We start from the raw sequence: 115,343 nt of genomic DNA, 5'->3' as shown, positions 1-115,343 counted from the left end.
GCTGGATTTCCTGCGCTTCGGTTACGACGCTCTTTTTGCTCATAGCTTGTTGCTCATCCGCTGCTCCCGGCCTGTTCGGCGCGGCCCCACCAAGTGGCCGCTGGCAGGGATTATACGATCTCTTCGACCGGCTGGCCCGCCATCAGGATGGCAGCGTGCGATTGCGCCAGGCTGCGTTCCTTGGTGTGGCTGGTCAGCATGCCCAGGATCGCGGTGTCGTCGAAGCGGAAGCGGGCCAGCATCATGTTGCCACCGGCGAGCTTCAGGATCTGGGCATTGCTCATGCCTTCGATCAGGTCGGCGATCTCGGCCGACACGCCCAGGCGGAAGATGGCGGTGACTTTGTCGGCACGAATCATCTGCTGGGCCAGCATCAGGTAGCTCAGGTTTGCGTCGCGAATCTCAGCCATCATGTCGTTCATCGTCATCTTCTCTCTCCGTTGGTTGTTTCGGCGTTTGTTTGTGTTGCCGACGAGATAGATTCTGACTGTGGGGAAACTTTTCAGGAATTGGACAAAACCTGTATTTAAGGTAGGCGAACGACGAGGGAGAGCCGTAGGAGTTTGTCTGACAAACGCCTCTGACTCCCTATGAAAACCCGCTAGAAAAGAGGGCTGAAGCGGCGCCGGGAAGCACCTTGATCTGGGTCTACGTCAGCCGGCAGCTGTCGCAGATTCACTACAGGTTTTGCTGAATTTACTGCCAGAAACTCGGAAATTTCTGTTTTACCGCCTGTGCATGTGTTGCTTTTATGCACTTCACTCATCCATTAACGGCAGCCTTCAGCCGGACTTTAGGGTTTTTTGAAAATATTTTTCAATATTTTTTCGACGCCTTTCCGCCCTTCTGACTCGTTATCGGACAGCTCATCAGGAACTTTAGGGTTGGACGCAAAATAATTTCAACATTTTTTCGTCAATACAAAGAATGTCGTAACAGCAACATTCGGCTGTCGATAGACGATGGAACTTGCTACACTGCCGACCTGCACGCATTCTTCAAGCGTCAACTATCTATATATATGGGACCGGCATGACCGCACCAACCACCACCCGCGCCGACTGCCTGGCGCTTGATGCACGCGACCCGCTGGCCGGGCTGCGCACCCGTTTCGACCTGCCCGAGGGCGTCATCTACCTGGACGGCAACTCGCTCGGCGCCCGCCCCCGCGCCGCCCTGGCCCGCGCCCAGGACGTGGTGGCGCGCGAATGGGGAACCGACCTGATCAAGAGCTGGAACACGGCCGGCTGGTTCGACATGCCGAAACGCCTGGGCGACCGCCTGGCCCCGCTGGTCGGCGCCGGCCCCGGCGAAGTGGCCGTCACCGACACCACCTCGCTCAATCTGTTCAAGGCGCTGGCCGCCGCGCTGCGCCTCCAGTCGGAGGGCGCCAGCGCGAACCGCCGCACCATCGTGACCGAGCGCAGCAACTTTCCGACCGATATCTATATGGCCGAAGGCCTGAGCCGCTGGCTGGAACGCGGCTACCGGGTGCGCCTGGTCGACAGCGTCGATGAGATCCCGGCCGCACTCGATGCCGACTGCGCGGTACTGATGCTCACCCACGTCAACTACCGCACCGGCTACCAGCACGATATGGCCGCCCTCACCCGCCTGGCGCACGAAGCCGGCGCGCTGGCGGTCTGGGACCTGGCCCATTCGGCCGGCGCGGTGCCGGTCGACCTGCGGGCGGCCAACGCCGACTTCGCCGTCGGCTGCACCTATAAATACCTGAACGGCGGGCCGGGCGCCCCGGCCTTCATCTGGGTGCCGCACAAGCACCAGGCGCGGTTCGACCATCCGCTCTCGGGCTGGTGGGGCCACGCCAGCCCGTTCGCAATGGCGCCCGCCTTCGCCCCGGCGGCCGGCATCGGCCGCGCCCTGTGCGGCACGCAACCCATCGTCTCGCTGGCGCTGGTCGAGTGCGGCCTGGAGATCTTCGAGGCGACCGACATGGCCGCGGTGCGCGCCAAGTCGCTGCAACTGACCGACCTGTTCATCGACCTGGTCGAGCGCCGCTGCGCCGGCCATCCGCTGGGCCTGGTGACGCCGCGCGAACACGCGCGCCGCGGCAGCCAGGTGAGCTTCACCCACCCGCATGGCTATGCGGTGATGGCGGCCCTGATCGCGCGCGGCGTAATCGGCGACTACCGCGAACCCGAGATCATGCGCTTCGGGTTCACGCCGCTGTACACGAGCTTTGCCGACGTCTGGGATGCGGTCGAGATCCTGAAGGACATCCTGGACCGCAACGACTACGACGTCAGCGCCGCCCGCGGCCTGGTTACCTGATTGGGCACCGACATGAAGAAAGAACAGAACGAGGGCCAGCCGGCCGAATGGCACGGCGCCAGAATGGACTTCAAGGAAGCCATGAGCTATGGCGACTACCTGGGGCTGGACCAGATCCTGAACGCCCAGCATCCGCGCTCGCCCAACCACAACGAGCTGCTGTTCATCGTCCAGCACCAGACCAGCGAGCTGTGGATCAAGCTGATGCTGCACGAGCTGCAGGCGGTGCGGCGCCACATCCGCGAAGGCAACCTGCCGCCCGCCTTCAAGATGCTGGCGCGGGTGGCGCGCATCATGGACCAGCTGGTGCACGCCTGGGACGTGCTGGCCACCATGACCCCGCCCGAATACACGGCGATCCGCCCCTACCTTGGCGCCTCGTCGGGCTTCCAGTCGTTCCAGTACCGCGAACTGGAATTCATCCTCGGGAACAAGAACGCGGCGCTGCTAGCGGTGCACGAAAAGACGCCCGAGGCCCACGCGCTGCTGGCGCGCGAGCTGGCCCTGCCCTCGATCTACGACGAGGCGGTGATGCTGCTGGCGCGCAGCGGTTTCAGTATCGATCCGGCGCGGATCGACACCGACTGGACCGGGCCGACCCGCGCCGACGACTCGGTCAAGGCGGCCTGGCTGCAGGTGTATGGCGATACCGAGCGTCACTGGGCGCTGTACGAGCTGGCCGAAAAGCTGGTCGACCTGGAGACGGCGTTCCGCTTCTGGCGCTTCCGCCATGTGAGCACGGTCGAGCGCATCATCGGCTTCAAGACCGGCACCGGCGGCACCGCCGGCGTGAGCTACCTGCGCAAGATGCTGGACGTGGTGCTGTTCCCGGAGCTGTTCGCGCTGCGCACCGAGCTGTAAGGGACCTAAAAAATGCGGGGTCAGGTCTGACATTTGGACACAACCTCAGCCATAGAATGCCACTATGGTCGAGGCCGTGTCCGTTTGTCAGACCTGACCCCGCTTGTGTGCGCTATGGTCGAGGCCGTGTCCGTTTGTCAGACCTGACCCCGCTTGTGTGTGAGCACGGTCGAGCGCATCATCGGCTTCAAGACCGGCATCGGCGGCACCGCCGGCGTGAGCTATCTGCGCAAGATACTGGACGTGGTGCTGTTCCCGGAGCTGTTCGCGCTGCGCACCGAACTCTCAGCGCGGCGGCCGATGGCGGATCGGCTGGCGTCGCCATCGGCGCGTTTTGCATTAATATAAACGCCATGCGCGCCGCCCCCTCCCCACTCGACCAGCCGTTCTCGGTCTACCTCGACCTGGTCCGCTTCCTGGCGGCGCTGGCGGTCGTGGCGATGCACGTGCGCCAGTTCGGGCTGGTGGAAGCGCCCGGCGCCGACCTCCTGACCATGTTCGGGCGCGAGGCCGTGATGGCTTTCTTCGTGCTGTCGGGCTTCGTGATCGCCTATACCACCGCGCAGCGCCGCCCGAGCGCGCGCGACTACGCACTGGCGCGCGCCGCCCGCATCTATTCGGTGGCGCTGCCGGTGCTGCTGCTGGCCTTCGCCTGCGCCAGCCTGGTGCGCGGCCACCTGATGACCGGCATGGACATGCACTACCAGCTGGCCAAGCCCTGGTTCTACATCCCCTTCCACCTGCTATTCCTGGGCGACGTGTGGTCGCTGGCCGAAGTGCCGCCCTGGCTCGGTCCCTGGTGGTCGCTCAACTACGAGGTCTGGTACTACGTGCTGTTCGGCGTCGCCTGCTACGTGCGCGGGCCGTGGCGGCTGCCGGCGCTGGGCCTGGTGCTGGCCGTCATGGGCATCAAGCTGTGGCTGCTGCTGCCGGTCTGGCTGGCCGGGGTCGCGCTCTACCACTGGCAGGCGCGCCACACCATCCCGTGCGCCCTGGCGCGCCTCGGCTGGATCGCCAGCCTGGCCCTGCTGGTGCTCTACGAAGCCAGCGGGGTCGAGGAAAGCCTGCGCGCCGCCGGCCGCGCATCCTGGCTCGGGCAAGCCTTCGTGCTGGGGAACGCAGACCGCTTCCTGTCCGACTATGTGTTCGGCCTGATCGTCTGCCTGAATTTCGCCTGCGCGCGCTTCGCCCGCTTCGAGGCCCTGCTGCGCTGCGCGGCGCCGATCCGGCTGCTGGCCTCGTATACGCTGACGCTCTACCTGTCGCACGCGCTGGTGCTGATCGCCTGGCCGGCGCTGTATCCGCACGACCCCGGCAGCATGACCGACCTGCTGGCCCTCTGCCTGGCCGTCGCCGTCGCGACCGCCGTCCTCGGCATCCTGACCGAACAGCGCAAGGACGTGTTCCGGCGCCTGCTCGCGCGCCTGGCGGCGGTGGTATGGCGCCCTGCCCGCCTGGCTCCCGCCGGCGCCGCCCCCGCTGCCCCAATCAAGGAGAAGCAAGATGAAGTGTGATGTCCTGATCCTGCCCGGCCTCTGGAATTCCGGCCCGCGCCACTGGCAATCGCTCTGGCATGAGCGCAACCCGCACTGGCGCCGCGCCGCGCACCGCGACTGGACCAATCCCCATTGCGACGAATGGGTGGCCGAGCTCGACGCCGCCATCGCCGACTGCCAGGGCGCGCCGATCCTGGTGGCGCACAGCCTGGGCTGCATGCTGGTCGCGCACTGGGCGCTGTCCGGCTCCCCGCTCAAGGTGGCGGGCGCCTTCCTGGTCGCGCCGAGCGACGTCGAAGCGGCGTCCTATCCGGCCGACCTCAATTGCTGGGCGCCGATCCCGCTGCAGCAGCTGCCCTTCCCCAGCCTGGTGGTGGGCAGCGCCAACGATCCCTTCGCCAGCCCTGACCGCACCGGCGCCTTCGCCGGCGCCTGGCGCAGCCGCCTGGTCGAGATCGGGGACGCGGGCCACCTCAATTCCGAGTCGGGCCACGGCGACTGGCCCGAAGGCCTGCGCCTGCTGGAGCAGTTCTGCGACGAGGTCTCGCGCACATGACGGTCCTGCACAGCGCGCGGCTGCGCTTCGAGCCGGTGTCCGACGCACACTATGAGGGGATGCGCCTGCTGAACGGCGATCCCGAGGTCATGCGATTCATTACGGGCCAGGCCGAGACGCCCGAGGAAACCCGCGCCGTCATCGCCCGGGTCAAGGGGCGCTGGGAGACGATCGGCTACTCGTGGTGGAATTTCATCGAAGAGGACACCGGTGAACTGGTCGGGGCCGGCTGCATCCAGCACCTGGCGCAAGACCCGGCCAACCCGCACGAAATCGGCTGGCGCCTGCGCCCCGACCGCTGGGGACGCGGCTACGCCATCGAGGCGGCCGAACGCATGGCGCGCTTCGCCTTCGAAGAGCTGCAGGCGCCGCTGCTGTGCGCGATCTGCGACCCCGGCAACCTGCGCTCGGCCCGCATCATGGAAAAACTCGGCATGGCATATCGCGGCGAGGAAGTCTGGCATGGCCGCACAACACTGGTGTACGAGATCGGCCGCGATGCGTGGCGGGCGCGCGGCCAGGCATGAAGACCTTCCACGGCAGCTGCCACTGCGGCGCGGTGCGCTACGAGGCCGACATCGACCTGGCCCTCGGCACCGGCGGACACCCGCCATTGATGACGTAAGCATGCACAGTACCAGCAAGACCACGCGGGCCACACTGATCGGCCTGCTCGCCATCCTGTTATGGAGTTCGATCGTCGGCCTGATTCGCAGCGTGAGCGCCAGCCTCGGGGCGACGGGCGGCGCGGCGATGATCTATACGGTAGCCTCGATCCTGCTGTTGCTGACCGTCGGCCCCAGCAAGGTGCGCGCCTTTCCGCGCGCCTACCTGGCATGGGGCAGCCTGCTGTTCGTCGCATACGAGATGTGCCTGGCGCTGTCGATCGGCTACGCCAATACCAACCGCCAGGCCATCGAGGTGGGCATGGTGAACTACCTGTGGCCGGCGTTCACGATGGTGTTCGCCATCGTCTTCAACGGCCAGAGAACGAACTGGCTGATTGTCCCCGGCCTGGCGCTGGCGATCGGCGGCGTGTGCTGGGTGCTGGGCGGCGACGGCGGACTCGATCCACAGCCAATGGCCGCCAATGTGCGCGACAACCCGCTCAGCTATGGCCTGGCTTTCATCGGCACCCTGATCTGGGCCAGCTACTGCACCGTCACCGCCAGGATCGCCAAGGGCAGCAATGGCGTCACCTTGTTCTTCATGCTCACTGCCCTGGCGCTGTGGATCAAGTACCTGGTCGTGGATGGTACGGCGCTGCGCTTCGACACCCAGGCGGTCGTCCACCTGCTGCTCGCCGCCGCCGCCATGGGCTTCGGCTACGCGGCGTGGAATGTCGGCATCTTGCATGGCAACGTCACGGTGCTGGCCGGGGCCTCCTACTTCATTCCCGTGTTTTCGGCCGCGCTGGCGGCGCTGGTGCTAGATACGCCGCTGTCGTTCTCGTTCTGGCAAGGCGCAGCGATGGTGTGTGGGGGATCGGTCCTGTGCTGGCTCGCGACGTGGCGCAAGTCCTAGCGCCGCCGCGTATTGCACCAATTCGTCAAATGCATGACAATGAGAATAATTCTCATTTCTATTTGACGCTTCCTTGCCGACTCCTGGCCTGCCCGTAGAAAGAACCGCATGACGGCGCAAGTCCTGGCCGCTGCGCTATTAGGCATGTCCGCCTTTGCCGCGGCGATCGGCGGCTTCCTGGCATTCGGCCTGGCGACCGAACATCGCTGGCCAGCGGCTGGCGAGGCCAGGCTCCAGCCGCGCCTGCGCAAGCTCGTGCAGGCGCTCGGCACGCTGGCCTTGTTCGCGTCCTTGCTGTGCTGCGCCGCGCTGCGCGAGAACGGGTATGGGTTCGTGCCGTGGATCGCCTGTGTGACGGCGGCGGTATGGATCGCGATCGGCTTGCTGTCGCAGACGAGACTGAACACGGCGCGCGTGGCGCGCCTGGCCGGCATGCTGGCGGCGGCGAGCGGCATGGCGGCGCTGGCACTGCGCTTCGCTTGGCTATGCGGTTAGCGTAAAAACGTCGTCCCCGCGTAGGCGGGGATCCAAGTACTGCTTACGTTATCGAGACGCTTGCAAACTTGGGCCCCCGCCTTCGCGGGGACGACGTTCAGGGGCTGACTGAAGAAAAGCGCTGCGGACTTACTTGCCGCCCGCCAGCAGCATTTCGTTCAGGCGCTTCACGAACGAGGCCGGGTCGGCCAGGCTGCCGCCTTCGGCCAGCATCGCCTGGTCGAACAGGATGTGCGACCAGTCGGCGAAGCGCTCGCCGCTCGCTTCCTCGTACTTCAGGCGCTGCACCAGCGGGTGGTTCGGGTTGATCTCGAGGATCGGCTTCGATTCCGGCGCGTCCTGACCGGCGGCCTTCAACATGCGCAGCAGATTGCCCGACAACTCGTTGTCGTCCGCCACCAGGCAGGCCGGCGAGTCGGTCAGGCGGAAGGTCACGCGCACGTCCTTGGCCTTCTCGCCCAGCGCACCCTTCATGCTCTCGACCAGCTCTTTATAGCCGGCTTCGGTCTCGGCGTGTTCCTGCTTCTCGGCCTCGTCTTCCAGTGCGCCCAGGTCCAGGCCGCCCTTGGCGACCGACACCAGTTCCTTGCCTTCGAACTCGCTGAAGAACGACAGCATCCACTCGTCGACGCGGTCGGTCATCAGGATCACTTCGACGCCCTTCTTGCGGAAGATCTCGAGGTGCGGACTGTTCTTCGCCGCCTGGTAGTTATCGGCGGTGACGTAATAGATCTTGTCCTGGCCTTCCTTCATGCGGCCCACGTAGTCGGCGAACGACACGGTCTGCTCGCCCGAGTCATCAAAGGTCGAGGCGAAGCGCAGCAGCTTGGCGATGCGGTCCTTGTTGGTCGCATCCTCGCCGACGCCTTCCTTGAGCACCTGGCCGAATTCCTTCCAGAAGGTCGTGTACTTGTCCTTGCCGGCCTGCTCGTCGGCGTTCGCCATTTCTTCGAGCATGCCCAGCACGCGCTTGGTCGAGCCTTCGCGGATCACGCGCACGTCGCGCGACTCCTGCAGGATCTCGCGCGAGACGTTCAGCGGCAGGTCGCTCGAATCGATCACGCCTTTAATGAAGCGCAGGTAGGTCGGCATCAGCTGCTCGGCGTCGTCCATGATGAACACGCGCTTGACGTACAGCTTGATGCCGCCACGCTTGTTGCGGTCCCACAGGTCGAACGGCGCGTGCGCCGGCACGTACAGCAGCTGGGTATATTCGCTGCGGCCTTCCACGCGGTTGTGGGTATAGGTCAGCGGTTCCTGGAAGTCGTGCGAAACGTGCTTGTAGAACTCGTTGTACTGTTCTTCGGTGATGTCCGATTTGCTGCGCGCCCACAGCGCGCTGGCCTGGTTCACGGTCTCGAGTTCGTCCTTGACGACGGTTTCCTTCTTCTCTTCGTCCCACTCTTCCTTCTGCATCACGATCGGCAGCGAGATGTGGTCGGAGTATTTGCGGATGATCGACTTGAGCTTCCACGACGACAGCAGTTCTTCTTCGCCTTCGCGCAGGTGCAGCACCACCTCGGTGCCGCGGCCGGTCTTCTCGATCTGCTCGATCGAGTACTCGCCCTCGCCGCGCGATTCCCAGCGCACGCCCTGTTCGGCGAAGGCGCCGGCGCGACGGGTATTGACGACGATCTTCTCGGCCACGATGAAGCCCGAATAGAAGCCCACGCCAAACTGGCCGATCAGGGCCGCATCCTGCTGCTGGTCGCCCGACAGCTTGCTGAAGAATTCCTTGGTGCCCGACTTGGCGATCGTGCCCAGGTGCGAGATCACCTCGTCGCGGCTCATGCCGATGCCGTTGTCCGAGATCGTGATGGTTTTCGCGTCCTTGTCGAACGAGACCTTGATCTTGAGTTCATGGTCGTTGCCGTACAGGGCGTCGTTGTTGATCGCCTCGAAGCGCAGCTTGTCGGCCGCGTCGGACGCGTTCGAGATCAGTTCGCGCAGGAAGATCTCCTTGTTCGAATACAAGGAGTGGATCATCAGCTGCAGCAGCTGTTTTACTTCTGCCTGGAAGCCAAGGGTTTCTTTTTCGGCGTTCGCCATCTTGTTCCTCGTTAAAAACTTAGGGGGGTTGGTCAGACTCGGAGGCATATAAGGATGCCATTCGCGATTTCAAGAGGTCTTTTTGACAAGAAAGACGATACTTCAAAGAAATTTGCACTTTTATTGATCCGGCATGTCGAATCCTGCCCATCCCGTTCGTCGTAGCGAGTGCAGCGCTCATCCACTACCACACAGGAGAACACCATGAACCAGACAGTGCGTCCCATCCCCGAAGGCTACCGTACCGTGACTCCGCACCTGGTCTGCGAACAGGCGAGCGAGGCGATCGCGTTCTACAAGAAAGCCTTCGGCGCCGTCGAGATCGCCCGCCTGCCCGGGCCGGATGGCAAGATCATGCATGCGGAGCTGCGCATCGGTGACTCACCCATCATGCTGGCGCAGGACTTTCCCGAATTCGGCAGCCTGGGGCCACTGGCCCTGAAAGGCACGCCCGTGGTCATCCACCTGTACGTGGAAGACGCCGACGCCGTGTGGGCCAGGGCGCTGGACGCCGGCGCCAAGCCGGTGATGCCGCTGTCCGACATGTTCTGGGGCGACCGCTACGGCCAGGTGGTCGACCCCTTCGGCCACCGCTGGTCGATCGCCACCCACCAGCAAGACCTGACGCCGGAGCAGATCATGGAAGGCATGAACAAGATGATGGCGACCGACTGCCCGGGCCAGCAGGACGGCTGATTCAGCTGGCCCACTTCTCAAGGAAGCGCCACACGCCCGGATCCTGCAGCGCCGCCAGGTTCAGCCGCATCCGGGTCGACGGCTGCTGGCTGGGCGAGAACAGGCTGCCCGGCGCCAGCAGCAAGTCCTGCTGCATGGCGCGCGCCGTCAGCGCATTGGTGTCCGTGCCGGCGTCGACCCACAGGAACATGCCGGCCGCCGGCGCCGGGTCGACCCGCATCCCGAGCGCCTCGAGCCGGCGCAGCGCCCCCGGCCGCGCCGCATCCAGGCGGCCGCGCACGCGGTCGAGGTGCTTGCGGTGGTGGCCTTCGGCCAGGATCTTATAGACCACGCGCTCGCCGATGTCGCTGGTGCTGAGCGTGGCCAGCATCTTGCGGTCGGCCAGCAGCGCGGCCCGTTCGCGCGAGGTGGCGACGAAGCCGACCCGCAGGTTGGCCGCCATCGATTTCGAGAAGCCGCCCAGGTAGATCACCCGCCGCAGGCCGTCCAGCGCGGCCAGGCGGGTGGCGCCGCCCGGATGCAGGCCGCAATAGATATCGTCCTCGACCACGAGAAAATCGTGCTGCTCGGCCAGGCGCAGTACCTGGAAGGCCTTGGCCGCCGACACCGAGGTCGAGCTGGGGTTGTGCAGCACCGAGTTGATGACGAACAGGCGCGGCCGATGCAGGGCGGCGAGTTCCTCGAGCCGCGCCAGGTCGGGACCATCCGCCAGGCGCGGCACGCCGACCACCTTCAGGCCCATCGCCGCGAACGAACCGAACATCAGGAACCAGGCCGGATCGTCGACCAGCACCACGTCGCCCGGCTGGCAGAACGCGCGCGCCACCAGGTCCAGCGCCTGGGTCACGCCCAGCGTCGTCACCAGCTGCTCGGGCCCCGCCTCGATCTCGAGCTCGGCCAGCGTCAATTGCAGCTGCTGGCGCAGCGGCAGGAAGCCGTGCGGCGAACCGTAGTTGAGCAGGCCGTCGCAGTTCTGGCGGCTGAGCGCGCGCAGCGCATTGGCCACCGCCGGGCCGTCGAGCCAGTCGGCCGGCAGCACGCCGGAACCCGGCGCCAGCCCCAGCGGGGCCTGGCGAAACATGCTGCGCACCAGCCAGGCGATGTCGAGCTCGGCCGGGACCGGCGCCGGCTGCGCCGTCGGCAAGCCGCGCGCCGGCGCCTGCCGCTCGCGCACGAAGAAGCCGGCGCCGCGCCGCGACTCCAGGTAGCCCTGCGCCACCAGCCGGTCGTAGCTGGCCACGACGGTGAACGGCGACACCCCGTGGCTGGCGGCGAAGCGCCGGATCGATGGCATGCGCGCGCCGGGGCGCAGCAGGCGCTCGTCGACGCGCGCCGCGACCGCGCTCACGATCTGGTCGGCCAGTGGCGCGCCGGATTCGCGCGCCAGTGCAAAGGAGAGTGTATCGGTCATTTCACCACCACAGTGGGCAAATTATCGCTTGAAGTGTACTGGGACTGTATTGGTCCTTGCGGCTAGGATAGACCCACTACCCCGTTGCCGCAAGCCCGATCAAGGACACCCGATGACCACCCTCGCCCGCCCCATCCAGACCGCCAGCCACGACGAAGCGCGCGGCATGCTCCTCGGCCTGGTGGGCGTGGCGATGTTCAGCCTGACCTTGCCATTCACCCGCATGGCGGTGGCCGAACTCGATCCGCTGTTCATCGCCTTCGGACGCGCACTCGGCGCGGCGCTGCTGGCCGGTCTGTGGCTCGGGTGGCGCCGCGCCCCACTGCCGCCGCGCGCCGCGCTGCTGCCGTTGGCCCTGGTGGCGCTGGGCGTGGTGATCGGCTTTCCGCTCCTGAGTTCGATCGCCCTGCGCTGGGTGCCGGCCTCGCACGGCGCGGTACTGGCAGGCCTGCTGCCGCTGATGACGGCCCTGTACAGCGCCATGCGCGGCGACGAGCGGCCTTCCGCCGCCTTCTGGCTGATGGCCGTGCTCGGCGCGGCGCTGGTGATCGCGTTTGCCTTGTCCCAGGGCGGCGGCGCGCTGCACCTGGCCGACCTGCTGATGTTCCTGGCCGTGGCGGCCGGCGCGGTCGGCTATGCCGAAGGCGGCAAGCTGGCGCGCACCCTGGGCGGCCCGGAGACGATTTCATGGGCGCTGCTGCTGGCCCTCCCACTGGTGGCGCCGCTGCTGGCCTGGCACTACATCCCGCGGCTGGACATGTTCGCCGGCGTCGGCGCCGCGGCCTGGGCGGGGCTGGCCTATATGACGGTGTTCTCGATGTTCGTCGGCTTCTTTTTCTGGTACCGCGGCATGGCCCTCGGTGGGATCGCCCGGGTCGGCCAGGTGCAGCTGCTGCAGCCTTTCCTGAGCCTGCTTGGCGCGGCCGTGCTGCTGGGCGAACCGCTGACCTTGCACAACAGCCTGTTCGCGCTGGCCGTCATCGCCGTCGTGTTCGCCGGACGGCGGCTGCAGGTGCGGCGCCGGCCTGGCTGACCGATCCATTCGATGTGCGTGGCCGCCGCTCGACGTACAATACCGGCTTCATTCACGCACCATTGGGAAAACAATATGTCCGTCTACGACAAACTCAAAGAACTGAACATCACCCTGGAAGCGCCGGCCACCCCGGCCGCGGCCTATGTCATGTACGTCCAGACCGGCAACCTGGTGTTCATCTCCGGCCATATCGCCAAGAACAAGGATGGCAGCATCAACGCCGGCATCCTGGGCCGCGACAAGACCACGGCGGAAGGCCAGGCCGCCGCACGCTCGGTCGCGATCGACCTGATCGGCACCTTGCAGGAAGCCGTTGGCGGCGACCTGAACCGCGTCAAGCGCATCGTCAAGCTGATGAGCCTGGTCGCGTCGACCCCGGACTACAACGAGCAACACCTGGTCACCAATGGCGCCTCGGAACTGATCGGCGAAGTGTTCGGCGACGCCGGCAAGCATGCTCGCTCGGCCTTTGGCGTTGCGTCGCTGCCGCGCGGCACCTGCGTCGAGATCGAAATGATCGTCGAAGTGGCATAAAACAGCCAATCGGGCGGCAACTACCGGCGTTAATTCGTCTGCAATTCCATTAATGTTGTGCCCTCGGGTGGGGCTTACCCGGCTCCATTCGCCGACAGAAGCCGCCTACCCGGCGTGTTTTATATAATGGCCCGGCACGACCGTGCACCTTCCTGTGAGACCAGTATGAAAATCGAAAACCCCAATCCCATCCAGTGGCAGTTCTCGGAACGCGCCCAGCAGCTGCAAAGCTCGTTCATCCGCGAGATCCTGAAGATCACCCAGCGTCCGGAGATCATCTCGTTCGCCGGTGGGCTGCCATCGCCAGCCACCTTCCCGGTCGAGCGCATGAAGGCCGCTTACGACAAGGTCCTGACCGACAACGGCAAAGTCGCGCTGCAATATGGCCCGACCGATGGCTACGCGCCGCTGCGCGAGTGGATTGCCGGTTCGCTGTCGACGGAAGGTTCGACGATCCTGCCGGAACAGATCCTCATGACCTCGGGTTCGCAGCAAGCGCTCGACCTGCTGGGCAAGGTGCTGATCGACGAAGGCAGCCGCGTGCTGGTCGAAACCCCGAGCTACCTGGGCGCGCTGCAGGCGTTCTCGGTCTATCGCCCCGAATTCAAGTCGGTCGACACCGACGAGCACGGCCTGGTGCCGTCGTCGCTGGAAGGCGTCGCGCAAGGCGCGCGCATGCTGTACGCGCTGCCGAACTTCCAGAACCCGACCGGCCGTTCGCTGTCGGTCGAGCGCCGCCAGGAACTGGTGGAAACCTGCGCCCGCCTGGGCGTGCCGCTGATCGAGGACGATCCCTACGGTTCGCTGAGCTACAAGGGCGCGCCGAGCCCGAAGATGGTGACCATGAACCCGGACGGCGTCATCTACATGGGTTCGTTCTCGAAGGTGCTGACCCCGGGCATCCGCCTGGGCTATGTCTGCGCCCCGCTGCCGCTGGTGCGCCGCCTCGAGCTGGCCAAGCAGGCGGCCGACCTGCACACCGCCCAGCTGACCCAGATGGTGGTGCACGAAGTCGTCAAGGACGGCTTCCTCGACCAGCACATCCCGACCATCCGCCAGCTGTACGGCGACCAGTGCCAGGTGATGCTGGATGCGATGCAGGAACACTTCCCGGCCGGCGTGAGCTGGACCAAGCCTGAAGGCGGCATGTTCATCTGGGTCACCCTGCCGCAACAGGTCGACGCCATGAAGCTGCTGGAACAGTCGCTGGCCGCGCGCGTCGCCTTCGTGCCGGGCGCGCCGTTCTACGCCAACAATCCCGCCACCAACACGCTGCGCCTGTCCTTCGTGACCGTGCCGCCCGAGCGCATCCGCGAAGGCATCGCGGTCCTCGGCAAGCTGATCGCCGGCATGCTGTAATGTCAAACGGGCCGCAAATGCGGCCCTTCTCTTTCATCGACTGTCAGTCGATACCGGTATCATTTGCCGGGCATAGCCGGGCCAATGGCGGGTCAGTTGCGATAGTGCAACAATTGCATCGGCTCGTGGATTTTAGGCAAGGTTAACTGTCCAAAATCTGCGTGTAAAAGAGTATGATTTCTCGTCACTGATGAGGTCTGCCCGCCACCGATGATGCATCCTGCCCTAGCGCTCGCCGCACCGGCGCGCCAATCCGCGATTCTGATCGTCGACGACGCCCCCGACAGCCTTGGGCTGCTGCAGGACATGATGCGCCAGCAGGGCTACCAGACCTTCGTCGCCAGTTCCGGCAAGCGCGCGCTCGACATCGCCACCCGCGTCCAGCCCGACCTGATCCTGCTCGACGTCATCCTGCCCGACCTCGACGGCCTGGAAATCTGCCGCCGCCTGAAGCGCCAGCCCGATACCGCCCACATCCCGGTCATCTTCGTCAGCGCCTGCGGCGAGACCGAGGACATCGTCGCCGGCTTCGACATCGGCGCCGCCGACTACATCGCCAAGCCGGTGCGCATGGCCGAGGTATGCGCCCGCGTGCGCGCCCAACTGCGCCTGCGCAGCAGCAGCGAAAGCCAGAAGCAGCAGGCCGAGCGCCTGCAGCTGATCGTCGACGGCATGGACGAGGGCCTGATGCTGGTCGACTGCGAGGGCCGCGTGGTGTACGCCAATCCGGCCTGCGAACGCTTCCTGTCCCAGCCCAAGGAAGTGCTGGAAGGCGAACTGCTGGCCGACCTGGTCGAGCCGCCCGCCGCCTACGACTACGCCGACTACTTCGCCCAGCCGCTCGATGCCGAGGCGACCGCGCGCTGCCGCGGCACCCGCGAAGTGCTGGTGCGCCAGTCGGACGGCACCATGCGCGCGATGGACCTGAGCCTGTCGCCGATGGCGGGCGGCGAGGCGCTGTTCGTCGCCCTGCTGCACGACATCACCCACCACAAGCAGTCCGAGACGGCGCTGCAGCGCGCTGCCCTGATCGACCCGCTGACGCGCATCGCCAACCGCCGCCACTTCGACGCCTTCCTGGACAAGGAATGGCAGCGCGCCATCCGCAGCGGCCAGCCGCTGTCGCTGATCGTGCTCGACGTCGACCATTTCAAGGGCTACAACGACAGCCTGGGCCACGCCGCCGGCGACGCCTGCCTGCAGGCCATCGCCGAAGCGCTGCAATCGCACGCGATGCGCCCGACCGACCTCGCCGCCCGCTACGGCGGCGAGGAATTCGTCGTGCTGCTGGCCGACACCGGCTCCAGCGCGGCGGCGCGACTCGGCGAGTCGATCCGCGCCCACATCGAGCGCCTGGCCATTCCGAATCCGCGCTCCGAGGGATCCGGCGTGGTAACGGTCAGCGTGGGCGTGGCGTGCATCGTGCCGACCCTGTTCGACGATATCCGTTCGTTCTTCATCTCGGCCGACCGCGCGATGTACGAGGCCAAGGCGCGCGGGCGTAATCAGGTGGTGGCGGCGCAGGCGGGGGCGGCGTGGGAGCAGGTGCGTGGCGGGATGGCGCACTGACATAAACCGATCTTCTTCGCGTCAGCCGGACGCCGACATCCCGATATCGATCACTACTCCATGCGCGACTCCCATTACCCCCGATCCGGTGAACCGATCGTCTTCTTCGATTTTGAAACTACTGGACTATGCTCTAAGAAGGACCGCATCATTGAGGTCGCCGCTGTCAAATATATTCCCGGCGCGCAATCGCATCCTCATATGACGCAGCTGATCTCCATCGATCAGCCACTCCCGCGGTTCATTACGAACTTGACTGGCATCACCGATGAGATGTTGCAGGCCGGCGGCCGGCCAATGCAAGAGGTCTTGGACGAGTTCATCGATTTCGTGGGCGATCATGATCTGGTGGCATTCAACATTAATTTTGATGCGAAATTTCTCAATGCTGCCATCGAGCGGCATGGCCGTCGGCCGCTCAGCAATATCGGACATTGCGCGCTGGCCAGCGCAAGGGCAGCATGGCCCGATCTGTCGAATCATAAACTGGTTTATCTCGCCTCTCATCTCCAACTCGACACTGGCACCGCACATCGGGCGCTGAACGACACGCTCCTGGCGCTGGAAGTGTATTTCCTGTCCCGCCATGCCGCTGTTCCAGCAAGACCAGACAAGGGCGTAAACAAAGCGATCAAGACTGGAGCTCCCGCCGTCATCCCGACCATCACGGGCCCGCGGCAGTTTCGAATAGAGGTTCTCGGGACGCGACGCCATCAAGAGGCGTTCGAACTCGTATGTGGCCCTCGAACACAAAAAGGGACGGTTCTCGACATTCAAGTGCAATTGCGTATCGAAGCGATGTCAAATGCCGTAAAAGTCTTGCTGAACGAAGAAGTGGTGGGGAATCTGGCGCCCCGCATGGCCCAGGATTTCCGACGGGCGGTCGTGGAGGGCGACTTGGCTGAGTTCAAGCATTTTGAATGTGCAGCCAAGATCCGCGGAGGAAGGATCAGCGATTCGCCTAACGAAGGTTTCTATATGATGTGGCTCGATATTCCGCAGGACGACGACTAAGATGGAGACGCCGTGCACACGTTTGGCGTCTTGCAGTTGCGGCGCGTTGAGGGCGCAAGTCAGCGGTGAACCGCTCCGCGTCTCGATCTGTCATTGCCTGAATTGCCAGCGCCGCAGCGGCAGCGTGTTCGCGGCGCAGGCCAGGTTCCGGCGCGAGCAAGTGGTGATATCCGGCGCATCGACCAGTTTCGTGCTGGTGGGAGACGAGGGTTCGCGCGCGCATTTCCACTTCTGCCCGGGGTGCGGCGCGACGGTCTATTACCAGACCGAGGGCGCTGAGGAAACCATCGCGATTCCGATCGGCGCCTTCGCCGATCCCCGCTTTCCGACGCCGACGGTGTCGGTGTACGAAGAACGCATGCACGCCTGGGTTGTTCCGCCATCCGGCGCCGAGCACATACCCTAACGAATCAGGCGCCGCGCGGATAGCCTGTGATGCGCGCAATGTCGCGATACATCGGCCGCAGCCGCCGGTACATCCGCAAATACACGTCCTTGTACAGCCGCTCGTAGACTGCCCGATTGGCGGGAATCGGCTCGAACACCTTTCCTACCCGCGTCATGCCCGCAACCGCACTGGCAAAATCCGGATACAGCCCGAGCCCGACGGCGGCATCGATCGCCGCCCCCAGCCCCGACGTCTCATACACATGCGGCCGCGCTGTCGGCAGGCCGAAGATATCGGCCGTGAGCTGCATCGCCGCATCGCTCTGCGAGCCGCCGCCCGACACCCGCAGTTCGGTAATGCGCACGCCGCCGCGCCGCTCGATCCGCTCCTTGCCTTCGCGCAGCGCATACGCCAGCCCTTCCAGGACGGCGCGGTACACGTGGGCGCGGGTATGGACATCGCCGAATCCCACGATCGCGCCCTTGGCCTCGCGCCCCGGCAACCGGATGCCCGGCGTCCAGTAGGGCTGCAGCATCAGCCCCATCGATCCCGGCGGCACGCTGCTGGCCAGCTCGTCGAACAGCCGTTCCGGCGCCACGTCTTCCAGCAGCGCGCGCGATTGCTCGTGGTGGCCGAACTGCTCCTTGAACCAGTTGACCATCCAGTAGCCGCGATACACCTGCTGCTCGATGCTGTACGCATCCGGCAGCGCGCTCGGATACGGCGGCACGAAGCGCACCGCCTCGATATAGCGTTTCGAGGTGATGTTGATGGTGGCCGTGGTGCCGTAGCTCAGGCACGCCACGTGCGGCGCGCAGCAGCCGGCGCCGATCACTTCGCAGGCCTTGTCGGCGGCGGCCGCCAGCAGCGGCAAGCCCTCTGGGATGCCGGTATCGAACGCCGCCTGCGCGGTGATGCTGCCCAGGCGCGCGCCGGGCGGCGCGAGCTCGGGCAGCATGGAAGGCTTCACGGCGAGTGCCTGCCACTGCCAGGCGCGCGGTTCGGCCCAGCGCCGGCGCCGGTAGTCGAAGGGGATATAGGCCACCTGCGAGCCGCTCGAATCGACGAAGCGGCCGCCCAGGCGCCAGTTCAGGTAGCCCGACAGCAGCAGGAACTTGTCGGTCGCATCCCAGACCTCGGGCTGGTGGGCGCGGATCCAGTTGATCTCGGCCTCGCCGACCAGGTGCCGCATCGTGCCGGCCACGCCCGCCACGCGAAAGGCCGCGCGCCACAATGGCCCAATCTGTGGGACGTCTTCGGTGCGGCGCTGGTCGAGCCAGGTGATGGCCGGCCGCAGCGGGCGGCCTTCGCGGTCCAGGTTGACCACGGTGCCGCGCTGGGCCGTGACGGCGACGCCGGCCACGCGGGCGCGCTCGGCGCCGGGCTGAGTCCATAGCTGGCGGCAGGCCTGGCACAGCGCCTGCCAGTAGGCGTCGACGTCGTGTTCGTGCCAGCCCGGCTGCGGCGAACGGTAGGCGTCCAGCGCCACCTGTGACCGGGCCACGAGTTCGCCCTGCAAGTCGAACAGCAAGGCGCGCACGCTCTGCGTGCCGTTGTCGATGGCCAGCAGCAGCGGATCGCGCGGACTGTCGGGCACGGTCAGGCGGATGGAACGCCGTACTGCTTGCGCCACTCGGCCAGGTAGCGCCGCTCCTGCGCTTCCCAGCGCGCATCGTCCCAACCAAGCTCCGGCTGGCACATGGCGCGGATGCGCGGCATCTGGTCGAGGCCGCCGTTAGGCAGCTGGATGCCGAGCCGGGTGCGGCGCAGCAGCAGGTCGTCCAGCTGGAAGACCTGCTCGGAACGTGCAGCCCAGCGCAGCTCGGCCCACAGCGTCTGCGTGCCCGGGATGCATTCCAGCTCGCCGTTGCGCGCCGCGAGCAGCAGCGGCTTGGCCTGGGCGCCATAGCGGCCGGCCAGCCGGCGCAGTACGCCGGACGGCAAGTCGTGGCGGGCCGGCACCGACACCCGTGCGAACACCGGCCCGCGCTCGGGACGCAGCTGCCAGCCGGGCAACTGCTGCGACACATGGCGCAGCACGTCGAGGGCGATCGAGCGGAAGGTGGTCAGCTTGCCGCCGGCCACCGAGACCAGGCCCGGCTCCGACCACACGAAGTGGTCGCGCTTCTCGGACGATGGCGCGCCGTGCTGGCCGCTGTCGATCACCGGCCGCACGCCGGCGAAGGTGGCGACGACGTCGACGTCGCTCAGCCCGAGCTGAGGGAACTGGGCGTGCAGCGCCGCCATCAGGTAGTCGAATTCATGACGTGTGATGCGCGCCTCGGTGTTCACCCCTTCCTCGTGGTCGACGTCGGTGGTGCCGACCAGGGTCACGCCCTCCCACGGAAAGGCGAATACGGGGCGGCTGTCGGCCGGGTGCAGCAGGCTGACCGCCTGCGCCAGCGGCAGGCGCCAGGCCGGCAGCACCAGGTGGCTGCCGCGCAGGGGCCGCAGGCGCGGCGCGCGATTGGGCTTATCGCTGCCTGCATTGCCGCCTGCCGCGCCGCCGAGCAGATCGGACCAGGTGCCGGTGGCGTTGATCACCACCCGCGCGCGCACCGCCGTCTCGGCCTTGCTGCGTTCGTCACGCAGCATGGCGCCATGCACCTTGCCGCCGTCGCGCACCAGCGACTGCACGGTCACGTAGTTGCAGGCGACCGCGCCGTGGGCGCGCGCCTCGTCGATCACGCGCAGCACCAGGCGCGCGTCGTCGGTCTTGGCGTCGGTGTAGCGGATGCCGCCGGCAAGGTTGGCTTCTGCGATATTCGGCGCCAGCATGCGGAACGATTCCGGGCGCTCCCAGTGCGGCTCGCGCCGGCCGGCCAGCATGTCGTACACGCGCAGCATGGCCAGGAAGCCCAGCCGCCGCTTGACGTCGGTGCCGTGGTCGGCGAAGGCGAAGCCCTGCGGCTCGACCAGGCCGGGCGCGGCGCGCAGCAGCGCTTCGCGCTCGCGCACGGCGTCGCGCGTCAGGCGCAGGTTGCCGGAGGCCAGGTAGCGCAGGCCGCCGTGCACCAGCTTGGACGAACGGCTCGAGGTGCCCCAGGCGAAATCCTTCTGCTCGACCAGCAGGGTCTTGAGGCCGCGCCGCGCGGCTTCGAGCAGGATGCCGGCGCCGGTGATGCCGCCGCCGATCACCAGGAGGTCCCAGTCGCGCCCTGGCGGGAAGACGTTGGCCTGAGAGGTATGATTCATGGCGTCACCAGCTTGCCCGGGTTCATGCGGCATTCGGGGTCGAAGTGGCGGAACAGCGCGCCCATCGCGCCCAGTCCCAGCTCGCCCTTCTCGGCCGCCAGCCACGGCGCGTGATCGACGCCCACGCCGTGCTGGTGGCTGATGGTGCCGCCGCAGCCGACGATCGCGCTCGAGACCCGGTCCTTCAGCTGGCGCCAGCGCGCCACGTCGGCCTGGTAGTCGCCCGCCAGCCGGTAGACGAAGGTCGAATACACGCTGGCGCCCTGCGGATACAGGTGCGACAGGTGGGTGTAGGCGTGCACGCGCTCGCCGAATGCTTCCAGCGCGGCCGCCGCGGCCTGCTCGATCGCCGTCACCGCCGGCGTCACGTGCGGCCAGTCGAGCGCCGTCTCGACCGTGTCGATCGCATAGCCCTGCTCCCAGGCCGCATTGCGCAGGTAGACGCTGCGGAAGCGGTTGCGACGCCAGCGCTCGCCCAGCGCGCGCCCGACGTGCACGCCGCGCTGGCGCCGCGCCAGGGCCACCGCCGCGCGCAGCGCCTCGCGCGCCTGGCCCCTGGCGCCGCTGGCGCCCACCAGCAGCATGCATTTCTGGGAGCCGCAGCCGCGCCACTCCAGGTAGCGCTCCAGCAGTCGCACCTGGCGGGCGTGGCCGGCCAGCGCCAGCATGGTGACCGTCTCGCCGGCGTTCGACAGGCGCAGCATCGACAATCCCAGGCGCGCCTGTGCCAGGGTTCGCACCGCCTGCAGCGCATGTTCCCAGTCGGGGAAGAACAGCGCGTGGAAGGCTTCGTGCTCGGGCAGCCGGTTGATGCGCACCGTGGCGTGGGTCAGCACGCCCATGCGGCCCTCGGAACCGAGCACCATCTCGCGCAGGTCGATGCCGCTGCTCGAGGCCGGAAAGGTCGGGATGTCGAGGGTGCCGGACGGCGTCTCGATGCGCCCGCCCGCGAACAGCTGCTCGATGCGGCCGTAGCGCAGCGACTGCTGGCCCGACGAGCGGGTGGCGATCCAGCCGCCGAGCGTGGAGTATTCGAACGACTGCGGATAGTGGCCAAGGGTATAGCCGTGGGCGCGCAGCTGGGCTTCGAGATCGGCGCCGGACACGCCGGCCCCGAAGCAGGCCAGCTGCGCCTCGCGGTCGAGCGATATCATGGCGCGCATGCGGCCCATGTCGATGGAGAGGCTCGGGCGCAGGCCGCCGTTGGAACTGTGGCCCACGTCGAGGTGGCCGGCCACGCTGGTGCCGCCGCCGTAGGGGATGACCACCGCATCGTGGCGCGCGGCGAAGGCCAGCAGCTCGCGCACCTGGGCGCCGGACTCGGGAAAGGCGACGCCGTCGGGCACATTGCCCAGGCGGCCGTGACGCAGGCGCAGCCAGTCCGGCAGGCTCTGGCCGAGGGCGTGGCGCGCGCGCGTGGCGCTGCTGGCGTCGATCAGCGGATGGGACGGCAGGCGGCCCGGCGGCAGGCCGGCGCAGGCTTGTTCGAAGGTCGCGTCCTGCTGGGCCGTGCCCCGGCCCAGCCGTGCGCCGAGGAAGGCGCGGGCCTCGCCTTCGAGCTGCACCGTAATCGACTCGTCCCCCCAACCGTTCCAACGCCGCATCAATGACTTTCCGTTATACTGCAAGTTGTTCTTTTTGCCATCTCAGTATTACTACAGGTATCACCTCAGGTAACACGTTAAAGACGCTCCCGCCAATCGTATTGCGCTTTCATGACACAGCCTTGCTCAATCACGCCACCGTCCCCCATGGACGCGCGCGTGACCGGTTCATATCTGCAGCCTCTGCTGGAAACCGCCCTCGAGCGCGGGCTTACCCTCCCTGCATTGGCCAAGGCCGCCGGCCTGGCCCCTGAGTCGCTGGATCCGCTGCCCGAGAGCCTGCCCGCACGACGCTACATCGGCCTGCTCGAAGCCGGCGCGCGCCTGGCGAACGACCCGTTCTTCGGCCTGCACGTGGGCGAGAAGGCGCGCCCGGCCACCTATAGCGCCTACGGCATGCTGCTCCTGGCCTGCAACAGCTTCGGCCATGCGCTGGAGCTGACCCAGCGCTACGAATCGCTGGCCCACGACCTGGGCCGCAGCGGCCTGGCGCTCCACGGCGCCCAGGCCCATTACGAATGGATCAGCCACTATCCCGACGCCACCCGGCACCTGGTGGAAAGCGTATTCGCCGGCATCCGCGTGTTCGGCAGCTGGCTGGCCGGGCGGCCCCTGATGCCGCTGGCGCTGCGTGTCCGGCATGCCGACCCGGGCCACGGCCATGCCGAATACCTGCGCGTGCTGGGCATCGCGCCGGACTTCGGCGCGCCATTGAACTGCGCCGCAGTCGATGCCGCCCTGCTGGCGATGCCGGTACCAAACGCCGATACCAGCCTGTACCCGCTCCTGCTGCATCACGCCGAGCGCCTGCTCGAAGAACGCACAACCCGGGTCGACCCGATCGTGGCGCGCGTGCGGGCCGCCCTGCTGCCGCGCCTGACCAGCGGCGAGGCGCGGCTGGCGCCGGTGGCGGCCGAGCTGGGGCTGTCGACGCGCACCCTGCAGCGCAAGCTGGCCGACGCCAGCTCGAGCTTCCAGCAGGTGCTCGATGCGGTGCGCTACGGCCTGGCCCAGGACTACCTGCGCCGGCGCGAGCTGGGATTAGTCGACATCGCCTTCCTGCTCGGCTTCCAGGAACAGAGCGCGTTTACGCACGCCTTTCGCGAATGGAGCGGCATGAATCCGGGGGCATGGCGCGAACAGGCCGCCTGAATCGGTCTCGATGATCGGCCCGGACGACTGGACCGCGAATGATTTAACTGCAACAATCCGGGAATGAGTATCATTTACCGATTCCGGGCATGGTTGCGCGCGACGCTTCTCGTACTATCGTGCGCTTGGGCGCCGGCCGCCCTCGCCCTCGACCCGACCATCGCGCTGGACGGCTATCGCCATGAGCGCTGGGGCGAGCTGGAAGGCGCGCCGCGCTACGTGGACGCGCTGGCGCGCAGCCAGGACGGCTGGCTGTGGGTCGGCAGCCGCTATGCCGGCCTGCTGCGCTTCGACGGCCTGCGCTTCCTGCCGTTCGAAACCCTCGACGGCAGCCGCCTGCAGAACAACAATATCAGCGCGCTGCGGCCCGGCCCTGACGGCGAACTGTGGATCGGCCACGGCAGTGGCGGACTGAGCGTGCTGCGCAAGGGGCGCTACCGGCATCTGCTCACGCCCGAGCAGAGCGGCAGCGTATTCGCGATCTCCCTTGGCGCCGATGGCGCGCCCTGGATCGCCGGCTGGCGCGGCCTGTTCCGGGGCGATGGCGAGCGCGTCGTGCGCATCGGCCCTGAGCTCGGCTATGACGGCGCGCGCGCCGAATACGTGCTGGCCGACGGCGCCGGCCGGGTCTGGGCCACCGACGGCGCGGCGCTCTATCTGCGCGAGGCCGGCGCGACGCGGTTTCATCGACTGCGCCCGGTGCGCGGCGATTCGATGCTGCTCGAGGCGCGGGACGGCAGCGTATGGCTGGTGCTCGGCAAAGAGTTCGAGCGCGTGGCGCCGCCCTCGCCGCGCCGCGTGCCTGCCCCGCCGGGCAGCGCCAACACCTACCAGTCGCTGTTCGACCGCGACGGCAACGTCTGGTCCGGCAACTGCCCGGTCGGCGTTTGCGTGCTGCGCCCGGCCGACTGGCAGCGCGGCAAGCGTTTCACGCCGGTGGGCGCCGCCGAGCGGCTCGACCAGGCGTGGCAGATGACCAGCCTGTCGGTGCTGGCGCTGATGGAAGACGGCGACGGCAGCATCTGGGTCGGCACGCCCTCGGGCCTGGAGCGGCTGCGCGACCACGCCGTGCACATGGTGCCGGAACTGCTCGACCGCGGCATCTCCCACCCAGCCCGGCACCCGGACGGCGGGATCGTCGCGGTGCGGGTCCAGCGGCTGGACGATACGGCCGGCCTGGTGCGCATCGAGAATGGCAAGGTGAGCGACCTGCCCGACCCCATCGCCACCCACGTGCTCGACAGTGCACCGGACGGCACGCTGGTGCTGGGCGGCCGGCACGGCATCGAGCGGCATGGCCGCGCGGGCGTCGAGCGCATCCCTTTGCCGCCCGCGGTCAGCGCGGCCGCCGACAGCATCCGGCCCCGGCGCCTCACGGCCGGCAATGACGAAATCTGGCTCTGGACCGGACGCATGGGCGCCTGGCATTACCGCAACGGCGCCTGGACCCGGCCGCCGCTCAAGGAAGACCATCCGCAGGAAGTGTCCTTCGACGCCGCCGGCCGCAGCTACCTGGGCCTCTACGGCAACCGCCTGCGCATCGTCAATGGCGACGCGGTGCGCGAGTACGGCGCCGCGGACGGCCTGGAGGTCGGCAAGTTCAGCCTCATCGTGCCGGGCCAGCCCCTGCTGGTGTCGGGCGAGGACGGCATGCAGGTGCTGGAAGGCGCGCGCTTCCGGCGCCTGGCCGCCGCCGTGCCGGATGGTATCGGTGCGGCCAGCGGCATCGTCACCGACACCGCCGGCGTACGCTGGATCAACGCCGAGCGCGGCATCTACCGCGTCACGCCCGAAGACTGGACGCGCTCGATGAACGACCCCGGCATCGCGCTGCGCGGCCGGCTGTTCGATGCCGCCGACGGCTACCTGGGCGGCGGCGTGTCGCGCCTGCTGTCGCGCACGGCCGCGATGGCCAGCGACGGCACGCTGTGGTTCGCCGGCGAGCGCGGCCTGGCCTGGATCGATCCGCGCCGGATCGCGCCCAATCCGGCCACCCCAAAGGTCGAGGTGCTGGGCCTGTCCAGCGGCGCGCGCCGTTATCCGGTCGGCGCCGACGTCACGCTCGACCAGGGCACCGAGACCGTCCAGATCGACTATACGGCGCCCAGCCTGCGCATGCCGCAGAAAGTGAGCTTCCACTTCCGCCTCGCGGGCAGCAAGGAGTGGGAGGACGCGGGCGCGCGCCGCAGCGCCTTCTTCCAGCGCCTGCCGCCCGGGGTGCATACCTTCGAGGTCATGGCCGTCAACGAGAGCGGTGTGGCCGGACCGGCCACGGCGCTGGTATTGCACATCCCGGCGCGCTATTACCAGACCTGGTGGTTCCTTGCCGCCTGCGTGCTGGCGCTCCTGTCCCTGATCGCCCTGGCCTATCGCCGGCGCACGCGCCGCCTGGCGCGGCGCATCGAGGACGAACTGCTGACGCGGCTGCGGGAACGCGAATCGATCGCCCGCTCGCTGCACGACACCTTCCTGCAGAGCGTGCAGGGCATGCTGCTCAGGATGCATTCCGTGGTCGCCCGGCTGCCGGCCGACAGCCGCGAGCGGGCCGAGTTCGAGCGCGTCATGGAAGACGCCGAGCGGGTGCTGGAAGAAGGCCGCGACGAAGTCCAGGGCCTGCGCCGGGGCTTCGCCGACGCCGACGCCTTCTGGGAGGGTTTGCTGCGCGACGTCGAGCTCATCGTCCCGGGCGGCGGCAAGCGGCTGGCGCTGTCGGCGCCGCCGGGCGCCGTCGAACGGCTGCCGGTGCGCCTGCGCCGCGACGTGCATGCGATCGTGCGCGAAGCGCTGGTCAACGCGCTGCGGCACACGCCGGGCCCGGTCCGGCTCGAGGCCGACCCCGGCCAGCGCGGCCTGACGCTGACCGTCAGCGACGGGGGAGCGGACGGGCGCGCCGCGGACAGGCCCGGCCACTTCGGCCTGCAAGGCATGCGCGAGCGCGCCGCCCAGATCGGCGCCCGGCTGCGCATCGACAGCGGCCCGGCCGGCACCCGGGTCACGCTGGCGATTCCGGTCGAGCCCGATCAGGCGGTACAATCGCGGCCTGCCCTTTCCACCTCAATAGAAGAAACTCCATGACCCCAGCCATGACCGGCTATCTGTGGTGCGCGCTGGCGGCGCTTGCCAGCGCGGCCGCCACCTTCCTCATCAAACTGTCGAACCAGCACGGCGTCGACTGGAATCTGGTGCGGCTCGCCTTTCTCGGCGGCGCCGGCGCCACCTATGCGCTCGGCTTCGTGTGCTATTCCGTCGCCCTGCAAAAGCTGGACATGAGCCTGGCCTACCCGGTAATGACCGGCGTGGCGATGCTGGCGGTGGCCGCGATTGGCGTGGCCGCGCTCAACGAACCGCTCAGCGTCAGCAAGATCGTCGGCATGGTGCTCATCGTGGCCGGGGCATTCGCGCTGGTGCGCTAAGAGGTCCAAAAAAGCGATTGCGCCTGTCGGCCACGGTCAGGCGTCGTGCCGCCCCAATACGCGCACGGCATCGTCGACCACCGGCACGATCGCCAGCACGCACAGGAAGGCGGCCAGCGGCACCGTGGACAGGTAGCCCAGGTGCTTGAAGCCCAGCGCCCCCACCACGCCGCCCAGGCAGAACGCGCCCAGCAGCGAGAGCATCAGCATCAGGCGCCCCAGGTTGGCCGTGACCTTCGGCTGACGCAGCGGGCCGTCGGCGTTCCAGTAGGCCAGCTTGCCCAGTTCGATGCCGATGTCGGTCACGATACCGGTCATGTGGGTGGTGCGGATCTCGGCATGCGAGACCTTGGTGATGACCGCGTTCTGCAGCCCCATCATGAAGCACAGCAGCATCACGGTCAGCGGAATGAAGAACGCGTCGATCCCGGCCAGGCGCGCGCCGAGAATGCCGAACACCAGCAGAAGTATCGCTTCAAGCAATAGGGGCAAGGCGAAGCCGCTATGCAGGCCGCGGCGCCGGATGTAGTTGACGAGGATGGCGGTGCAGGCAGCGCCGAGCAGGAAGCTGAGCAGCGCGCCGAGCGCGGCCAGCACCAGGTCGGTGTCGCCCAGCACCAGGTGGTCGGCCGCGCTGGAGACGATGCCGGTCATGTGCGACGTGTATTCGCGCACCGCGAGAAAGCCGCCGGCATTGATCGCGCCGGCGACGAAAGCCAGCGCCACACCCAGGTGCCGGTTGGCGCCGGGAGTGCGTTCATGTCCTGTCAGGCTGCGCGCGTAACTGATCGGCACGGCGGATGGCTCTCCGGATGAATTCGCTGTTCGGTGATCATTAATGTTACCGCAAATCACTTGCCGTACGCTCGAACGTTCTTCCATTCATAGAGCTATAATAAAAAATTATCGAAAAGCGCACACCGCTGTGCGCCCAAGACTGCCGTGAATCCCCATCTCGACAAGCTCCACCCCTACCCGTTCGAAAAACTGCGCCAGCTGTTTGCCGACGTCAAACCGAACCCGGCCTATTCCGCGATCAGCCTGGGCATCGGCGAACCGAAGCATCCGACGCCGGCCTTTATCGAAAAGGCGCTGACGCATTCGGTGGCCGGCCTGGCCAGCTATCCGAGCACCGTGGGCGGCGAGCCCCTGCGCGCGGCCATCGCCGGCTGGCTGGAACGCCGTTACGGCATCCCGGCGCTGGACCCGGCCACCATGGTGCTGCCGGTGAACGGTTCGCGCGAGGCGCTGTTCGCGATCGCCCAGTGCATGATCGACGCCTCGAAGCCGGATGCGCTGGCGATGTGCCCGAACCCGTTCTACCAGATCTACGAAGGCGCGGCCTACCTGGCCGGCGCCACGCCCTACTTCGTCAACTCCGAACCCGCGCGCAACTTCGCGCCGGATTACGGCAGCGTGCCCGACGATGTGTGGCCGCGCGTGCAGCTGCTCTATGTCTGCTCGCCCGGCAACCCGACCGGGGCGACCCTGGGCCTGGACGACTGGCGCCAACTGTTCGAGCTGGCCGACCGCTGGGGCTTTTTGATCGCGGCCGATGAGTGCTATTCCGAGATCTATACCGGCGCGGCCCCGCCGCTGGGCGCGCTGGAAGCGGCGCATCAGCTGGGCAGGAGTGGCGGCGATCGACCGTACCGCAACCTGATCGTGTTCTCGAGCCTGTCGAAGCGCTCGAACGTGCCGGGCATGCGCTCCGGTTTCGTGGCCGGCGATCCGCTCGCAATGAAGAAATTCCTGCTCTACCGCACCTATTGCGGCGGCGCGATGTCGCCGCCGGTGCAGGCGGCCTCGATCGCGGCCTGGAACGACGAGCATCACGTGCACGACAACCGCGTGCTGTACAAGGAAAAATTCGCCCTCATCACCCCGCTGCTCAAGGACGTGATGGACGTCGAGCTGCCCGATGCCGGCTTCTACCTGTGGGCCGACGTGCGGCGCACCGGCCTGTCGGACACCGACTTCGCACGCCGCCTGTACGCCGACTATAATGTGACGGTCCTCCCGGGCAGCTACCTGGCGCGCGAAGCGCATGGCCACAATCCGGGGCGCGACCGTATCCGCATGGCCCTGGTGGCTAGCGTCGACGAAGGACTGGAGGCGGCCAACCGCATCGTTCAGTTCTGCCAGGGCCTCAAGTAACGGCCCCACGAATTCCTGTTTTCATTTCAATAAAGACCAGCATCATGACCCAACAACTGCAAACCATCATCGACACCGCCTGGGAACAGCGCGCAGACATCAGCCCGAACAGCGCCAGCGCCGAAGTGCGCGACGCCGTTGCCCACGTCCTGGCCGGCCTCGATGACGGCAGCCTGCGCGTGGCGCAAAAGGACACCGGCACCTGGGTCGTGAACCAGTGGATCAAGAAGGCCGTGCTGCTGTCGTTCCGCCTCGAGAACAACGTGCCGGTCGCTTCGGGCGACATCCAGTTCTACGACAAGGTGCCGACCAAGTTCGCCGACTACACCCCAGAAGATTTTGCACGCGGCGGTTTCCGCGTCGTGCCGCCGGCCGTCGCCCGCCGCGGCAGCTTCATCGGCAAGAACGTGGTCCTGATGCCGTCCTACGTCAACATCGGCGCCTACGTCGATGAAGGCACGATGGTCGACACCTGGGCCACCGTCGGCTCGTGCGCCCAGATCGGCAAGAACGTCCACCTGTCGGGCGGCGTCGGCATCGGCGGCGTGCTGGAACCGATGCAGGCGAATCCGACCATCATCGAAGACAACTGCTTCATCGGCGCGCGCTCGGAAATCGTCGAAGGCGTGATCGTCGAAGAGAACTCGGTGATCTCGATGGGCGTGTACATCGGCCAGTCGACCAAGATCTACAACCGCGAAACCGGCGAAGTCACCTACGGCCGCGTGCCATCGGGTTCGGTGGTGGTGTCGGGCAGCCTGCCGTCGGCCGACGGCAAGTACAGCCTGTACTGCGCGGTGATCGTCAAGCGCGTGGATGCGCAGACGCGTTCGAAGACCGGCATCAACGAGCTGCTGCGCGGCGTGTAAATTCTGCGCGAGTGCGCATGCGTTGGTTGAACGCGTCGGCGGCGAAGCCGCCAACCCTACGTAGGGTTGGCGGCTCTGCCGCCGACGCGTCCAACCGGCCCTGAAATACCCGAAAACACCGGAGACGATGCGATGGCCATGGACCGCCTGTTCCAGCTGATGAAAGAGAAGAACGCTTCCGACATGTTCTTCGCCGTGAACTCCCCGGTGCACATCAAGATCAACGGCGCCCTCATCCCCATCAACCAGCATCGCCTCGAGCCCGAGAACATCCTGTCGCTGCTGTCCGAAGTGGCCACGCCGGAACAGCTGCTCGAACTCGAACGCGACAACGAACTGAATATGGGCGTGTCGGTCCCCAACCTGGGGCGCTTCCGCCTGTCGGCCTTCCGCCAGCGCGGCTCGATCTCGGCCGTGTTCCGCTTCGTTCCGGCCGACATCCCGCCGCTGGGCGGACTGGGACTGCCGCCCGTGCTGTCCGAGCTGATCATGGAAAAGCGCGGCCTGCTGCTGGTGGTCGGCGCCACCGGGTCCGGCAAGTCGACCACCATCGCCGCCATGCTCGACCACCGCAACGAGCAGCGCACCGGCCACATCCTCACGCTCGAAGACCCGATCGAATACCTCTTCAAGAACAAGAAATCGATCGTCAACCAGCGCGAGATCGGCAGCGACGCCAGCAGCTTCGGCATCGCGCTGAAGAACTCGATGCGCCAGGCGCCCGACTGCATCCTGATCGGCGAGATCCGCGACCGTGAGACGATGGCCGCGGCGCTGGCCTACGCCCAGTCTGGCCACCTGGTGCTGGCCACCCTGCACGCCAACAACAGCTACAACGCGCTGAACCGCATCATCAGTTTCTACCCGATGGAAAACCGCAGCGCCCTGCTGCAGGACCTGGCCTCGAGCGTCAAGGCCATCGTCTCCCAGCGGCTAGTGAAGTCCGCGGCCGGCGGTGCGCGCCAGGCGGCGGTCGAAGTGATGCTCAATACCCGCTACATCGCCGACCTGGTCGAGAAAGGCGAGATCGGCCAGATCAAGGAAGCGATGGACAAGAGCCTGTCGCCCGGCTCGCAATCGTTCGAAGGCGCGCTGTTCAAGCTGGTCAAGGATGGCCTGATAACGCAGGATGAGGCGCTGGCCAATGCCGATTCGGCCACCAACCTGCTCTGGCTGCTCAACAATGGGCCGGACAGCCAGGTGCAGCAGGAAGAGCAAAAGAAGCCGAGCGAACCGCAGGGCGCCTCGTTCACCGAGTTCACGCTCAATTCCTGACCCGGCGCCAGGCGGCGCACCCGTGCGCCTCATCTGTGTACAATCGGCCCTGAATGACCTTGTGCGCTCGCGCGCGCATACTATCCTCACGCTTTTCGAACGACTACGCCGCCCTGGCGGCCATGATTGCCCATGACTACGACTCTCTACGGAATTCCCAACTGCGACACCGTCAAGAAGGCCCGCACCTGGCTGGCCGACAACGGCCATGACTTCACCTTCCATGACTTCAAGAAACAAGGACTGAGCCGCGAACTGGTGCAGGGCTGGCTGAAGGACATCGACTGGGAAACGCTGGTCAACCGCAAGGGGATGACCTGGCGCAACCTGTCCGACGAGCGCAAGGCGCAAGTCAATGATGCCGACAGCGCGACCGACCTGATGCTGGAAAATCCGTCCGTCATCAAGCGCCCGGTGCTTGCGGGCGTCGGCCCGGTCTCGGTCGGTTTCTCGAGCGACGCCTACACCAGCAAGTTCGAGAGCGCCAGGTGAAACCTTCCCGCACCCTGCTGCTGACCGAAGAGCTGATCGCGCTCGATTCGATCACGCCGCACGACAAGGGCTGCCAGCAGCGCCTGATCGAGCTGTTGACGCCGCTGGGCTTTCTCTGCGAGACCATCGAGTCGAACGGCGTGACCAATCTGTGGGCGCGTAAGGGTAGCGAAGCGCCCCTGTTCGTGTTCGCAGGTCATACCGACGTGGTCCCGGCCGGCCCGCTGCACCACTGGGAGTCGGCACCCTTCGTGCCGACCCAGCGCGACGGCAAGCTGTATGGACGCGGCGCCTCGGATATGAAAACCTCGATCGCGGCCATGGTGATCGCCTGCGAGGAATTCATCGCCGACCACCCCGACCACCGGGGCTCGATCGCCTTCCTGATCACCAGCGACGAGGAAGGACCGGCCGTCGACGGCACCGCGATCGTGGTCGACCTGCTGGAAGAACGCGGGGTGGTGCTGGACTACTGCCTGGTCGGCGAGCCGACCTCGAACCACGTGCTGGGCGACACGATCAAGAACGGCCGCCGCGGTTCGCTGTCGGGCCATCTGGTCATCAAGGGCATTCAGGGCCACATCGCCTATCCGCAACTGGCGCGCAACCCGATCCACCAGGCCGCGCCGGCACTGGCCGAGCTGACGGCCGAGGTCTGGGACGAGGGCAATGAGTACTATGCGCCGACCAGCTGGCAGATTTCGAACATGGCGGCCGGCACCGGCGCCAACAACGTGATCCCGGGCCAGTTGACGATCGACTTCAACTTCCGCTTCTCGACCGCCAGCACGGCCGAGGGACTGGAAGCGCGGGTGCACGCCATCCTCGACCGCCACGGCCTGGATTACGACCTGGAGTGGACGCTGTCGGGCCAGCCTTTCCTGACCGAGAAGGGCACGCTGTCGGACACCATCTGCGGCGCCATCAAGGAAGAACTGGGCGTGCAGGCAGAACTGTCGACCACCGGCGGGACCTCCGATGGCCGCTTCATCGCCCGCATCTGCCCTCAGGTGATAGAATTCGGGCCACCGAACGCCAGCATCCACAAGATCGATGAACACATCGAGCTGCGCTACATCGATCCCCTGAAGAATATCTACCGCCGCACGCTGCAATGCCTGCTGGCTGCCTGATCGGGGCGCTGAACTAACACGAGAACAAGGCCATGACCAACACCACCTTCAGTACGCCGCGCGACCTGCTGCGCTACGCCATCACCCGCTTCAACGGGGCCAAGCTGTTCTTTGGCCATGGCAGCGCAGAAGCCTTCGACGAAGCCGCCTACCTGATCCTGCACACCCTGAAACTGCCGCTGGACCGCCTCGAGCCCTTCCTCGACGCCCGCCTGCTGCCCGACGAAGTGCTGCAGGTGCTGGCCGTGATCGAGCGCCGCGTCACCGAACGCGTGCCGGCCGCCTACATCACCAAGGAAGCCTGGCTGGGCGAATACCGCTTCTACGTCGACGAGCGCGTGCTGGTGCCGCGTTCCTTCATCGCCGAGCTGATCCCCCAGCAGTTCAGCCCATGGCTGACCGATCCGGAAGGCGTCGAGAACGTGCTCGAACTGTGCACCGGCAGCGGTTGCCTGGCAATCATGATGGCCGACACCTTCGAGAACGCCGTGGTCGATGCGGTCGACATCTCGAAGGACGCGCTGGCCGTGGCCGAGCACAACATCCGCGAATACAAGCTGGAAGGCCGCGTGAACCCGATCGAGTCCGACCTGTACGAAAACGTGCCGTTCAAGAAGTACGACCTGATCATCACCAATCCGCCGTACGTGAACTCGGAATCGATGCGCACCCTGCCGCCGGAATACCTGAACGAGCCGCAGATCGCGCTGGCCGGCGGCGAAGACGGCATGGACCTGGTTCGCAAGATCATCGCCGGCGCCGCCGAACGCCTGACGCCCGAAGGCATCCTGGTGGTCGAGATCGGCAACGAGCGCGAGTTTGCCGAAGCCGCTTTCGGCCACCTGGGCCTGACCTGGCTGACCACCAGCATCGGCGACGATGCGGTATTCCTGCTGACGGCCGAGCAGCTGCAAACGGCGCAGTAAAATACGCGATTCGCCGGCGCCGATTGACTGCGCCGACTTTCGAACGTCGTCCCCGCGCAGGCGGGGACCCAAGTAAGCATGCGTTGCCGCTACGTTTGATGTAATGCAGCTCACGAAAACTTGGGTCCCCGCCTCCGCGGGGACGACGTGCATGAGCCAATAACGAAGCAACACCCGTTCGAACCGTTCGACTAAGTAGACAGACTCCCATGATCCGTATCCAGAACGTCAGCCTGATGCGCGGCACCAAGCCGCTGCTCGTCGACGCCGACCTGACCCTCAACCCGGGCGACAAGATCGGCCTGATCGGCGCCAATGGCGCCGGCAAATCGAGCCTGTTCGGCATGCTGCGCAACGAGCTGCATCCGGACCAGGGGCAGATCGACTTCCCCGCCAAGTGGCGCATGGCCTATGTGGCGCAAGAGACCCCGCCGCTCGAGCGCGCCGCGCTCGACTACGCGATCGACGGCGACGTCGGCCTGCGCAAACTCCAGGCCGAGCTGGAAGAACTGGAATCGCATCCCGACGCCGATGCCCACGGCATGCGCCTGGGCGAGCTGCACGGGATGCTGGCCGACGCCGACGCCTACACCGTGCAGTCGCGCGGCGAACAGCTGCTGCTGGGCCTGGGCTTCTCGCTGGCCCAGATGAACCAGCCGGTGGCCAGCTTCTCGGGCGGCTGGCGCATGCGCCTGAACCTGGCGCAGGCGCTGATGTGCCCTTCCGACCTGCTGCTGCTCGATGAACCGACCAACCACCTGGATCTGGACGCGATCATCTGGCTCGAGGACTGGCTCAAGCGTTATCCGGGCACCCTGATCATCATCTCGCACGACCGCGACTTCCTGGACGAGATCGTGAACGTGATCGTGCACATCGACGACCGCAAGCTGAAACGCTACGGCGGCAACTATTCGAGCTTCGAGCGCCAGCGCGCCGCCCAGATGGTGCTGCAGGCCTCGGCCATCGAGAAGCAGAATCGCCAGCGCGCCCACCTCGAATCCTTCATCAACCGCTTCAAGGCGCAGGCCACCAAGGCGCGCCAGGCGCAGAGCCGGATCAAGGCGCTGTCGCGGATGGAAGAACTGGCGCCGCTGCGCGCCGCCGCCGAATTCTCGTTCGAATTCCGCGAGCCGCTGGCCGCCCCGAACCCGCTGCTCGTGCTCGACGGCGTGGACGCTGGCTATCCGCTGCTCGACGAACATGGCGACAAGGTCGGCGCCAAGACCATCGTCAACCACATCGATTTCTCGCTCACGATCGGCCAGCGCATCGGCCTCCTGGGCGTGAACGGCGCCGGCAAGTCGACCCTGATCAAGACCGTGGCGGGCGAACTCAAGCCGCTGACCGGCGAAGCGACGATCGGCAAGGGCCTGTCGATCGGCTACTTCGCCCAGCACCAGGTCGAGATGCTGCGCCACGACGAATCGCCCCTGTGGCACCTGGCAAAGATCGCGCCGACGGTGCGCGAGCAGGAGCTGCGCAACTTCCTCGGCAGCTTCAACTTCCCGGGCGAGATGGTAACCAGCCCGATCAAGCCGTTCTCGGGTGGCGAAAAGGCGCGCCTGGCGCTGGCCCTGATCGTGTGGCAGCGCCCGAACCTGCTGCTGCTCGATGAACCGACCAACCACCTGGACCTGGAAACGCGCGAGGCGCTGACCATGGCCCTGGCCCAGTTCGAAGGCACGCTGGTCGTGGTCTCGCACGATCGCCACCTGCTGCGCGCCACCACCGACCAGTTCATCATCGTGGCCGACGGCCGCCTGCAGCCTTTCGACGGCGACCTGGACGACTACAAGGACTGGCTGTTCAAGACCAAGCTGGGCAAGGGCGGCGACGCCCTGCCCGGCCAGGCGGCCAAGGCGGCCCAGCCGGCCGCCAAGGCCAGCGCGCCCGCGCCTGTCGTGACCGTGTCGCCGGCCGAGCGCAAGGAACAGAAGCGCGTCGAAGCCGAGGAGCGCCAGCGCATGGCGGCCCAGCGCAAACCCCTGGAAAACCGGGTCAAGCGCATCGACGAGCAGATGGCCAAGCTGAGCGCGAAGAAAGCGACGATCGACGCCGAGCTGCTCGACCCGGCGATCTACGAAGCGGCGAACAAGGATCGTCTCAAGACGCTGGTAGCCGACCAGGCCTTTGCGGCGCGCGACCTGGGAGCGCTCGAGATGGAGTGGCTGGAGATCCAGGAGCAGCTGGAAGCGTTGACCGTGCCTGCTGCCTGAAAACACCGTCGTTCCCGCGCAGGCGGGAACCTAAGTTCGACCGACCAGCGGCTCAAAAATCGCCTTCGACAAGCGACAAGACTACGCTAAAGCATGAACATTCTTTGATTCAGCATGGATCCCCGCCTTCGCGGGGATGACGATGCATACTTTGCGTATAAATATTCCGGACACCAGTGCGCCTGCGCGGGAACGACGGGTTTAGGCACGTAGAAGAATTTGCGTTAGCACTCCGCCACCATCACGCGGCCCGCAACGGGCCCCGGGGTGACAAGGACATCAAGCGGTCGATATCGATCAACACCACCTTGCGCCCATCGATGCGGGCGATGCCGATCAGGTAGCCCGCGCTCGGCGCGCCCGGCAGGGGTTGCACCGCTTCAGGGCGCACGTGCACGATGCCGGTCACGCTCTCGACCACCATGCCGATGATCCCGCTCGACAGGCGCAGGATGATCACGTCGGTATCCGGCGCCGACCGGCCCGGCCCCGTGGCTGCGGCCATCGCCTGCGCGCCGCCCGCGCGCATGTCGACCACCGGCATGATTACCCCATGCGACAGCGCCACGCCGCCGATGATTTCGCCGTCGGTGGCGAAGCGCTCGAGGGATCCCAGCAGCTTGAGTTCCTGCACGCGCGCGCAATCGAGGCCGTATTCCTGTCCGTCGAGCATGAAGCTGAGGAATTCCCGTGAGGCGCTACTGCGCGGCGCGGGGTAACGCGAGACACAAGCGCGCGGGACTGAAGCGTGGAGCATGCTGGGCAAGGTGACCATGGCGGATCCTTTATGGGTGCGATCACCATCGTATGCCGCGCCCCCGTCCCCGATGTTGACTGTAGTCAACTCCAGCCTTGGAGCTGCCCTGCCCGGCGGGTCACATTCAGGAAGCGGCCTGCGCCTGTGCCGCGGCCATGGACGAGTCCCACGACCAGGCGCCCTCGCAGCCCGCGTGCAGCACTTCCCTGCCCTTGGTGTCGCGCAGGCGCAGCTTGACATCGCGCGCCGTGATGTCCCAGACGCAGCCGAAGTCGGGTTCGTAAGGCAGCGCCAGCACCTGCACCTCGCCCGCCAGCATGCCGATCGCCACCCCGGCCGACCCGACCCGCTCGAAGCGCTGGGCCTCGAACCGTTTCATGAGCGCCATGCCGCCCTGGCGCTCGCCGTCGAGCGTCTTGGCTTCTTGCGACAGCCGCCCCAGTTCCTTGAGCGCCGGCGCCACGCTGGCCGTCAGGCGCCGGAACTGCGGTTCCTGTTCCGGCGTGAGCACCAGCTCGCCCTTGCGCAAGCGTGGCGCGATCAACAGGTATTTGCGCATCTCGGGCTGGGCGGTCAGGGCTTCCATCGCGCTGCGGCGCTGCGCCGCCAGCTGGGCGAACTGGTCCATCCGCTCGCGCACCTGCGCCATCGCCGCATCGACGCGCGCGCAGTCCGGGCGTAGCAGCCAGACCAGCATCTCGCCCTGCTTCCACGGCGCGGCGCGGCCGATCGCCACGCGCCGCCCGGCGATGGCGCTGCCCTCGGCATGCGCCACCTCGACCTCGTCGCCGATGATCTCGCAGTTGATCGCGGTCTCGATCCGGATGCGGGCGCCCGAGATCACGCAGTTCTCGGCGCGCTCGAGCCGAACCTCGCCCTTGGGCGCCTGGATCGTCGCCTGGGACGCGACGCCCAGCACCCGCACGCCGCCATCGAGGTTGCGCGCGCTGCCGCCGACCAGGTTGCGGCGCAGGAGGATGGCGCCGCCGCGCGAGATCAGGTGGCCGTAGACGTCGCCGTGCACGGTGATGCTCTCGGCCTCGATGATGCGCTGCTCCTGCACTTCGCCGAATTCCTCGTAGTCGCCGGCCAGGTGCAGGTTGCCGGTGGTCTTGGCGCTGACGCCGTCGCGGCTGACGATCTTGTCGGTGATGGCGATGCGGATGCTCTTGGGATCGACGCTCAAAAAGCCGTCCTGGCGGGAGACCAGGAACTCGCCTTCCGGCGCCAGCTCGACCGCCGTGCCGTCGGCCGCATAGGTGGCCAGGTCGAGGTCCTTGCCCACCTCGGGCGCGATCGGGATGCCGTTCAGGTCGAAGCCGGGGCTGCCGCTGGTACGCGGCACCTTGCGCAGCAGGCGCGTGCCGGCCGCCACTTGCGGGAAGCGGTTCTGGAAGCTCATCAGGTCGAGCTTGCCGTTGGCGAGCTGGCGCGGCGCGTCGCTGCGGTGCAGCTCGTTGGCGACTTCCTCGACGCCGGCATCCACGCCGGGCAGCGGCTCGAGGCGGCGCGCCACCACGTAGCGGCCGGCCGCGCCGCTCGCGATGTGACTGCGGATGGCCTCGACCTCGGCGCCGAAGCGGATGCCCTTGACCCACATATCGGCGACGAACTCGTCGGCGTCGAGCCGGGTCTGGCGATCATTGCCTTCCTCGTCGCGCTCGAACACGGGCTCAAAATAGTATTCGGCCTGGCCGTCGGCGATCTTGACCGAGCGGTACAGGGCCTGGCGCTGCGGCGTGAATGGCACGATGTCGGCCGCGATGCGCACCACGACCCGCCCGGCCGCATCGCGCGGCAGGTCGGGCCCGTGGCCGTACACGGCCTTGATCAGGACCGGGTAATCGAGGCCGGCCAGGTAATGGTTGGAACGCAGGATGCCGTCGACCGCCGCCGCCAGCGTGGTGCCGAGCACTTCGGGATCGGCATACACGCCATCGTCACGCCTGGCGATACAGTGTTCGGGTCCGGTGGATTCGAAGCGGACGGCGGTGGACGCGACAGACACGGCGTCGGGTGGTACGGCAAGGTCGGACACGTTCACGCTCCACTTGGCGAAGAGTGTTGGCGACAGATACCCGCCAACAGTAAGGTGGACGTAAACATAGCATGTTGCGCAATCTAAATAAACATATGGCAACTAGATTTCTAAAAAGAAAATTTGTTACAGGCCCGACACGGTTGCGGCAGACGACATTTGCGGCGAAATCCAGCAAAAACGCGCCAGGTACACCAGCGCGGCGACTTGGGAAATGTCAAATTCCAGAAACGACAACGGCGCCATCGGCGCCGTCGTTTTACATTGCCGACCGCATTTTTAGCGGCGGCGGGTGTTCGGATAGAGCTCCGAACCTTCCTTGATCTGGCGGCGCAGATCGCGCCGCTCGTCCGGCGACAGCCGGCCGCGACGACGCTCTTCGCGCGCCGCGTCGGACTGCGCCTCCATGGCGCGACGGTCCTGGTCACGCATCTCGTAGACGCGCGGATCCTGCTGGGCCTGCAACTGGTAACGGTCGCGCATCGCCGCTTCGTCGCGGCGCGGATCGCGCTCCTGGTTTTGCGCCAATGCGCTGGCTCCAGTGCCGGCCAGCACGCAGGCGATCACACCAAGGCGCGCAAGCCGGGCGAGCCGGCCGCCATTGGCGCCGAATCCTGCTGGTTTGTCGTTGTGCGCGTGGTTCATGGAGTTCCTCTTCCGCGATGCCTGATAAACGGATAAGCTGTGTTGATCACTTGTCGCCAGTGTAGGTGCATACCGAAAGTGGAGTAAGACTTATTGGGTAAAGTTTGTAACACATTGTAATGGCTGAGCTGAGTCGTGCTTCCGCTCCAGCCATAAGAAGTTACCATAGCGACATTCATCTGACAATTCTGGACAGCTCTATGACTTCAACGACTTCGAACAATAATGCGGGTACGGGCGCGTCAGCGGGCCACTCCGCCAAGATCATGGTCGTGGACGACGACGTACGCCTGCGCGACCTGCTGCGGCGTTACCTGACCGAACAGGGATTCCAGGTCGTGACCGCCGAAAGCGCGCCGGCGATGAACAAATTGTGGCTGCGCGAGCGTTACGACCTGCTGGTGCTCGACCTGATGCTGCCCGGCGAAGACGGCCTGTCGATCTGCCGCCGCTTGCGCGGCGCCGGCGACCAGACCCCGATCATCATGCTGACCGCCAAGGGCGAGGACGTCGACCGCATCGTCGGCCTCGAGATGGGCGCCGACGACTACCTGCCCAAGCCGTTCAACCCGCGCGAACTGGTGGCCCGCATCGGCGCCGTCCTGCGCCGCAAGGGCCCGGACGAGATCCCGGGCGCGCCGTCCGAAACCCCGCAGACCTTCGAGTTCGGCGACTTCGTGCTCGACCTGGGCACGCGCACGCTCAAGAAGAATGGCGAGACGGTGCCGCTGACCACCGGCGAATTCTCGGTACTCAAGGTGTTCGCGCGCCATGCGCGCCAGCCGCTGTCGCGCGAGAAGCTGATGGAACTGGCGCGCGGCCGCGAATACGAAGTGTTCGACCGCTCGCTCGACGTCCAGATCTCGCGCCTGCGCAAGCTGATCGAGCCGGATCCATCGAGCCCGCTGTACATCCAGACCGTGTGGGGCCTGGGCTACGTGTTCATCCCTGAAGGCCAGCCGCGCTAGTGTTCACCCCAATCGCCCAAGCGCGGCGCGCCCTGCGCTTCGCCTGGTTCAAGAGCGGCCTGTTCTGGCGCACCTTCTTCCTGATGTCGGTGCTCACCGCGGCTTCGATGCTGGCCTGGATCGGCATGATCAGCGTATTCCAGCGCGACAAGCAGGTGCAGCAGACGGCGGAGCTGGTGGTGTCGGTGGTGACGATTACCAAGGCGGCCCTGACCCACTCCGCGCCCGACCTGCGGCGCGAGCTGCTGCTCGAACTGGTGTCGAACGAAGGCATCCGCATCTTCACGCTGGAAGACACGGACGTGATCGACCCGCCGCCGCACAATCCCCTGATGCCTGAGATCGCGGCCATCGTGCGCGAACGCCTGGGCGCCGACACGCGCTTCTCGAGCGGCGTGAACGGCGTGCCGGGCTTCTACATCAGCTTCAATATCGAGGACGACAAATACTGGCTGATGCTCGAGCGCGAGCGCCTGACCGGCCTGACGCGCGAACAGTGGCTCGGCTGGGCCGTGGTGGTGGGCCTGCTGTCGGTGGTCGGCGCGGCGCTGATCTCGAGCCTGGTGAACCGCCCGCTGGCGCGCCTGACGGCCGCCGCGCGCGCCATCGCCAAGGGCGAGCGCCCGGTGCGCCTGCCCGAGAAGGGTTCGCAAGAGATCATCGAGGCCAATCGCAGTTTCAACCAGATGGTGGAAGACCTGGCGCAGGTTGAAAAGGACCGCGCCGTGATCCTGGCCGGCATCTCGCACGACCTGCGCACGCCGCTGGCGCGCATGGGGCTTGAGGTCGAGATGGCGAACCTGTCGACGGACGCGCGCGAAGGCATGCAGTCGGACATCGCGCAGATGGACGCCATCATCGGCCAGTTCCTGGACTACGCCAAGCCGACCGAGGCGGCGACCTTCGTGCCGGTGAACCTGTCCGAAATGCTGTCCGACGTCGGCCGCGAGGCGGCCCGCATCCCCGATTTGCACGTCAAGACCGACCTGATGCCGGGCGTGCACGTGATGGGCAACGCGACCGACCTGCGGCGCGTGATCAACAACATCATCGAGAACGCGCGCCGCTACGGCAATACGCCGGGCACCTCATGCACCGACATCGACATCGTGCTGCGCGTGAAGGCCACCGGCCACGGCCGGCGCGCCGTGATCGAGATCGGCGATCATGGCGTCGGCGTGCCGGCGGACCAGATCGCGCAGCTGATGAAGCCCTTTACGCGGCTCGACAGCGCGCGCGGTCAGGCGAATGGCGCCGGGCTAGGTCTCGCGATCGTGGAGCGGGTGCTGACCCGGCATAACGCGGGGCTGGAAGTGCGTAACCGAGAAGGCGGCGGGTTCATGCTGCAGGTGGCGTTGCCGTTGGCGGCTTGATCGGCCGGCTGCCTCGACACGCAGTTCCCCCGCAGCCTCGACACGTCTTTCACCCGCGCCCTCGATACGTCGTTCCTGCCACTGGCAGGAACGACTTCCCGCGGAGGCGGGAACCCAAGTTCGCATGCGCACCAGATTCAATTTCAAGAAGTGTCTGCGCCAGCTACTTAGGTTCCCGCCTTCGCGGGAACGACGACGTGCATGCGCTGACAACGATGGTCAATCGCCGATCAGGCTCGCAAACCGCCCCAGATCGATATTCCCGCCACTGATCAGCACCCCGACCTTCTTCCCTTTCAGCTGATCCTTCATCCTGCGCGCCGCCGCAAACCCCAGGCAACCAGTCGGCTCCACCACGATCTTCATGCGTTCGGCAAAAAAGCGCATGCACGCCACCAGCTCCTCGTCGCTGACGGTCAGAATGTCATTCACATCGCGCCGGATGATCGGGAAAGTCAGCTGGCCCAGGTGCTGGGTCTGGGCACCGTCGGCGATGGTGCGCGGCGTGTCGATGTGGACGATCTCGCCGGTGCGGAACGATTGCTGGCCGTCGTTGCCGGCCTCCGGCTCGACGCCGTACAGCATGCAGCCCGGCGACAGCGCCCGCGTGGCCAGCGCGGAGCCGGACAGCAGGCCGCCGCCGCCCAGGCACACGAAGAAGGCGTCCAGCGGACCGACTTCCTCGAACAACTCCTTGGCCGCCGTGCCCTGCCCCGCGATCACGTCCGCGTGGTCGTAGGGTGGAATCAGGGTCAGGCCATGCTTGTCGGCCAGCTCGCGGCCGATCTGCTCGCGGTCTTCGGTATAGCGGTCATAGGTCACCACGGTGGCGCCATAGCCGCGCGTGGCGGCGACTTTCGCGGCCGGCGCATCCTGCGGCATCACGATCGTCGCCGGCATGCCCAGGATCTTCGCCGACAGCGCGATCGCCTGCGCATGGTTGCCGGACGAGAAAGCGACGACGCCGGCGCGGCGCTGCTCGGGACTGAACTTTGCCAGCGCGTTATAACCGCCGCGGAACTTGAAGGCGCCCATGCGCTGCATGTTCTCGCACTTGAAGAACACCTCGGCGCCGAATTCCTCGTTGACGGTGCGCGAGGTCAGCACCGGCGTGCGATGCGCGGCGCCCAGGATGCGCTCGGCGGCCTGGGCGACGTCTTCGTAGGTGGGGAGCGATGCTGCGGTCATGGCGCAATCCTTTCAGTTCACTGCGGTCGGTTTAACGATTCATCCAATATTGGACATATTATCCAATTCTGGATGAAGCGTCAAACCACAGTGATTTCGGTCCCTTCCTTGCTAAGGCCACCAGCGGACGATGTTCAGCACGCCCGTCAGCCACGTTTTCCCGGCCTTCCCGATCCGGGGTCCATTGCCCGGCGGCGCGGCCGGCGGGATGTCGCGCAACGCCTGGTCGACCAGCCGGTTGCGCTCGCGCGCCTGACGCACGAAGTACACCGACGCCCACAGGAACAGCAGCAAGGCCGCCAGCGCCGCCCAGCCGCCGAAGAACAGCAGCGCGCCGAAGACGAAGAACGGGCCGAACCAGTACACGGCCCAGGCCTGCTCGCGCGCGACGTCCCAGGCCGATTCGGCAAGCACGACGTCCGGCGTGGACAGGTCGCGCCAGCCCACGATCTTCTGCCAGTTGCCCTGCTCGACCAGTGCAACCGCATAGCGCGAACCGTCGCGCGGCACGGTACCGTCGGAGAAGGTGACGCTGTAATGCTTCTTGCCGCCGCTTTCGAAGCTGAAGGTGGCTCCCTGCACGTCGAACACGCGGTCGAACATCACCTGCACGATGTGGGCGAAATCTTCGAGTCGTTCAGTCATGGCATTACCTCCGAGCCGGTGAAAGCATCGACATCCCGCAAGACCCTGGCGGCCCGGCGGTTGCGCACCACAGTCCGTCCGGCGTGGGCGATGGTCCCCAATAGCACGAGCGCCGCGAGCGAGAGAAAGGCTTTCGAGACGCCGGGATTATCCAGGACGGCGAGCACGCCCGGCACGAGCGGGGCCACGAAAGGCAGTGGCTGTGTGACGGCTGCGAGGTTGGTTCGCCGCAGCGCGACCGTCGATGTGGTCAGGTCACGCCAGCCGACCACCGTTTCCCAATTGCCGCGCTCGACAAAAGCGACGGCATACGTCGCGCCTTCACGCGGAATGCCCAGGCCGAGAGCGCTGACGCCATAGACGGGCCATCCGCCCTCCTCGAAACTGAATTCCTTGAGGCGCTCCCGGACGTCGAACACCCGGTCGAAACGAACCTGCTCTACATGCATCTGCATTTCCTGGCGACTGGCGATGCCGAGAACCGTAACGCAGGCGAGCCTCGCCTGTCCAGTTCCCGGACCAAGTCATGCACCTTGCATCAATCGGGAATCCGATTGACCAGTTCCTCGCCCCGCTCGAAGGCCCCGATGCTGTCGATGGTCGTACGCATGATCTGCCCGATCGCCTCCACGGTGAAAAAGGCCTGGTGGCCGGTCACGATCACGTTCGGGAACGACACCAGGCGCTGGATCACGTCGTCCGTGATGATGCTCGACGACAGGTCCTGGAAGAACAGGCTCGCTTCCTGCTCGTAGACGTCGATCGCCAGGCCGCCCAGCTGGCCGCTCTTGAGCGCCTGCACTGCCGCCTCGGTGTCGACCAGGCCGCCGCGGCTGGTATTGACCAGCACGCAGCCGCGCTTGACCCGCGCCAGCGCCGCCGCATTCACGATGTGATGGGTCTCTTCCAGCAGCGGGCAGTGCAAGGACACCACGTCGCTGCAGGCCAGCAGCTCGTCGACGCCGATATAGCGTCCGCCCAGGGCCTCGAAGGCCGGCGTCGGGTAACGGTCGTAGCCGACCAGGGTGCAACCGAAACCGGCCATGATGCGGGCGAAGATGGTGCCGATCTTGCCGGTGCCGATCACGCCGACCGTCTTGCCGTGCAAATCGAAGCCCATCAGGCCGTCGAGATCGAAATTGCCTTCGCGCGTGCGCACGCTGGCGCGCGCGATCTTGCGGTTCACCGCCAGCAGCAGTCCGACCGCGAACTCGGCCACCGAGTTCGGTGAATAATCCGTCACCCGCACCACCGCGATGCCGAGCCGGCGTGCGGCGACCGCATCGACGTGGTTGTAGCCGGTCGAGCGGGTCGCCACCAGGCGCACGCCCTGCCCCGCCAGGATGCCCAGCACCTCGGCGTCGACGGTATCGTTGACGAAGACGCAGACCGCCTCGCAGCCCTCGGCCAGGATCGCGGTCTCGCGGCTCAGCCGGTCTTCGAGGAAGCGCAACTCATGGCCGGCGTCAAAGTTGGCCTGGGCCAGCATGGTCTTGTCGTAGCGGCGGGCGCTGTACACGGCTGTCTTCAAGACTGACTCCCTGATAAACGGTCCTGCTGAATTCTATTTGATGTCGTTGTACGCCGTCGCCCGCGAAATGCCGAGGTGCGAGGCCGCCACTTCCATCGCGCGCCGCACTTCGAGAAAACCGCCCTCCTTCAGTTCGCGCATCAGCGCGCGCCGTTCGTGCGCCTTGAGCAGCTGGGGCGAGGACGCCAGCCGCGCCGCGTAGGCGTCGATGCGGCGCCGGATGGCGTCGGCGTTGGACGGATCGAGCGACTCGCCCACCGGCGCCGCGCCCAGCGCATTGAACTGCTCCAGGATGCCCTGCATCGAACGGAACAGCGTCAGGTCGACGTTCAGGCACAGGGCCGCGACGTAGTTGCCGTCGGCGTCCTTGATGCCGATCGAGGTGCTCTTGGCCGGGCGGCCGTCCGGGAACTGGTTCGGATAGTTGGCGACCACCTGCGGATAGGCGCTGTCGGCGATGCGCGCCAGCCCCAGCTCGGTGGCCGGATCGCCGGCCGCGCGACTGGAGAGGTTGTTGTGGATGGCCAGCACCGCGTGGCCGGGGTCGCGCAGGTCATGCACCACGACCTCGCAAAACGGCGCGAAGGTCTGGGCCAGGCCCTCGGCGATATGCCGGACCTGCTCGATGAGCGCGGATTCTTCCTTGCTTGGCAATATCTTGGTCATATTGGACATTTTATCCAAGACTGGCGGTTCTGTAAAAAACGACGGCGCGCAGGCCTACACGCCCACGTGAAGTGGCGAACAGAAGCGTATTGATGCAAGGAAGACAATGAAATTCCCGAACATGGATCCGTCCAGGAGCCAACCATGAAGCGTCAACTGAGCATCTGCCTGCTGGCCGCCGCCGCGATCGCCGCGCCGAGCGCCTATTCCGACACCGTCATCGTCAAGTGCATTGACGGCGCCGGCCGCGTCACTTTCACCGACCGCCCCTGCGAAGCCGGCGCCGCTACCGTGCGCATGGCCAGCATGCCGTCCAGCGAAGGAGTGACGAGGATCGCACCTTATCCGCTCGCGGCCCGGGAAGACGTGCTGCCGCCGGCGCGCGCACTGCAGCGCAGCGCCGCGCCGATGCCCCGAGTGAAAGCCACGCCGCTGGCCAGCGACGTCGCCACCCTGAAGGCGGCGCGCGCGCAATTCCTGATCGGCGACGTGGGCAGCAAGGAAACGCTGGCCGGACTCGAGTAAGTCAGTACTGACTGCTGGTTGCAGCCTGCTCAGTGCAGTCGGCTGACGCTCGCCAGGTGCGGCGCCGGAGGATTCTCCAGCTCGCGCAGCAGCTCCAGCAATTGATCGTCCTTGATAAAGCCGGCGCTCGAGCGTCCTTCCAGCAGGCGCTCGGGGGGCATCGAGCGCGCCACCACATAGCCCTGCACGTAGTCGACGCCGATCTCGTGCAGCGTCTGCACGGTGGCCGCGTCCTCGGCCCATTCCGCGATCGTCTTCATGCCCAGGTTCACGGCCAGGCTTACGATGGCCTCGACGATCGCCACATTGGCCGGGTGGGCGTTGATGTTGACGATGAAGTTGCCGTCGATTTTGAGCACGTCGGCCGGCAGCTCCTTCAGGTACGAGAACGAGGTATAGCCGGCGCCGAAGTCGTCCAGCGCCACCTTCACGCCAAAGCTGCGCACCTGGTCGATGAAGCGGCGCGTGTTGTCCAGGTCATGCAGCGCCACGCTCTCGGTGATTTCCAGGCACAGGCGGCTGGCCACGTGCACGTAGCGGCCCAGGATGTCGAAGGTGTCCTGCACGAAGCGCTCGTCGTTGAGCGAGGCCCCCGACAGGTTCATGCACACGAAGCGGGTATTGACCAGGTCTTCGGTGTGCTCGGCGATCCAGGCCAGGGTCGTGGTGAGCACCCAGCGGTCGATCATGCTGGCGCGCCCGCTCTTCTCGGCGGCGGCGATCACGGCGCCGGCCGGCACCACGCGGCCGTCCGGCTCGCGCATACGCAGCAAGACCTCGAAGTTCATCGATTCGTGCGGCGCGCGCAACGACATGATCGGCTGCATCTCGAGCAGCAGGTTGTCGGTCGCGTCCGGGCCGGACAGGCGCTCGACCAGGTCCAGTTCGGCCGCGCGCTGGCGGAAGGCGTCGGCGCCGCGTTCATATACCACCAGACCGTCGCCCAGGCCGGTCTTGGCTTCGCGGCAGGCGCGGTCGGAGGTCGACACCGCATCCTTCATCGGCATGCCCGGCACCACCTCGATCAGGCCGACCGAGGCGCGCACGTGGAAGGCCTTGTCGCCCACCCGGTACGGGGTGTTGCCGAGGCGGTCGACGATGCCGCGGCAGATGATCGAGGCCAGCGGGATCGCCGTCTCGGGCATCACGATCACGAATTCGTCGCCGCCCACGCGCCCGATCTGCTGGCCGCCGGCCAGCATCGTGCCCATCCGCTCGCACACCTGCTTGAGCACTTCGTCGCCCGCCGCATGGCCAAACAGGTCGTTGATCAGCTTGAAGCGGTCGAGGTCCACATAGGCCAGCGCCATCGGCCGCCCGGCGGCCAGGCTGGCGGCGGCGCTCGAGAATTCGCGTTCGATGCCGCGCCGGTTGTAGACCTTGGTCAGCGGATCGTTATTGGCCATGAAGCGCAGCTGCTCGGTGGCCTTGTGTTTTTCGGTCGTGTCCTGCAGCACGCCCTCGATGCGCGAGCGCGCCAGCGTGGCGCTGACCAGGAAGCGCTGGTTGCCGTCGCGGCTGGCCAGCTCCATCTCGGCCTCGGACCTGGCGTGCACCTGCTCGTGCAGGTTGGCCCAGCTCGCTTCGGTGAAGAACTGGCGCCAGCCGGTGCGGCCCGGGGTGAAGCCGGTCATGCCCAGCATCTTCTGCAACGCCGGATTGACACTCAGGAAGTGGCCGTACATGTCGAGGGTGAACAGGCCGACCGGCATCGCCTGGTAGGCGTGCTCGAGTTCTTCCTGGGCTTCCTGGCGCTTCTCGGTTTCCATGCGCATCTGCTCGGCCACGGCCAGCGCCGCCAGCAGGCTCGATGCGAGCGCCGCGGTGACGCTGTTGATCACGCCCAGCAGTTCGCGCATGCCGAGCGCGGCCGACAAGACCTCGGCCAGCGAGGCCAGGAAAGTCACCGCGAACGAGGCCGCGAACCAGGCCGCGACGCGGGTGCGCGATTCCACGATGATCTTGAACAGGCCGATCGTCATCAGCGAGAAGCAGCACACCAGGATGCCCCACAGGAGCGGCAGATACATGCCATAAGGCAGCAGCATGGCCGCGGCCAGCATCGGCATGCACAGCCACTGCATGACGCGCATCGGCAGCAGGTAGCGCATCTCGGCCAGGTGTTCCCTGAGCAGGGCCTGGTACAGGGTCAGTGTGGCGATGCCGTACAGGGTGATCGTCACGGCGCGGCTGCGCAACAGCCATTCGGAAGGGACGGTCTGGCCCAGCCACTGGATGTCCCAGCCGGCCGACAGCGCGCCCACGCGCAGGTTCAGGATCAGCCAGCCGGCGAACAGCACATACACCGGCTGGCGGTTGATCAGGGCCGTGATGATGATGAACAGGGCCAGCACGATCATGCCGCCATCGAGCAGGCCCGATTTGCGGTGGTATTGCTTGACCGACAAGGCGAACTGCTCGGTCGGCCATTGCAGCACCGACAGGCGCGCCGGGCCCGAGAAGGTGGCGCGGCACAGCAGCTGGCGCGGCAGCGGCGCCAGGCGCATCGCGAAGCCGGCCTTGTCGGCCTGCAGCACGCCGTGGCCGGTGCTGCGGGTGGCGGCGCCGAGCGGGGTCAGGGTGGTCGCGTCCCAGCAGGCGATGTCGAGCGCGTGGCGCGACGGGAACTCGATCACCTGATCGCCGGCGCGCGGCATCGGCTCGAAGGCGAACCAGACCGGTGCTTCGGAAAGGTGGGTATCGTGGCCATTGGTCAGCGGCGTGGCGCGCGCCAGCGCCAGCGCGTCGTCCGGGACCAGCGTGGCTGCCTGGTCGACCGTGACGTGCATCGCCAGCGGCACGTCGCCGCTGGTGCGGTATTCGTCATGCCAGAACACCAGCGCGATCAGCGAAACGATGCCGATCCCCACCGGGATCAGGTAATAGGAAAAGATCTTCAGTATCAGCTCGACAGCCGCGTGGAGCGCGGCCGGCAGTGTTGCACGGAGCTGATGTTTGACGTTGGGCATGGACGATCTTGGATGGAACGGGTGACGCTGCGCGACGGACGCCGGGCATTAAAGCGCAAGGATACAGCTTTACGCTAGTGCCGTCATGCAATTATTAGGCCAGCACAGACCAATTCGCAACGGTTTGGCATTGACAGTAAGGCTAAGGTCCGATTGCGCACCTGCTGCGCAAATGGCCCACTGGTGCCCATGGCGGCCGGTCGCGCAGCGCACCGAACGGCCCGGCGTGTATGTTCGCAAACGAAAGGAAGGCATATGCGGGCCGTCCCGATCCGATTCCTCTGCGCCGCGGCCTGCGTGCCGCTGGCCTGCCTGGCGGCGCCGCAGGATGCGCCGCCGGCGCCGGCGCCGACCGACCAGCCGGCGCAAGCCGCCCAGCCCGATATCGAACCCGAAGCAATCTCGGCCCTGTCCGCCATGGGCGCCTACCTGCGCACCCTGCCCTCTTTCGAAGTCCTCGGCCGCGCCACGACCGAGACCGTAATGGACGACGGCATGAAGCTGCAGTTCGACAGCACATCCAACCTCAAGGTACGCCGCCCCGACCGCCTGCAGGTCGACATCGCCAATGACCGCAAGCAGCGCCAGATTTTCTATGACGGCAAGTCGGTGACCGTCTACGGCCCGCGCCTCAAGTACTACGCCACCGTCACGGCCCCGCCGACCCTGCGCGAGACCGTCGATGCGCAGGGCGCGAAGTACGGCATCGAACTGCCGCTGGCCGACCTGTTCTATTGGGGCACGGAGCAGGCGCCGGTATCCGACATCCGGGCGGCGCACTACATCGGTCCGGCGACGGTCGGCAGCCTGAAGGCCGAGCACTATGCCTACCGCCAGGAAGGCGTCGACTGGCAGGTCTGGATCCAGGCCGGCAAGACGCCGCTGCCCCTCAAGCTGGCGATCACCGCCAGCGCGGAGCCGGGCGAGCCGACCCATACGGCGTGGCTGCGCTGGAATCTCGCGCCGCGCTTTACCGATGCCACTTTCTCCTTCCGGCCGCCGTCGGGCGCGATGAAGATCGCGCTGCAGACGGCCGACGGCAAGGTCGCGTCCATCAAATGAACCAGGGAGACCCCATGCCGCTCACTCCAGGACATCGGCGCGTCATCGGTGTGCTGCTCGCGCTGGCCGTCGTCGTCGTCGCGTACGAGGCCGCAGCCCAGCGTGGCGCGGGACGCGTCGGCGGGGCGGCGGTCAGCCGCAGCGCAAGCGCCCACGTGCAGCGCGGCGCCTATGGCGGGGATTACCACGCCTCGCGCAGTGTCAGCCGCACCTCGGTCAACGGCTACGGCAACGTCAACCGCAACGTCAACGTCAACCGCAACATCAATGTGGACGTCGACCATGATTACTACCGCCCCGGCGCGGGGCTGGCGGTGGCCGGCGCGGTGGCTGTGACGGCGGCCGCGATCGGTTCGGTGGCGTATTCGATTCCGCCGTCCTGCGTGACGGTGGTCCGGGCCGGCGCCACCTACCAGCAGTGCGGCAGCACCTGGTACCAGCCGCAGTATGCGGGCACCAGCGTGAACTATGTCGTGGTCGCGCCTCCGGGGTGAGTCCATGGCGGCGAACACCAGGCACGCCTGGGCTGCGGTGCGCTGGCCAACCATATCTGGTCGTTCGCCGGCCACGACGACCGGCCGAACGTCAGCGCCACCTTCCTCCAGCCCTTCCTCAGCTATACCACGAGGGATGCGTGGACCTTCGGCATCAACACCGAATCGAGCTACGACTGGAAACAGGAACAATGGTCGGTGCCGGTCCATTTCACCGCCAGCAAGCTGCTCAGGTTCGGCCGGCAACCGGTGTCGATCGGCGGCGGCCTGCGCTACTGGGCCGACAGCCCGGGCGGCGGGCCGCGCGACTGGGGCGTGCGCCTGAGCGTGACCTTCCTGTTCGCCAAATAGCGCGCCGGGCGCACACGCGCCAGCCAGGCCGGCGCGCGAGCCGGCCGGCCTGGCGCCATGTTCAGAACAGGTAAGAGAACGCGATCCCCACCGTCCACTGGTCGGCGTCCCCGCGCCCCTGCACCACTGGGCTGTCCTTGGCATCGTCGAGCAGCCGCTCGTAACGTCCACCCACCGTCATCAGCCATTCCGGGTTCAGCTGGGTCGTCAGGCTGAAGGGAATCTTGATCGAGGTAACCGACGGGTCGGGATCATAGGCCACGCCAAGGCGCTCCGGATACAGGAAGTCGTCGCCCCCGCCGACACCGAAATACCTGCGGTTGAAGTCGTTACTGGCGAAGAACAGGCCAAAGCCTATGCTTCCGATCAGTTGCATGCCGGCGACCGGCTGCGGGAAGGGGTGGACGTAGTTGACGCGCACATTGCCGGTGGCGCCGTCGTACACATTATTGGTGTTGCCGACCACGTCGGCGCTGAACACCAGCTTGTGCATCGGCTGGCCTTGCGTCAGCGGCATATGATAAGCAACGAAGGCGCCGACCTCGGTGGCCGTAGCGACGGGGCGCATGCGCGAGACGATCTCGTCGTCGACATCGTCGTCGCGCCGCATGCGCCAGCGCAGCAACGGACCGGCGCGCCAGTCCTTGCGCGGCAGCAGGTTGGCCATGATCTCGGGACCGAGCACCCGCACGTAGCGATCGGATCCGAAGTTGTAGTGCAGCACCGGCGCGACGGCGGCCTGGTAATCGGACGAGCCGTAATAGTCGGGGACCGCGAACACCCCGAGGCCCACCAGGTTGCGTTCTTCGAGCAACTCGACCGGGAGCACGTCTTGCGCGCTGGCGAGCGGTGAACAGAGCAGCGCCGCGGCAATGGCCAGGCTACGAGGGCTGGGCGTGGACGTTTTCATGGCTGACCTCTTTTGGCTAGGGTTGGAACATCGGTGGCCGCCCCGGCGCCATCCGCCGGTGCGCTAGGCACTGCTGATGGTATGTAGACAGTCGTCGCCGCGTTTTGTGCCGCTGCGCGCCAGGAACGTCCTTGCCCGCCGCACCCTGCAACGCGCCGGTACGACCAAGGTCCACTACGGCGAGATCCGGCGTGAGGACTATGATCGGGACTGGCTCGGGTGGAAGGCACCGAAGCCGGGACGAGCCGGAACGGCTGGCGGCAATCGCCGCCATCCGGACCTTCCTCCCCTGTTTCCCGGACCACGACCCGGTCCGCGAACGCGAACTGGCCGAGCAGGAACGCGACGGGGCGCAGCCCGTCCAGGCTGCGCCCCGCGATTCCGGTTGAAGATCAGGAGAAATTCAGGCGAACGCCAGTTCGACGCGTGGCCGGGTGGCCGGCGGCAAGGGGCGTTCCGGCAGCGCCACCGATGGCGGCGGCGCGATCGGACCGATCTCGATATCCGGATGGTGCGTGTTGAAGAAGAAGTTCAGCATCGGATGGCGCGCCTCAGCCCAGCGCTGCTGGAAGGTGGCGATCTCGAACGCCATGACGCGGTGGGGGATATTGCCCACGTGACGCAGCGGCACCAGACCCAATTCAGGGAACACGTCGACGAACATCAGCTGATCGTATTGCTTGTCCACGGGTGGACGGCCAGTCGCCACCGAATAATCGATCGCGTTGTCTTCGCAATACATGAAGCAGGCCTTGACCAGTGCAATCTTGACCATGCGGCCAACCCGGCCCTCGTCGATTCCGAGGCGGGTCGCCTCCACCAGGCGCTTGTCCTGCAGCCAGTCGGGCAGGACGATCGACTCTTCCACGCCCAGCGGGCGGTAGAGATTGGTGCGGATGCGGGTGCTGCCGATCGGCGTGCCGTCCAGCTTGGACTCGGCCAGCAGGACGATGGTGTCGGCATCATAGTCGGCCGCCTCCGGCTGCGCCAGGCTGCGGGCGAAATCCGGAACGTGGCGGGCATAGGCGGCGTGCCGGATGCGCACGGCCTTGAGTAAATCCGCTTCGGTTTCTACCCGGCGGACAGTGAACGGCAAACGCTCGATCGCGCCTCCAGCGACCGGTGCGCGCGCGGTGCGCGGACGGGACGCTTTCGAGGGGTTGAACACAGCTGCTGGAAACAGCTCCATGGCGGTACTCCTGGGTTGATAAGATTGAAACAGGGTTGGTCTGGATCAAATTATCAATCCGCTCACAGAAAATCGAACCGTTGAGCAGGCGTGCTTTTAGCCCTCTATTTGCTAGTAAGTACACTAGTGGTTTTATGACAAAGTTGTCGGTTTTGCCCAACCAACTACCATAAGTTAACAGAATATTGCTTTACATCAACCGCGCCGTTCCTGACACGCGGATCGATCCACCCGCCTCTTCGCCGATTTCGGCTGTCAAACGCGAACGCGCGCCCATGTCTTCACCCTGGACGATCTCGACGCGTCCGCCATGCGGCCAGCCGAGGTCGCGCAGGTAGCCGGCCAATGCCGCGGTGCCGGCGCCGGTGGCCGGATCTTCGTAGACGCCGCCCGAGGCGAAGGGATTGCGGGTGTGGAACAGCTGCGGTTGCTCGGCCCAGGCCAGCACCACCGTCACCAGGCCGTGTTCCAGCATCAGCGCCCGGCCGGCGTCCAGGTCGTAGTGCATCGCCGCCAGCAGCGCGCGGCTCGACAGCGCCAGCACCAGGTGGTCGGCCCCGCCGTGGGCCAGCGCCGGCGGAATGCGCGGATCGAGATCGGCCCGGGTATAGCCGAACAGCGCCAGCGCCGCATCGACCAGCGTCGCGTCGGCCGTTTTGCTGCGGGTCGGCGGCGACTGCAGCGCCGCATGCACCCGTTCACCGTCGCGTCGGCCTTCGACCGTGATGCTGGCCGCGTTCAGGGTCAGCGCATAGCGGCCGTCGCCACGGGTGCGGGCCAGCGCGGCGCCGAGGGCGATGGTCGCGTGGCCGCAGAAAGGCACCTCGGATTCGGGCGAAAAATAGCGCACGCGCCAGGCCTCGCCTTGCGGCGCGGCGAAGGCGGTTTCGGAAAACCCGACCGCGTGGGCGATCCGGGCCATCTCGGCGGCCGGCGGCAAGGCGGCGCCGATCCAGACCCCGGCCGGGTTGCCGCCCTGGCCGTTGTCGTCGAAGGCGGCGATGCGCTGGATGTCGTTCAGGTCCATGGAAAACTCTCCTTGTGAATGCACGCGACGCTAGCGCCGCGCCCCTTCGATCTTGGGCAACAACGCCGCCATGATGCCCAGCAGCGGCAGGAAGGACGCGATCCGGTACACCTGGTCGATGCCGTGAATGTCGGCGATATGGCCCATGGCCGCGGCGCCCACGCCGCTGATGCCGAACATCAGGCCGAAGAAGATGCCGGAGATCAGGCCGACCTTGCCCGGCACCAGCTCCTGGGCGAAGACCACGATGGCCGAGAAGGCCGACGACATCACCAGCCCGATCACCACCGACAGCACGCCGGTCCAGAACAGGTTCGCGTACGGCAGCGCGATGGTGAACGGCGCCGCGCCCAGGATCGAGAACCAGATCACGCGCTTGCGGCCGATCCTGTCGCCGATCGGGCCGCCGGCGAAGGTGCCGGCGGCGACCGAGGCCAGGAACAGGAACAGATACAGCTGGGCGGTGCCCACCGGCAGGTGGAACTTATCGATCAGGAAGAAGGTGTAATAGGTCTGCAGGCTGGCCATGTAGATGTACTTGGAGAACACCAGTAGCGCCAGCACCACCAGGGCCTGGATCACCTTCTTGCGCGGCAGCTTTGGTCCGGCGTGCTGCGCGGCCTTCTTGACCATGTTCATCAGGTGGTTGCTGTACCAGCGGCTCACGCCCACCAGCACCGCCACCGCGACCAGCACCAGCAGCATGAACCAGGCGATCTCGCCCTGGCCGCGTCCGACCACGATGGCCGCCGCCAGCAGCGGACCGAGCGCCGAGCCGGCGTTGCCGCCGACCTGGAATAGCGACTGGGCGAAGCCGAAGCGCCCGCCCGAGGCCAGGCGCGCCACGCGCGAGGCCTCGGGGTGGAAGGTCGAGGAACCGACGCCGATCATCGCGGCCGCGGTGAGCAGCATCGGGAAGCTGTTGGCCCAGGCCAAGAGGCCCACGCCCACTAGGGTCACGCACATCCCGGCCGGCAGCAGGAAGGGAATCGGACGCTTGTCGGTGTACAGGCCGATCCAGGGCTGCAGCAGCGAGGCGGTGCACTGGAAGGTCAATGTGATCAGGCCGACCTGGGTAAAGGTCAGGTTGAATTCATGCTTCAGGAGCGGATAGATCGACGGCAGCACGGCCTGCACGCAGTCGTTCAGCAGGTGAACGAAGGCGACCGAGAACAGGATTTGCATGACAGTGCCGGAAGCGGCGGGGGAAATCGTGGAAGGTGAAGACGGTGATGTGGACATGGGACGACGGACTCGAATTGCGTCAACGCGGTATGGACAATCCAGCAGCATATGCCAAATTGGGCATTTGCGTGCGATCGGGTGTGTTCCCGGAACACCCATATCGTCGCCTTCCCACCTACTTTCGCACGTCGTTATCTCCACTGGAGATAACGACTTCCCGCGCAGGCGGGAACCCAAGTTGGTACGCGCACCACTTAAAGAGATCGAAGTGGCGGCGCAATGGACTTGGGTTCCCGCCTGCGCGGGAACGACGGGTTTGAGCTAACGAAAGAACAACGCCTTCTTACTTCACCGGCACCAGGCGAATCGCCTGTCCGCCGCCAGGCGCCAGCACCATCTTGATGGTGTCGGCACTGGTGACGTTGCGCTTCTCGATCGCGATGTCGAAGCGGCGCTTGTCGTCGCGGTAGTCGGCGTTGTCGCCGTCGCGGTAGATCTCGGCCACGTAGGTCTTGCCGGCGTCCAGGAAGTCCAGCTTCAGGTCCAGGGTGCGGCGGGTGCCATCGGTCACCGAGCCGACGTACCAGGCGCTTGACGCGCGGTCCTTGCGCACGATGGTCACGTATTCGCCCACCGCGCCATGCGGCACGCGGGTGTCTTCCCAGTCGGCCGGCACGTCCTTGATGAACTGGAACGGGCCCGGATAGCGCTCGTAGTGCTCGATCAGGTCGGCCGCCATCTGCACCGGCGAATAGATCACCACGAAGTTGGCCAGCTGCTTGGCCTGCGTCGAGTTGAATGGCCGCTTGTCCTTGCCTTCCAGGCTCAGGATGCCCGGCGTGTAGTCCAGCGGGCCGCTGAGCATGCGGGTGAACACCAGATTGGCCTCGTGGTCGACCGTGTTGACCGGATTGCCCCAGGCGTTGTACTCGACGCCGCGCGCGCCCTCGCGCGAGATCCAGTTCGGATACGTGCGGCGCAGGCCGGTGTCCTTCACCGGTTCATGGGTGTTGATCGCGATCTTGTAGCGCGCCGCCTCCTCGACCACCTTCTGGTAGTGGCGCACGCCCTCCTGCGAGTCGGTGTAGCCGAAATGGACCTTGCCGTTCTTGCCCATGAACTGGGCCGCGCCGCCGTCGGTCACGTAGCCGGTCTTGATGCTGTCCACGCCGTGCTTGGCATACAGCTTGAACGCCGCGTCCATCTGCTTTTCGTAGTGCGCGACGTTGCCGCCGGTCTCGTGGTGGCCGATCAGGTGCACGCCCTTCTTGCGGCCATAGTCCGTCACGGCGGCGATGTCGAAGCTCGGATGCGCCTTCGTGAAATCCATGTCCAGACCATTGCCGGCCCAGTCGCTGTCCCAGCCCGGGTTCCAGCCCTCGACCAGCACGCCGCGAAAGCCATGCTTGGCCGCGAAATCGATGTAGCGCTTGGTGTAGTCGGTGGTGGCGCCGTGTTTCACACCCGAGGCCCACGACTTGGTTTCAAGGTGCATGTCCCACCACACGCCGACATATTTGGACGGTTTGACCCAGGAGACGTCGCCCAGCTTGTTCGGCTCGTTCAGGTTCAGCACCAGGTTGGACATGTACAGGCCCGCCGCATCGTCGGCGATCTGCATCGTGCGCCATGGCGTGGTGAAGGCGCCGGTGCGCACCACCGGGTTGCCGGTGGCCGACGGGGTCAGGTGCGCGCGCAGGCGCTGGCCCTCGACCCGGCGCAGCCACATCGAGGCATAGTCGACCAGGGCCGCCTCGTGGAAGGCGATGTGGGTGCCGTTCTCCATGCGCACCGTCATCGGGGTGTTGGCCATGCCCACTTCACGTAGCGGCGACTTCTGGATCGGGTATTCCAGCGCCCAGACTTCGCCGGCCTGCTGCCACCAGGCGGTGGCGGGTTGGGCCACCACGAACTCGGTCAGCTCGTCGGCGATGTGCGTGGCGCGGTTGTTCGGCAACTTGGGGAACTCGTAGCGAAAGCCCAGGCCATCGTCGAACACGCGGAACACGATCGCCAGGCGGCGGCCGTCGTTCTTCTTCACGTCCACTCGCATCTGGCGGTAGTGGTTGCGCACCGTGCGGCGCTCGCCCCAGGGCTGTTCCCAGGTGCTGTCATGGTCGGTGACCACCTGGCGCTCGATCTTGAAACCCGAGTCCAGCGGCTTGTCGCTGCCGAGCACGAAGCCCAGGCGCGATGGCGCGATCACCTGCTGGCCCTTGCGTTCGACCTGGTACGACAGGCGACCGTCCGGCGCGACCTGCACCGACACGTTCAGCACCTTGCCCGGCGACTCGACGCTCGCGCTCATCGCTTCGGCAGCGAAGGCGCTGCTGCTCACCACCATGCCCAGCACCACGCAGCAATGCGTGGCCAGGCTGGCATTCATGAATCTGGAAACCATATTTCTCCCTTGTTTACTGCTTTGATTACTGCTTTGATTACTGCTTTGATTACTGCTCAAAACTTGTAGTTGATACCCGCCGAGTAGGTGCGCCCGAAGTTGACGGTGTTGGTGTACACCTTCGGATCGCTGGTGTACTCGCGGAACGGTTCGTTGGTCAGGTTATGCCCTTGCAGGAACACCGACCATCCCTGCAGCATGCCGGACTGGAAATCGTAGGACACCTGGGCGTCGGCAATCGTCTCGCCCTTAATGAAGGTGAACTGCGATTCGCTGCGGTAGTCGAGGATCTGGCCGATGAAGCTCGAGCGGCGGTAGGCCGCCAGCGACACCTGCAGGCCGTGCTTCTCGTAGTACAGGCGCAAGCTGGTCACGTTGCGCGACAGGCCAGGCAGGCCGATCTCGGACACCGCGCCATTGAACACCGGCGCATTGCTGCCGGTGACGAAGGCGCTGGTCGGCAGGCGCACCGAGGAGTCGGTATGCGAATGGTTCACCTGCACGCCGAAGCCGTCCAGCGCATTCACGACCAGCCCGAACGGCAGGTTGGCCGACAGCTCGATGCCGCGCATGATGCCGCCCTCCCCGTTCTGCGGCATGGTCAGGAAGCCGATCGTCGAACCGGCATACTGGCCGGTGGCCGGCAGCGGCGTGCTGGCGCTGGTGTACTGGGCGAAGTCGAACATCTGCGGCGCATTGATCACGTAGTTGTCGAGCTTCTTGTAGAACAGCGCGGCGCTGACGTAGCCCTTCTTGCCGAAGTATTTTTCGTACGACAGGTCGAGCGCGCGCGCTTCGTAGGGCTTGAGTTCCGGATTACCGGCAAAGCCAGTCAGCGCCGGGTCCTCGGCGGTGGCGCTCTGCAGGCCGAAGTTCATGCTGGCCTTCAGGTTGTCCAGGTTGGCGCGCGAGACCTGTTTGCCGGCGCCCAGGCGCAGCAGCTGGTCGTTGCCCAGGTCGAAGGTCAGGTTCAGGCTGGGCAAGACCTTGGTGTAGTCGATGCCGCCGGTCTTGACGACCGCCGGGCAGGTCTCTAGGGTGATGCCGGTGCAACCGGCCAGGTCGACCTGGTTGCCGCTGGCCCGCTGGCGGGTGTCGACCACCTGCACGCCGATATTACCGCTGTACGGCAGCGACATCAAGGTGCCATCGAGTTCGCCCATCAGGTAGGCGGTGCTGACCTTTTCGCCTACCGTCCAGTCGCGCGCCAGCACGGTGGCGTCGACCCAGCGGTTCAATTCATACAGCGAGCCCAGGCTGCCGGTCGGGTCGAACGAGGCCACCGGGATGCCGGTCGGGCCGGCGACCTCAAGGCCGCTGCCCGGCATCGGGATGCTGGCATAGCCGTCGCCGCCGCGCACCGACAGCCGCCCCTCCTCGCCCAGGCGCGACTTGTCGCGCTTGGTGTAGTTGACGCCGAAGCGCATGGTGGCCAGCGGCCCCCAGTCGGTATCGCGTTCGGCCGACAGGCGCACCGCCTGCACCTTGTCGTCGATGGTCGGCAGCGCCAGGTAGCCGGCCTGCGGCGACAGCGGGCCGCCGCCCCAGCCGGCGACGTCGGTCAGCACGGCCACGTTGCGGTCGGCATAGTTCAGGCTCGGGTTATAGCGCACGTCGGCGAAGTTGCTGCCATTGAAGCCGCTGTAGCTGATCGAGCCGAGCTGGCTTTCGGGCGTGTTGCCCGGCTGGCCGGCCATGGTCTCGAAATTGCTGATGCGTTTGGTGCCCTTCGAGTACGACAGGTCGTTCACGATGCGCCACTCGCCTACCTTGAGCTCGTTGTTGACGCCAAGTGACAGCAGGCGGTCCTTGTTCGAGAACAGGTGGTTGCGCACGTCGCCCTTGTAGTTGCTGAAGGTGCCGGCGGTGACGATGCCGTTCTCGATGGTGGCGTCGGTCAGCACCGCGTTGGGATCGTAGATGCCGGTGCCGCCGACGATCGCGCCTTCAAGGCCGGTCTTCTTGGTCGCCTCTTCGCCGCGCGAGTAGAACGCATCGAAGGTCGAGCGGAACTTGTCGTTGGGGCGGAACTGCAGGGTGACCGAAGCGCCGTCGCGCTCGGCCTTGCGGCGCGAGGTCTCGGCCATGAAGCCGTTGATCGCCTTGACGGTCTGGCCGTTGTAGTCGATGTCGGCGGTGTTGGCGCCCCAGCTGTCGAATTTGAGTTCGCCGCCGTTGTCCTGCTTGAACGAGGTCAGGCCGACCGACAGGCCCAGCTTGCGGCCGAAGTACTGGTCGACGTAGGTCAGCGTCTTGCGGTGGCCCGAACCGAGGTCGGAGCCGGAACCGAAGCCGATGCGCTCCTTGCGCGCATTGGCTGCGAACATGCGCTTGCCGAAGTCGAGCGGACGCAGGGTGCGCAGGTCGATGGTCGAGGCCAGGCCCTGGCCGATCAGGCTCGCGTCCGGCGTTTTGTAGACCAGCACGCTGCCGGTCAGCTCGGACGGGAACAGGTCGAATTCGGGACTGCGCGCATCGCTGGTCGAGGCCTGCTCGCGGCCGTTGAGCAACGATCCATTGAAGGTCGGCGACATGCCGCGCACGCTGATCTCGGTCGCCTTGCCGTTGACCTTGCTGCGCTGGGTGGTCACGCCCGACAGGCGCGAGATCGACTGGGCGACGGTGGTGTCGGGGAGCTTGCCGATGTCTTCGGCGGAGATGGCTTCGACGATCGAGGTGGCGTTGCGTTTGATCTCGATGGCGGCCTCGATGCCGCGCCGGATGCCGGACACGTTGACGGTGGCGAACGGCGCCTCGCCCGTGACCGTGGCCGCGGGCCGGACCGCGTCCTCGGGGTCCTGGGCGCCGGCTTCCTGCGCGTGCAGGGGCGCCGCCATCAATAGCAGCGCACAAGCGCCTGCAATAGGATTCAACCGCGGATGCAACTGCAAAATCTGGCGCCGCGCGCCGTCCGGACCTGTCGTCATGTCTGTCTCCTGATTATATTTATTCCAACTTGGTGTTGGTTGGGTGCGATGGTCCAATATCGCGCGGGCCGGGTCAACGCATGAGCTGAAGCGAATCTGAAGATTCGCCAAAGCCCTGCCGGTACGCCGCACTGGTAAACTCGCGCCATGAAAATTCTCATGATCGAAGACGATCTCGCCATCGGCCAGGCGCTGTTGTCGGTATTCCAGGACGAGGGCCACTCGGCGGTCTGGCTGCGCCTCGCGGCCGACGCCGAGGCGCGCATCCGCGGCGAGGCCTTCGACGCGGTGGTGCTCGACCTCGGCCTGCCCGACGGCGATGGCAACGATGTGCTGCGCGCCCTGCGCGCCGACGGCGTGCGCCTGCCGGTATTGATCATCAGCGCGCGCGACAGCCTGCAGGAACGCCTGAAAGGCTTCGACCTGGGCGCCGACGACTATTTGATCAAGCCGTTCGAAATCCCCGAGCTGCTGGTGCGCCTGCGCGCCATCGTGCGCCGCAGCCACGGCACGCTGGAAGAAAACCTGTGGACGGCGGGCGAGATCGTGCTCGACGAGAACCGCATGGCGGTCACGCGCGGCGGCCAGCCGGTGACCCTGTCGAAGACCGAGTTCGCGCTGCTGCTGACCCTCATGAAGCAGGCCAACCGGGTATTGACGCGGGTGGAGCTGGAACGGCGCGCGCTACCAGCTGGCGAGGGGCAAAGCCAGACCCTGGACGTGCACATCTTCAACCTGCGCAAGAAGATCGGCGAAGGCGTGATCCGCACCGTGCGCGGCGTCGGCTATATGGTGCAGCAGGATGCTTAGGCGGCTGGCGAACCGGCCGTCATCGCTGTTCCAGCGCCTGATGTTCAGCTTCGCGGGCGTGATCCTCGGCGTGGCCATCATCGGCCTGGTATGGGTGTTCCTCGAGGCCAAGGCTACCCAGCGCAGCCGCACCTTCAGCGAAAACAAGGCGCACACCGCCAATATCCAGGCCCACCTGTCGGACGTCGGCCCCGATACGCAGCGCATGCTGCCGGTGCTGGCGGAGATCGAGGCCAACCGCGTGCGCATGTTCCAGGAACTGGACTACCACTCGCATGTGCGCGTGCGCGTCTGGCTGCACGGCCGCCTGATCTACAACTCGGCCCCGCAACTGCCCGACCGGCTGCCGGAAGTCGCCACCCGCGACGCCTATGCCTGGGTACGCTGGGAAGCGCACGACGAGATTCAGGGCATCGTGGTCGAGCGCAGCCACGAAGTCGACGACGAATGGATGTTTTCGATTGGTGGCGTCGGATTTTTGCTGTCCTCGACCATCTTCAGCCTGCCGCTGCTCCTGATTCCGGCCTGGCTGATCGTCGGCATCGGCCTGCGTCCGCTGCGTTCGATCGCATCGAGCATCGCCCAGCGCTCGGACGCCGACCTGACGCCCCTGCCGGACTCCACCTACCGCGAACTGTCGCCGCTGGTGGACGCGATCAACGGCCTGATGGCGCGACTGTCGCAGCGCATCGAACACGAACACGAATTCCTGACCGACGCCGCCCATGAGCTCAAGACGCCGCTGGCGGCGATCCAGATCAATGCCCACGTGCTGCTCAGCCGCGCCGGCAGCGAGATGGCCGAACGCTGCGCCGAGCCGGCCGCTGGCCTGCGGAGCGGCGTGGCGCGCGCCACCCACACCGTGCACCAGCTGCTGGCCCTGGAGCGGGCGCGCGCCGAGCCGCAGGTCGATCATCCCCGCCCGCAGACCGACGTCGCCGAGTTCGTGCGCGACCGGGTGGCCGCGGCGGCCCACCTGGCGGTGCAGCGCAATATCGAGATCGAGTTCCATGCCGATGCCGACGGCAGCCTGCCGCTGCACCTGGAAAGCATGGCGTCGGCGGTCGACAACCTGATCAGCAACGCGATCAAGTATTCGCCGCAGGACAGCCGCATCGCGGTGCGCCTCTCCCGCATCGGCCACATCTATCGCCTGGCGGTCGCCGACCAGGGACCGGGCATTGCGCCGGACCTGCGCGACAAGGTCTTCGAACGCTTCTACCGGGTGCCGGGGCAGGAGCAATCGGGCAGCGGCCTGGGCCTCGCGATCGCCGAACGGGGCGCTGCGCGCAATGGGGGCATCATCGTGTTGTCGGATGGCGAAGGTGGACGGGGGTTGACGGCGACGATCGAGTTCGCTGGCGCTGTGGCTTGATCATGCGATTCGGCCCGCGCCGCCCGCACGTCGTTCCCGCGCCTCTCGCACGTCGTTCCCGCGCAGGCGGGAACCCAAGCTTGCATGATCCGCCGGCACGGTCCACGCAGCCGGCTGCGTGAAGGACTTGGGTTCCCGCCTGCGCGGGAACGACGTGTCGAAGGTGCGGGCAGCGGGTGGATGTCGTCAGCCCGCCAGGAACGGCAGCACGCGCGCGAGCAGCAGTTCGGGCGCTTCTTCCGCGATGTAGTGACCGCAGGGCAGCGCCCCGCCCTGCACATCGTCCGCCACGCGTTCCCACTCCTTTAGCGGATCGAAGCAGCGCCCCACCACGCCCTGATCGCCCCACAGCGCCAACAGCGGCATCCGGAGCTTTCGCCCTTCCTCGCGATCGAGCCGGTCGTGTTTCAGGTCGATGCCGGCCGCCGCCCGGTAATCCTCGCAGATGCCGTGCGCCGTGCCCGGCAGCGCCAGGCAGCGCTGGTATTCGCTCAGCGCGCGCGGATCGAACGGGGCCAGGCCGGCGCTGCGCTTGCCCATCACGTCGCGCACGTAGGCCGCAGGATCGGTCTCGATCAGGCGCTCGGGCATGGGCGCCGGCTGGATCAGGAAGAACCAGTGCCAGTAGGCGCGCGCGAACGCTTCCGATGTCTGTTCGTACATCGCCAGGGTCGGCGCGATATCCAGCAATGCCATTCGCTCGACCGCCTGGGGATGGTCCAGCGCCAGCCGGTGCGCCACGCGCGCGCCGCGGTCGTGGGCCAGCACCCTGAAGGTCTCGAAGCCGAGGACGCGCATGACGGCCAGCGCATCGAGCGCCATCGTGCGCTTGCTGTAGTTGGCGTGGTCGGCCGCTCCTTGCGGCTTGCTCGAGTCGCCATAGCCACGCAGATCGCAGGCGACCACGGTGAAGCGTTCGGCAAGCCGGGGCGCGACCTTGTGCCAGATCGCGTGGGTTTGCGGGTGGCCGTGCAGGAGCAGCAAGGGCGGGCCGGAGCCGCCGGTGATGGCCTTGATCGAGACCGATGGCGCCACGTCGACTTGCAGGGAACGAAAATCCGGGAATAACGCTGTCATAGTGACTTTCTGATGATGAATTCGCGTTCGGCGCGCTCCATGCGCGCCCGCCGCTCGGCCGCCAGCGCGGCCTGTTCCACCCGCAGCCGCGCGCCGTAGCGGATCGAGCCCACGCCCGCCGCGAACACGCCGAGCGCGAGCGCCGGGAAGAAGAAATCGGCGGAGTCCAGTCCATCGACATAGGCGATCGCTCGCTCGGGCTGGCGCGGATGATGGCGGATCGTGATCCGGTCGCCTGGCTGGCGCTTCTCGAAGCGCGCCTGGATGACGGCGCGCGACGGGTCGCAGGCGGCCTCGGTCATGAGCGACGTGGCGCTGCGGCGCGATACGAACTGCTGGCCATCCACTTCGTAGCGGTAGGTCATCTTGATGCACCAGCCGGGCGATTTGCCGCGCCGCTCGTATAACGCGCTCTCGACCACCTCCGCGCTGGCCTTCGGCCAGGATCGCGCATCGAACTTGTCGTGGATGCGCAGCGCCATCCAGATCGCCAGCGGCACCGCGAGCACGATCAGGAACCAGCCCAGGAGTACCTGGAACTGGGGATCGTGCGGGATGGCGGGTTCGGTGGATGGCTGCGTGCTCATGAACGGCTACTGTAGCACGGGCTCGCCGACTGGCTGCCACTGGGCAACTGCTGAATATTCTCGATGATTAAGTGGCAATAATTTCGCCTGCAGATGACGTCACGCCCCTTGCATGAGCTTTGATTATGCCTCCCACATGTTCTTACATAGACCTGACATTTCGATAATTGTTGTAAAGACGCACGGTGGCGGTTTTAACGAATTGACACCATGAATGGTGCTGCGCAGTATGGACCGGAGGCAACCGCCTCGCCCTTTCCCAGGACCACCGCCGTAGAACAAGAAAAGGAATCAGCACCATGCAGAAAGCCAGGACGGAAAAAACAGCACTAGCCCTTGCCATCGCCGCGCTGTGCGCGGGCGTCGCCCATGCCCAGGAGGCCGCGCCCCAGGCCGAGACGGCCAGCAATGCCGCCACGGTGGTGGTCACCGGCACCCGCGTGGCCAACCGCACCGCGCTCGACACCGCCGCGCCGGTCGACATCATCTCGTCCGAGACGCTCAAGAATGCCGGCAGCACCGAGATGAACCAGGCGCTGTCGATGGCCCTGCCTTCGCTGAACTTTCCCCGGCCCTCGCTGACCGACGGCACCGACACCATCCGCCCCGCCACCCTGCGCGGCATGGCGCCGGACCAGACCCTGGTGCTGGTCAACTCCAAACGCCGCCACGCCTCGTCGCTGGTCAATGTGAACGGTTCGATCGGCCGCGGTTCGGCGGCGGTCGACCTGAACACGATTCCCACTGCGATCGTGAAATCGGTCGAGGTGCTGCGCGACGGCGCTGCGGCGCAATACGGCTCGGACGCGATTTCGGGCGTGGTCAATATGCGCCTGCGCACCGACCGCGATGGCGGCGAAGCGAGCGTGACCTATGGCGCGCGCAAGTCCGAATACGATCTGTGGAACGACGCCGTGCCCGCTGGCGGCACCTGGAGCGGCCCGGATTCGCGCAAGCGCACCGACGGCCAGACCGCCACCGTCAGCCTGTGGAAAGGCCTGGCCCTGGGCGAATCGGGCTTTCTGACCATCGCCGCCGAATACCGCGACCAGAACCGCACCGAGCGTGGCGGTTACGATATGCGCCAGCAGTATCCGCGGGTGAATGGCGGCTTCGATCCGCGCGAGAACACGATCGATCGCTTCAACGCCTGGACCGGCGAGCCGGACCTCGACCAGGCCACGCTGTTCGCCAACGCCGGCAACAACCTGGGCGGCGGCGTCAAGGTCTATGGCTGGGCGAGCTACCAGAACCGCGACGCCACCTCGTCCGGCTACTTCCGCCCGCCGCAAGATGCGCGCAACGTCCTGTCGATCTATCCGGACGGCTTCCTGCCGCTGATCTCCCCCACCGTCAAGGACTTCTCGATGACGGGCGGCGTGACCTGGCAAGCGGGCCAGTGGGACATGGACGCCTCGCTCGGCTACGGCAAGAACAAGATGGAATACACGATCGAGAACACCCTGAACCGCTCGCTGGGGGCCTCCAGCAAGACCGAGTTCTATGCCGGCGGTTATTCGTACGACCAGGCCGTGTTCAACCTGACCGGCGTGCGCGGCATCGAGCTGGCATCGCTGTCGTCGCCGCTGAACGTGGCGGTGGGCGTCGAGGCGCGCCGCGAAGGCTATGAGCTGTTCGCCGGCGAAGAGCAGTCGTGGAGCTATGGCGGCGAGGTGCTGCCCAACGGGACGCCGGCGGCGCCGGGCGCCCAGGTGTTCCCGGGATTCCGCCCGGCCAACGAGGTTGACGCCCACCGCAACGCGGTCGGCGCCTTCATCGATCTCGAAGCCAACATTACGCCTGAACTCCTTGCCTCGGCCGCGGTGCGCGCCGAAAAATATTCCGACTTCGGCAATAGCGTGGCCGGCAAGCTGGCGCTGCGCTACGACTTCAACAAGGCTTTCGCGCTGCGCGGCGCGATCCAGAACGGCTTCCGCGCGCCATCGCCGCAGCAGCAGCACTTCACCGCGACGTCCACCAACTTCATCAACGGCATCCCTTACGAGATCACGACCTTCAAGCCGTCCGACCCGGTCGCGGTGGCCCTCGGCGCCAAGCCGCTCGACGCCGAGGAATCGGTCAACGCCTCGCTCGGCGCCGTGCTGCGCCTGGGCGGCGTGAGCGTGACGGTCGACGCCTACCGCATCGACATCGACGACCGCATCATCCTGTCCGAGAATCTCACACAAACCAATGTGCGCAACTACATCGCCAGCCAGGGCTTCATCGGCGTGGGCGGCGGACGTTTCTTCATCAACGGCGTCGACACCACCACCAAGGGCGTGGACGTGGTGATCAACTGGGCGCACAACGCCGGCGCGGCGGGCCGCTTCGACTTTACGCTGGCCGGCAACTACACCGACACCGAGGTGACCAAGGTGCCGGTGACCGAACAGCTGTCGAACCTGAGCCCTTCCCCGATCCTGTTCGATCGCGTCAACGTGCTCTCTCTCGAGAAGGGCCAGCCGAAGAACAAGATCAGCGCCAACGTCAACTGGAAGCTGGGCCAGTGGGGCGCGACCCTGCGCGCCACGCGCTATGGCGAGGTGCTGTCGCCGGGCACCACGGCGGCCTTCGACTTCGAGCTAGGCGCCAAGACCGTGGTCGACCTGGAGGGACGCTTGGCCGTCACGCCGAAGCTGACCCTGGCCCTGGGCGCGGACAACGTCTTCGACCAGTACCCGGAAACGCTGCCGCCGGCGCTCAACACCACGGGCAATACGCCGTTCTCGACCTATGCGCCGTTCGGGCGTTCGGGACGGTATATCTACGGGCGCGCGACCTACGCGTTCTGATCCGGGACACGGCATGGGCGGCAGCCGCTCGCGGCCCTGCCGCCCATCAGTGTGGAATCGCACCGTTGCTCAATAGAACGACCCAGTAACGGCAGAGCTGGTATGATGTTTCCATAAGACAATGCTCATTGTCATAATGAAATCATTCCCTCTCAAGCGAAAGTAATCATGCTGGCTCACGACGATGTCGCGCAGTGGCGCGCACGTGTTTTCACGTCATTGATGTCCGTCGTCCTGGTGCTGGCCCTGATCGCGGCAGTGCCCAGCGCGGCGCTGGCGGTCTACCGCGACCTCCCCGCGGTGGCCCTGATGGACACCGCCGCGCTGGCGTGGATCCTGGCGATCTGGCGCATGGATCGTCTGGCCTACCGGACCCGCGTCCTGAACTTCCTGGCCATGCTGTACGGCGTGGGCATCGGTTCGATGCTGGCTGCCGGTGCGATCGGCCTGTTCTACCTGCTGGCGGCCCCCGCGCTGGCCGCCGTCCTGCTGGGTACGCGGCAGGCAATCGCCGCGCTGGCGCTCAGCGCCGCCACGCTCATGGTGCTCGGCCTGACCGGACAGACCGACATCCCGGTCGGCCACTACGCACACGACTCCCTCCCCAGCGTGCTGATCCTGACCCTGAACTTCACCTGCGTCGGCGGCCTGATCACCCTGAGCTGCGGCACCCTGCTCAAAGGCCTGGCCGGCTCGCTCAAGGACGTGCGCACCGTGGCCGGTTCGCTGGAAGAAGGCCAGAGCCTGCTGCGCGCGATGAACGGCGAGCTGCGGCTGACCTCCGCCGCGCTGGCGGGCCTCAACGAGATGGTATTGATTGTCAAGGTGGACGACCGTCCCGGCGCCATCCAGCCCATCATTTTCGCCAACCGGGCCTTCGAGCGCCGCAGCGGCTATCGCGCCGACGAGATAGTCGGGAGCAGCATGCGCATGCTGGACGGGCCAGACACCGATCCGGCAGTGGTGGCGCGCATTGTCGAGGCCATGGGCAGGCGCGAGCCGGTATCGGCCGAGCTGGTGAACTATTCGAAGACGGGCGAGCCGTACTGGGTCGAGATCGACATGGTGCCGTTCGCCGGCGCAGGCGGGCCGATCACCCACCTGGTGGTGGTGGGACGCGACATCACTGAGCGTCGCCGCTCGGCCGACGCGATCGAGCAACTGGCCTTCTTCGACGTGCTTACCGGCCTGCCGAACCGGCGCCTGCTGATGGAGCGCCTGCACGCGCTGGTCGAGGGCGCGCACGCAGGCCGCGGGCTCGGCGCGGTGCTGTACATCGACCTTGACAACTTCAAGAGCGTCAACGATGCGCGCGGCCATGCCACCGGCGACGCCCTGCTCAAGCACGTCGCCTCTCACCTGGTTGGCGCGGTGCGCGAAGGCGACACCGTAGCCCGCCTCGGCGGCGACGAATTCGTCATCCTGGCCGCGAATCTCGGCGGCGACAACGCGGCCGCCACCGCCGCCGCCCTGGCCCTGGCACAACAGGTCGGCAAGGCGCTGCGCCTTCCGGCCGTCATCGACAACCAGGTCTACCATTCGTCGGGCAGCATCGGCGTCGCGCTCCCGCTGCGCCCAGGCCAGACCGTGCACGATCTGCTGCGCGAAGCCGATACCGCGATGTACCACGCCAAGGCGGCGGGCCGCAACGGCGTTGCGCTGTTCGAGACCACGATGCTGGCGGCGGCCGAGAACGTGCTGATGCTCGAGCGCGACCTGGCCCATGCCCTGGAGCGCAACGAACTGGCGCTGCACTTGCAGCTGCAGGTCGATCCCGCCGGCGCGCCGGTCGGCGCCGAGGTGCTGCTGCGCTGGCGCCGCGCCGACGGCGTGCTGGTGCCGCCCGACGTCTTCATCCCGGTCGCCGAGGAGACCGGCCTGATCGTGCCGCTCGGCGAATGGGTCCTGCGCCAGGCCTGCATAGCCTGGCGCGACCTGGAATGCGCCGGTCATGCGTTGCCGCTGTCGATCAACGTCAGCCCGCGCCAGTTCCGCCAGAGCGATTTCGTCGCCATGGTGCGCGCGGTGGTCCAGGAGACGGGTGTTCCGCCGCAGCAGCTGATTTTCGAAGTGACCGAAGGCCTGCTGGTGGATGACATCGACGACACGGTGAGCCGCATGCATGAACTGGCGCAGTTGGGGATCCGCTTCTCGATCGACGACTTCGGCACCGGTTACTCGAACCTGGCCTACCTGCGCAAGATGCCGCTGTACGAACTCAAGATCGACAAGGGCTTCATCCGCGACATGCCCGACGACAGCAACGGCACCGCCCTCGTGCAGTCGATCCTGGCGATGGCGGGCCAGCTCGGCCTGCGGGTCGTGGCCGAAGGCATCGAGACCTCGGAGCAGGCGCGCTTTTTGGCGGAACATGGACAGCCATTCATGCAGGGCTACCTGTTCTGCCGGCCGATGCCGCTGCCGGACCTGATCGAACGTCTCGCAAGCGCTGAGGCCGAGGCGGGCGCCGCCGACGCCGTGGTCTAGCGTTCCAGCACCTCGCCCAGTCTGCGGGCGAGGAAGTCCACCAACGCCGCCACCCGCGGCGCCAGCGCGCCCTGCTTGTAGAACACGGCCCATACGGGCTGGGTCCACGGCAGGGTCTGCTCCTCCAGCAGCGGCACCAGGCGCCCCGCCTCGATGTCGGCGCGCACCAGGAATTCCCCCATCGACCCGATGCCCGCCCCGTGCAAGGCCAGGTGGCGCACCGTCTCGCCGCTCGAGGCCAGCACCTGCGGCGTGACGGTCCAGCCCTCGCCGCCGGCATGCAGCAGCGGCCAGGTATTGAGCGAGGCCGGCGCCGTGAAGCCCACGGTGCGGTGCAGCGCCAGCTCGGCCGGCTCGCGCGGCACGCCGTATTTGTCGATATAGGCGGGCGCCGCCACCACCCTTAGCTTGCCGGTACCAAGGCGCCGCGCATTGAGCGTCGAATCGGGCAGCGCGCCGATGCGGATCGCCAGGTCGGCCCGCTCCTCGATCAGGTCGACATAGGTTTCGCCGCTGGTCAGTTCCAGCTGGACCAGCGGATACGCCTCCAGGAAATCGGGCAGCAGCGACGCCAGCAAGTGGTCGAAGGCCGGCGTCGACGCATTTACCCGCACCAGGCCCGAAGGCTGAGAACGGCGCGCCTGCGCCTCGGCCTCGGTATTGGCCAGGTCGCGCAGGATGGCGCGGGCGCGCTCGAGCAGCCAGGCGCCTTCCTCGGTCAGCTGAAGGCGCCGCGTCGTGCGGCGCATCAGCGTCATGCCGAGACTATCCTCCAGCCGCGAAATGGTGCGCGAGACGCCCGACGGGGTCTGCCCCAGGCGCTCGGCGGCGGCCGAGAACGAGCCGGAATCTATGACGGCAACAAATACAATCATGCCATCCACATCGATCATTATTGACTCCAACTCAAAAGTCCATTGTATAGCGGCCTATTTTTCCTTGCATCTGGGCACGGCACACTGCATGCCTGCCTCAACCCTGCCATGTAAAGACACAAGCAACAAGGAGAATCGCATGCCACTCGCACTCTGGGCGCTTACATTGAGCGCCTTCGCCATCGGGACGACCGAATTCGTGATCGTCGGCCTGATCCCAACTGTTGCCGCCAGCCTGGGCGTATCGGTGCCCTCGGCCGGCCTGCTGGTCAGCCTGTACGCGCTGGGCGTGGCCATCGGCGCGCCGGTGCTCACTGCCCTCACTGGAAAAGTGCCGCGCAAGCACCTGCTGCTCGGCCTCATGGTCCTGTTCACCCTCGGTAACCTGGTGGCCTGGATGGCGCCGAACTACGAAGCCCTGATGGCCGCGCGCGTGCTTACGGGCCTCGCGCACGGCGTGTTCTTTTCGATCGGTTCGACCATCGCCACCAGCCTGGTGCCGAAGGAAAAAGCCGCCAGCGCCATCGCGCTGATGTTCACCGGTCTCACCGTGGCGCTGGTCACCGGCGTGCCGCTCGGGACGTTCATCGGCCAGCACTTCGGCTGGCAGGCCACCTTCCTGGCCGTGTCACTGCTGGGCGTGATCGCCGTGATCGGCAGCGCCATCCTGGTGCCGTCGGATATCGCTGCTAGCCGCCCATCGAGCCTCCTGACCCAGCTCGCGGTGCTCAAGAAGCCGCGCCTGCTGCTGGTATACGCCATGACCACGCTCGGCTATGGCGGCAGCTTCATCGCCTTTACCTACCTGGCTCCGGTGCTGCAGGAGGTCTCGGGCTTCGCGGCATCCACCGTCAGCCTGGTGATGCTGGTGTACGGCGTCTCGGTCGCGGCCGGGAATATCTGGGGCGGCAAGCTGGCCGACCGCCATGGTCCGGTGCCCGCGCTGCAGATCGTGTTCGCCCTGCTGGCCGTGGTGCTGCTGGTGCTCACGTTCACCGCGCCGAGCAAGACGCTTGTCCTGATCACGGTGCTGGCCTGGGGCGCGGTCGCCTTCGGCAACGTGCCCGGCCTGCAAGTCTATGTGGTGCAGCGCGCCGAACGCGATGCGCCGCAGGCGGTGGATGTCGCCTCGGGCCTGAACATCGCCGCCTTCAACGTCGGCATTGCCCTCGGCGCCTGGGGCGGCGGCCTGATCGTCGCCCACCTCGGCCTGATGGCCACACCGTGGATCGGCGCCCTGGTCGTCGTCGGCGCCCTGCTGCTCACCACCCTGGCCGGCTGGCTCGACCGGCGCGAAGGCGTGCCGGCCAAGGCGGCCGTGCGCAGCGCCGTCGCCACCCACTAACTCAACGAAAAGGACACACCATGAACATGCCACAACTCGGCCTCGGCACCTTCCGCCTGCAAGGACAAGCCGCGATCGACTCGGTCGCCACCGGTCTGGAACTGGGCTACCGCCACATCGACACCGCCCAGATCTATGGCAATGAAACAGAGGTCGGCCAGGCGCTGGCGGGGTCGGGCGTGCCGCGCCGCGAGGTCTACCTGACCACCAAGATCTGGACAGAGCACCTGCCCGCCGACAAGCTGGCCGCCAGCCTGAAGGACAGCCTGCGCAAGCTGCGCGTCGAGCAGGTCGACCTGACCCTGATCCACTGGCCCTCGCCCGGCGCCGCCGTCCCGGTGGCCGAGTCGATGCAGGCCTTGCTGGCAGCGCGCGACGCCGGCCTCACCGGCGCGATCGGCATCTCGAACTTCCCGGTGGCCCTGATGCGCGAGGCGATAGCCGCCGTCGGCGCGGACAATATCGCCACCAACCAGGTCGAGCTGCATCCCTATCTGCAGAACCGCAGCGTGGCGGACTTCGCGCGCGCGGCCGGCATCCAAGTCACCGCCTATATGCCGCTGGCCTATGGCAAGGTGATGAGCGACCCGACGATCGGGGAAATCGCGCGCCGCCACGGGGCCACGCCGGCCCAGGTGACCCTGGCCTGGCTGCTGGCCAAGGGCTATGCCGTGATCCCGTCGTCGACCAAACGCGACAACCTGGCCGGCAACCTGCGATCGCTCGGACTCGTGCTGGGCCAGGAGGACAGCGCCGCCATCGATGCGCTCGACGATGGCGCTCGCCTGGTCAGTCCCGACTTCGCCCCGGCCTGGGACTAATTACCGATCGAGCTCGGGATAGCGGCGGAAGATGCCTTCCTCGTTGAAGGGGATGCGCCGGTCGGACGCGAGATAGGCGGCGATGTTCGGCCGCGCAGCCACCCGGTCGCGCAGGCCGGTGAGCACCGGATGCTCCTGTTCGATCTTCTTCATCGCATTCGGGAAGGCATAACGCAGGCCCTCGATGACTTGGAACAGCGACAGGTCGGCATAGGTGATCTTGTCGCCCGTGAGATAGTCGCGCGGCTCGGGGTTGGACAAGAGGCGCGCGAAATACGCCATGAACTTGGGGATACGCGACTCGACGAAGTCGGCCGAGCGGCGCAGCGCCTCGGGTTTCTGGTCTTCGTAGTACAGCGCGGACGCGATCGGGTGATGGGTGTCGTGGGCCTCGGTCACCAGGTCGGCGATGGTCAGCTGCAGCTGGTGCACCCACAGGCGGCCCGGATCGGTGCGCGGCGCCAGGCCGTGCTGCTCACCCAGGTAGAGCAGGATGTTGGCCACCTGGCCGATGACCAGCTCGCCCGCCTTCAGGAAGGGCGGCGCGAAGGCCGGATACTCCTCGACGTCGAGCGCCGCCATCAACAGGTCGACGCCACCCTCGCGGCGCGCCACGTCGACGTAGTCGGCGCCCGCTTCTTCCAGCGCCAGGCGGACGAATTCGCCGCGTCCCTGGATGCTCGGCCAATAGAACAGTTCATACGCCATCTGCTTCCTCCATTGCTGGTTGGTTCCGGCGCATTATCGATGATGAATGAAGAAGCGTGGCGCGCTGCAAACATGGTAGTCTTGTCGTGCATGCCTAAAAACAACCATAAGTTAATACGTCCAGAGAGAGTCCCATGACAGATCACGCCCGCCTTGGTTCCCAAGCACTGTTTGCACTTCGTCCGGGCACGAGCTAGCAATTCGGCACATAATTGCAGAACGGAATTATTTCTTGTCATTGCCGGGCATGGACCGGCAAGATAAAGACCTTCTACGCCGAATGGAGCGCTCGATGATCTTCGCTCGTCTCACCCAACGCTGGCATGCGCTGCGCTACTGGCGCGAGCACCAGTCCCTGTCCCGTCTCAAGCTGGTGCGCCGCCTCGAAAACGCGCCCGACGACGACCTGTTCCGCCATGTGAGCGGCCGCGACTACCTGGCCCGCGGCATGAAGGTGCGCGAGCGCATGCGCTGCGTGCTGGCCCACTACCGCTTCGAAGAGACGACCTTCAACGCCGCCTACCGGCAGGCCGCGCACCATGGCGGCCTGGTGTTGTGGCAGCATGAGGACGACAGTGGCAGTTTCATCATGCGGCTCGAGCACGCGCCCCGCATCGACCCCGAAGGCGAACTGACGCTGTCCCTGGTCGTCGACGGCACGGTGCTGCACCGCCTGTCCTGGACCTGGGTCGAGGGCGCGGTGGTGGGCGTCGACCTGCCGATCGTTCCCTTCATCACCCGCAACGCCGGCCTGTGGCGCGATGCCGGCGGCGCCTTCGAGACCTTCGAGCGCGTCTTCCCCAACAATTCGCCGAGCTTCTTCTGCTTCGCCGCCCTGCAGGGCGCGGCGCAGGTGCTGGGCTTTAACCGGGTGGTCGCGGTGCGCGGCAGCGCGCACGTGGCCTATGAAGCGGCGCAAGACAAGGCCTTCGAGAACGCCTACGACGGCTTCTGGCGCATCCTGGGCGGCTCTGATCTGGACGCGCGCAGCTTCCTGGTGCCACTGCCCTTCTACCTCAAGCCATTGCAGGACATGCCATCGAAGCACCGCAAGCGCGCGGCGCAGCGGCGCGAACACTGGCGCGCCATCGGCGACGCGGCGCGCGCCGTGCTGCTGCGCCACATGGTGACGCCGGCCGCCACCCAGCCAACGGTGGCCGAGGCGCCGTCGACCGCGAAAGCCTGAGCGGCGCCGATCGACCGGCTTGACAGATTCACCACGGCCGCCCGGGGCCGTGATACACTCGCGACTCGCTAGGGGTCCTGGAACGTTGTTCCGGGTGAGAGATACCCTTCGTACCTGATCTGGATAATGCCAGCGAAGGAAAGCGCAAAGCAGCATCCCCATTCGTTTGCCCTTCCCCCACGTTGGCTCCGGCTTTGATAAAAGCGGCGCGCCACGTAGCGCGCGAAAACGAGCAAACCATGACATTCACCTCGAAGCACACCATTCTCGCCTGCGCCATCGTGCAGGCGTTTTCCCTGTCGTCCCAGTCCTTCGCACAAGAGACTGCGTCCGTCGTCGTCACCGGCAGCAAGTGGATCGCCCTCGACCGCGCCAGCGTCGGCGGCTTCGCCGACGTGCCGCTGCTCGAGTCCCCAGCCTCGATCACCTCGATCAGCCAGAGCCAGATGCAGGACCTGTCGATCCGCAGCGCCACCGACGCCGCCCGCTACGACGCCTCGATCGGCGACGCCTACAACGCGATCGGCTACGCCGAGCAGTTCTCGATCCGCGGCTTCGCGCTCGACAACGCCACCAGCTACCGCAAGGACATGATCGCGATCTCGGGCGACACGCAGATCCCGATCGAGAACAAGGAACGCATCGAGGTCTTGCGCGGCCTGGCCGGCCTGCAGGCCGGCGTCGCGGCGCCGGGCGGGATGATCAACTTCGTCACCAAGCGTCCTACCAATGCGCCGCTGCGCCAGGCCACGGTGGAGGTGCGCGAGCGCGGCACCGTGTACGGCGCGGTCGACCTGGGCGGCCGTTTCGAAGACCGCCGCTTCGGTTACCGCATCAATGCCGCGGCCGAGGACCTCAAGTCCTACGTGCGCGGCGCCGACGGCGAGCGCCAGTTCGTGTCGGCCGCCTTCGACTGGCAGATCACGCCGGACGCGCTGTTCCAGATCGACCTCGACCACCAGCACAAGTCGCAGGTCACGGCGCCAGGCTACCAGCTGATCCGCAATGAAGCGCTGCCCACCGGGATCTCGGCCAAGACCCTGCTCAACGACCAGCCCTGGACCCGCCCGGTCGATACCGACAGCAGCAATCTGGGCCTGCGTTTCGAGTACCGCATCAACGACGCGTGGAACGCCACCGTCAGCGCCAACAAGCATTGGTTCAAGCGCGATGACTTCACCGCCTTCCCTTACGGCTGCAGCAACGAGGACGACGGCTACTATCCGGGCTACTGCTCCAACGGCGACTACGACGTGTACGACTTCCAGAGCACGGGCGAGCGCAAGACGCCGTGGGGCCTGCAGGCGATGCTGCAGGGCCGCTTCGACACCGGCGCGGTGCGCCACTCGTTGACCATCGGCGGCTCGTATGCCGAACGCCACGACAGCTTCGGCGAATACGTTTACGACTACGTCGGCTCCAGCAATATCTGGAACCCGACCGTCGTGCCGCCGGTCTCCAGCGACCGCGTGACCGGCCCTGTGATGCAGCGCCGCAGTACCGAAGAACGCTCGCTGTTCGTGCAGGACGTGATGACCCTGTCGCCGCAGTTCACCCTGCACGCCGGCGTGCGCTACGTGAAGCTCAAGCTCGACGCGCTTGAAGAAATCGAGGGCGGCTGGGTGCACACGAAGGACTCGTTCGCGCTGCCGAACGTGGCGCTGGTGTATGCGCCGGCGCGCGACTGGCGCGTGTACGGCTCGATCAGCCATGGCCTGCAGTACGGCGGCATCGCGCCGATGGAAACCACCAACCAGAACACCGCGCTGCCGCCGAGCCGCTCGAAGCAGCTGGAGTTCGGCGTCAAGCGCAACGTCAACGAGCAGCTGGCGCTGTCGGGCGCGTTGTTCGAGATCCGCCAGGGCCTGGAATACACGAACGCGGCCAACACCTTCGTGCGCGCCGGCGAACAGACCCACCGCGGCGTCGAGTTGTCCGCGATGGGCCGCGCCACGCCCGACCTGAACTACAGCCTGTCGCTGATGGCGCTCGACACCGACCAGAAGGACACGGGCGACGCGTCGACCGAAGGCAAGCGCGTGACCAATGTGCCTGAGCTGCGCACCACCGCCTGGGTCGAGTACGCGGTGCCGCAAGTGGCGGGCCTGAAGCTCGACGCGCAGTGGCAGTACTCGGGCAACAAGGTGTTCGATCCGGCCAACCGCGTGAAGGTGCCGGGCTATCACGTGGCGGGGTTCGGGGCGTCCTACCTGCTGCGCGCGGGTGGGCTGAACACGATCATCCGCGCGCGGGTGGACAATGCATTCGACAAGTTCTACTGGCGGGACGTGACGCAGTCGCTGGGTGGGTATTTGCTGCCGGGGGCGCCGCGCACGTTCAAGTTGTCGGCGCAGATCGATTTCTAGGCATTCGCCCGCTTCGCCTGCCACGCGCGCCGTGGCAGGCATCATGCATCAATCCGACAAATCCGCCAGCTTGCCCAGGCAACGCCGCTGGAAACCATTCAGCCCGCGGGTGATGAGCACATCATCGTCTTCGATCACCTCGGCATCGAGCAGCAACCGCAGCTTGGCGATGCGGTCGCCCTGGGCCAGCGCCTGCGCGAGGTGCGAACCATCCGGTTCGCCGGCCTGCTCGATCGCCTCCACCACCTCGGGCGGGAAGTCCCAGTGGTTGGCGATCACCGACGACAGCTGGCGGCTGGCCGCGAACAGTTCGATGCCGAATTCGCTGGAACCGGGCACCCTGCCTTCGCAGATGCGGTCAGCCACCTGGAACGCGACCTGCAATCCCAGATTCTGCATCAGGCCGGCCAGGTAGGATTCGAACACGCCGGCCGACAGGCCCGGCGCCATCACGCTGGCGGCGAACGCGCAGCGTTCGGAATGCTTCCACACATTGGGCGCCACCTGGCGCGCCACGCCCTGGACCTTGACCCGCACCAGCGGCCGGAACGCGATGCGCGCCAGCAGCATGCGCAAACCGTTCAGGCCGAGCATCGTCACCGCGCCTTCGAGTGTTTCGATCGGGGTCACCGGCCGGTAATAAGCGCTGTTGGCTTCGCGGATCACTTCGGCCACCAGCACCAGGTCGCGCCCGACCTGCGCCGACAGCGCGCCGGTCGAGATGTTTTCGTCGGACAGCGCGGTAAGCAGCTGCGACACCAGTTCGGGAACGCGCGGCACCAGGCCGGACGCACAGACCGGATCGGCCGCCAGCGAACGCACTTCGGCCAGGATCTGGGCTTCCTGCCCGGGCTGGGCGTTGAAGCCGCTGGAGGCGGTCAGCCAGCGGTAGAAGGTGGCGTGGACATCGTTCGCCATGTCCTCGTCATGTTCGATCGTCGCCGTCGTGCCGACGCTGGCCGCAGCTTCTGTCTCTTTATCTGAACCGCCCAAAAAGCGTCCTATCCAGTTTTTCATAGCGTCTCGCCGTACGTTCGAAATCCGATGATTGTAATGCCTTCTAGAAACAAATAGTCATCAGGGTGTAAAGATTTATTGTTTGTAACGACATCCAACACCGATTCGCATCGGCCCCTGTGCGCCCGGTCAAGAAATCCCTGCCAAAAAGTCGGAAGAGCACGTTGCAAATGATAATGATTATCATTTAGTATGCTTGATCGCATTTGCAAAACAAACAAGGAGCACACATCCATGAAACTTACCCGTCATCTCCTGGCCGCAGCCATCGCCCTGGCCTTGATCCCGGCGCAGGCCGCCCCGCAACTGGCGCAGCAGTGGGCCGAGCTCAAGGCCAAGGAGCCGCGTCTGCAGATGCGCGACGCCGCGCGCCAGCTGAAGGTATCCGAAGCCCAGCTGCTTGCCACCGGCATTGGCAGTACCGTCGTGCGCCTGAAGGAAACCGACCATGCGCCGCGCGAGATCATGCGCCGCGCCCTCGACCTGGGCAAGGTGATGGCGCTCACGCGCAACGAGAACGGCGTGATCGAGACCACCGGCGTGGCCATGCGCATTCCAAAGCAGGCCGAGAAAGGCAGCGCGGACGAGGCCGAGCGCGAAGCGCGCAACCTGAACATCGCCGGCGGCTACCTGGGCGGTCCGATCGACCTGCGCTTCCAGTTCGCCAAATGGAAGTACGCCTTCGCCGTGACGCAACCCGGCCGCGACGGCGCCGGGGCCGGCCAGCGCAGCCTGCAGTTCTTCGACGCCAGCGGCAACGCCGTGCATAAGCTCTACCTGCGCGACGACGCCGAGGTTGCGGTGTTCGACAAGCTGGTGGCCGACTTCCGCCATCCGAGCCAGGGCGCGCAACTGGACGTGGCGGCCGCCGCACCGAAGCCTGCCGAAAAGCCCGACAGCGCGGTCGACGTCAAGGAATTCCAGACTGCCTGGCAAGAGATGACCGATGTGCACCAGTTCAACCGCATCGTGTCGGAATTCGGCCTGACACGCGAACAGGCGCTGCGCCTGGCCCCTGGCGGCGTGGTGCAGAAAGTCGCGCCGCAAGCGGTGCGCAAGCTGCTCGAGGATGCCGCCAAGGACGGGGTCGCGATCATGGCCTTCCTCGGCAATGGGGCGCTGACCCAGATCTACAGCGGCAAGGTGAACAAGGTGATGGCGGCCGACGGCTGGTTCAATGTGCTCGATCCGGACTTCAACCTGCACCTGCGCGACAGCGCACTGCGCAGCGGCTACGTGGTGCGCCGCGCCGGCGTCACCTCGGTCGAGTTCTTCGACGACCAGGGCGAGCTGGTGGTGACCTTCTTCGGCGTGCGCGAGCGCGGCAAGCCGCAGCCGCAGTCGTGGACCGACCTGGCGGCCAGCCTGCCGAAGGCGTAACCGTCAGGACTGAGATTCAGCGCTGGCCGAGCAGCCCCTGAACCTGCCGCATCCGGTGCGGCAGGTCGCCGGCCAGCAAGGTGTAGGCGATGCCGCGCGCGGCCAGCGTCTCCACCAGCATCCTGTGCACCATCTGGCGCACCTCTTCCGATTCGCGCTGCAGGCCGTCCGGCTCCCACGGGGTGTCGGGTGCGGTGACGAAGGTCCAGGCGTAGTCGTGGCGCGCATCGAGCCGCGCCAGCTGTGCATCCACCCTGCCCCAGTACACGCGGCTGTACAGCGCCGTCATCAGGGGCGTGGTGTCACAAAACAGCAAGCGGCTTGCCTGCGCAGCAGCCGCATCCTCGCGCGCGCGCTGGGTCAGCGCGATGCCATACTGGTCTTCCTCGTGCGGCACCCTTCCCAGCGTATCGACGAATTCGCGCAGGTATTCGGGCACCCACAGTGTGCCGTAATGGCGCGCCAGCGCTTCGGACAAGGTCGACTTGCCGGACGACTCGGCGCCGAGGATGGCGACTCTTTGCACGCCGCTCATGCTGCCTTGCGCGCCAGCGCCGACCAGGTGCGCAAGCCGGCGATCGCCAGCAGCACGAATACGCCATACAGCACGGCGGTCAGCACCAGGCCTTTGTACAGGTAGAGGCCGACGTACAGGATGTCGACCGCGATCCACACATGCCAGTTCTCGACCTTCTTCCTCGCCAGCAGCAGTTGGCCGACCAGGCTGCCGGCGGTCAGGAAGGCGTCCGCGTGCGGCACGTCGGTGTCGGTGAAATTGTCGAGGAAGGTCGACAGCAGCACGAAGCCAGCCAGCCAGGCCGCCAGCGACCAGGCGCGCCCGTTGGGCTTGAGGAAGCTGGGCACCAGCGGCGCATTGCCGCTGCCGTTCAGCCACTGGTACCAGCCCCAGACCGAGGCCGCGATGAACACGAACTGCAGTCCCATATCGCCGTACAGGCGCGCGTCGTAGAACACCACCGCATAGGTCGCGGACGAGGCGATCGAGAACAGCCAGGCCCAGTGCTTCTGGCGGATGTTGAGCACGACGGTCGTGACGGCCAGCAGGAAGGAGATCAGTTCCAGCGGCGAGGTCGTGAGGCCGGCGAGGATGAGGGGTTCGTTCATTCGGTCGACAATGATGATGAAACGCGCGCGAATACTTTTTGCTCAAAACCGTCGTTCCCGCGAAGGCGGGAACCCAAGTGCTCTCGGCGCAATCGTAACGCTTGCAAACTTGGGTTCCCGCCTGCGCGGGAACGACGTGCAGAGGATTGTGGCCGAAATTACTTCTTCGGATACTTGATCGTCATTTCCTTGAGCAGGTTGTCGGCATGGTCGACTTCCTTCATCACCCACAGCATGTAGCGGATGTCGACGTGGATCGCGCGCGTGATGGCGGTGTCGAAGTACCAGTCCTTGGTGATCGATTCATAGGTCGAATCGAAGTTCAGGCCGATCAATTCGCCACGCTTGTTCATCACGGCCGACCCCGAGTTGCCGCCGGTGGTGTCGGCGCTCGACAGGAAGTTGACCGGCACCGTACCCAGCGCCGCATCCTTGAACACGCCATAGCGCTTGCCCTGGATCGCCTGCTTGAGCGGGGCCGGCACGATGAATGGATCCTTGCCGGTTTCCTTCTCCAGGATGCCTTCCACCGTGGTGAACGGCCCCTTGACCAGGCCGTCGCGCGGCGAGAACGGCGACACGGTGCCGTAGGTCACGCGCAGGGTCGAGTTGGCATCCGGGTAGACGGGCTTGCCCTGCGATTTCTTCCATGCGATCACGGCCGCCATGTATTGCGGGATCACGCGTTCCAGGTTGCCGTCGATCTCATTGCGACGCTCTTCCAGGGCCATGCCGGCGTCGTGCAGGCGCACCGCGAGCGCGATAAACGGATCGTTCGACTTGCGGAAAGCATCGACGTCCTTGCCCATCCAGGCCAGGCGCGTGGCGGTGTCCGACAGCGTGCTGGCCTTATACATGCCCGCCAGCGCATCCTGCGCCGGCAGCAGCGCGTCCACGCCTTGCGGGCGCACCTTGGCGTCGATGCTGGCGTAGCGCGCCAGCGCGGCGGCATAGCGCGCCTGGTCGACGCCAGGCACCAACGACTGCTCCAGGCGCGCCAGGCGCGCCTTGATGAAGCCCAGGTCGCGTTCCTGGTAGCCGCTTTCGCGCTCGGCGTCCGGCTTACCGCGTTCCAGCGCCAGGCGATACAGGGTGCGCGCGCTCTTGAGCAGGTCGCTGTGGGTGGCCTCGAGCCAGGCGGCTTCCTGGCGCTGCAGCGCCATGTCCTGGGCGATCACGCCGTCGAGGTCCGCCAGCAGGTTCTGGTTGGCGCCCGCGTGCGACTTCTGCCAGGCACGGAACTCGGCATCCTGCACGTCCTTGATGACCGCGATGTCCTTGCGTGCGAAGCCGTCCAGCAGGCCCTTGGTCTTCTTGAGCACGTTGTTCAGGCCCTTGTCGACGCTCGCATAGGCCACGTTCCAGGCCGGATTGCCCTGGGTCGCGGCGGCGATCACCGACAGGTCGGCGGTGATGGTCGCGGCCTTGGCCGGCAGGTCGACGTCGTGCGCGAAGCGGATCTCGCTCGGCAGCTTGTAGCGGCTGGTGCGGCCCGGGTAGCCGGCCAGCAGGATCGGATCGCCGTTCTTCAGGCCCTCGGCCGAGACAACGAGGAAATCCTTCGACTTGTACGGCACGTTGTCAGGCGACGGGTCGGCCGGACGGCCATCCTTGCCGACGTAGGCGCGGTAGAAGGCGTAGTCGCCCACGTGGCGCGGCCACTCGTAGTTGTCGATGTCGCCACCATAGTTGCCGATGCGGTCGGACGGCGCGTACGCCAGGCGCACGTCGCGGATCATCAGCTGCTTGATGCGGTAGTACTCCAGGCCGCGGTGGAAGGCCGGCACCGAGCAGCGCGTCGACTTGTCGGTTTCGCACTCGGCCACCAGGGCCTTGATGCGTGACTGGACCAGCGCATGGCGTTCGCGGCCCGACATGGCCGGGTTCAGGCCCTCGAGCACGCGCCCGGTCACGTTCTCGACCTTCTCGGTCACGTACACCAGCGTGTTCGGGCCGCCCGGCAGTTCGTCGGCGCGGGTCTTGGCCAGGAAGCCGTCGACGATGTAGTTCTTCTCGGGCGTGGCGTTGCGCTGGATGGCGCCATAGGCGCAGTGGTGGTTGGTCACCACCAGGCCGTCGGGCGACACGAAGGACGCCGAGCAGCCGCCCAGCGAGACGATCGCGCTCATCGGATGCTTGCCCAGGTCGGCCAGCTTCTCGGCCGGCATGGTGATGCCGATGCGTTTCAGTTCGGATTTCAGTTGCGGCAGCTGGTGCGGTTGCCACTGGCCTTCGTCGGCGAAGGCGGCGCTCGCCGCGCCAAGGAGGGCGACGGGCAGGACGATCGATTTGAACAAGACAAGTCCCTGAGATGAAAAAAGCAATGCGCGAGTATATCCCCGTTGGGTGCTGGCCGTGTGGTTTTATAAGGGATTGACGGCGGTCCCGGTGGCGTCAACATCGCGTCATATTGCCGTGGCAAGATGTCACATTATGCAGAAAAAGGCAGGCAGACATGAGCACCGAGGCCCCCTTGTACCGACACCAGGTCCTCTTCCTCTCCCAGAGCTTCTTCATCAAGGACAACCGCGCCGAACTGCTGCTGCACGCGCACAAATACGATTTTGACATCCGTTTTTTCAGCGAAGTGGCCGAATTCACGGCCGCCGTCGCGGCCGACCGTGGCGCCAGCCTGTTCGTGATCGACCTCGACACCCTGCACAATATGCAGGCCGACCTGCACGACAGCCGCAAGACCCTGATGCTGGGCGAGCTGCTCGAACGCCTGCCGCGCGAGCACGCGTATGTCTATCTCCAGTCGGGCCGCCAGGGCAGCCGCTTCCTGCTCCAGCAGCGCCTGGTGGACAGCAACTGCCTGGCGTATGCCGAGAAGCCGATCGCCAACGATGTCCTGGTCGACAAGCTGTTCAATCTGTTCATGCGCACCAAACGCGGCGACCTGGTGTCGGTGGTCCACCTCGGCCAGCCCGGGGATCTCGATACGGCTGCGCTGCTGGCGCAGCAGGTCGACGTTGTCCACCACCTGGACCCGACCACGCTGCACCTGCGCGTCAAAGAGCTGCAACCCGACCTGGTCGTGATTGCCGACGACGAGTACCGCCGCCTGGACGCGTTGGCGCGCGTCATGAAGAAAAACATCGAGGCCGATCCGGTGCGCGAGATCGTGCTGCTCCAGCGCCGCCCCGACGACGCGCTGGCGCGGCGCGCGCTCGGCGACGGCTTCGATACCGTCCTGCAGGCCACCGCCGGCCTGGTCGAGGCCCAACTGGCCAACCGCGCGGCCAGGATCCGCGTCAGCAAGGACCTGATCGGCAAGGACCGCGCCACTGGCCTCTTGAACAAGGTGGGCCTGCAGCGCAAGACGCAAGACCTGATCCGGCAAGCCACGCTCGAGGACAAGCCGCTCGCCTTCGGCGTGATCGACATCGACAAGTTCAAGACCATCAACGACACCTGGGGCCACCACTTCGGCGACATCGTCATCAAGCGCCTGTGCCTGTGCCTGGCGCCGCAGCTGGGCGAACGCGACCTGCTGGCGCGCTTCGGCGGCGAGGAATTCGTGCTCGTGTTCTGGGATTGCACGCCAGACGTGGCGTGGCGCCGGCTCGATGCGCTGCGCCAGGCCTTCGGCGCGGTCGAGTTCCAGGTCGCGCGCGGCGAGACGCGGCGTTTTTCGTTCAGCGGCGGCCTGGCCGCCTTTCCCGAACATCGCAGCGAGAACGCGCTGTTCCTGCGGGCGGATGCGATGTTATATACCGCCAAGGAGAGCGGGCGAAATCGCATCTGCCCGTAGGGTTGGCGGCTGCGCCGCCGACGCGGTGATGGTTGGCTGCGAGATCATCCGGCGCGAAATCGGCAACGATAACGATCACCGCGTCGGCGGCATAGCCGTCGACCCTACGTGAGCAACCCCACCGGCTCGTCGGCCAGGACGATCGCCTCGTACTGCTGGCGCACCGCTCCCTCGCCATACAGGCGCTCCAGCCGCCGCACCGCGAAGTGGCCGCGGCTCATGTTCTGGAAGTGGTCGACGAACAGCAGGTTGATGGTCGCGCCGCCCACCGCGCCCAGGGCCGGCACCAGCATCGCGGCCGCCTTCTGGGTCACGTGCACCTGGAAGCGCGCCGCCACCGTGGCGATCAGGCGCAGCAAGGCCGGCGTCGTGGCGGCGTTCACCGACTTGGCCGCCAGCGCCTGGGCGGCTTCGCTCACCGCCCGCGCCAGCGCGATGCGCATCGCGAAATAGCCCGAATCGGCGGCATCGTCACCGCCGCTCGGCCCGCCCATGGCCAGCACGCGCAGGCATTCCAGCCGGGTCTCGACATCTTGTGGACGTTCGCCATTGGCGCGCGCGATCTCGGCGATCGAACGCAGCATGATGACGGTGGACAGCGGCAGGTCGACCAGGAGGCCAGGCAGGCCGAACACGCCGCCCACGCCACCCGACAGGCTCGCCGCGAACTTGTGCAGGCGCGGGTACGATGCCTCCTTGCCGCCGTCCGGCATGGTCGACAGCGCCCCCGTCAGCGCATACTGCAGCGCATGCTCGGTCGCTCCTCCCACCTTCTTTTGCCACGGCGCCGGCAGGCGCTCGATGGCCGCTTCGATCGGCGAACCGACCAGGTTGCTGATGCGCGCGGCCAGGCCGGGATTCTCCAGCAGGCGCTTGGCCTCGTGCAGCTCGGCCAGGTGTTCGGCAGTCATGTTCATGGCGATTTCCTCTCGAAAAAACGCGATGCAATGCAGCGTTAGCCCGGCAAATCGGTCAACTTGCCCAGGCAGCGGCGTTCGAAACTGTCCAGGCCTTCGGTCACGAGCGCGTCGTCCTCCAGCACCACGTGGGCGTCGAGCAGCAGTCGCAGCTTGGCGATCCGGTCGCCGCGTTCGAGCGTCTGCGCCAGCGGAGATGCGTCCGGCTGGCCGACGCCGGCGATGGCTTCCACCACGTCAGGCGGGAATTCCCAGTGGGCGGCGATGGTCGCCGACAGGCCGCGGCTGACGTCGAACAGGCGCCGGCCGAATTCGCTGGAGCCTGGAATCTTGCCACTCTCGACCGCCCGCTCCGCCAGGCGGAAGGCCACTACCAGACCCAGGTTCTGCATCAGGCCGGCAAGATAGGCTTCGAACACGCCGGCGCCCAGGCCCGGCGCCATCAGGCTCGAGGCCAGCGCGCACTTCTCGGACTGGTTCCAGACCAGCGGCGCCGCCTGACGCGCAAAGCCCTGGTCGGCCATTTTGATCAGGGGCCGGAAGGCGATCCGGGCCAGCAGCATGCGCAGGCCGTTCTGGCCGATCATCATGAGGGCGGCATCGAGCGACTTCACCGCCTGCAGCGGCCGGTAATAGGCGCTATTCGCCTCGCGGATGACCTCGGCCACCAGCACCAGGTCCTGCTCCACCTGACGCGCCAGGTCGCCGGTCGAGACCTCGTCGTCAGCCAGGTCGCGCAGCAGCTTGGGGATGAGTTCGGGGATGCGCGGCACCAGGCCGCTGGCCGCCTGCGGGTCGGCTGCCAGCGTGCGCACCAGGTCGAGGATGTGTTCCTCGACGTCCGCTCCCGCCTGGTATCCGCCGGATGCGGTCAGCCAGCGGTAATAGGCGGCGTCGACCTGGACGCCGTGGTCGTCTCCCAGCTCGTCCGCCTGCTGCGATGAGCCAGCGGTGCCAGCGGCGTCAGGCGCCTTATCGGCGCCGCTCAACATGCGATTAATCCAGTTTTTCATGGCGTATGCCTGACTATCGATAATCGCAGCATTGTAATGCCTGACGCATGATTACTGCGCGGCGTCCGCCAGCCTTTGTTCCTGCCAGCCACCGCCCAGCGCCTGGATCAGCGACACCGCCGCCGTCTGGCGGTCGGCCTGCACCTGCACCAGCGAACGGCGCGCATTCAGGGCCGTCACCTGGGCCTGCACCACCTCGGTATAACTCACCTGCCCCGCCTTGTAGCGGTTCAGGATCTGCTCTTCGACCAGCCCGGCCGCCTCTGCCGCCTCGGCACGCAATTGCTGCTGCTGTTCCAGCACGCGGGTGGCGGACAGGCCGTTCTCGACGGCGGCGAAGGCGTCCAGGGCCACCTGGCGGTAGCGCGCCACGGTTGCCTGGTGGCGCGCCTCGGCGCCTTCGACGCTGGCGCGGGTGGCGCCGGCATTGAAGATGGTCTGGGCCGCCGACAGGCCGAACGACCAGGCCGCGGCGGATGCCGAGAACAGGTCGCCCACGCGGCTCGTATTGTTGCCGTACGAAGCAGACAGGCCGAAGTTCGGGAAATAGGCCGAGCGCGCGACGCCGATGTCGGCATTGGCCGCCGCCACGTCGCGTTCGGCGGCGGCGATGTCGGGGCGGCGCTGCAGCAGGGTCGAAGGCATGCCGACCGGCACGTCCGGTACCGACACATGCCATGGCGCCGGCGGCAAGGCGAAGCTTGAGGGGGTCTGGCCGATCAGCACCGCGATCGCGTGCTCGAGCTGGGCGCGCTGGTTCTGCAGGCCGAGCGCTTCGCTGCGCGCATTGGCGAGCTGGGTCTGGGCCTGCAGCACGTCGGAGCGCGCCGCGATGCCGGCCTCGAAACGATTCGAGGTGATCTGCAGCACGCGCTCGTAACCTTCGATGGTCGAGGCCAGCATCTCGCGCTGGGCGTCGGTCTGGCGCAGCGAGAAGTAGTTGATCGCCAGCTCGCCCTGGGCCGCGAGGACGGCGTTGGCCAGGTCGGCGGCGGTGGCCTGCGCACTGGCCTCGGCGCCGGTCACGGCATTCCTCAGGCGGCCGAACACGTCCGGCTCCCAGCTAGCGCCGATCTGCAGGCGATAGGAGTTGTTCGCACCGCGGTTGACGCTATCGTCGCCCCCGCCGGCGCGGTCGGCGCCGGCGCCCAGCGTCACCACCGGGAACAGCGAGGCGCGCTGCTGCGCCACCAGCGCGCGCGCCTGGGCATAGTTGGCGACCGCCACCGCCACGTTCTGGTTCGCGGACTCCACCTGCCTGGCCAGGCGATCGAGCTCAGGGTCTTCGAACAGGGTCCACCAGGGGCCGCGTTCGAGCGCGTCGGCCGGCGCGGCCGGCACCCAGCCTTCGGCCTCCTTGTAGGTGCCCGGCAGCGCCGCGCCGGCGGCAAGCGGGTCCGGTCGTTCATAAGCGGGGCCGACGGCGCAGCCGGCCAGGGTCAGGGCCAGGGCGAGCAGGGAAAGACGGAATGGAAGCTGTTGTCGCATAGTGGTCATGGTTTGGCCAGGGACGGGCCGCCCTCGTCATGAGGGTGACGGGTCAGATTGTGTTCATCGGGTTTGCGCGTGCGCAGCTTGTCGAGCAGGACGTAGACCACCGGCGTGGTGAGCAGGGTCAGGAGCTGGCTCGCGACCAGGCCGCCGATGATGGCGATGCCCAGCGGGCGGCGCAGCTCCGAGCCTTCGCCGAAGCCGATCGCCAGCGGCAGCGCGCCCAGGGCCGCGGCCAGGGTCGTCATCAGGATCGGGCGGAAGCGCAGCATGCAGGCCTCGCGCACCGCCTCCATCGCGGACAGGCCGCGTGCACGCTCGGCCTCCAGCGCGAAGTCGATGATCAGGATCGCGTTCTTCTTGACGATGCCGATCAGGAGGAAGACCCCGATCAGGGCGATGATCGAGAACTCCATCTTGAACAGCAGCAGCGCCAGCACCGCGCCGACGCCGGCCGACGGCAGCGTCGACAGCACGGTCACCGGGTGGATCAGGCTCTCGTAGAGGATGCCCAGCACGATGTAGATCACGACGATGGCGGCCAGGATCAGCAGCGGCTGCTCCTTGCTCGACTCTTGCGCCGCGGCAGCCGTGCCCTGGAAGCTGCCGCGCACATTGCTCGGCATGCCGATGTCGGCCTCGGCCTGGCGCACCGCGGCCTGGCCATCGTCCAGGGTAAAGCCCGGATTCAGGTTGTACGAGACCGTGGTCGCCAGTTCCCCGTCCTGGTGGCTGACCGAGGTCGGCGTGGCGCTTTCGGCAAACCGCGCGATCGCCGACAGCGGCACCATGGTGGCGGCGGCGCTGGCCAACGCCTGCCCGCCAGACGGGTCGCGCGCCGCGGTCAGGTTCGCGGTGGTCGAGGTCGAGGCCCCGGCGGCGCCCGTGGCGGCGGCCGTGCCGGTGCCGGTGGACGCCGCGCTGGAGGCCCCGCCGGTCGGCCGCGCCGGCACGTAGACGTCCTTGAGCGCCTCGGGCGACTGCGCGTATTTCTGGGCCACGCCCATCACCACGTGGTACTGGTTCAGCTCATCGTAGATATTCGCAACCTGGCGCTGGCCGAAGGCGTTGTACAGCGCATTGGTGACGTCGCGCGTGCTGATGCCCATGCGCGCCGCCGATTCCTTGTCGATGGTGACGTAGGTCTCGACGCCGTTCTCGGCCTGGTCGGTATCGACGTCGACCAGCGCCGGCTGCGCCTTCATGGACTCGGCCAGGCGCGTGGCCCATACCTTGAGGTCTTCGGCGTTGTCGCTCTTGAGCGTGTACTGGTAGGTCGAGTTGCTGGAGCGCCCGCCCATGCGCAAGTCCTGCACCGGATTGAGGAAGATCGTGATGCCGGTGACCTTGGCCATCTGCGGGCGCAGGCGCGCGATCACGGCCTGGGCCGCGACGTCGCGCTCGCCCACGGGCTTGAGGTTGACGAACATGAAGCCGCCGCCGGCGCGCCCGCCGCCGGTGAAGGCGACTACCGTGTCAACCGCCGGATCCTTGCGGATGATCTCCACCAGCTGGTAGATTTTTTGCTGCATGGCCTGCGACGAGATGCTCTGGTCGGCGCGGATGCCGCCATTCATCTGGCCCGAGTCCTGCTGCGGGAAGAAGCCCTTCGGGGCACTGGAGAACAGGTAGACGTTCAGCGCCACCGTGAACAGCAGGATGATCATCACCAGCAGCTTGCTGTCCAGCGCCCAGTCGAGCGCGTGTTCATAGACGCGCAGCACGCGCGCGAAGCCGTTCTCGGACCAGCGCGCCAGGCGGCCCGGCTTCTTGTCCGGGTCTTCCTTGCGCAGCAGCCAGGCGCACATCATCGGCGTCGTGGTCAGCGAGATCACCAGCGAGATCAGCACCGCCGCCGAGAGCGTCACCGCGAATTCGCGGAACAGGCGTCCCACCTGCCCGCCCATGAACAGCAGCGGAATGAACACCGCCACCAGCGACAGCGAGATCGATAGCACGGTGAAGCCGACCTCGCGCGCGCCCAGCAGCGCGGCCTGCATGCGGTCCATGCCGTTCTCGATATGGCGCGCGGTGTTTTCCAGCACCACGATGGCGTCGTCGACGACGAAGCCGGCGGCCACCGTCAAGGCCATCAATGACAGGTTGTTGAGCGAAAAACCGAGCGCGTACATTACCCCGAAGGTGCCCAGCAGGGACACCATGGTGGCCACGGCCGGCACCACGGTGGCGCGCAAGGACCGCAGGAACACGCTGACCACTCCCACCACCAGCACGATCGACAGCACCAGGGTGAACTCGATCTCGTGCAACGAGGCGCGGATCGAGTTGGTGCGGTCCGAGGCCACGGCCAGGCTGATGTCGCCCGGCAGCTGGGCCTGCAGTGACGGCAGCAGGTCGCGGATGCCGTCCACGGTCTCGATCACATTGGCCTCGGGCTGGCGCGTGACCAGCACGATCACCGCCGGCTGGCCGTTGAACAGGCCCAGGGTGTATACGTTCTCGGGGCCGTCGAACACGGTGGCCACGTCCGACAGGCGCACGGCGGCGCCGTCGCGCCAGGCGACGATCAGGCCACGATAGTCGCTGGCGCTGCGGCCGTCGCCGCCGGCCGGCTGCGAATAGATCTGCAGCCGGTTGCCACTGCCCTCGATCTCGCCCTTGGGGCGATTGGGGTTGCTGGCCTGGATCGCGGCGCGCACGTCCTCGCTCGAAACGCCATAGCGGTTCATCGCATACGGCACCAGCTCGACCCGCACCGCCGGCAGCGAGCCGCCGCCGATTTCCACTTCGCCCACGCCCTTCACCTGGGCCAGCCGCTGCTGGACCAGGTTCGACACCGATTCATAGATCTGGGCCGGGGATTTGGTCTTCGAGGTCAGCGCGAGAATGATCACCGGCGCGTCCGAAGGATTTGCCTTGCGGTAGGTCGGGTTGCTGCGCAGGGTTGCCGGCAGGTCGGCGCGCGAGGCGCTGATCGCCGCCTGCACCTCGCGTGCGGCGGCGTCGATCTGGCGATTGAGCTCGAACTGCAGGTTGATGCGGGTCGAGCCGGTGCTGCTGCTCGAGGTCATCTCGTTGACGCCGGCGATCACGCCCAGGCGCCGCTCGAGCGGCGTGGCCACGCTCGACGCCATCGTCTCCGGACTGGCGCCCGGCAGCGAGGCCGAGACCGACACGGTCGGATAGTCGACCTGCGGCAGCGGCGCCACCGGCAGCACGAAATAGGCGCCGATGCCGGCCAGCGCCAGGCCCAGGGTCAAGAGGACCGTCGCGATCGGACGCTCGACGAAGGGGCGCGACAGATTCATGCGCCCGCCCCTTCCGTCTTGTGCGGCGCCTTGCCGGTCCAGCGCCGCGCGGTGCGGTCGAAGGCCAGGTAGATCACCGGGGTGGTGAACAGCGTCAGCAGCTGGCTCAGGATCAGGCCGCCGAAGATGGCCAGGCCCAGCGGCCGGCGCAGCTCGGCGCCTTCTCCGGTGCCCAGCATCAGCGGGACCGCGGCAAACAGCGCCGCCAGGGTCGTCATCAGGATCGGGCGGAAGCGCAGGAGCGCGGCCTGCCTGATCGCCACCAGCGGGGATTTACCCTCCTCGCGCTCGGCCTCGATCGCGAAGTCGATCATCATGATCGCGTTCTTCTTGACGATGCCGATCAGGAGAATGATGCCGATGATGCCGATCACGCCCAGACCTTGCCCGCTGACCCACAGCGCCAGCAACGCGCCGACGCCGGCCGACGGCAGTGTCGACAGGATCGTCAGCGGGTGGATGTAGCTCTCGTAGAGCACGCCCAGCACGATGTAGACGCAAACGACCGCGGCCAGGATCAGCCACAGCTGGTTCGACAGCGACGCCTCGTAGGCGCCGGACGCGCCGAGGAAGGTCATGCTGACCGAGGCCGGCATGCCGATCTCCTCGGCGGCGGCGCGGATCGCGCTCACCGCCTGGCCCAGCGAAGCGCCGGAAGCGGTGTCGAAGCCGACCGTCGCCGCCGGGTACTGGGCCACGTGGATCACCTGCAGCGGCGCCTGGCGCTCGCTGATGGTGGCGATCGCCGACAGGGGCGTGGGCTGGCCGGAACCGGTGCGCAGCTGCAGGCGGCCGAGCGCGGCGATCGACATCGCCTCGTCCTGCTGCGCCTCCAGGATCACGCGGTACTGGTTGGTCTCGGTGAAGATGGTGGACACGATGCGCTGGCCGAAGGCGCTGTACAGCGCGTCGTCGATCGAGGCGGCCGTGATCGACAGGCGCGACGCGGTGTCGCGGTCGATGTCGATGAAGGCGGCGGCCCCGGTGGCGCCGGCATCGGTGATCGCGGTGCGCAGTTCGGGCAGGCTGCCGATCTTTTGCGTCAGCCGGCGCGCCCACTCGTTGACCGTTTCTTCATCGGAGCCTTCGAGCGACAGCCGGTACTGGGTCGGGCCGCTCTCGGCGTCGATGGTCAGATCCTGGGTTGGTTGCAGGAACAGCTGCAGGCCCGCCACGTTGGCCACGCGCTGGCGCAGGCGCTGCATGGTCTCAAGCTGGTTGCCGCGATCGGCCTTCAGGTTGATCAGCATGGTCCCGGTATGCAGCATGGTGTTGTTGGCGGCGTCGACGCCGACGTAGGACGCTACCGAGGCGACCTCGGGATCGGCCATGATCTGGCGCGCCGCTTCCTGCTGCAGCTTGGCCATGTCAGCGTACGAGATCGACTGGCGTGCCTGCACCCGCGCCTGCAGCTGGCCGGTATCCTGGGTCGGGAACAGGCCTTTCGGAATGACCATCCACAGCAGCGCCGTCAGCACCAGGGTTCCCAGCGCCACCAGCAGGGTCAGGCCCTGGCGTTGCAAGACCCAGCCGAGCATCACGTCGTAGCGCTCGATCACGCGGTCAAAGAAAGCCTGGAACCGAACAGCGAATTTGCTCGGCTTTTCCTGCTCGTGGCTGCGCAGCCAGCGCGCCGACATCATCGGCACCAGCGTCAGGGACACCACGCCCGAGATCAGGATCGTGATCGCCAGCGTCACCGCGAATTCGCGGAACAGGCGGCCGACCACGTCGCCCATGAACAGCAGCGGAATCAGCACCGCGATCAGCGACACCGTCAGCGAGATGATGGTGAAGCCGATCTGGGTGGCCCCCTTGATCGCGGCCGCCATCGGTTTTTCGCCTTTTTCGATATAGCGGGCGATGTTCTCGATCATGACGATCGCATCGTCGACCACGAAGCCGGTGGCGATCGTCAGCGCCATCAGAGACAGGTTATTGAGGCTGTAGCCGAGCAGGTACATCACGCCGAAGCTGCCGATCAGCGAGATCGGCACCGCCAGGCTGGCGATGATGGTCGCGCGCAGGCTGTGCAGGAAGGCGAAGATCACCAGCACCACCAGCACCACGGCCAGCAGCAGCTCGATCTGCACGTGCTTGACCGAGGAGCGGATGCCGGTGGTACGGTCGCTCAGCACGTCCATGCGCAATGCGGTCGGCAGGCCGGCCTGCAGCTCGGGCAGGCGCGCCTTGATCGCGTCGACGGTGGCGATCACGTTGGCGCCGGGCTGGCGCTGGACGTTGAGGATGATCGCCGGCTTCATATTGGCCCAGGCGCCCAGGCGCACGTTCTCGGCGCTGTCGACTACCTTGGCCACTTCGCGCAGCTTGACGGGGGCGCCGTTGCGGTAGGCGACGATCAGGTTTTCATAATCGGGGACGGTGACCAGCTGGTCGTTGGCGTTGATCGCATACGAGCGGGTCGGGCCGTCGAAGCTGCCCTTGGCGCTGTTGGCGTTGGCGGACGTGATCGCGGTGCGCAGCGTGTCCAGCCCCAGGCCGTAGGACGCAAGCGACTCCGTATCGGCCTGGATTCGCACCGCGGGCCGCTGGCCGCCCGACAGCGAGACCTGGCCCACGCCCGAGACCTGGCTGATCTTGAGCGCCAGGCGCGTGTTGACCAGGTTCTGCACCTCGGTCAGCGGCAGCGTATCCGAGGTGATGGCCAGGGTCAGCACCGGCGCATCGGCCGGGTTGACCTTGGCATAGACCGGCGGCGCCGGCAAGTCGGTCGGCAGCAGCGAGCCGCCGGCATTGATCGCGGCCTGCACTTCCTGCTCGGCCACGTCGAGCGTCTCACCCAGCGCGAACTGCAGGGTCACGATCGAGACACCGGCGGCGCTGGTCGAACTCATGCGGGTGAGGCCAGCCATCTGCCCGAACTGGCGCTCCAGCGGCGCGGTGACGGTGCGCGCCATCACTTCGGGACTGGCGCCCGGGTACAGGGTCCGCACCTGGATCGTCGGGAAGTCCACCTGCGGCAGCGCCGACAGCGGCAGGAAGCGGTAGCCGACCAGGCCCGAGAGCACGATCGCCAGCATCAGCAAGGCGGTGGCGACCGGGCGGTTGATGAAGGGGGTGGAGGGACTCATGCCTTGCCTCCGTCATCGGAACAACCACCCCGTCGTTCCGGCGCAGGCGGGAACCCAAGTGCTGCGTGCGTTACGGCGATGCGGGCTAACTTGGGTTTCCGCCTGCGCGGGAACGACGGGCTGGGGGCGCGGGCCGTATGCTCGCGGCACGTCAACATCATTGCTGCGCTCCCTGGGCCGGACGACCACCGCCCTGGCCCTGGCCCTGGCGCGCGCCTTGTCCCTGACCACGCGCACCGGCCGGACGTTCACCCGGCAACACCACGCTGGCGCCATCGCGCAGGCGGTCGGCGCCTTCGGTGATCACCTGCTCGCCCACCTTCAGGCCGCTGGCGATCTGCACCTTGTCGACGGTCGCCTGGCCGCGCTTGACGGTGCGCAGCGCCACGGTGCGCGCTTGCGGGTCGAGCACGTAGACGAAGTCGCCGTTGGCGCCGTGGCGCAGCGCCGTCACCGGCACCACCACCGCGTCCTTCAAGGTATTGACGGTCAGGCGCAGGTTGACGAACTGGCTGGGGAACAGCTTGTTGTCGCTATTGGCGAAGCGGGCCTTGGCGCGCACGGTGCCGGTCTGGGTGTCGACCTGGTTGTCGAGCGCGATGAAGCTGCCGCTGGCCAGCGCCTCGGTGCGGGTGCGGTCGAGCGCAGTGGCCGGCAGCTTGGTCTCTTGCGCGATACGCCCCTGCAGCGCCGGCAGGTGGTCTTGCGGCACGGCAAATTCGACGTCGATCGGCGACAGCTGGGTGATGACGGCGATGCCGGCCGCGTCGCCGCTGCCCACCAGGTTGCCCACGTCCACCGTGCGCAGGCCGACCCGGCCGCCGATCGGCGCACGCACCGTCGCATAATCCAGGTTCAGTTGGGCCGTGCCCTCGGCCGCCCTGTTCGTCATGCCGGTGCCTTCGAGCTGCTTGACCAGCGCGGCCTGGGTATCGACCTCCTGGCGCGCGATCGAATCCTGCTCGAGCAGGGTGCGGTAGCGCGACAGCATCAGGCGCGCGCTTTCGAGCTGCGCTTCGTCGCGCTGGCGCTGGCCGCGCGCCTGCAGCAAGGCCATCTCGAACGGGCGCGGGTCGATCGTGGCCAGCACCTGGCCCTGCTTGACCAGCTGGCCCTCGGTGAAGTGGATCTTCTGGACCACGCCCGACACTTGCGGACGCACGGTGACGGTGGCCGCGGCGACCACGGTGCCGAGCGCCTCCAGCGTCACCGGGATGTCGGCCTGCTCGGCGCGCGCGACGCCGACCGTGGTGGCCGGGCCGCCCCGTCCACCCGGACCGCGCGCGCCGCCCGGCCCACCTGGGCCGCCGGCCGCCATCCCCGGTCCACCCGCACCACCGGGGCCGCCCGCCGGCTGGTGGGTGAGCCACCAGGCGAGGCCGCCCAGCGCCACCATCGACAGCACGGCGATCACGCCGCCGATGAGGCGGGCGCGCCGGGTGCGGGCGGGACGGTCGGTGGTTGAATGGGGCGGGAGATGCTGGTCCATGCTTGTCCTTGTTCTATATAGTTTTGCTACTTGCAATACGGGTCACAATGACTTTAGCATGGTCGTTTCACTCACAATGTTTCGTAACGTACATTGCTCTACCGTAGATTCAAAGCCTGCGCGCCTGCCTTAACGCCGATTTACACAGTTCGCCCCTATTTAGGCGACGTAAACGAAAAACGGGCGCGAGATTCCGCTCGCGCCCGCTGCAACACTGTATTAATCAGTTACAAACTACTTACATCAGCGATCACCAGTTGCCGCAGAAGCAATGGGCCACCGCCGCGAACGGCTTGCGCTCCTGCGTCAGTTCGGACAGGAAGGCCATGTCTTCCGCCACCTGGCCGACCGGGCCGGCCGGAATCGCCTGCTCGACCAGGCCCAGCTTGACCTGGATCGTCATCGCCTGCGCCGCCGAGGCGCCGGCCATCTGCAGGAAGCGCTCCACGCGCGTGACCGGACGCTCGACGTAGACCACGCGGTAATCCTTGGCCAGCTTGGCGCGGCCGGCGGCCGAGGCCAGGGCGTCGTTATAGCTGCCCAGGCGGTCGACCAGGCCGCGCTCCTTGGCCTGGGCGCCGGTCCAGACGCGGCCCTGCCCCACTTCGTCGATCTTCGCCTGGGTGGTCTTGCGCGCCGCCGCCGCCTTGCTGGTGAAGTCGGCATACACATTGTTGATGCTTTGCTGGACCAGCTTCTGGAAGCGCGGGTCGAGTGGACGCAGCGGATTGTAGGCATCGGCCAGCCAGGTGGTGGTCACGCCGTCGGTGCGCACGCCCAGCTTGTCGGCCACCTTGTCGGCGGTCGGCAGCAGCGCGAACACGCCGATCGAACCGGTGATGGTGGCCGGGTCGGCGATGACTTCGTCGGACGCCATCGAGATCCAGTAGCCGCCCGACGCCGCCACGCTGCCCATCGACACCACCACCGGCTTGCCGGCTGCGCGCGTCAGTTCCAGCTCGCGCCGGATCAACTCGGAACCATAGGCGCTGCCGCCGGGTGAATCGACGCGCAGCACCAGGGCCTTGATCGAATCGTCCTCGCGCGCCTGGCGAATGAGGTTGGCCGTGGCGCGGCCGCCGATCACGCCGGGACCGCCCGCGCCGTCGGTGATGGTGCCGGAGGCGACGATCACGCCGACCGCGTCGCCGAAGGCCTTCTGCGGATGGCGCGACAGGTAGTCATAGAAGCTGATCTGGCGGAACGACTTGATGTCTTCTTCGTAGACGCCGCGCTTGGCCATCAGCGCGCGCAACTCGTCGCGGGTCTTGAGGCCGTCGACCAGCTTGGCCTGCAGGGCGACCTTGGCGGCGCTGCCGCCGGCCGCTTCCATCCGCTCGGGCAGCGTGTCGATCATGCTGGCCAGCGCCCCGTCGGGCAGCTTGCGGTTCTTTTCGACCAGGCCGGTGTAGCCGGACCACATCGCGTTGTACAGGAAGGCGTCGGCCTCGCGCGCGGCGTCCGACGGGCCGTTGGCGATATACGGCTCGGCCGCGCTCTTATAGGTGCCGACCTTGATCAGGTTGACGGTCACGCCGACCTTGTCGAGCGCGTCGCGGTAGTAGTTGCGGCGTCCGCCGAAGCCTTCGATGAGGACCATGCCCATCGGATGGACGTAGACCTCGTTGGCGTGCGAGGCGACCAGGTAGCGCTTCTGGTCGTACTGGCCGCTCCAGGCCACGACCGTCTTGCCGGCCTTCTTGACGCGGTCCACCGCGGCGCCGAACTCGCGCAGCATGGCCATGCCGCCGCCGTTCATCTCGTCCAGCAGCAGCACCACGCTGGTGATGTTGGGATCGCGCGCGGCATTGTCCATCACCTGGATCACGTCGCGCAGGCGCACGGTGCGCTTGCTGTCGCCGCCCACGTTGTCGAGCACCGTGTCGCGCAAGGTGGTCTCGTACTGCTCGACCAGGTCGCCCTTGACCTCGACCACCAGCGCCGTTTTCTCGGACAGCGGCTTGACGCCGCCGCCGAAGAACATCGCGATGATCAGGATGAGGATCAGCAGGAACAACAGGTTGAAGAAGGTGCGGCGGGTCACGTCGAGCGCGGTCCAGAGGAACACGACGCCGCGCCGCAAGGCATAGAGGGGCTTGAAGGCCATCGAAACTCCAGTCAAGGTCAATGAAACGTAGCGGTCAGGCGACCTGCCCGGCCCCGGCAACGCCAGGAACGCGACGCGAGATCGCATACAAGCCGGCAAACACCAGTATGCCGTTAATCAACAGTAATTCCAGCCCGAGGCGGTAAGCGCCGAGCAGGTAAGCCTGATTGTACTCAAGGATCGCGCACAGGACAGGTGCGCCGATCGTCACCAGCGGGACAAGACTGTCGGTCGGCGTGCGCGCGGTCAGCATGCCGAAGGCGAACAGGCCAAGCAAGGGGCCGTAGGTATACGCCGCCAGCTTGAGGATCACGCCGATCATGCTCGGGTTGTCGGCCGCCTTGAAGCCCAGCACCAGCAGCAGGAACAGGAAGGCGAAACCCAGGTGCACGCGGCGGCGCAGGCTCTCGGCCTGGGCCTGGGTCAGGTCGGTGCGGCGCTTGATGCCGAGCAGGTCGATGCAGGTCGACGAGGTCAGCGCCGTAATCGCCCCGTCGGCACTGGGGAACAGGGCCGAGATCAGCGCGATCAAAAAGATGATTTGCAAGGCCGCCGGCAGGTGGCCAATCACCACCGCCGGGAAGATCTTGTCGCCCGTGGCCGTCACGCCGACCGTCGGCGCATACAGGTACAGCAGGCCGCCCAGGAACACGAAGGACAGCAGCACCACGACCAGCACCGCGGTCAGGGTCAGCATATTCTTTTGCGAATCCTTCAGGGTTTTGACCGAGATGGTCTTCTGCATCATTTCCTGGTCCATGCCGGTCATGGTGATCGTGATCAGCGCGCCGGCGATGATCTGCTTGAGCCAGAAATTGGGGCTGTCGACATCAATCGTGAAGATCGTGGCCAGGCCCTGCGCCTGCATCTGGTTCAGGCTTTCCGGGATCGACATGTTCAGTTCGCCCAGCAGGATCCAGACGCAGGCGAACAGGCCGAACAGCATGCAACTGGTCTGCAGGGTGTCGGTCCAGACGATGGTCTTGACGCCGCCCTGGTAGGTGTAGAGCAGGATCATGCCCAGCACGACCAGGGTGCTGAGCCAGAACGGCACGCCCAGGCTGTCGAGGATGATGGCTTGCAGGATGTTCACCACCAGGTAGAGGCGCGCGGTGGCGCCCAGCAGGCGCGAAATAATGAAAAAGCCCGCGCCGCTCTGGTAGGCGCGGCGGCCCAGGCGGACGTCGAGATAGTGGTAGATCGAGGTCAGCTGCAGGCGGTAGTACAGCGGCAGCAGCACATAGGTCACGGCGATATAGCCGATCACGTAGCCGATCACGATCTGGGCATAGCCGAAGCCGTCGACGCCCACGGCGCCCGGCACGCTGACGAAGGTCACGCCGGACAGGGTGGTGCCGACCATGCCGAAGGCGACCAGCATCCAGTTGCTGCTCTTGTTACCGATGAAGAAGCTGTCGTTGTTGGCGCCTTTCGAAGTGGCCCAGGCGACGCCGAGCAGCAGTGCGAAATACGCGATGAGGATGCAGAAGAGGAGTAGCGGGGACATGGGGTGCCGAGGTTGATGTTTCGCTCAGCAATATACACCTTACGCCACGCCGGCCCAAGGGCCGGCGCCCCGGCTTGCCTTCAGATTTCTTCGCCGCGCACCCGCGTGAAGGGGCCGATGCAGGCCTCGACCGAGGCTTCGGCGCACAGCAGGAACAGCTTGCCGGACGGGTGGAAGCGCACGAAATGGGTGACATTGGCGCCCGGCTTCATGACGTTGCCGGAGCAGTCGGGCTTGCCGTTGTCCTTGGTGACGCGGTCGGTCAGGCGGTAGAAGCCTTCGGGGTCGGGCTCGTTGGGGATCGTGTAGACGCTCTCGGAAATTTCGGCGGCGCTGGTGACCAGCGTGGTGCCGTCGGCGCGGAAGCGGTAGGTTTCGAGACAGTCGGTGTCGGGCACCGCGAGGCGCCAGATGCCGAGGATGGGGTGATCGGACGCCGGGGCATTCTGCGCCAGCGCCGGCATCACGGCGCCCAGGAGGGACAACAGCAACAGGCTGATAATGGCGCGCATGGCAGGCTCCTTGGTCGCAACCGGACGGCGCCTGCACGGGATCGGACAGGCGATGCCATTATTGCATCGCCTGTCGCGGGCAGGCGCACGCGCTACGACTCAGCCCTTCTCGCTACCTGCCTTCGGCTTGGCCGGGCGACGGCTGCGTGGTGCGGCCTTGCGCGCCGGCGCCTTGGCGGCTGGACGAGCGGGATTGTAACGCGCCAGCTTGGCCGCGGCAGCAGCGTCGATCGCCTCGTCCGACTCTTCGCCGTCGTAAAGCTGCGGCTCATCGGGCGTCTCGATCACGGCCGGCGCGGCTGCCTGCTCAGCAGCGACGGCGGCTTCCAGCGCTGCCTGCTCGGCGAGCTTCTTGGCCGATGGTTTGCGTGGGGCGCGGCGGCGCTCTTTCGGTGCCGGCGTCTCGGCCTGCGCCTCCGCTTGCGTGGCGTCCGCCTCGACCGCGAACAGCGTCGGCTGCGATGCCGGCTGCTCGATGGCCTCAAGCTCGGCCTGCTGCTCGACCTGCTGTTCGACTACCTCGTCGACCTGCGTTTCGGTATCGGTGACGACAGGTTCCAGCAGGGCTGGAATCTGCGCCGTTTCGCCACGAGCACCACCCTTGCGGCCACCGCGGCCACGCCCACGGCGGGTGTCGGGCTTGACCTGCTCGTCCGGCGCGCCTTCGACCGGTGCGGCGGCATCGAGCATGTCCTGGACCACAGCCTCAGAGGCCTGGGTGCCATCCTGGATCACGGACTCGACGCCGGCCAGCGTGGCCGGCGCATTCGCGCTGCGGTACACAAAGGTGCCCGACTTCTCGTCGCGGCCGAACTCGAACAGGCCGCGGGTCTGGGCTTCTTCGAGCAGGTTGCCGAAGGTGCGGAAGCCATAATAGGTTTCGGAGAAATCCGGACGGCGGCGCTTGAGCGTATCTTTCAGCAGCGAGGCCCAGATCTTGCCGGTATCGCCGCGCTCGGACACCAGTGCGTCGAAGGTCTCGACCACCATGTCGAGTGCCTGCAGTTTGCGCGTATCGAGTTCTTCCTTGCGCTTGTCGTCGCCCGCGTTCGCATTCGAGCGGCGCGACTGCGGCTGGGCCTTGCGCTCGTCGCGCTTGGCCGCGGTGCGGCGCTGTTCGCGCACCAGGTCGTCGTAGAAGATGAATTCGTCGCAGTTGGCCACCAAGAGGTCGGAGGTCGATTGCTTGACGCCCACGCCGATCACCTGCTTGTTGTTCTCGCGCAGCTTGGAGACCAGCGGCGAAAAGTCGGAATCGCCGCTGATGATGACGAAGGTATTGACGTGCGACTTGGTGTAGCACAGGTCGAGGGCGTCGACCACCAGGCGGATGTCGGCCGAATTCTTGCCCGACTGGCGCACATGCGGGATCTCGATCAGCTCGAAGTTCGCCTCATGCATCGGCGCCTTGAAGGCCTTGTAGCGGTCCCAGTCGCAGTACGACTTCTTGACCACGATGCTGCCCTTGAGCAGCAGGCGTTCCAGCACCGGCCGGATGTCGAATTTCTCGTAGTTGGCGTCGCGCACGCCCAGTGCGACGTTTTCGAAGTCGCAGAACACCGCCATGCTGATGTTGTCGGAAGAAGATGCCATGAGTTGTTGTTTTCTGGTGATAAGTGGACAAGCTAACGGGGATTATACGCAACCGCAAGGGCTTTTCGCCGTCCCGCTCGCCCGTACACGCGCGCATCGACGCGCCGCCGCTTCCATGCCGGCATCCGGCGGCGTTTCGGCATGTCGATTTCGGCGAAGGCGCGGGTAATCACCAAGCGCGCACACAAGGATTATGACCGATTCAATTGTCCGTTTAACACACCCGCTTCTGCCCTATAATTCCGGCTCCTTCAACCGGTTTTCGGGCGACGATGCTCTCTGCTACCCTGTTCGAGTCGGCCTTCAACAGCTCGCCCTTCGGGCATTACCTGCTGTCGCCCACGCCTGACGCGATCATCCTTGCCGTCAACGATGCCTTTCTCAAGGCCTCATCGCGCACCCGCGAGGAACTGGTCGGGGTCAGCCTGTTCGAGGCCTTTCCCGGCAACCCGGACGATCCGGACGATACCGGCGAAGCGGACCTGCGCGCCTCGCTCGACAAGGTGCGCGCGACGGGCCTGCCCGACACCTTGCCGGCGATGCGCTATCCGATTCCGGTGGTGCTGCCCAATGGCCAGACGGTGTTCGAGGAACGATTCTGGACCTCGACCAGCACGCCGATCTTCGGCCCGGGCGGCGAGCTGGCCTGCATCTCGCACAGTAACAGCGACGTCACCGCCCAGGTGCGCTCCGAGGTCGCCGTGCGCGAAAGCGAGAAGCGCTTTCGCGCGCTGACCAATGCGACGGCCGAAGTCATCTATCGCATGAACCCCGACTGGACCAAGCTGTATTACCTCGAAGGCCGTGGCTTCATCAAGGACACGGCCGACACCAACCCCTACTGGCTGGAAGATTATATTCCGCTGGAGGACCAGGAACTCCTGCATCGGGAAATCGCGCGCGCCATCCGCGATCGCTCCGTGTTCGAGCTCGAGCACCGGGTGCGGCGCGCCGACGGCAGCAGCGGCTGGGCCCTGTCGCGCGCGGTGCCGATGTTCGACGCCGCCGGCGAAGTCTACGAATGGATCGGGGCCGCCAGCGACATCACCGAGCGCAGGGCGGCGGAAGAAAAGCTGCGCGAGGCCGACCGTCGCAAGGATGAATTCCTGGCCATGCTGGCGCACGAGCTGAGAAATCCCCTGGCGCCGATCGGGGCCGCGGCCGAGCTGCTGCAGCGCATGAAGCTGGACGAGACGATCATCCGGCGCACCAGCCAGATCATCGGCCGCCAGGTGGGTCACATGACGGGGCTGATCGACGACTTGCTGGACGTCTCGCGCGTCACGCGCGGCCTGGTCGAGCTCGATACCGAGCAGCTCGATGTCGGCGCCGTGCTGCAAGAGGCGATCGAACAGGTCATGCCGCTGATCCAGGCGCGCCGCCACCACCTCACGCTACGCCCGCCGCCGGCGGGCACGCTGGTCGCGGGCGACCGCAAGCGCCTGGTGCAGGTGGTCGCCAACCTGCTCAACAACGCCGCCAAGTACACGCCGGAAGACGGACGCCTCGAAGTCGCATCGATCGTCGACGCCGAGCGGCGCCTGTGCATCGACGTGCGCGACAACGGCATCGGCATGGCGCCCGAACTGGCGGCGCGCGCCTTCGAGCTGTTCGCCCAGGCCGAACGCTCGTCCGACCGCTCCTCGGGCGGCCTGGGGCTGGGCCTGGCGCTGGTGAAAAGCCTCGTCGAGCTGCATGGCGGAGCGGTCTCCTGCGACAGCGCCGGAACGGGACGCGGCAGCCGCTTCTCGGTCTGCCTGCCGCTGCTGGAGCAGCAGTCCGCCAATGCCGCGCCGCCCTGCGCGGAACTACCCAGCCGTGCGCAGCCGGGATCGCTGCGCGTGATGGTCGTGGACGACAACGTCGACGCGGCCGTTACCCTGTCGATGCTGCTGGAAGCGGGCGGCCACCAGGTCGCGGTCGAGCACGACGCGCTGCGCGCACTGGACTGCGCGCGCCAGTTCAGGCCCCAGGCCTGCCTGCTGGACATCGGCCTGCCCGGGATCGACGGGCTGGAGCTCGCGCGCCGCCTGCGCGCGCTGCCGGAAACGGCGGAGGCGATGCTGGTCGCGGTTACCGGCTATGGCCAGGCGCGCGACCGCGACCAGATCCTCGCGGCCGGCTTCGACCATCACCTGGTCAAGCCGATCGATACCGGGCGGCTGTACGCGCTGCTCGGCACCTGCTGTCACACGGCAGCCTAACGGGCCGGCGCAGCCTGGCGCGACGCGCTTTGCACGAAGCGCGCCAGATCCTGTGCGAAGCGTTGCGGTTCTTCGGCGAACGGGGCGTGCCCCGACTCCGCATAGACCGACTGCGCCAGGCGCGGATTGAGCTGACGCGCCCTTGCCATCGCCGGCGCCGCATGGATCAACGCGTCGCGCGCGCCGTACAGCAGCAGGACTGGCGCCCGCGCGGCCGCCAATCCGCGCAACGACACATCCATCGAATGCACCGCGGCCTGCATGTCCCAGGAGGCCATGGCGGCGGCGCCCAGCAGGCGCTCGAACCTGGCCTGGTCCGGCCGGGTGTGGAAGCACAGGGCCAGGAAGGCGCGCTGGGCGGCGAGGCGCGTGCCCAGGTCGGACGCATTCAGGTCGCGATACACCTCGGGATGCGCGACGATCTGCCGCGCATCCGCCAATTCGACGACGCCGTTGACATAGACCGCGCCGCCGATCGCGGCGTCGCCATATGCGGCCAGGTAGTTCGAGATCACCGCCGCACCCAGCGACCACCCGACCAGCACGGGCTTGCCCGCCTTCGTGGCCGCGATCACGGCCGCCAGGTCGTCGGCCCAGCGCCGTCCCTCGCGGTAGGCCGCCGGTCCGCCCGGCTTGCCGGACAGGCCATGGCCGCGCAAGTCGTAGCTGATCAGGCGGTAGCCCTGCAGCGCCGGGCTGGCGCGCTGGGCGTCCCAGTTCAGGTGGCTGCCCAGCAGGCCGTGGATGAACAGGATGGCGGGGCCGTCCGGGTTGCCGGATTCCTGCACCGCCAGGGTCACGCCGTCGGGCGCGGTGACGGTGGTGTGCCGGGTCTTGGCCTGCGCCAGCGAACAGGCGGCGAGCAGGATCGCGGCCAGCAAGACGATGCGGGCGCGCGCCCGCAGGAATGGATGAGTCAAGTTCATGGTGTGCTCCAGGGGGGATGAAGTGCTATCCTGAAGCCTGACATTAATGTGAGGGTCAAGCGCAAATCGCATGCAATCCGATTCTTCCCTTGCGGCGCTGGCAATCGGCGAGCTGGCGCGCCAGACCGGCGCCAGCGTGCGCTCGCTGCGCCACTACGACCAACAGGGCCTGCTCGACGCGCGCCGCGCCGCCAACGGCTACCGCGTGTTTCCGCCGGCCGCCGTCACCCGGGTACGCCAGATCCAGCGCCTGATCGCGGCCGGCTTCAGCCTGGCCGAGATCCGGAGCTTCCCCAACTGCATGCTGGCGGTCGAGGGCGCCGCCATGTGCGCCGAGACGGCGCCGGCCCAGCACAAGCTGCTGGCTACCATCGAAGCCGAGATGGGCGAACTCGAACGGCGGCGCGCGCGCCTGCGCGCCATGCTGGCCGGAACCGCCAACGACTGAAGTCTTCCACGATCGGCGCCGGGCGGCGATAATGCCGCCAACCTTTTCCGGCATCGATACCATGCAAGCACACAAAGCCCATTACCTGCAGCTGCGCCCCCACGACGCCCTGCCCGACCTGACGCACCTGGCGCCATTCATGGCCGTGGTCGTGATCGACGACGACAGCGACGAGATGTGGCGCTGGGACGTCGCGCGCTGGCTGGTCGATTCCGGCTGCCGCTACATGCTGGCCTGGGGCAAGGAGTGCGCGAGCTGGAACGAGGCGGTCGAGGATGCCGCCCTGGAAGCGTTCGACTACGAGGACGTCGCGCCGGAACAGACCGTGCTGACGACGGCGCACGAGGATGACGACCTGGACGAAGTGTTCTGGTTCGCCCGCCACCGCGCCAGCCATCCGGCGCTGCGCTTTTCCACCGCGGTGATCCTGCACGTGGCCATGCGCGGCCGGCCAGACGAATTGCTGGCGCAGTTCGCCGACGCCTGAACCGCCGTTCCGCGCGAACTTACACGCGCGCCAGCGTCTCCGGATCGGCCTCGCCGTCGAAATACTTGTCGATGCAGGCCTGGAACACGGCCTCGTCCGGCGCCACGTCGGCGAACAGGGTCATCGACGAGCGGAATTTCAGCTCGTCCGGGTAGCCGAAGATCTCGTGCGCCGACGGCCCGTCGAGCGCGGCGACGATACCGGCGCATTCGCGCAGGCGCCGGCCCAGCACCGGATGGGCCAGGTAGGCGGCCGCCTCGTCCTCGGAGCCGATGGCAAAGCGCTGCGCCATCTCGCTGCTGCCCAGCCCCTTGAACTGCGGAAATACAAACCACATCCAGTGGCTACGCTTGTGCCCGGCCCGCAATTCGGCCACCACTCTGGCGTAGACCGGCTCCTGCGCCTCGACGAAGCGCGCCAGGTTGAAATCATCCATGACATTTCCCTCCCCTTGTCATCGAAATGCTACAACGCCGTCGTTGTTTGCTAAAGTGCCGCACGATGAACGCCGAACACCTCTCCCTCCTCCTCATCCGCGAAATGCCCTACGGGAAATATAAAGGCCGCAAGCTGGCCGACCTGCCGGGCCACTACCTGGGCTGGTTCGCGCGAGAAGGTTTTCCGCGCGGTGAGCTGGGCCAGTTGCTGGCCCTGATGTACGAACTCGACCACAATGATTTGCGCGGCCTGCTCGATCCGCTGCGTGGGCCACACACTAGGTGATTCCCTCTAGCAATACACGCGCCAAAATCCTGCTGGGCATCGGTATAATCGAACATTCAACGAAGAATCCACCATGCTCAACGAACACGCTCCCGCGCCCCTGGTACTGGTGGTCGAGGATGACGACCACATCGCCCAGGTATTGCGCTTCATGCTCGAACGCCAGGGCTACCGCGTCACGCACCTGGCCGACGGCCGCGCCGCGAGCGAGTACGTCGCCGCCAGTCCCGAGATCCCCGACCTGGTGCTGCTGGACGTGATGCTGCCCCATCTCGACGGCTTCGAGATCGTCGCCCTGGCCCGCGCGCGCGCCGCGTGGGCGGCGGTGCCGATCCTGATGCTGACCGCCAAGAACACCGAGCGCGACACCGTGCGCGCGCTCGACGCCGGCGCCACCGACTTCGTCAGCAAGCCCTTCCAGCCGAACGAATTGCTGGCGCGCGTGCGGCGCCTGCTGCTGCCGGCCGCCTGAGCCTATCCGAAACGGGCGCTGCGAATCGCCCTGCTCGCTTACACTCGAGGCATGTCGCGCACTATTCTCCTGCTTCCGCTTCTACTGTCATCGCTGTCCTTGCCGGCCCAGGCAGCCACCTTGCTGCTGTGTCCCGGCGCCCCGCTCGCCTCGCCCGGCGCCGTGACCGAGGACCACACCACCGCCATGGGCACGCGCATGCGCGCCATCGTCACCGAAGCGCCGGGCAAGCCCGATCCCGGTTGCCGCGCCGTGCCGCTCAGGGTGGCCGCCAGTGGCGTCCAGGCCCTGCACCTTTTGCCACGGGACGCGGCGCCCGGCGACACGATCCTGCTGCGCGGCGAACAACGGGACAAGGAATTCACCGTCACCGGCCACACGCTGGGCGCGGAGGAGCCGCCGCCAGCGCCTCAGCCGGGCCTGGCCACGCAAGACCCCGAGGACGCGGCCGAGGTGCGCCGGCGCGCGCCGCGCGCCACCTGGGCCTGGAGCCCGAACGCCTGGCGCGAACGCGCTGACGCCATGCTCGACTGGGCCGTCCGCCAGGGCATGGGAGAGTTGTTCATCAATGTGCCGGTGCGCGCCGGCCAGGTCGCCGAGCCGCAGGCATTGGCGGCCTTCGTGCGCCAGGCGGACAGCCGCGGCATCGCGGTAACCGCCTTCGAGGACGGCCCCGACCTGATCCTGCCGACCGCGCGCGCCGACGCCGTCGGCCGCATGCGCGCGTACGCCGCCTACAACGCACAGGCGGACGCAAAAGTTCGCCTGAAGGGCGTCCAGTTCGACGTCCAGCCCCAGTTGCTCGATCCGGACAAGCTGCCGGAAGCGGCGCGCGAAGGCCACTACCTCGACCTGCTTGCCGCGCTGCGCAAGGCCGCCGGCAAGATGCGGCTCGAGGCCGTGGCGCCGGCCGCCTGGAGCAGCGAGGAGGCGCTACTGCGCGGCCTGGCGCGCCATGTGGACGCGCTGACCGTGCGTAACTACCGCACCGACCCCGAAGAGATACGTAGTCATGCGGCGCCCTTCCTGGACTGGGGCGTCAGGCAAGGCAAGCGGGTGCGCATCGCGCTCGAGGCCGGACCGGCCGGCACCGGCGTGGAGCGCCACTACCGGCGCGTGGGACCGGGCGACAAGGGCGACCTGCTGATGTTCGACCTGGGCGGGCAAAAGGTGCTGGTGCTGCTGAAGGTGCCCGCGGCCCAGGACGAGGCGCAAGTCTATGCACTGGCCGACCGGCGCGGCATCGCCGGCTCGGCCACCACCTTCCACTTCGACAAGCCCGCGTTGATGCGCCTGCTGCCGCAGCTGGAACAGTCCTTTGGCGCGTGGAAGAGCTTTGGCGGGATGGCGGTGCACGAGCTGCGCTGAATGGTCGCTGCTGACCTAACTGTTCGACAGGTCAAATCGGGGTCAGGTCTGACATTCAAATCGGGGTCAGGTCTGACATTTGGACACGACCTGAACTGTGCTACCGAGGACCATTGCAGAGGCCGTGTCCGAATGTCAGACCTGACCCCGCTTTGTGACCTGACCCCGCTTTGTGACCCAGGCAAATCCTTCCACAATCGCGTGCGCGGCCATCCGACAAGCGTCGCGGCCGCATAGGATCACCCCAGCGGTAGCTCCACCGTAAACCGCGTCCCCATCCCGGCCCGGGTCTCGAATCCGATCGTGCCGCCGTGCTCCTCGATGATCGCCTTGCTGATGCTCAGCCCCAGCCCGGTGCCGCCGCGCTGGCGCGTGTCGTGGCCGTCGGCCTGGGCGAAGCGCTCGAACACGCGCGCCTGGAACGCGGGCGGGATGCCTGGTCCCTCGTCGGTCACGCTCAGGCGCGCCCAGCCCGGCCGCTGCGCCAGGCCCACCGTCACTGTCTTGCCGGACGGCGTGAACTTGACCGCGTTCGACAGCAGGTTGCTCAGCACCTGCACCAGGCGGTCGTGGTCGATCGCGGCCTGTACCCCTTCGGCGCCCGGCGGCAGGTCGAGGCGCAGCGCGACGCCGGCCTGGCGCGCCTGGCCCTCCATCGCCTCGGCCGCGTGCCGCAGCACCGGCGCCAGCGGCTGCACGCTGCGCCGGTATTCCATCTGGCCCGCCTCGATCTTCTGGATGTCGAGCAGGTCGTTCACCATCCGCATCAGGCGCTCGCAGCTCTGGCTGGCGATGCGGATCAGCTTGGCCACGTCCGGCGACAATTCGCCGGCCATGCCGGTGTCGAGCAGCGACAGCGAGGCGTGGACCGAGGTGAGCGGCGTGCGCAGCTCGTGCGAGACGGTGGACACGAATTCGCTCTTCATGCGGTCGACCTTCTTGCGCTCGGAGATATCGTGCAGGAAGATGCTGAAGAAGGCGTCGGCGCCCTCGCCCGCCAGCGCCACTGTGGTCTCGACCGTGAATTCCGTGCCCTGGCGGTTGACCACGATCCGTTCCAGGCGCCGGTCATACGCAAACTCGCCGCCCTGGTGGAAGCCCCGCAGCGCCTTGGCGATGCTGGCGCGGTAGCGCTCCGGCAGGATCATCTCGGCCAGTGGCCAGCCCACCGCGTCGTGACGGCTCCAGCCGAACATGCGTTCGGCGGCCGGATTCCAGTCGAGGATCATGCCGCGCTGGTCGGCCGCGATGAAGGCGTCCTGCGCCGCCCCGACGATGGTGGCCATGCGCTGCTCGCTGGCGCGCACCGAGGCCAGCGCGCGCTCCAGTTCCAGCGTACGCTGCTCGACCCGCTGTTCGAGCGTGTCGTTCAGCGTCTGCAGTTCGGCGCGCCGGTCCACCAGCGCCGTCACCAGCGCATTGAGCGCACCCGACAGCTGGCGCACCTCGGTATAGCCGCGCCGCGCCGGCACCAGCTCCTGGCTGTCGCCGCGGCGCAGGCGGTCGGCCGACGCGGCCAGGGCCTGCAGGGGACGCGTGATGCGGCGCGCCAGCAGCAGGCCGGCCAGCGAGAACAGCAGCGCCAGCGCGGCGCCGCTCCATAGCGCGCGTGCGCGCAGCTCGCGCACCGGGCGGTAGGCGTCCTCGAGGTCCTGGCGCACCAGCACGTGCCAGCCCAGGCCCGGATAGTCGCCCACCGCCCGCGTGGCGGCGTAGCCGACCAGGTAGTCGCGCCCGTCCTGCCAGCGCTCGGCCGCATAGCCGGTGCGGCCCTGGCGCGCCTGGCCCAGGCTGGCCAGGTCGACTTTCGTGTCTTGCAGGCCTTCGGGCCCCAGCAGCACCACGCCCTCGGCGCTGACGATCAGGGCCTGCACCCGGTTGCGCGCCTGCACCGGCGCGATGATCGAACGCTCGACGTCGCGCGCCCACTCCCACGACAGGTGGGTGCCCAGCACCCCGGCCGGCTTGCCGTCCGCATCCAGCCAGGGAAAGGCGACGTCGACAAAGCGGCGCGGCTCACCTTCCTGCACCGGCAGCAGCTTGGCCAGCAGCACCGCCTCGTGCACGTCGCCGACGTAGGTGCCCGCGAGGGCGTTGATGAACCACGGCCGCTTGGCCACGTTCTTCCCTTCCAGCAGGCCGCGCGCCTCGGCCAGCACCGTGCCGTCGAGGGCCGCCATGCCGATCCATTCGTAGTAGCCGTAGGTCGACTGCATGTCGCCCAGCATGCGGCGCCGTTCGGCGTGCGAGGTGCCGGGGGCCACCAGGTCGCCGCGGCGCGCCATCAGCCGCACTTCGCGATAGCGCTCGTACATGCCGCGATCGAGCTTGTCGGCGGTCTGCATCGCCATCTCGCCCAGCCCGGCGCCGATGGTGCTCTTGACCTGGGCCGTCGCGAAGCGCTCGACCACCTCGACCAGCAGCAGGGTCAGGACCACGGTCAGCAGCGAGAACGCCAGCGCCAGCCAGGCGCCGAGGCCACGCGGGGTCAGGCTGGAGGGGAAGCGAGGGAGATTTGGCATGCGGCACCTGAAATTATTTTTTTGCCAGCGTATCACGGGCATCCCGCCCCCCGGCAAGAGGAGACTTGGTCAATCGCGCGTCACGACCGGATTCCATCCAGCGTGCATGAAAAGTGTTGGTCCTCCTTACGGCAGAGGGTCCGGCGGCTTGGACCGAAAAGCGGGGGATTCCACACGGCCATGCCCGATTTCCGGTAAACTTGACGGCTATAAGTACATCGATTGGAAACACCGTCATGCAAGCCACCGCCGCCGCCGCACTCACCCCGCCTTCCCTGCTGGACTATGCCACCTCGTGCGCGCTGCCGACGCCGTGGGCCCAGTTCACGCTGCACGCCTGGGTCGAACCGGCCACCGGCAAGGAACACCTGGCGATGGCCCTGGGCGACCTGTCGACCGGCGAGCCGGTGCTGGCGCGGGTGCACTCCGAATGCCTCACCGGCGACGTGATGTTCTCGCAGCGTTGCGACTGCGGCGCCCAGCTCGAAGGCGCGCTGCGGCGCATCGCCGAGGAAGGCCGCGGCATCCTGCTCTACCTGCGTCAGGAAGGCCGCGGCATCGGCCTGGTCAACAAGATCCGCGCCTACCGCCTGCAGGAAGCCGGCGCCGACACGGTCGAGGCCAATCTGCAACTGGGCTTTCATGCCGATGCCCGCAACTACGAGCTGTGCCGGCCGATGCTGGAGCAGTTCGGCATCAAGTCGGTGCGCCTGATGACCAACAACCCGCGCAAGATCGACGCCCTGAACCGCATCGGCATCGCGGTCGCCGAGCGCGTGCCGCTGCTGGTCAACCGCAATGCCTACAACAACAGCTACCTGAACACCAAGCAGGCCAAGCTGGGCCATATGATGGCGCCGCTGACCGCCGTCGAGCAGGGTGAACAGCCCTCATAATTGCCCCCGAACGTGCGCTAACGCGCGCAACGCTCGTTGATCCGGTGGCAAGATAGCATCTCATACTGCCATCAAACTATTGCATGAAACGAGCTGTCCTGGCACTCCTGCTGACCTGCACCGCCATCGGCGTCGCCCTCGAGGCGACGTCGCCGCCGGCCGCTGCCCAGCCCCAGCCGCAGAACCTGACGCCACCCGCTCCGCGCGCGGCCCAGAACACGGCCGGCGCCGGGGTCGACGTCGGCGCGCCCCAGATGCCGGTCGATACCGCGCCCGCGGCCACGCCGAACGCGCCGCTGCCGGGTGAGACCGAGGCCCAGGACGCCCTGCCCGAACCGTCGCTGGCGGCCCAGGACCTGTACGACTCCGCGCGCGGCGACCTGCTGCAGATCCGCATGCTGCTCAAGAACGGCCGCACCCAGTCGACGGTCGGCTCGGGCTTCCTGGTCGGCACCAGCAACCTGGCGCTGACCAATTACCACGTGGTGTCGCAGATGGCGCTCGACCCCGCCATCTATACGGCCGAATACATCGATACCGACGGCAATACCGGCCCGGTCGAGCTGATGGCGGTCGACGTGCTGCACGACCTGGCCGTGGTGCGCATCAACCGCAACGGCAGCGGCTTCTTCAAGGTGCCCGAGCAGCCGGTGCGGCTGCGCCAGGGGCAGCGCCTGTACTCGCTCGGCAATCCACTCGACCTGGGCTTTGCGATCTCGGAAGGCGCGTATAACGGCGTGCTCACGCGCAGCTTCTACGACCGCCTGATCTTTTCCGGCCCGATCAACTCGGGCATGAGCGGCGGGCCGAGCGTGACCGCCAGCGGCACCGTGGCCGGCATCAACGTCTCGCGCCGGCGCGACGGCGAGTCGGTCAGCTTCCTGGTGCCGGTCAAGCACGCGCAGGAGCTGCTGCGCAAGGTGGCCGAGCAGGCCGCCCCGCCGGCCGACTTCAATCCGCTGATCGGAAAGCAGCTGCTGGCGCACCAGGGCAGCATGGTCGACAAGCTGCTCGAGGAACCCCTCACGCTCAAGGGCATGGGCCAGTACCTGGTGCCGGTGCGCGAATCGGGTGAGGTGCGCTGCTGGGGACGGTCGAATGCCCGCGGCGCGGTCTACAGCACCGACTCGATGAGCTGCGTGATGCAGTCGGCGGTGTTCGTGTCGGACGTGCAGCAGACCGGCAACGTGTCCATGACCCACCAGTACATCCGCAGCGGCACCATGGATCCGATGCGCTTCGCGACGCTCGCCAGCGACACCTTCCAGGTCAATAACCTGGGCAGCACGGGCGACCCGCGCCTGACCAAGCCGTTCTGCACCGAGCGCTTCGTGCATACCCGCAGCCTGCCCATGCGCGCCGTCACCTGCGTGCGCGCCTACCGCAAGTTCGAGGGCCTGTACAACTTCACCCTGCTCACGGCCAGCACGGATGCCTCGCAATCGAGCCTGCAGAGCCGCCTGGACGTGTCCGGCGTCTCCTACGAAAACGGCCTGCGCGTCACGCGCGCCTACCTGGGCGCCTTCGGGCGTAGTGGACGGCGATGAGCGAACACACCAGCCAGTCATTGGACACGCCGGCGAGCGCGCCGGCCAGCGCGCCGGTGGGCGAGCCAATGAGCACCGGGTCGCTGCGCGGTCCGTGGACCATCGAGACCCTGGCCCGCAACGGCGAGGTGCTGCATCGCCATCGCGTGGCGGCGCTGCCGATCCGCATGGGCCGCGCCTACGACAACGACTTCATCGTCGACGACGATTATGCGGCCGCCCACCACGCCGTGGTCGAAGCCGGGCCGGACGGACGGCTGCGGCTGCGCGACCTCGGCAGCCGCAACGGCATCGTGCACAAGGCCCGCCGCATCAAGGACGAACTGGCGATCGACGGCGACACCGTGGTGCGCATGGGCCACACCTCGCTGCGCATCCGCGGCGCCGCGCACCGGGTCGCGCCGGAGCTGGTCGACCGCACCATGCACGGCTGGGAAGGCATGCTGCCGGGCGGCGCCGGCATCGTGCTGGCCGTGCTGGTGGCGTTGCTGGTGGCCTGGCTGACCGACGACAGCAACGACCTGGAGCGCTATGCCCTGTTCCCGGCCGCTGCCAGCGGCATCGGCCTGGCGTGGGCCGGCCTGTGGGCCTTCGGCAACCGCCTGTTCGGGCGCCGCGCGCGCCTCGGACGCCACCTGTTCATCTATGGCTGCGCGCTGGCGGCGCTGGTGGGCCTGCGCCTGCTGGCCAGCGTCGTGGCCTATGCCTGGTCGCTCGAGTGGCTGACCGCCTATGCCTCGCACGCGGCGGTGGCGACGGTGGCGGTGGCGGTCTACTTCCACCTCGCCACCGTCACGCCGCAGTACCGGCGCCGCCTGCGCCTGGCCTGCGGCGCGCTGGCGGTGCTGGTGTCGAGCCTGATCCTGGCCGGGAATATGCAGCGCCACGGCCGCACCGCCGACGAGCTGTACATGCCGGTGCTGCTGCCGCCCGAGCTGCGCGCCAGCCCGGACGTGCCGGTGGCCGATTACATCGACCAGGTCGGGGCGATGAAGAAGGACATCGATGCCGAGCGTAGCGGCGGCAACTGACGGCAACCGGGCTTGCTAGCCCAACCGGCCCAGCAGGCGGCTCACCGCCTCGGCCGCGATCGGCTTGGTGAAGTGGTGATCGAAACCGGCTTCGCGCGCGCGCAGCTGGTCTTCTTCCGAACCCCAGCCGGTGACGGCGACGATGACCGTACGCGCCAGCGCCGGCATGGCGCGCAGCCGTGCCGCGAGCTCGTAGCCTGTCATGCCCGGCATGCCGATGTCGAGAAAAGCGATGTCGGGGGTGAAGCCGCTCACCAGCGCCAGCGCGTCGCGGCCATTGGTCGCGGTGCGGATCTCGTGGGCGTTCATCTGCAGCAGCAGCGACAGGCTCTCGGCGGCATCGGTATTGTCGTCCACCACCAGGATGCGGAAGCTGCGGCGCGGAAGCGCGCGCTGCTCGTGCCGCAGCTCCTGCACGGCCTCGCCCGGCCCGGCGTCGGGACGCGCGCCGAGCGGCAGGCGCACGGTGAAAGTGCTGCCCTGGCCGGCGCCGGCGCTGTGCACCGAGATGGCGCCGCCGTGCAGGGCCACCAGCTGGCGCACCAGCGACAGGCCGATGCCCAGCCCGCCCTGGGCCAGGCCGCCATGGTCGCCGACCTGGCTGAACATCTCGAAGATCGCCTCCTGGTGCTCGGGCAGGATGCCGACGCCGCTGTCGCTCACCGCGATGGTGGCGCAACCCGCTGCCGCTCCCGCGTCCTTGCGCACTTCAAGGCGGATGTCGCCGCCGGGCGCGGTGTATTTGGCGGCATTGGTCAAGAGGTTGCTCACCACCTGGGCGATGCGGGTCGGATCGACGTCCAGCAACAGCGCTTCCGGCCACAGGATGACCTCGAGCCGGTGGCGGGCGCCCTGGATGACCGCCGTGCTGGTCTCCACCGCGCTCGTCACCACCCGGTTGAGGTCGACCAGCTGCTTGCGGATCTCGATCTTGCCGCTGCTGACGCGGGCGACGTCGAGCAGGTCGTCGACAAGGTGCGACAGCTGGTGGGTCTGGCGCTCGAGCATTTCGCGCACGCGCGCCATGGTGTCGGGACTGTCGGCGCGCAGGCGCATGATCTCGAGGCCGGTGCGGATGGTCGCCATCGGGTTGCGCAGTTCGTGCGCCAGCACCGCCAGGAACTCGCTCTTGCGCCGGCTCGCTTCCGAGGCCTCGCGGGCCAGGCGCCGCATGTCTTCCTCGATGCGCTTGCGTTCGCTGGTGTCGCGGAACACCAGCGCCACCTGGCGCGCCTCGGGCGCGCCGATGCGCGAGGCATTGACCTCGAACCAGCGTTCGAGCTTCGGCGAATATTCCTCGAACAGGATCGATTCGCCGGTGCGCGCCACCGCGCCGTAGCGCTCCAGCCAGACCGCTTCGAGACCGGGCGCCAGCTCATGCACCGAGCGTCCGCGGGCATCGGGAATGCCGCTCTGGATCGCGAACATCGGATTCACCTCGAGGAACACCAGGTC

The 115,343-nt window shown here is 66.8% G+C and carries 94 protein-coding genes, 1 pseudogene and 1 riboswitch (2 of these 96 running past the window's edge); of the genes and pseudogenes, 50 read left to right on the top strand and 45 right to left on the bottom strand.

All coding sequences use genetic code 11. The features are described 5' to 3' along the window. Together flhC and flhD are read right to left on the bottom strand one after the other, a co-directional pair. Positions 1-43 carry the beginning of a flagellar transcriptional regulator FlhC gene (gene flhC, locus AC3A6F_RS07225; RefSeq protein ID WP_487679319.1) on the bottom strand. The gene continues 554 nt to the left of window position 1, outside the view, so 43 of the gene's 597 nt are visible here — the first part of the coding sequence; the start codon lies at positions 41-43; the stop codon falls past the left edge of the window. Between the two features lie 67 nt (positions 44-110). Next, entirely contained in the window at positions 111-428 is a 318-nt protein-coding gene (gene flhD / locus AC3A6F_RS07220; protein WP_005666655.1) for a flagellar transcriptional regulator FlhD, read from the bottom strand. A gap of 604 nt (positions 429-1,032) precedes the next feature. On the opposite strand from flhD, the gene kynU reads away from it, so the two are divergent. The 8 genes and pseudogenes from kynU (at position 1,033) to AC3A6F_RS07180 (ending at position 7,224) form a co-directional block, all read left to right on the top strand. Continuing rightward, the gene (gene kynU, locus AC3A6F_RS07215; protein WP_487679317.1) at positions 1,033-2,292 is read left to right on the top strand and encodes a kynureninase; all 1,260 of its coding nucleotides are present in this window, start codon (positions 1,033-1,035) and stop codon (positions 2,290-2,292) included. A 12-nt stretch (positions 2,293-2,304) separates the two neighbouring features. Beyond that, positions 2,305-3,153: a tryptophan 2,3-dioxygenase gene (gene kynA / locus AC3A6F_RS07210; RefSeq protein WP_487679315.1), complete on the top strand. Its 849-nt coding sequence runs from the start codon at positions 2,305-2,307 to the stop codon at positions 3,151-3,153. Between the two features lie 159 nt (positions 3,154-3,312). After that, a pseudogene (locus AC3A6F_RS07205) lies at positions 3,313-3,438 on the top strand (tryptophan 2,3-dioxygenase family protein); the annotation flags it as partial. Between the two features lie 68 nt (positions 3,439-3,506). Further along, complete coding sequence (locus AC3A6F_RS07200) at positions 3,507-4,667, top strand: acyltransferase family protein (RefSeq protein ID WP_487679313.1); 1,161 nt, start codon at positions 3,507-3,509, stop codon at positions 4,665-4,667. Further along, the gene (locus AC3A6F_RS07195) at positions 4,657-5,205 is read left to right on the top strand and encodes an RBBP9/YdeN family alpha/beta hydrolase (protein WP_487679311.1); all 549 of its coding nucleotides are present in this window, start codon (positions 4,657-4,659) and stop codon (positions 5,203-5,205) included. Before AC3A6F_RS07200 ends, AC3A6F_RS07195 begins: the two co-directional genes overlap by 11 nt. Continuing rightward, entirely contained in the window at positions 5,202-5,732 is a 531-nt protein-coding gene (locus AC3A6F_RS07190; RefSeq protein WP_487679309.1) for a GNAT family N-acetyltransferase, read from the top strand. The genes AC3A6F_RS07195 and AC3A6F_RS07190 overlap by 4 nt, the downstream gene beginning before the upstream one ends. Before the next feature lie 100 nt (positions 5,733-5,832). Then, entirely contained in the window at positions 5,833-6,729 is an 897-nt protein-coding gene (gene yddG, locus AC3A6F_RS07185) for an aromatic amino acid DMT transporter YddG (RefSeq protein WP_487679307.1), read from the top strand. 108 nt (positions 6,730-6,837) lie between these two features. After that, a complete protein-coding gene (locus AC3A6F_RS07180; protein ID WP_487679306.1) occupies positions 6,838-7,224 on the top strand; it encodes a DUF3325 family protein in 387 nt (128 codons plus the stop codon). Between the two features lie 129 nt (positions 7,225-7,353). On the opposite strand, the gene htpG is transcribed toward AC3A6F_RS07180, so the two are convergent. Beyond that, positions 7,354-9,273 carry a molecular chaperone HtpG gene (htpG, locus tag AC3A6F_RS07175; RefSeq protein WP_487679304.1) on the bottom strand — a complete coding sequence of 640 codons (1,920 nt, stop codon included), beginning with the start codon at positions 9,271-9,273 and terminating at the stop codon, positions 7,354-7,356. A 204-nt stretch (positions 9,274-9,477) separates the two neighbouring features. On the opposite strand from htpG, the gene AC3A6F_RS07170 reads away from it, so the two are divergent. Beyond that, entirely contained in the window at positions 9,478-9,969 is a 492-nt protein-coding gene (locus tag AC3A6F_RS07170) for a VOC family protein (protein WP_487679302.1), read from the top strand. Position 9,970: 1 nt separating this feature from the next. Here AC3A6F_RS07170 and AC3A6F_RS07165 read toward each other — a convergent pair whose 3' ends face one another. Next, positions 9,971-11,380 (bottom strand): aminotransferase-like domain-containing protein, encoded by a 1,410-nt coding sequence (locus tag AC3A6F_RS07165; RefSeq protein WP_487679300.1) that lies wholly within the window; start codon positions 11,378-11,380, stop codon positions 9,971-9,973. Positions 11,381-11,492: 112 nt separating this feature from the next. Between AC3A6F_RS07165 and AC3A6F_RS07160 the strand changes: the two genes are divergently transcribed. The 6 genes from AC3A6F_RS07160 (at position 11,493) to AC3A6F_RS07135 (ending at position 17,298) form a co-directional block, all read left to right on the top strand. Continuing rightward, positions 11,493-12,413, top strand: coding sequence for a DMT family transporter (locus tag AC3A6F_RS07160; protein ID WP_487679298.1), 921 nt, complete (start codon positions 11,493-11,495; stop codon positions 12,411-12,413). Between the two features lie 75 nt (positions 12,414-12,488). Next, the gene (locus AC3A6F_RS07155; RefSeq protein ID WP_487679296.1) at positions 12,489-12,950 is read left to right on the top strand and encodes a RidA family protein; all 462 of its coding nucleotides are present in this window, start codon (positions 12,489-12,491) and stop codon (positions 12,948-12,950) included. Between the two features lie 165 nt (positions 12,951-13,115). After that, positions 13,116-14,309 carry an aminotransferase-like domain-containing protein gene (locus tag AC3A6F_RS07150; RefSeq protein ID WP_487679294.1) on the top strand — a complete coding sequence of 398 codons (1,194 nt, stop codon included), beginning with the start codon at positions 13,116-13,118 and terminating at the stop codon, positions 14,307-14,309. Positions 14,310-14,519: 210 nt separating this feature from the next. Further along, positions 14,520-15,878: a diguanylate cyclase gene (locus AC3A6F_RS07145; RefSeq protein WP_487679292.1), complete on the top strand. Its 1,359-nt coding sequence runs from the start codon at positions 14,520-14,522 to the stop codon at positions 15,876-15,878. Positions 15,879-15,938: 60 nt separating this feature from the next. Beyond that, positions 15,939-16,892, top strand: a complete 954-nt coding sequence (locus tag AC3A6F_RS07140; RefSeq protein ID WP_487679291.1) for a 3'-5' exonuclease — start codon at positions 15,939-15,941, stop codon at positions 16,890-16,892. Between the two features lies 1 nt (position 16,893). Beyond that, positions 16,894-17,298 (top strand): GFA family protein, encoded by a 405-nt coding sequence (locus AC3A6F_RS07135; RefSeq protein WP_487679289.1) that lies wholly within the window; start codon positions 16,894-16,896, stop codon positions 17,296-17,298. Between the two features lie 4 nt (positions 17,299-17,302). On the opposite strand, the gene AC3A6F_RS07130 is transcribed toward AC3A6F_RS07135, so the two are convergent. From AC3A6F_RS07130 to AC3A6F_RS07120, 3 genes are read right to left on the bottom strand one after another with little or no spacing between them, the layout of a single operon-like run. Then, complete coding sequence (locus tag AC3A6F_RS07130; protein WP_487679287.1) at positions 17,303-18,913, bottom strand: FGGY-family carbohydrate kinase; 1,611 nt, start codon at positions 18,911-18,913, stop codon at positions 17,303-17,305. After that, complete coding sequence (locus tag AC3A6F_RS07125; protein ID WP_487679285.1) at positions 18,880-20,475, bottom strand: glycerol-3-phosphate dehydrogenase/oxidase; 1,596 nt, start codon at positions 20,473-20,475, stop codon at positions 18,880-18,882. The genes AC3A6F_RS07130 and AC3A6F_RS07125 overlap by 34 nt, the downstream gene beginning before the upstream one ends. Continuing rightward, entirely contained in the window at positions 20,472-22,079 is a 1,608-nt protein-coding gene (locus AC3A6F_RS07120) for an FAD-binding oxidoreductase (RefSeq protein WP_487679283.1), read from the bottom strand. The genes AC3A6F_RS07125 and AC3A6F_RS07120 overlap by 4 nt, the downstream gene beginning before the upstream one ends. Positions 22,080-22,190: 111 nt before the next feature. Here AC3A6F_RS07120 and AC3A6F_RS07115 point away from each other — a divergent pair, with 111 nt between their 5' ends. From AC3A6F_RS07115 to AC3A6F_RS07105, 3 genes are all read left to right on the top strand, one after another. Next, positions 22,191-23,231 carry an AraC family transcriptional regulator gene (locus AC3A6F_RS07115; protein ID WP_487679281.1) on the top strand — a complete coding sequence of 347 codons (1,041 nt, stop codon included), beginning with the start codon at positions 22,191-22,193 and terminating at the stop codon, positions 23,229-23,231. A gap of 63 nt (positions 23,232-23,294) precedes the next feature. Continuing rightward, positions 23,295-26,306, top strand: coding sequence for a sensor histidine kinase (locus tag AC3A6F_RS07110; protein WP_487679279.1), 3,012 nt, complete (start codon positions 23,295-23,297; stop codon positions 26,304-26,306). Continuing rightward, complete coding sequence (locus AC3A6F_RS07105) at positions 26,303-26,644, top strand: DMT family transporter (protein WP_487679277.1); 342 nt, start codon at positions 26,303-26,305, stop codon at positions 26,642-26,644. Before AC3A6F_RS07110 ends, AC3A6F_RS07105 begins: the two co-directional genes overlap by 4 nt. A gap of 36 nt (positions 26,645-26,680) precedes the next feature. On the opposite strand, the gene AC3A6F_RS07100 is transcribed toward AC3A6F_RS07105, so the two are convergent. After that, positions 26,681-27,439, bottom strand: coding sequence for a YoaK family protein (locus tag AC3A6F_RS07100; protein ID WP_487679275.1), 759 nt, complete (start codon positions 27,437-27,439; stop codon positions 26,681-26,683). Between the two features lie 147 nt (positions 27,440-27,586). Here AC3A6F_RS07100 and dapC point away from each other — a divergent pair, with 147 nt between their 5' ends. The 7 genes from dapC to AC3A6F_RS07065 all read left to right on the top strand — a co-directional run bounded on the left by dapC (position 27,587) and on the right by AC3A6F_RS07065 (position 35,715). Beyond that, positions 27,587-28,801 carry a succinyldiaminopimelate transaminase gene (gene dapC / locus AC3A6F_RS07095; protein ID WP_487679273.1) on the top strand — a complete coding sequence of 405 codons (1,215 nt, stop codon included), beginning with the start codon at positions 27,587-27,589 and terminating at the stop codon, positions 28,799-28,801. Positions 28,802-28,845: 44 nt separating this feature from the next. Further along, entirely contained in the window at positions 28,846-29,670 is an 825-nt protein-coding gene (gene dapD / locus AC3A6F_RS07090) for a 2,3,4,5-tetrahydropyridine-2,6-dicarboxylate N-succinyltransferase (protein WP_123072115.1), read from the top strand. A gap of 132 nt (positions 29,671-29,802) precedes the next feature. Then, the gene (locus tag AC3A6F_RS07085) at positions 29,803-30,945 is read left to right on the top strand and encodes a PilT/PilU family type 4a pilus ATPase (protein WP_487679271.1); all 1,143 of its coding nucleotides are present in this window, start codon (positions 29,803-29,805) and stop codon (positions 30,943-30,945) included. A gap of 132 nt (positions 30,946-31,077) precedes the next feature. Then, positions 31,078-31,437: an ArsC family reductase gene (locus tag AC3A6F_RS07080; protein ID WP_487679269.1), complete on the top strand. Its 360-nt coding sequence runs from the start codon at positions 31,078-31,080 to the stop codon at positions 31,435-31,437. Continuing rightward, a complete protein-coding gene (gene dapE / locus AC3A6F_RS07075) occupies positions 31,434-32,570 on the top strand; it encodes a succinyl-diaminopimelate desuccinylase (RefSeq protein ID WP_487679267.1) in 1,137 nt (378 codons plus the stop codon). The genes AC3A6F_RS07080 and dapE overlap by 4 nt, the downstream gene beginning before the upstream one ends. Positions 32,571-32,602: 32 nt before the next feature. After that, positions 32,603-33,496: a 50S ribosomal protein L3 N(5)-glutamine methyltransferase gene (gene prmB / locus AC3A6F_RS07070; RefSeq protein ID WP_487679265.1), complete on the top strand. Its 894-nt coding sequence runs from the start codon at positions 32,603-32,605 to the stop codon at positions 33,494-33,496. Between the two features lie 209 nt (positions 33,497-33,705). Further along, the gene (locus tag AC3A6F_RS07065; protein WP_487679263.1) at positions 33,706-35,715 is read left to right on the top strand and encodes an ATP-binding cassette domain-containing protein; all 2,010 of its coding nucleotides are present in this window, start codon (positions 33,706-33,708) and stop codon (positions 35,713-35,715) included. A 241-nt stretch (positions 35,716-35,956) separates the two neighbouring features. Here AC3A6F_RS07065 and AC3A6F_RS07060 read toward each other — a convergent pair whose 3' ends face one another. The 3 genes from AC3A6F_RS07060 to AC3A6F_RS07050 all read right to left on the bottom strand — a co-directional run bounded on the left by AC3A6F_RS07060 (position 35,957) and on the right by AC3A6F_RS07050 (position 39,155). Beyond that, positions 35,957-36,472: a chemotaxis protein CheW gene (locus AC3A6F_RS07060; RefSeq protein ID WP_487679261.1), complete on the bottom strand. Its 516-nt coding sequence runs from the start codon at positions 36,470-36,472 to the stop codon at positions 35,957-35,959. 124 nt (positions 36,473-36,596) lie between these two features. Beyond that, the gene (locus AC3A6F_RS07055; RefSeq protein ID WP_487679259.1) at positions 36,597-38,510 is read right to left on the bottom strand and encodes a flagellar assembly protein A; all 1,914 of its coding nucleotides are present in this window, start codon (positions 38,508-38,510) and stop codon (positions 36,597-36,599) included. 279 nt (positions 38,511-38,789) lie between these two features. Next, positions 38,790-39,155: a hypothetical protein gene (locus tag AC3A6F_RS07050; RefSeq protein WP_487679257.1), complete on the bottom strand. Its 366-nt coding sequence runs from the start codon at positions 39,153-39,155 to the stop codon at positions 38,790-38,792. A gap of 200 nt (positions 39,156-39,355) precedes the next feature. Between AC3A6F_RS07050 and ompR the strand changes: the two genes are divergently transcribed. Both ompR and AC3A6F_RS07040 read left to right on the top strand, forming a co-directional pair. Further along, complete coding sequence (ompR, locus tag AC3A6F_RS07045) at positions 39,356-40,123, top strand: osmolarity response regulator transcription factor OmpR (RefSeq protein ID WP_123067901.1); 768 nt, start codon at positions 39,356-39,358, stop codon at positions 40,121-40,123. Continuing rightward, entirely contained in the window at positions 40,123-41,496 is a 1,374-nt protein-coding gene (locus tag AC3A6F_RS07040; protein WP_487679255.1) for a sensor histidine kinase, read from the top strand. The genes ompR and AC3A6F_RS07040 overlap by 1 nt, the downstream gene beginning before the upstream one ends. Before the next feature lie 219 nt (positions 41,497-41,715). On the opposite strand, the gene AC3A6F_RS07035 is transcribed toward AC3A6F_RS07040, so the two are convergent. The 5 genes from AC3A6F_RS07035 to AC3A6F_RS07015 form a co-directional block, all read right to left on the bottom strand. Further along, a complete protein-coding gene (locus AC3A6F_RS07035) occupies positions 41,716-42,684 on the bottom strand; it encodes a threo-3-hydroxy-L-aspartate ammonia-lyase (RefSeq protein WP_208277824.1) in 969 nt (322 codons plus the stop codon). A gap of 111 nt (positions 42,685-42,795) precedes the next feature. Continuing rightward, positions 42,796-43,329 (bottom strand): hypothetical protein, encoded by a 534-nt coding sequence (locus tag AC3A6F_RS07030; protein WP_487679253.1) that lies wholly within the window; start codon positions 43,327-43,329, stop codon positions 42,796-42,798. Further along, positions 43,326-43,778: a hypothetical protein gene (locus tag AC3A6F_RS07025; RefSeq protein WP_487679251.1), complete on the bottom strand. Its 453-nt coding sequence runs from the start codon at positions 43,776-43,778 to the stop codon at positions 43,326-43,328. The genes AC3A6F_RS07030 and AC3A6F_RS07025 overlap by 4 nt, the downstream gene beginning before the upstream one ends. 89 nt (positions 43,779-43,867) lie before the next feature. Then, positions 43,868-44,860: a 2-hydroxyacid dehydrogenase gene (locus AC3A6F_RS07020; protein ID WP_487679249.1), complete on the bottom strand. Its 993-nt coding sequence runs from the start codon at positions 44,858-44,860 to the stop codon at positions 43,868-43,870. 33 nt (positions 44,861-44,893) lie between these two features. Next, on the bottom strand, positions 44,894-45,535 hold the full coding sequence (locus tag AC3A6F_RS07015) for a helix-turn-helix transcriptional regulator (RefSeq protein WP_487679247.1): 642 nt from the start codon (positions 45,533-45,535) through the stop codon (positions 44,894-44,896). Between the two features lie 135 nt (positions 45,536-45,670). On the opposite strand from AC3A6F_RS07015, the gene AC3A6F_RS07010 reads away from it, so the two are divergent. After that, complete coding sequence (locus AC3A6F_RS07010; RefSeq protein ID WP_487679245.1) at positions 45,671-46,051, top strand: DUF4124 domain-containing protein; 381 nt, start codon at positions 45,671-45,673, stop codon at positions 46,049-46,051. Between the two features lie 29 nt (positions 46,052-46,080). Here AC3A6F_RS07010 and AC3A6F_RS07005 read toward each other — a convergent pair whose 3' ends face one another. Continuing rightward, positions 46,081-49,020 (bottom strand): putative bifunctional diguanylate cyclase/phosphodiesterase, encoded by a 2,940-nt coding sequence (locus tag AC3A6F_RS07005; protein WP_487679243.1) that lies wholly within the window; start codon positions 49,018-49,020, stop codon positions 46,081-46,083. Positions 49,021-49,275: 255 nt separating this feature from the next. On the opposite strand from AC3A6F_RS07005, the gene AC3A6F_RS07000 reads away from it, so the two are divergent. From AC3A6F_RS07000 to AC3A6F_RS06990, 3 genes are all read left to right on the top strand, one after another. Further along, positions 49,276-50,082 carry a DUF2092 domain-containing protein gene (locus AC3A6F_RS07000; protein ID WP_487679241.1) on the top strand — a complete coding sequence of 269 codons (807 nt, stop codon included), beginning with the start codon at positions 49,276-49,278 and terminating at the stop codon, positions 50,080-50,082. 14 nt (positions 50,083-50,096) lie between these two features. Beyond that, positions 50,097-50,576, top strand: coding sequence for a hypothetical protein (locus tag AC3A6F_RS06995; protein WP_487679239.1), 480 nt, complete (start codon positions 50,097-50,099; stop codon positions 50,574-50,576). 198 nt (positions 50,577-50,774) lie between these two features. Next, complete coding sequence (locus AC3A6F_RS06990; RefSeq protein WP_487679237.1) at positions 50,775-50,927, top strand: hypothetical protein; 153 nt, start codon at positions 50,775-50,777, stop codon at positions 50,925-50,927. A gap of 61 nt (positions 50,928-50,988) precedes the next feature. On the opposite strand, the gene AC3A6F_RS06985 is transcribed toward AC3A6F_RS06990, so the two are convergent. The 6 genes from AC3A6F_RS06985 to AC3A6F_RS06960 form a co-directional block, all read right to left on the bottom strand. Continuing rightward, positions 50,989-51,837 carry a MipA/OmpV family protein gene (locus AC3A6F_RS06985; RefSeq protein ID WP_487679235.1) on the bottom strand — a complete coding sequence of 283 codons (849 nt, stop codon included), beginning with the start codon at positions 51,835-51,837 and terminating at the stop codon, positions 50,989-50,991. 403 nt (positions 51,838-52,240) lie between these two features. After that, a complete protein-coding gene (locus AC3A6F_RS06980; protein ID WP_487679234.1) occupies positions 52,241-53,026 on the bottom strand; it encodes a hypothetical protein in 786 nt (261 codons plus the stop codon). A 190-nt stretch (positions 53,027-53,216) separates the two neighbouring features. After that, on the bottom strand, positions 53,217-54,053 hold the full coding sequence (locus tag AC3A6F_RS06975) for a PhzF family phenazine biosynthesis protein (RefSeq protein WP_487679232.1): 837 nt from the start codon (positions 54,051-54,053) through the stop codon (positions 53,217-53,219). A gap of 30 nt (positions 54,054-54,083) precedes the next feature. Next, a complete protein-coding gene (locus AC3A6F_RS06970; RefSeq protein ID WP_487679230.1) occupies positions 54,084-55,238 on the bottom strand; it encodes an MFS transporter in 1,155 nt (384 codons plus the stop codon). Positions 55,239-55,581: 343 nt separating this feature from the next. Next, complete coding sequence (locus AC3A6F_RS06965) at positions 55,582-57,639, bottom strand: glycoside hydrolase family 97 protein (protein WP_487679228.1); 2,058 nt, start codon at positions 57,637-57,639, stop codon at positions 55,582-55,584. A gap of 56 nt (positions 57,640-57,695) precedes the next feature. After that, complete coding sequence (locus AC3A6F_RS06960; protein WP_487679226.1) at positions 57,696-60,566, bottom strand: TonB-dependent receptor; 2,871 nt, start codon at positions 60,564-60,566, stop codon at positions 57,696-57,698. A 159-nt stretch (positions 60,567-60,725) separates the two neighbouring features. Between AC3A6F_RS06960 and AC3A6F_RS06955 the strand changes: the two genes are divergently transcribed. Further along, positions 60,726-61,376, top strand: coding sequence for a response regulator transcription factor (locus AC3A6F_RS06955; RefSeq protein ID WP_320475877.1), 651 nt, complete (start codon positions 60,726-60,728; stop codon positions 61,374-61,376). Further along, the gene (locus AC3A6F_RS06950) at positions 61,369-62,751 is read left to right on the top strand and encodes an ATP-binding protein (RefSeq protein WP_487679224.1); all 1,383 of its coding nucleotides are present in this window, start codon (positions 61,369-61,371) and stop codon (positions 62,749-62,751) included. The genes AC3A6F_RS06955 and AC3A6F_RS06950 overlap by 8 nt, the downstream gene beginning before the upstream one ends. Before the next feature lie 186 nt (positions 62,752-62,937). On the opposite strand, the gene AC3A6F_RS06945 is transcribed toward AC3A6F_RS06950, so the two are convergent. Continuing rightward, complete coding sequence (locus AC3A6F_RS06945) at positions 62,938-63,828, bottom strand: alpha/beta fold hydrolase (protein ID WP_487679222.1); 891 nt, start codon at positions 63,826-63,828, stop codon at positions 62,938-62,940. After that, a complete protein-coding gene (locus tag AC3A6F_RS06940; protein WP_487679220.1) occupies positions 63,825-64,415 on the bottom strand; it encodes a DUF3592 domain-containing protein in 591 nt (196 codons plus the stop codon). The genes AC3A6F_RS06945 and AC3A6F_RS06940 overlap by 4 nt, the downstream gene beginning before the upstream one ends. 299 nt (positions 64,416-64,714) lie before the next feature. Between AC3A6F_RS06940 and AC3A6F_RS06935 the strand changes: the two genes are divergently transcribed. Together AC3A6F_RS06935 and AC3A6F_RS06930 are read left to right on the top strand one after the other, a co-directional pair. Then, positions 64,715-67,210 (top strand): TonB-dependent receptor plug domain-containing protein, encoded by a 2,496-nt coding sequence (locus AC3A6F_RS06935; protein ID WP_487679218.1) that lies wholly within the window; start codon positions 64,715-64,717, stop codon positions 67,208-67,210. 168 nt (positions 67,211-67,378) lie between these two features. Next, positions 67,379-69,697 (top strand): putative bifunctional diguanylate cyclase/phosphodiesterase, encoded by a 2,319-nt coding sequence (locus AC3A6F_RS06930; RefSeq protein ID WP_487679216.1) that lies wholly within the window; start codon positions 67,379-67,381, stop codon positions 69,695-69,697. On the opposite strand, the gene AC3A6F_RS06925 is transcribed toward AC3A6F_RS06930, so the two are convergent. Beyond that, positions 69,694-70,572, bottom strand: a complete 879-nt coding sequence (locus AC3A6F_RS06925) for a LysR family transcriptional regulator (RefSeq protein WP_487679214.1) — start codon at positions 70,570-70,572, stop codon at positions 69,694-69,696. The genes AC3A6F_RS06930 and AC3A6F_RS06925 overlap by 4 nt on opposite strands. Positions 70,573-70,711: 139 nt before the next feature. Between AC3A6F_RS06925 and AC3A6F_RS06920 the strand changes: the two genes are divergently transcribed. Next, positions 70,712-71,917: an MFS transporter gene (locus tag AC3A6F_RS06920; protein ID WP_487679212.1), complete on the top strand. Its 1,206-nt coding sequence runs from the start codon at positions 70,712-70,714 to the stop codon at positions 71,915-71,917. Between the two features lie 20 nt (positions 71,918-71,937). Continuing rightward, complete coding sequence (gene dkgB / locus AC3A6F_RS06915) at positions 71,938-72,738, top strand: 2,5-didehydrogluconate reductase DkgB (protein ID WP_487679210.1); 801 nt, start codon at positions 71,938-71,940, stop codon at positions 72,736-72,738. Here the strand turns inward: dkgB and AC3A6F_RS06910 are convergent, their stop codons facing one another. Further along, a complete protein-coding gene (locus AC3A6F_RS06910) occupies positions 72,739-73,446 on the bottom strand; it encodes a glutathione S-transferase (RefSeq protein ID WP_487679209.1) in 708 nt (235 codons plus the stop codon). A 292-nt stretch (positions 73,447-73,738) separates the two neighbouring features. Here AC3A6F_RS06910 and AC3A6F_RS06905 point away from each other — a divergent pair, with 292 nt between their 5' ends. Both AC3A6F_RS06905 and AC3A6F_RS06900 read left to right on the top strand, forming a co-directional pair. After that, complete coding sequence (locus AC3A6F_RS06905) at positions 73,739-74,632, top strand: DUF535 family protein (protein ID WP_487679207.1); 894 nt, start codon at positions 73,739-73,741, stop codon at positions 74,630-74,632. A gap of 60 nt (positions 74,633-74,692) precedes the next feature. Continuing rightward, positions 74,693-74,790: riboswitch (TPP riboswitch) on the top strand. 81 nt (positions 74,791-74,871) lie between these two features. Continuing rightward, the gene (locus tag AC3A6F_RS06900; RefSeq protein ID WP_487679205.1) at positions 74,872-76,998 is read left to right on the top strand and encodes a TonB-dependent siderophore receptor; all 2,127 of its coding nucleotides are present in this window, start codon (positions 74,872-74,874) and stop codon (positions 76,996-76,998) included. 48 nt (positions 76,999-77,046) lie between these two features. Here the strand turns inward: AC3A6F_RS06900 and AC3A6F_RS06895 are convergent, their stop codons facing one another. Next, positions 77,047-78,015 (bottom strand): HDOD domain-containing protein, encoded by a 969-nt coding sequence (locus tag AC3A6F_RS06895; protein ID WP_487679204.1) that lies wholly within the window; start codon positions 78,013-78,015, stop codon positions 77,047-77,049. 234 nt (positions 78,016-78,249) lie between these two features. Here AC3A6F_RS06895 and AC3A6F_RS06890 point away from each other — a divergent pair, with 234 nt between their 5' ends. Then, positions 78,250-79,395 carry a hemin-degrading factor gene (locus AC3A6F_RS06890; RefSeq protein WP_487679203.1) on the top strand — a complete coding sequence of 382 codons (1,146 nt, stop codon included), beginning with the start codon at positions 78,250-78,252 and terminating at the stop codon, positions 79,393-79,395. 16 nt (positions 79,396-79,411) lie between these two features. Here AC3A6F_RS06890 and AC3A6F_RS06885 read toward each other — a convergent pair whose 3' ends face one another. The 3 genes from AC3A6F_RS06885 to AC3A6F_RS06875 all read right to left on the bottom strand — a co-directional run bounded on the left by AC3A6F_RS06885 (position 79,412) and on the right by AC3A6F_RS06875 (position 82,817). Then, positions 79,412-79,930 carry an AAA family ATPase gene (locus AC3A6F_RS06885; protein WP_487679202.1) on the bottom strand — a complete coding sequence of 173 codons (519 nt, stop codon included), beginning with the start codon at positions 79,928-79,930 and terminating at the stop codon, positions 79,412-79,414. Beyond that, complete coding sequence (gene pnuC, locus AC3A6F_RS06880; protein WP_487679201.1) at positions 79,927-80,520, bottom strand: nicotinamide riboside transporter PnuC; 594 nt, start codon at positions 80,518-80,520, stop codon at positions 79,927-79,929. The genes AC3A6F_RS06885 and pnuC overlap by 4 nt, the downstream gene beginning before the upstream one ends. 158 nt (positions 80,521-80,678) lie before the next feature. Continuing rightward, on the bottom strand, positions 80,679-82,817 hold the full coding sequence (locus AC3A6F_RS06875) for a S46 family peptidase (protein ID WP_487679200.1): 2,139 nt from the start codon (positions 82,815-82,817) through the stop codon (positions 80,679-80,681). A 158-nt stretch (positions 82,818-82,975) separates the two neighbouring features. Between AC3A6F_RS06875 and AC3A6F_RS06870 the strand changes: the two genes are divergently transcribed. Continuing rightward, the gene (locus tag AC3A6F_RS06870; RefSeq protein WP_487679199.1) at positions 82,976-84,274 is read left to right on the top strand and encodes a GGDEF domain-containing protein; all 1,299 of its coding nucleotides are present in this window, start codon (positions 82,976-82,978) and stop codon (positions 84,272-84,274) included. Between the two features lie 104 nt (positions 84,275-84,378). Here the strand turns inward: AC3A6F_RS06870 and AC3A6F_RS06865 are convergent, their stop codons facing one another. The 10 genes from AC3A6F_RS06865 to AC3A6F_RS06820 form a co-directional block, all read right to left on the bottom strand. Next, on the bottom strand, positions 84,379-85,191 hold the full coding sequence (locus AC3A6F_RS06865) for an EcsC family protein (RefSeq protein WP_487679198.1): 813 nt from the start codon (positions 85,189-85,191) through the stop codon (positions 84,379-84,381). A 38-nt stretch (positions 85,192-85,229) separates the two neighbouring features. Then, complete coding sequence (locus AC3A6F_RS06860; protein WP_487679197.1) at positions 85,230-86,204, bottom strand: HDOD domain-containing protein; 975 nt, start codon at positions 86,202-86,204, stop codon at positions 85,230-85,232. A 51-nt stretch (positions 86,205-86,255) separates the two neighbouring features. Next, positions 86,256-87,701, bottom strand: a complete 1,446-nt coding sequence (locus AC3A6F_RS06855; protein WP_487679196.1) for an efflux transporter outer membrane subunit — start codon at positions 87,699-87,701, stop codon at positions 86,256-86,258. After that, entirely contained in the window at positions 87,698-90,964 is a 3,267-nt protein-coding gene (locus tag AC3A6F_RS06850; protein ID WP_487679195.1) for an efflux RND transporter permease subunit, read from the bottom strand. The genes AC3A6F_RS06855 and AC3A6F_RS06850 overlap by 4 nt, the downstream gene beginning before the upstream one ends. Next, positions 90,961-94,056 carry an efflux RND transporter permease subunit gene (locus tag AC3A6F_RS06845; RefSeq protein ID WP_487679194.1) on the bottom strand — a complete coding sequence of 1,032 codons (3,096 nt, stop codon included), beginning with the start codon at positions 94,054-94,056 and terminating at the stop codon, positions 90,961-90,963. The genes AC3A6F_RS06850 and AC3A6F_RS06845 overlap by 4 nt, the downstream gene beginning before the upstream one ends. Before the next feature lie 157 nt (positions 94,057-94,213). Further along, positions 94,214-95,545, bottom strand: coding sequence for an efflux RND transporter periplasmic adaptor subunit (locus AC3A6F_RS06840; RefSeq protein ID WP_487679193.1), 1,332 nt, complete (start codon positions 95,543-95,545; stop codon positions 94,214-94,216). A gap of 250 nt (positions 95,546-95,795) precedes the next feature. Next, positions 95,796-97,652 carry a signal peptide peptidase SppA gene (gene sppA / locus AC3A6F_RS06835; RefSeq protein ID WP_487679192.1) on the bottom strand — a complete coding sequence of 619 codons (1,857 nt, stop codon included), beginning with the start codon at positions 97,650-97,652 and terminating at the stop codon, positions 95,796-95,798. 34 nt (positions 97,653-97,686) lie between these two features. Then, complete coding sequence (locus AC3A6F_RS06830) at positions 97,687-99,159, bottom strand: sodium:solute symporter (RefSeq protein ID WP_487679191.1); 1,473 nt, start codon at positions 99,157-99,159, stop codon at positions 97,687-97,689. 80 nt (positions 99,160-99,239) lie between these two features. Further along, positions 99,240-99,671: a hypothetical protein gene (locus AC3A6F_RS06825; protein WP_487679190.1), complete on the bottom strand. Its 432-nt coding sequence runs from the start codon at positions 99,669-99,671 to the stop codon at positions 99,240-99,242. A gap of 99 nt (positions 99,672-99,770) precedes the next feature. Next, the gene (locus AC3A6F_RS06820; RefSeq protein ID WP_487679189.1) at positions 99,771-101,264 is read right to left on the bottom strand and encodes an NYN domain-containing protein; all 1,494 of its coding nucleotides are present in this window, start codon (positions 101,262-101,264) and stop codon (positions 99,771-99,773) included. A gap of 272 nt (positions 101,265-101,536) precedes the next feature. Between AC3A6F_RS06820 and AC3A6F_RS06815 the strand changes: the two genes are divergently transcribed. After that, positions 101,537-103,468 (top strand): PAS domain-containing hybrid sensor histidine kinase/response regulator, encoded by a 1,932-nt coding sequence (locus AC3A6F_RS06815; RefSeq protein ID WP_487679188.1) that lies wholly within the window; start codon positions 101,537-101,539, stop codon positions 103,466-103,468. Here the strand turns inward: AC3A6F_RS06815 and AC3A6F_RS06810 are convergent. After that, the gene (locus AC3A6F_RS06810) at positions 103,465-104,394 is read right to left on the bottom strand and encodes an alpha/beta fold hydrolase (RefSeq protein ID WP_487679187.1); all 930 of its coding nucleotides are present in this window, start codon (positions 104,392-104,394) and stop codon (positions 103,465-103,467) included. The two genes, AC3A6F_RS06815 and AC3A6F_RS06810, sit on opposite strands and share 4 nt — an antisense overlap. Before the next feature lie 70 nt (positions 104,395-104,464). On the opposite strand from AC3A6F_RS06810, the gene AC3A6F_RS06805 reads away from it, so the two are divergent. After that, positions 104,465-104,842, top strand: coding sequence for a MerR family transcriptional regulator (locus AC3A6F_RS06805; protein WP_487679186.1), 378 nt, complete (start codon positions 104,465-104,467; stop codon positions 104,840-104,842). A gap of 61 nt (positions 104,843-104,903) precedes the next feature. Continuing rightward, positions 104,904-105,329, top strand: coding sequence for a DUF7684 family protein (locus AC3A6F_RS06800; protein ID WP_487679185.1), 426 nt, complete (start codon positions 104,904-104,906; stop codon positions 105,327-105,329). 19 nt (positions 105,330-105,348) lie between these two features. Here the strand turns inward: AC3A6F_RS06800 and AC3A6F_RS06795 are convergent, their stop codons facing one another. After that, a complete protein-coding gene (locus AC3A6F_RS06795) occupies positions 105,349-105,765 on the bottom strand; it encodes a DUF1810 domain-containing protein (protein WP_487679184.1) in 417 nt (138 codons plus the stop codon). A 65-nt stretch (positions 105,766-105,830) separates the two neighbouring features. Between AC3A6F_RS06795 and AC3A6F_RS06790 the strand changes: the two genes are divergently transcribed. The 3 genes from AC3A6F_RS06790 (at position 105,831) to AC3A6F_RS06780 (ending at position 107,892) form a co-directional block, all read left to right on the top strand. Continuing rightward, on the top strand, positions 105,831-106,052 hold the full coding sequence (locus AC3A6F_RS06790) for a DUF3820 family protein (RefSeq protein WP_487679183.1): 222 nt from the start codon (positions 105,831-105,833) through the stop codon (positions 106,050-106,052). Between the two features lie 73 nt (positions 106,053-106,125). Beyond that, the gene (locus tag AC3A6F_RS06785) at positions 106,126-106,524 is read left to right on the top strand and encodes a response regulator transcription factor (RefSeq protein WP_487679182.1); all 399 of its coding nucleotides are present in this window, start codon (positions 106,126-106,128) and stop codon (positions 106,522-106,524) included. Between the two features lie 51 nt (positions 106,525-106,575). Next, positions 106,576-107,892 (top strand): hypothetical protein, encoded by a 1,317-nt coding sequence (locus tag AC3A6F_RS06780; protein WP_487679181.1) that lies wholly within the window; start codon positions 106,576-106,578, stop codon positions 107,890-107,892. A gap of 239 nt (positions 107,893-108,131) precedes the next feature. Here the strand turns inward: AC3A6F_RS06780 and AC3A6F_RS06775 are convergent, their stop codons facing one another. Continuing rightward, positions 108,132-110,414 carry an ATP-binding protein gene (locus tag AC3A6F_RS06775; protein WP_487679180.1) on the bottom strand — a complete coding sequence of 761 codons (2,283 nt, stop codon included), beginning with the start codon at positions 110,412-110,414 and terminating at the stop codon, positions 108,132-108,134. 236 nt (positions 110,415-110,650) lie between these two features. On the opposite strand from AC3A6F_RS06775, the gene ribA reads away from it, so the two are divergent. The 3 genes from ribA (at position 110,651) to AC3A6F_RS06760 (ending at position 113,888) form a co-directional block, all read left to right on the top strand. After that, the gene (gene ribA, locus AC3A6F_RS06770; RefSeq protein WP_487679179.1) at positions 110,651-111,310 is read left to right on the top strand and encodes a GTP cyclohydrolase II; all 660 of its coding nucleotides are present in this window, start codon (positions 110,651-110,653) and stop codon (positions 111,308-111,310) included. Positions 111,311-111,393: 83 nt separating this feature from the next. After that, entirely contained in the window at positions 111,394-112,857 is a 1,464-nt protein-coding gene (locus AC3A6F_RS06765) for a S1 family peptidase (protein WP_487679178.1), read from the top strand. After that, positions 112,854-113,888: an FHA domain-containing protein gene (locus AC3A6F_RS06760; protein ID WP_487679177.1), complete on the top strand. Its 1,035-nt coding sequence runs from the start codon at positions 112,854-112,856 to the stop codon at positions 113,886-113,888. Before AC3A6F_RS06765 ends, AC3A6F_RS06760 begins: the two co-directional genes overlap by 4 nt. Before the next feature lie 15 nt (positions 113,889-113,903). Here the strand turns inward: AC3A6F_RS06760 and AC3A6F_RS06755 are convergent, their stop codons facing one another. After that, positions 113,904-115,343: the 3' portion of a hybrid sensor histidine kinase/response regulator gene (locus tag AC3A6F_RS06755; protein ID WP_487679176.1), read on the bottom strand. The gene runs 1,011 nt beyond the window's last position; only the last 1,440 of its 2,451 coding nucleotides appear in the window; its start codon lies off the right edge, out of view; its stop codon occupies positions 113,904-113,906.

This window comes from Massilia sp. Soil_C_3, assembly GCF_057657035.1.
This window is presented reverse-complemented; position numbering and strand designations above follow the sequence as displayed.

Coding starts and splice junctions, on each gene's coding strand:
- AC3A6F_RS07120 (WP_487679283.1), bottom strand. CDS start 22,079: ATGCGGCGTTGGAACGGTTGGGGGGACGAGTCGATTACGGTGCAGCTC.
- AC3A6F_RS06830 (WP_487679191.1), bottom strand. CDS start 99,159: ATGTCCCCGCTACTCCTCTTCTGCATCCTCATCGCGTATTTCGCACTG.
- AC3A6F_RS06955 (WP_320475877.1), top strand. CDS start 60,726: ATGATCGAAGACGATCTCGCCATCGGCCAGGCGCTGTTGTCGGTATTC.
- AC3A6F_RS06795 (WP_487679184.1), bottom strand. CDS start 105,765: ATGGATGATTTCAACCTGGCGCGCTTCGTCGAGGCGCAGGAGCCGGTC.
- htpG (WP_487679304.1), bottom strand. CDS start 9,273: ATGGCGAACGCCGAAAAAGAAACCCTTGGCTTCCAGGCAGAAGTAAAA.
- AC3A6F_RS06920 (WP_487679212.1), top strand. CDS start 70,712: ATGCCACTCGCACTCTGGGCGCTTACATTGAGCGCCTTCGCCATCGGG.
- AC3A6F_RS07080 (WP_487679269.1), top strand. CDS start 31,078: ATGACTACGACTCTCTACGGAATTCCCAACTGCGACACCGTCAAGAAG.
- AC3A6F_RS06805 (WP_487679186.1), top strand. CDS start 104,465: ATGCAATCCGATTCTTCCCTTGCGGCGCTGGCAATCGGCGAGCTGGCG.
- AC3A6F_RS06895 (WP_487679204.1), bottom strand. CDS start 78,015: ATGAAAAACTGGATAGGACGCTTTTTGGGCGGTTCAGATAAAGAGACA.
- AC3A6F_RS06985 (WP_487679235.1), bottom strand. CDS start 51,837: ATGAAAACGTCCACGCCCAGCCCTCGTAGCCTGGCCATTGCCGCGGCG.
- AC3A6F_RS07140 (WP_487679291.1), top strand. CDS start 15,939: ATGCGCGACTCCCATTACCCCCGATCCGGTGAACCGATCGTCTTCTTC.
- AC3A6F_RS06860 (WP_487679197.1), bottom strand. CDS start 86,204: ATGAAAAACTGGATTAATCGCATGTTGAGCGGCGCCGATAAGGCGCCT.
- AC3A6F_RS06865 (WP_487679198.1), bottom strand. CDS start 85,191: ATGAACATGACTGCCGAACACCTGGCCGAGCTGCACGAGGCCAAGCGC.
- AC3A6F_RS06855 (WP_487679196.1), bottom strand. CDS start 87,701: ATGACCACTATGCGACAACAGCTTCCATTCCGTCTTTCCCTGCTCGCC.
- AC3A6F_RS07190 (WP_487679309.1), top strand. CDS start 5,202: ATGACGGTCCTGCACAGCGCGCGGCTGCGCTTCGAGCCGGTGTCCGAC.
- AC3A6F_RS06940 (WP_487679220.1), bottom strand. CDS start 64,415: ATGAGCACGCAGCCATCCACCGAACCCGCCATCCCGCACGATCCCCAG.
- AC3A6F_RS06995 (WP_487679239.1), top strand. CDS start 50,097: ATGCCGCTCACTCCAGGACATCGGCGCGTCATCGGTGTGCTGCTCGCG.
- ompR (WP_123067901.1), top strand. CDS start 39,356: ATGACTTCAACGACTTCGAACAATAATGCGGGTACGGGCGCGTCAGCG.
- AC3A6F_RS07000 (WP_487679241.1), top strand. CDS start 49,276: ATGCGGGCCGTCCCGATCCGATTCCTCTGCGCCGCGGCCTGCGTGCCG.
- kynU (WP_487679317.1), top strand. CDS start 1,033: ATGACCGCACCAACCACCACCCGCGCCGACTGCCTGGCGCTTGATGCA.
- AC3A6F_RS07180 (WP_487679306.1), top strand. CDS start 6,838: ATGACGGCGCAAGTCCTGGCCGCTGCGCTATTAGGCATGTCCGCCTTT.
- AC3A6F_RS06905 (WP_487679207.1), top strand. CDS start 73,739: ATGATCTTCGCTCGTCTCACCCAACGCTGGCATGCGCTGCGCTACTGG.
- AC3A6F_RS07015 (WP_487679247.1), bottom strand. CDS start 45,535: ATGTCCAATATGACCAAGATATTGCCAAGCAAGGAAGAATCCGCGCTC.
- AC3A6F_RS07165 (WP_487679300.1), bottom strand. CDS start 11,380: ATGACCGATACACTCTCCTTTGCACTGGCGCGCGAATCCGGCGCGCCA.
- AC3A6F_RS06965 (WP_487679228.1), bottom strand. CDS start 57,639: ATGGTTTCCAGATTCATGAATGCCAGCCTGGCCACGCATTGCTGCGTG.
- AC3A6F_RS07145 (WP_487679292.1), top strand. CDS start 14,520: ATGATGCATCCTGCCCTAGCGCTCGCCGCACCGGCGCGCCAATCCGCG.
- AC3A6F_RS07125 (WP_487679285.1), bottom strand. CDS start 20,475: ATGAATCATACCTCTCAGGCCAACGTCTTCCCGCCAGGGCGCGACTGG.
- AC3A6F_RS06900 (WP_487679205.1), top strand. CDS start 74,872: ATGACATTCACCTCGAAGCACACCATTCTCGCCTGCGCCATCGTGCAG.
- AC3A6F_RS06870 (WP_487679199.1), top strand. CDS start 82,976: ATGAGCACCGAGGCCCCCTTGTACCGACACCAGGTCCTCTTCCTCTCC.
- AC3A6F_RS06970 (WP_487679230.1), bottom strand. CDS start 55,238: ATGCAAATCCTGTTCTCGGTCGCCTTCGTTCACCTGCTGAACGACTGC.
- AC3A6F_RS07155 (WP_487679296.1), top strand. CDS start 12,489: ATGTCCGTCTACGACAAACTCAAAGAACTGAACATCACCCTGGAAGCG.
- AC3A6F_RS06950 (WP_487679224.1), top strand. CDS start 61,369: ATGCTTAGGCGGCTGGCGAACCGGCCGTCATCGCTGTTCCAGCGCCTG.
- AC3A6F_RS06850 (WP_487679195.1), bottom strand. CDS start 90,964: ATGAATCTGTCGCGCCCCTTCGTCGAGCGTCCGATCGCGACGGTCCTC.
- AC3A6F_RS06845 (WP_487679194.1), bottom strand. CDS start 94,056: ATGAGTCCCTCCACCCCCTTCATCAACCGCCCGGTCGCCACCGCCTTG.
- prmB (WP_487679265.1), top strand. CDS start 32,603: ATGACCAACACCACCTTCAGTACGCCGCGCGACCTGCTGCGCTACGCC.
- AC3A6F_RS06840 (WP_487679193.1), bottom strand. CDS start 95,545: ATGGACCAGCATCTCCCGCCCCATTCAACCACCGACCGTCCCGCCCGC.
- AC3A6F_RS07195 (WP_487679311.1), top strand. CDS start 4,657: ATGAAGTGTGATGTCCTGATCCTGCCCGGCCTCTGGAATTCCGGCCCG.
- AC3A6F_RS06780 (WP_487679181.1), top strand. CDS start 106,576: ATGTCGCGCACTATTCTCCTGCTTCCGCTTCTACTGTCATCGCTGTCC.
- flhD (WP_005666655.1), bottom strand. CDS start 428: ATGACGATGAACGACATGATGGCTGAGATTCGCGACGCAAACCTGAGC.
- AC3A6F_RS06785 (WP_487679182.1), top strand. CDS start 106,126: ATGCTCAACGAACACGCTCCCGCGCCCCTGGTACTGGTGGTCGAGGAT.
- AC3A6F_RS07105 (WP_487679277.1), top strand. CDS start 26,303: ATGACCCCAGCCATGACCGGCTATCTGTGGTGCGCGCTGGCGGCGCTT.
- AC3A6F_RS06975 (WP_487679232.1), bottom strand. CDS start 54,053: ATGGACCTGAACGACATCCAGCGCATCGCCGCCTTCGACGACAACGGC.
- pnuC (WP_487679201.1), bottom strand. CDS start 80,520: ATGAACGAACCCCTCATCCTCGCCGGCCTCACGACCTCGCCGCTGGAA.
- AC3A6F_RS07065 (WP_487679263.1), top strand. CDS start 33,706: ATGATCCGTATCCAGAACGTCAGCCTGATGCGCGGCACCAAGCCGCTG.
- AC3A6F_RS06815 (WP_487679188.1), top strand. CDS start 101,537: ATGCTCTCTGCTACCCTGTTCGAGTCGGCCTTCAACAGCTCGCCCTTC.
- AC3A6F_RS07150 (WP_487679294.1), top strand. CDS start 13,116: ATGAAAATCGAAAACCCCAATCCCATCCAGTGGCAGTTCTCGGAACGC.
- AC3A6F_RS06910 (WP_487679209.1), bottom strand. CDS start 73,446: ATGGCGTATGAACTGTTCTATTGGCCGAGCATCCAGGGACGCGGCGAA.
- AC3A6F_RS07030 (WP_487679253.1), bottom strand. CDS start 43,329: ATGACTGAACGACTCGAAGATTTCGCCCACATCGTGCAGGTGATGTTC.
- AC3A6F_RS07160 (WP_487679298.1), top strand. CDS start 11,493: ATGACCACCCTCGCCCGCCCCATCCAGACCGCCAGCCACGACGAAGCG.
- dapD (WP_123072115.1), top strand. CDS start 28,846: ATGACCCAACAACTGCAAACCATCATCGACACCGCCTGGGAACAGCGC.
- AC3A6F_RS07115 (WP_487679281.1), top strand. CDS start 22,191: ATGACACAGCCTTGCTCAATCACGCCACCGTCCCCCATGGACGCGCGC.
- AC3A6F_RS07060 (WP_487679261.1), bottom strand. CDS start 36,472: ATGCTCCACGCTTCAGTCCCGCGCGCTTGTGTCTCGCGTTACCCCGCG.
- AC3A6F_RS06765 (WP_487679178.1), top strand. CDS start 111,394: ATGAAACGAGCTGTCCTGGCACTCCTGCTGACCTGCACCGCCATCGGC.
- AC3A6F_RS07025 (WP_487679251.1), bottom strand. CDS start 43,778: ATGCATGTAGAGCAGGTTCGTTTCGACCGGGTGTTCGACGTCCGGGAG.
- AC3A6F_RS07200 (WP_487679313.1), top strand. CDS start 3,507: ATGCGCGCCGCCCCCTCCCCACTCGACCAGCCGTTCTCGGTCTACCTC.
- AC3A6F_RS07050 (WP_487679257.1), bottom strand. CDS start 39,155: ATGAACCACGCGCACAACGACAAACCAGCAGGATTCGGCGCCAATGGC.
- AC3A6F_RS06925 (WP_487679214.1), bottom strand. CDS start 70,572: ATGATTGTATTTGTTGCCGTCATAGATTCCGGCTCGTTCTCGGCCGCC.
- sppA (WP_487679192.1), bottom strand. CDS start 97,652: ATGGCCTTCAAGCCCCTCTATGCCTTGCGGCGCGGCGTCGTGTTCCTC.
- kynA (WP_487679315.1), top strand. CDS start 2,305: ATGAAGAAAGAACAGAACGAGGGCCAGCCGGCCGAATGGCACGGCGCC.
- AC3A6F_RS07110 (WP_487679279.1), top strand. CDS start 23,295: ATGAGTATCATTTACCGATTCCGGGCATGGTTGCGCGCGACGCTTCTC.
- dkgB (WP_487679210.1), top strand. CDS start 71,938: ATGAACATGCCACAACTCGGCCTCGGCACCTTCCGCCTGCAAGGACAA.
- AC3A6F_RS06810 (WP_487679187.1), bottom strand. CDS start 104,394: ATGAACTTGACTCATCCATTCCTGCGGGCGCGCGCCCGCATCGTCTTG.
- AC3A6F_RS06935 (WP_487679218.1), top strand. CDS start 64,715: ATGCAGAAAGCCAGGACGGAAAAAACAGCACTAGCCCTTGCCATCGCC.
- AC3A6F_RS07170 (WP_487679302.1), top strand. CDS start 9,478: ATGAACCAGACAGTGCGTCCCATCCCCGAAGGCTACCGTACCGTGACT.
- AC3A6F_RS06945 (WP_487679222.1), bottom strand. CDS start 63,828: ATGACAGCGTTATTCCCGGATTTTCGTTCCCTGCAAGTCGACGTGGCG.
- AC3A6F_RS06825 (WP_487679190.1), bottom strand. CDS start 99,671: ATGCGCGCCATTATCAGCCTGTTGCTGTTGTCCCTCCTGGGCGCCGTG.
- AC3A6F_RS06775 (WP_487679180.1), bottom strand. CDS start 110,414: ATGCCAAATCTCCCTCGCTTCCCCTCCAGCCTGACCCCGCGTGGCCTC.
- AC3A6F_RS06820 (WP_487679189.1), bottom strand. CDS start 101,264: ATGGCATCTTCTTCCGACAACATCAGCATGGCGGTGTTCTGCGACTTC.
- AC3A6F_RS06760 (WP_487679177.1), top strand. CDS start 112,854: ATGAGCGAACACACCAGCCAGTCATTGGACACGCCGGCGAGCGCGCCG.
- AC3A6F_RS06890 (WP_487679203.1), top strand. CDS start 78,250: ATGAAACTTACCCGTCATCTCCTGGCCGCAGCCATCGCCCTGGCCTTG.
- AC3A6F_RS06800 (WP_487679185.1), top strand. CDS start 104,904: ATGCAAGCACACAAAGCCCATTACCTGCAGCTGCGCCCCCACGACGCC.
- AC3A6F_RS06885 (WP_487679202.1), bottom strand. CDS start 79,930: ATGAGCGGCGTGCAAAGAGTCGCCATCCTCGGCGCCGAGTCGTCCGGC.
- AC3A6F_RS07005 (WP_487679243.1), bottom strand. CDS start 49,020: ATGCCCAACGTCAAACATCAGCTCCGTGCAACACTGCCGGCCGCGCTC.
- AC3A6F_RS06790 (WP_487679183.1), top strand. CDS start 105,831: ATGAACGCCGAACACCTCTCCCTCCTCCTCATCCGCGAAATGCCCTAC.
- AC3A6F_RS07135 (WP_487679289.1), top strand. CDS start 16,894: ATGGAGACGCCGTGCACACGTTTGGCGTCTTGCAGTTGCGGCGCGTTG.
- AC3A6F_RS07010 (WP_487679245.1), top strand. CDS start 45,671: ATGAAGCGTCAACTGAGCATCTGCCTGCTGGCCGCCGCCGCGATCGCC.
- AC3A6F_RS07035 (WP_208277824.1), bottom strand. CDS start 42,684: ATGACCGCAGCATCGCTCCCCACCTACGAAGACGTCGCCCAGGCCGCC.
- AC3A6F_RS06960 (WP_487679226.1), bottom strand. CDS start 60,566: ATGACGACAGGTCCGGACGGCGCGCGGCGCCAGATTTTGCAGTTGCAT.
- AC3A6F_RS07085 (WP_487679271.1), top strand. CDS start 29,803: ATGGCCATGGACCGCCTGTTCCAGCTGATGAAAGAGAAGAACGCTTCC.
- ribA (WP_487679179.1), top strand. CDS start 110,651: ATGCAAGCCACCGCCGCCGCCGCACTCACCCCGCCTTCCCTGCTGGAC.
- AC3A6F_RS06980 (WP_487679234.1), bottom strand. CDS start 53,026: ATGGAGCTGTTTCCAGCAGCTGTGTTCAACCCCTCGAAAGCGTCCCGT.
- AC3A6F_RS06930 (WP_487679216.1), top strand. CDS start 67,379: ATGCTGGCTCACGACGATGTCGCGCAGTGGCGCGCACGTGTTTTCACG.
- yddG (WP_487679307.1), top strand. CDS start 5,833: ATGCACAGTACCAGCAAGACCACGCGGGCCACACTGATCGGCCTGCTC.